Source organism: Thermotalea metallivorans, assembly GCF_001562415.1.
Lineage (GTDB): Bacteria > Bacillota > Clostridia > Peptostreptococcales > Thermotaleaceae > Thermotalea > Thermotalea metallivorans.
Genome location: NZ_LOEE01000003.1, coordinates 1 through 115,343, shown reverse-complemented (window position 1 = coordinate 115,343; position 115,343 = coordinate 1). Strand labels below are relative to the sequence as shown.

General features: G+C 41.6%; 108 protein-coding genes, 1 tRNA gene, 3 pseudogenes and 2 riboswitches. Of the genes and pseudogenes, 88 read left to right on the top strand and 24 right to left on the bottom strand.

Annotation, left to right across the window (positions count from 1 at the left end; all coding sequences use genetic code 11):
• Positions 1 to 11: 11 nt before the first annotated feature.
• Positions 12 to 245, bottom strand: a complete 234-nt coding sequence (locus tag AN619_RS00720; protein ID WP_068554068.1) for a hypothetical protein — start codon at positions 243 to 245, stop codon at positions 12 to 14.
• Between the two features lie 188 nt (positions 246 to 433).
• Here AN619_RS00720 and AN619_RS00715 point away from each other — a divergent pair, with 188 nt between their 5' ends.
• The 3 genes from AN619_RS00715 (at position 434) to AN619_RS00705 (ending at position 3,215) form a co-directional block, all read left to right on the top strand.
• Positions 434 to 1,096 (top strand): B3/B4 domain-containing protein, encoded by a 663-nt coding sequence (locus tag AN619_RS00715; RefSeq protein ID WP_068554065.1) that lies wholly within the window; start codon positions 434 to 436, stop codon positions 1,094 to 1,096.
• Positions 1,097 to 1,311: 215 nt separating this feature from the next.
• Complete coding sequence (locus tag AN619_RS00710) at positions 1,312 to 2,484, top strand: class I SAM-dependent rRNA methyltransferase (protein WP_068554063.1); 1,173 nt, start codon at positions 1,312 to 1,314, stop codon at positions 2,482 to 2,484.
• Between the two features lie 41 nt (positions 2,485 to 2,525).
• Positions 2,526 to 3,215, top strand: coding sequence for a TIGR01906 family membrane protein (locus AN619_RS00705; RefSeq protein WP_068554062.1), 690 nt, complete (start codon positions 2,526 to 2,528; stop codon positions 3,213 to 3,215).
• A gap of 127 nt (positions 3,216 to 3,342) precedes the next feature.
• On the opposite strand, the gene AN619_RS00700 is transcribed toward AN619_RS00705, so the two are convergent.
• The gene (locus AN619_RS00700; RefSeq protein WP_068554060.1) at positions 3,343 to 3,558 is read right to left on the bottom strand and encodes a helix-turn-helix domain-containing protein; all 216 of its coding nucleotides are present in this window, start codon (positions 3,556 to 3,558) and stop codon (positions 3,343 to 3,345) included.
• Between the two features lie 334 nt (positions 3,559 to 3,892).
• On the opposite strand from AN619_RS00700, the gene AN619_RS00695 reads away from it, so the two are divergent.
• From AN619_RS00695 to AN619_RS00685, 3 genes are all read left to right on the top strand, one after another.
• Positions 3,893 to 5,134: an MFS transporter gene (locus tag AN619_RS00695; protein WP_068554058.1), complete on the top strand. Its 1,242-nt coding sequence runs from the start codon at positions 3,893 to 3,895 to the stop codon at positions 5,132 to 5,134.
• 103 nt (positions 5,135 to 5,237) lie between these two features.
• Positions 5,238 to 5,756: a peptidylprolyl isomerase gene (locus AN619_RS00690; protein ID WP_068554056.1), complete on the top strand. Its 519-nt coding sequence runs from the start codon at positions 5,238 to 5,240 to the stop codon at positions 5,754 to 5,756.
• A gap of 230 nt (positions 5,757 to 5,986) precedes the next feature.
• Positions 5,987 to 7,354, top strand: a complete 1,368-nt coding sequence (locus tag AN619_RS00685) for an MATE family efflux transporter (protein ID WP_198153202.1) — start codon at positions 5,987 to 5,989, stop codon at positions 7,352 to 7,354.
• 199 nt (positions 7,355 to 7,553) lie between these two features.
• On the opposite strand, the gene AN619_RS00680 is transcribed toward AN619_RS00685, so the two are convergent.
• Entirely contained in the window at positions 7,554 to 7,931 is a 378-nt protein-coding gene (locus AN619_RS00680; RefSeq protein WP_068554054.1) for an NUDIX hydrolase, read from the bottom strand.
• Between the two features lie 81 nt (positions 7,932 to 8,012).
• Positions 8,013 to 8,942, bottom strand: coding sequence for a class II fructose-1,6-bisphosphate aldolase (gene fba, locus AN619_RS00675; protein ID WP_068554052.1), 930 nt, complete (start codon positions 8,940 to 8,942; stop codon positions 8,013 to 8,015).
• Between the two features lie 256 nt (positions 8,943 to 9,198).
• On the opposite strand from fba, the gene pssA reads away from it, so the two are divergent.
• The 3 genes from pssA (at position 9,199) to AN619_RS00660 (ending at position 11,896) form a co-directional block, all read left to right on the top strand.
• The gene (pssA, locus tag AN619_RS00670) at positions 9,199 to 9,714 is read left to right on the top strand and encodes a CDP-diacylglycerol--serine O-phosphatidyltransferase (protein WP_068554050.1); all 516 of its coding nucleotides are present in this window, start codon (positions 9,199 to 9,201) and stop codon (positions 9,712 to 9,714) included.
• Between the two features lie 81 nt (positions 9,715 to 9,795).
• Positions 9,796 to 11,163: an RsmF rRNA methyltransferase first C-terminal domain-containing protein gene (locus tag AN619_RS00665; RefSeq protein WP_068554049.1), complete on the top strand. Its 1,368-nt coding sequence runs from the start codon at positions 9,796 to 9,798 to the stop codon at positions 11,161 to 11,163.
• A 10-nt stretch (positions 11,164 to 11,173) separates the two neighbouring features.
• Complete coding sequence (locus tag AN619_RS00660) at positions 11,174 to 11,896, top strand: pseudouridine synthase (RefSeq protein ID WP_068554047.1); 723 nt, start codon at positions 11,174 to 11,176, stop codon at positions 11,894 to 11,896.
• A 205-nt stretch (positions 11,897 to 12,101) separates the two neighbouring features.
• Here the strand turns inward: AN619_RS00660 and AN619_RS00655 are convergent, their stop codons facing one another.
• On the bottom strand, positions 12,102 to 12,818 hold the full coding sequence (locus AN619_RS00655) for a hypothetical protein (RefSeq protein ID WP_068554045.1): 717 nt from the start codon (positions 12,816 to 12,818) through the stop codon (positions 12,102 to 12,104).
• Between the two features lie 152 nt (positions 12,819 to 12,970).
• Here AN619_RS00655 and AN619_RS00650 point away from each other — a divergent pair, with 152 nt between their 5' ends.
• The gene (locus AN619_RS00650) at positions 12,971 to 13,267 is read left to right on the top strand and encodes a hypothetical protein (protein ID WP_068554043.1); all 297 of its coding nucleotides are present in this window, start codon (positions 12,971 to 12,973) and stop codon (positions 13,265 to 13,267) included.
• A gap of 103 nt (positions 13,268 to 13,370) precedes the next feature.
• Here the strand turns inward: AN619_RS00650 and AN619_RS00645 are convergent, their stop codons facing one another.
• Complete coding sequence (locus tag AN619_RS00645) at positions 13,371 to 13,916, bottom strand: MltG/YceG/YrrL family protein (RefSeq protein ID WP_198153201.1); 546 nt, start codon at positions 13,914 to 13,916, stop codon at positions 13,371 to 13,373.
• Positions 13,917 to 14,204: 288 nt separating this feature from the next.
• Here AN619_RS00645 and AN619_RS00640 point away from each other — a divergent pair, with 288 nt between their 5' ends.
• Positions 14,205 to 15,179, top strand: a complete 975-nt coding sequence (locus AN619_RS00640) for an RluA family pseudouridine synthase (protein WP_068554039.1) — start codon at positions 14,205 to 14,207, stop codon at positions 15,177 to 15,179.
• Between the two features lie 128 nt (positions 15,180 to 15,307).
• On the opposite strand, the gene AN619_RS00635 is transcribed toward AN619_RS00640, so the two are convergent.
• Positions 15,308 to 16,324 carry an asparaginase gene (locus AN619_RS00635; protein WP_068554037.1) on the bottom strand — a complete coding sequence of 339 codons (1,017 nt, stop codon included), beginning with the start codon at positions 16,322 to 16,324 and terminating at the stop codon, positions 15,308 to 15,310.
• A 559-nt stretch (positions 16,325 to 16,883) separates the two neighbouring features.
• Between AN619_RS00635 and lepB (AN619_RS00625) the strand changes: the two genes are divergently transcribed.
• The 8 genes from lepB (AN619_RS00625) to lepB (AN619_RS00590) all read left to right on the top strand — a co-directional run bounded on the left by lepB (AN619_RS00625) (position 16,884) and on the right by lepB (AN619_RS00590) (position 25,076).
• On the top strand, positions 16,884 to 17,405 hold the full coding sequence (gene lepB, locus AN619_RS00625) for a signal peptidase I (protein WP_068554033.1): 522 nt from the start codon (positions 16,884 to 16,886) through the stop codon (positions 17,403 to 17,405).
• Between the two features lie 115 nt (positions 17,406 to 17,520).
• On the top strand, positions 17,521 to 17,946 hold the full coding sequence (locus tag AN619_RS00620; RefSeq protein ID WP_068554031.1) for a CBS domain-containing protein: 426 nt from the start codon (positions 17,521 to 17,523) through the stop codon (positions 17,944 to 17,946).
• A 241-nt stretch (positions 17,947 to 18,187) separates the two neighbouring features.
• Positions 18,188 to 19,846 (top strand): nucleoside kinase, encoded by a 1,659-nt coding sequence (locus tag AN619_RS00615; RefSeq protein ID WP_068554029.1) that lies wholly within the window; start codon positions 18,188 to 18,190, stop codon positions 19,844 to 19,846.
• Between the two features lie 139 nt (positions 19,847 to 19,985).
• Positions 19,986 to 20,903: a glutaminase A gene (gene glsA / locus AN619_RS00610; protein ID WP_068554028.1), complete on the top strand. Its 918-nt coding sequence runs from the start codon at positions 19,986 to 19,988 to the stop codon at positions 20,901 to 20,903.
• A 108-nt stretch (positions 20,904 to 21,011) separates the two neighbouring features.
• Positions 21,012 to 22,706, top strand: a complete 1,695-nt coding sequence (locus AN619_RS00605) for an MASE3 domain-containing protein (RefSeq protein ID WP_068554026.1) — start codon at positions 21,012 to 21,014, stop codon at positions 22,704 to 22,706.
• 144 nt (positions 22,707 to 22,850) lie between these two features.
• Entirely contained in the window at positions 22,851 to 23,423 is a 573-nt protein-coding gene (locus tag AN619_RS00600; protein WP_068554024.1) for a winged helix-turn-helix domain-containing protein, read from the top strand.
• 80 nt (positions 23,424 to 23,503) lie between these two features.
• Complete coding sequence (locus tag AN619_RS00595; protein ID WP_068554023.1) at positions 23,504 to 24,340, top strand: deoxyribonuclease IV; 837 nt, start codon at positions 23,504 to 23,506, stop codon at positions 24,338 to 24,340.
• 190 nt (positions 24,341 to 24,530) lie between these two features.
• The gene (gene lepB, locus AN619_RS00590) at positions 24,531 to 25,076 is read left to right on the top strand and encodes a signal peptidase I (RefSeq protein WP_068554021.1); all 546 of its coding nucleotides are present in this window, start codon (positions 24,531 to 24,533) and stop codon (positions 25,074 to 25,076) included.
• 265 nt (positions 25,077 to 25,341) lie between these two features.
• Here lepB (AN619_RS00590) and AN619_RS00585 read toward each other — a convergent pair whose 3' ends face one another.
• From AN619_RS00585 to AN619_RS16620, 7 genes and pseudogenes are all read right to left on the bottom strand, one after another.
• On the bottom strand, positions 25,342 to 26,211 hold the full coding sequence (locus AN619_RS00585) for a hypothetical protein (RefSeq protein WP_068554019.1): 870 nt from the start codon (positions 26,209 to 26,211) through the stop codon (positions 25,342 to 25,344).
• A gap of 170 nt (positions 26,212 to 26,381) precedes the next feature.
• Complete coding sequence (locus tag AN619_RS00580) at positions 26,382 to 27,191, bottom strand: hypothetical protein (protein WP_068554016.1); 810 nt, start codon at positions 27,189 to 27,191, stop codon at positions 26,382 to 26,384.
• 8 nt (positions 27,192 to 27,199) lie between these two features.
• The gene (locus AN619_RS00575; RefSeq protein ID WP_068554014.1) at positions 27,200 to 27,502 is read right to left on the bottom strand and encodes a hypothetical protein; all 303 of its coding nucleotides are present in this window, start codon (positions 27,500 to 27,502) and stop codon (positions 27,200 to 27,202) included.
• A gap of 1,373 nt (positions 27,503 to 28,875) precedes the next feature.
• Complete coding sequence (locus AN619_RS16415; RefSeq protein WP_278279801.1) at positions 28,876 to 29,001, bottom strand: hypothetical protein; 126 nt, start codon at positions 28,999 to 29,001, stop codon at positions 28,876 to 28,878.
• Positions 28,941 to 29,114: pseudogene (locus AN619_RS16625) on the bottom strand (transposase); the annotation flags it as partial. The pseudogene AN619_RS16625 and the gene AN619_RS16415, both read right to left, overlap by 61 nt.
• 108 nt (positions 29,115 to 29,222) lie before the next feature.
• On the bottom strand, positions 29,223 to 29,471 hold the full coding sequence (locus AN619_RS16235; RefSeq protein WP_242867259.1) for a transposase: 249 nt from the start codon (positions 29,469 to 29,471) through the stop codon (positions 29,223 to 29,225).
• Complete coding sequence (locus AN619_RS16620; protein WP_242867261.1) at positions 29,434 to 29,676, bottom strand: helix-turn-helix domain-containing protein; 243 nt, start codon at positions 29,674 to 29,676, stop codon at positions 29,434 to 29,436. The genes AN619_RS16235 and AN619_RS16620 overlap by 38 nt, the downstream gene beginning before the upstream one ends.
• A 449-nt stretch (positions 29,677 to 30,125) precedes the next feature.
• Here AN619_RS16620 and AN619_RS00565 point away from each other — a divergent pair.
• From AN619_RS00565 to AN619_RS00545, 5 genes and pseudogenes are all read left to right on the top strand, one after another.
• Positions 30,126 to 30,620: pseudogene (locus AN619_RS00565) on the top strand (IS3 family transposase); the annotation flags it as partial.
• Positions 30,621 to 30,856: 236 nt separating this feature from the next.
• Positions 30,857 to 31,981: a tRNA epoxyqueuosine(34) reductase QueG gene (queG, locus tag AN619_RS00560; protein ID WP_068554010.1), complete on the top strand. Its 1,125-nt coding sequence runs from the start codon at positions 30,857 to 30,859 to the stop codon at positions 31,979 to 31,981.
• A gap of 358 nt (positions 31,982 to 32,339) precedes the next feature.
• Positions 32,340 to 34,736 (top strand): Lon protease family protein, encoded by a 2,397-nt coding sequence (locus AN619_RS00555; protein WP_083524894.1) that lies wholly within the window; start codon positions 32,340 to 32,342, stop codon positions 34,734 to 34,736.
• A gap of 164 nt (positions 34,737 to 34,900) precedes the next feature.
• Positions 34,901 to 35,950 carry an L-threonine 3-dehydrogenase gene (tdh, locus tag AN619_RS00550; RefSeq protein ID WP_068554008.1) on the top strand — a complete coding sequence of 350 codons (1,050 nt, stop codon included), beginning with the start codon at positions 34,901 to 34,903 and terminating at the stop codon, positions 35,948 to 35,950.
• A 221-nt stretch (positions 35,951 to 36,171) separates the two neighbouring features.
• Positions 36,172 to 37,359 carry a glycine C-acetyltransferase gene (locus AN619_RS00545; protein WP_068554006.1) on the top strand — a complete coding sequence of 396 codons (1,188 nt, stop codon included), beginning with the start codon at positions 36,172 to 36,174 and terminating at the stop codon, positions 37,357 to 37,359.
• Positions 37,360 to 37,377: 18 nt separating this feature from the next.
• Here AN619_RS00545 and AN619_RS00540 read toward each other — a convergent pair whose 3' ends face one another.
• Genes AN619_RS00540 through AN619_RS00530 form a run of 3 tightly spaced genes read right to left on the bottom strand, consistent with a single transcriptional unit; the run spans position 37,378 to position 42,236 of the window.
• A complete protein-coding gene (locus tag AN619_RS00540) occupies positions 37,378 to 37,962 on the bottom strand; it encodes a TetR/AcrR family transcriptional regulator (protein ID WP_068554003.1) in 585 nt (194 codons plus the stop codon).
• 30 nt (positions 37,963 to 37,992) lie between these two features.
• Complete coding sequence (locus tag AN619_RS00535) at positions 37,993 to 41,112, bottom strand: efflux RND transporter permease subunit (RefSeq protein WP_068554001.1); 3,120 nt, start codon at positions 41,110 to 41,112, stop codon at positions 37,993 to 37,995.
• Between the two features lie 11 nt (positions 41,113 to 41,123).
• Entirely contained in the window at positions 41,124 to 42,236 is a 1,113-nt protein-coding gene (locus AN619_RS00530; RefSeq protein WP_068553999.1) for an efflux RND transporter periplasmic adaptor subunit, read from the bottom strand.
• A 241-nt stretch (positions 42,237 to 42,477) separates the two neighbouring features.
• Here AN619_RS00530 and AN619_RS00525 point away from each other — a divergent pair, with 241 nt between their 5' ends.
• Complete coding sequence (locus tag AN619_RS00525) at positions 42,478 to 42,681, top strand: helix-turn-helix domain-containing protein (protein WP_068553997.1); 204 nt, start codon at positions 42,478 to 42,480, stop codon at positions 42,679 to 42,681.
• Here the strand turns inward: AN619_RS00525 and AN619_RS00520 are convergent.
• A complete protein-coding gene (locus AN619_RS00520; protein ID WP_068553995.1) occupies positions 42,678 to 43,274 on the bottom strand; it encodes a hypothetical protein in 597 nt (198 codons plus the stop codon). The two genes, AN619_RS00525 and AN619_RS00520, sit on opposite strands and share 4 nt — an antisense overlap.
• Before the next feature lie 217 nt (positions 43,275 to 43,491).
• On the opposite strand from AN619_RS00520, the pseudogene AN619_RS00515 reads away from it, so the two are divergent.
• Positions 43,492 to 44,076, top strand: a pseudogene (locus AN619_RS00515) (IS1634 family transposase); the annotation flags it as partial.
• Positions 44,077 to 44,249: 173 nt separating this feature from the next.
• Here the strand turns inward: AN619_RS00515 and AN619_RS00510 are convergent.
• Positions 44,250 to 44,519, bottom strand: a complete 270-nt coding sequence (locus tag AN619_RS00510; protein ID WP_068553991.1) for a hypothetical protein — start codon at positions 44,517 to 44,519, stop codon at positions 44,250 to 44,252.
• Between the two features lie 869 nt (positions 44,520 to 45,388).
• Here AN619_RS00510 and AN619_RS00505 point away from each other — a divergent pair.
• Complete coding sequence (locus AN619_RS00505; RefSeq protein WP_068553989.1) at positions 45,389 to 46,420, top strand: hypothetical protein; 1,032 nt, start codon at positions 45,389 to 45,391, stop codon at positions 46,418 to 46,420.
• Positions 46,421 to 46,968: 548 nt separating this feature from the next.
• Here AN619_RS00505 and istB read toward each other — a convergent pair.
• Positions 46,969 to 47,688, bottom strand: a complete 720-nt coding sequence (gene istB, locus AN619_RS00500) for an IS21-like element helper ATPase IstB (RefSeq protein WP_068553987.1) — start codon at positions 47,686 to 47,688, stop codon at positions 46,969 to 46,971.
• Positions 47,685 to 49,184: an IS21 family transposase gene (gene istA / locus AN619_RS00495; protein WP_068553985.1), complete on the bottom strand. Its 1,500-nt coding sequence runs from the start codon at positions 49,182 to 49,184 to the stop codon at positions 47,685 to 47,687. Before istA ends, istB begins: the two co-directional genes overlap by 4 nt.
• A gap of 140 nt (positions 49,185 to 49,324) precedes the next feature.
• On the opposite strand from istA, the gene AN619_RS00490 reads away from it, so the two are divergent.
• The gene (locus AN619_RS00490) at positions 49,325 to 49,795 is read left to right on the top strand and encodes a hypothetical protein (protein WP_157064847.1); all 471 of its coding nucleotides are present in this window, start codon (positions 49,325 to 49,327) and stop codon (positions 49,793 to 49,795) included.
• 175 nt (positions 49,796 to 49,970) lie between these two features.
• On the opposite strand, the gene AN619_RS00485 is transcribed toward AN619_RS00490, so the two are convergent.
• Positions 49,971 to 50,600 carry a hypothetical protein gene (locus AN619_RS00485; RefSeq protein ID WP_068553981.1) on the bottom strand — a complete coding sequence of 210 codons (630 nt, stop codon included), beginning with the start codon at positions 50,598 to 50,600 and terminating at the stop codon, positions 49,971 to 49,973.
• Between the two features lie 718 nt (positions 50,601 to 51,318).
• Between AN619_RS00485 and AN619_RS00475 the strand changes: the two genes are divergently transcribed.
• The 4 genes from AN619_RS00475 to AN619_RS00460 all read left to right on the top strand — a co-directional run bounded on the left by AN619_RS00475 (position 51,319) and on the right by AN619_RS00460 (position 55,873).
• On the top strand, positions 51,319 to 52,506 hold the full coding sequence (locus AN619_RS00475) for a helix-turn-helix domain-containing protein (protein ID WP_068553977.1): 1,188 nt from the start codon (positions 51,319 to 51,321) through the stop codon (positions 52,504 to 52,506).
• Positions 52,507 to 52,761: 255 nt separating this feature from the next.
• Complete coding sequence (locus tag AN619_RS00470) at positions 52,762 to 53,049, top strand: DUF503 domain-containing protein (protein ID WP_330381997.1); 288 nt, start codon at positions 52,762 to 52,764, stop codon at positions 53,047 to 53,049.
• Between the two features lie 28 nt (positions 53,050 to 53,077).
• The gene (gene nth / locus AN619_RS00465; RefSeq protein WP_242867257.1) at positions 53,078 to 53,746 is read left to right on the top strand and encodes an endonuclease III; all 669 of its coding nucleotides are present in this window, start codon (positions 53,078 to 53,080) and stop codon (positions 53,744 to 53,746) included.
• An 84-nt stretch (positions 53,747 to 53,830) separates the two neighbouring features.
• Positions 53,831 to 55,873 (top strand): cell division protein FtsA, encoded by a 2,043-nt coding sequence (locus AN619_RS00460; protein ID WP_068554090.1) that lies wholly within the window; start codon positions 53,831 to 53,833, stop codon positions 55,871 to 55,873.
• Positions 55,874 to 55,952: 79 nt separating this feature from the next.
• Here AN619_RS00460 and AN619_RS00455 read toward each other — a convergent pair.
• Positions 55,953 to 56,027 (bottom strand) — tRNA-Met (locus AN619_RS00455).
• A 356-nt stretch (positions 56,028 to 56,383) separates the two neighbouring features.
• Here AN619_RS00455 and AN619_RS00450 point away from each other — a divergent pair.
• The 33 genes from AN619_RS00450 to AN619_RS00290 all read left to right on the top strand — a co-directional run bounded on the left by AN619_RS00450 (position 56,384) and on the right by AN619_RS00290 (position 87,076).
• Complete coding sequence (locus AN619_RS00450) at positions 56,384 to 57,829, top strand: VanW family protein (RefSeq protein ID WP_198153200.1); 1,446 nt, start codon at positions 56,384 to 56,386, stop codon at positions 57,827 to 57,829.
• Between the two features lie 61 nt (positions 57,830 to 57,890).
• Positions 57,891 to 58,586 carry a DUF2225 domain-containing protein gene (locus tag AN619_RS00445; RefSeq protein WP_068553973.1) on the top strand — a complete coding sequence of 232 codons (696 nt, stop codon included), beginning with the start codon at positions 57,891 to 57,893 and terminating at the stop codon, positions 58,584 to 58,586.
• 3 nt (positions 58,587 to 58,589) lie between these two features.
• Positions 58,590 to 59,114, top strand: a complete 525-nt coding sequence (locus tag AN619_RS00440; protein ID WP_068553971.1) for a methylated-DNA--[protein]-cysteine S-methyltransferase — start codon at positions 58,590 to 58,592, stop codon at positions 59,112 to 59,114.
• 47 nt (positions 59,115 to 59,161) lie between these two features.
• A complete protein-coding gene (locus tag AN619_RS00435; protein ID WP_068553969.1) occupies positions 59,162 to 60,514 on the top strand; it encodes an esterase/lipase family protein in 1,353 nt (450 codons plus the stop codon).
• Positions 60,515 to 60,572: 58 nt separating this feature from the next.
• A riboswitch (cobalamin riboswitch) is annotated at positions 60,573 to 60,756 on the top strand.
• Between the two features lie 88 nt (positions 60,757 to 60,844).
• The gene (gene cobU, locus AN619_RS00430; RefSeq protein WP_242867256.1) at positions 60,845 to 61,408 is read left to right on the top strand and encodes a bifunctional adenosylcobinamide kinase/adenosylcobinamide-phosphate guanylyltransferase; all 564 of its coding nucleotides are present in this window, start codon (positions 60,845 to 60,847) and stop codon (positions 61,406 to 61,408) included.
• Between the two features lie 11 nt (positions 61,409 to 61,419).
• On the top strand, positions 61,420 to 61,965 hold the full coding sequence (locus AN619_RS00425; RefSeq protein WP_068553967.1) for a cob(I)yrinic acid a,c-diamide adenosyltransferase: 546 nt from the start codon (positions 61,420 to 61,422) through the stop codon (positions 61,963 to 61,965).
• The gene (gene cobS, locus AN619_RS00420; protein WP_068553965.1) at positions 61,965 to 62,708 is read left to right on the top strand and encodes an adenosylcobinamide-GDP ribazoletransferase; all 744 of its coding nucleotides are present in this window, start codon (positions 61,965 to 61,967) and stop codon (positions 62,706 to 62,708) included. The genes AN619_RS00425 and cobS overlap by 1 nt, the downstream gene beginning before the upstream one ends.
• Before the next feature lie 6 nt (positions 62,709 to 62,714).
• Complete coding sequence (gene cobC / locus AN619_RS00415) at positions 62,715 to 63,305, top strand: alpha-ribazole phosphatase (RefSeq protein WP_068553963.1); 591 nt, start codon at positions 62,715 to 62,717, stop codon at positions 63,303 to 63,305.
• A 23-nt stretch (positions 63,306 to 63,328) separates the two neighbouring features.
• Positions 63,329 to 64,300, top strand: coding sequence for an ABC transporter substrate-binding protein (locus AN619_RS00410; RefSeq protein WP_068553960.1), 972 nt, complete (start codon positions 63,329 to 63,331; stop codon positions 64,298 to 64,300).
• 46 nt (positions 64,301 to 64,346) lie between these two features.
• A complete protein-coding gene (locus tag AN619_RS00405) occupies positions 64,347 to 65,399 on the top strand; it encodes a FecCD family ABC transporter permease (protein ID WP_068553958.1) in 1,053 nt (350 codons plus the stop codon).
• A 15-nt stretch (positions 65,400 to 65,414) separates the two neighbouring features.
• Complete coding sequence (locus AN619_RS00400) at positions 65,415 to 66,224, top strand: heme ABC transporter ATP-binding protein (protein ID WP_068553956.1); 810 nt, start codon at positions 65,415 to 65,417, stop codon at positions 66,222 to 66,224.
• On the top strand, positions 66,211 to 67,641 hold the full coding sequence (locus tag AN619_RS00395; RefSeq protein WP_242867254.1) for a cobyrinate a,c-diamide synthase: 1,431 nt from the start codon (positions 66,211 to 66,213) through the stop codon (positions 67,639 to 67,641). The genes AN619_RS00400 and AN619_RS00395 overlap by 14 nt, the downstream gene beginning before the upstream one ends.
• A complete protein-coding gene (locus AN619_RS00390) occupies positions 67,638 to 69,173 on the top strand; it encodes a cobyric acid synthase (protein ID WP_068553954.1) in 1,536 nt (511 codons plus the stop codon). Before AN619_RS00395 ends, AN619_RS00390 begins: the two co-directional genes overlap by 4 nt.
• Positions 69,167 to 70,117: an adenosylcobinamide-phosphate synthase CbiB gene (gene cbiB / locus AN619_RS00385; protein ID WP_068553952.1), complete on the top strand. Its 951-nt coding sequence runs from the start codon at positions 69,167 to 69,169 to the stop codon at positions 70,115 to 70,117. The genes AN619_RS00390 and cbiB overlap by 7 nt, the downstream gene beginning before the upstream one ends.
• A 14-nt stretch (positions 70,118 to 70,131) precedes the next feature.
• The gene (cobD, locus tag AN619_RS00380) at positions 70,132 to 71,217 is read left to right on the top strand and encodes a threonine-phosphate decarboxylase CobD (protein ID WP_068553950.1); all 1,086 of its coding nucleotides are present in this window, start codon (positions 70,132 to 70,134) and stop codon (positions 71,215 to 71,217) included.
• Positions 71,207 to 72,088, top strand: coding sequence for a GHMP family kinase ATP-binding protein (locus AN619_RS00375; RefSeq protein ID WP_068553949.1), 882 nt, complete (start codon positions 71,207 to 71,209; stop codon positions 72,086 to 72,088). Before cobD ends, AN619_RS00375 begins: the two co-directional genes overlap by 11 nt.
• Positions 72,089 to 72,103: 15 nt before the next feature.
• Positions 72,104 to 72,475, top strand: a complete 372-nt coding sequence (locus tag AN619_RS00370; protein ID WP_068553947.1) for a sirohydrochlorin chelatase — start codon at positions 72,104 to 72,106, stop codon at positions 72,473 to 72,475.
• The gene (locus AN619_RS00365; RefSeq protein ID WP_157064845.1) at positions 72,475 to 73,098 is read left to right on the top strand and encodes a precorrin-8X methylmutase; all 624 of its coding nucleotides are present in this window, start codon (positions 72,475 to 72,477) and stop codon (positions 73,096 to 73,098) included. The genes AN619_RS00370 and AN619_RS00365 overlap by 1 nt, the downstream gene beginning before the upstream one ends.
• Before the next feature lie 28 nt (positions 73,099 to 73,126).
• Positions 73,127 to 74,248: a cobalt-precorrin-5B (C(1))-methyltransferase CbiD gene (cbiD, locus tag AN619_RS00360; protein ID WP_068553945.1), complete on the top strand. Its 1,122-nt coding sequence runs from the start codon at positions 73,127 to 73,129 to the stop codon at positions 74,246 to 74,248.
• On the top strand, positions 74,241 to 74,879 hold the full coding sequence (cbiE, locus tag AN619_RS00355) for a precorrin-6y C5,15-methyltransferase (decarboxylating) subunit CbiE (protein ID WP_068553943.1): 639 nt from the start codon (positions 74,241 to 74,243) through the stop codon (positions 74,877 to 74,879). Before cbiD ends, cbiE begins: the two co-directional genes overlap by 8 nt.
• The gene (gene cbiT / locus AN619_RS00350; protein ID WP_068553941.1) at positions 74,854 to 75,447 is read left to right on the top strand and encodes a precorrin-6Y C5,15-methyltransferase (decarboxylating) subunit CbiT; all 594 of its coding nucleotides are present in this window, start codon (positions 74,854 to 74,856) and stop codon (positions 75,445 to 75,447) included. Before cbiE ends, cbiT begins: the two co-directional genes overlap by 26 nt.
• Positions 75,448 to 75,532: 85 nt before the next feature.
• A complete protein-coding gene (cobI, locus tag AN619_RS00345; protein ID WP_068553939.1) occupies positions 75,533 to 76,240 on the top strand; it encodes a precorrin-2 C(20)-methyltransferase in 708 nt (235 codons plus the stop codon).
• Positions 76,240 to 76,995, top strand: coding sequence for a precorrin-4 C(11)-methyltransferase (gene cobM, locus AN619_RS00340; protein WP_068553937.1), 756 nt, complete (start codon positions 76,240 to 76,242; stop codon positions 76,993 to 76,995). The genes cobI and cobM overlap by 1 nt, the downstream gene beginning before the upstream one ends.
• Positions 76,988 to 78,064, top strand: a complete 1,077-nt coding sequence (gene cbiG / locus AN619_RS00335; protein WP_068553935.1) for a cobalt-precorrin 5A hydrolase — start codon at positions 76,988 to 76,990, stop codon at positions 78,062 to 78,064. Before cobM ends, cbiG begins: the two co-directional genes overlap by 8 nt.
• Positions 78,033 to 79,325 (top strand): glutamyl-tRNA reductase, encoded by a 1,293-nt coding sequence (gene hemA / locus AN619_RS00330; protein WP_068553934.1) that lies wholly within the window; start codon positions 78,033 to 78,035, stop codon positions 79,323 to 79,325. Before cbiG ends, hemA begins: the two co-directional genes overlap by 32 nt.
• Positions 79,326 to 79,498: 173 nt before the next feature.
• Positions 79,499 to 80,239 carry a precorrin-3B C(17)-methyltransferase gene (gene cobJ / locus AN619_RS00325; protein ID WP_068553932.1) on the top strand — a complete coding sequence of 247 codons (741 nt, stop codon included), beginning with the start codon at positions 79,499 to 79,501 and terminating at the stop codon, positions 80,237 to 80,239.
• Positions 80,236 to 81,027 (top strand): cobalt-precorrin-6A reductase, encoded by a 792-nt coding sequence (locus tag AN619_RS00320; RefSeq protein WP_068553929.1) that lies wholly within the window; start codon positions 80,236 to 80,238, stop codon positions 81,025 to 81,027. Before cobJ ends, AN619_RS00320 begins: the two co-directional genes overlap by 4 nt.
• Positions 80,993 to 81,646 (top strand): precorrin-2 dehydrogenase/sirohydrochlorin ferrochelatase family protein, encoded by a 654-nt coding sequence (locus AN619_RS00315; RefSeq protein ID WP_068553927.1) that lies wholly within the window; start codon positions 80,993 to 80,995, stop codon positions 81,644 to 81,646. The genes AN619_RS00320 and AN619_RS00315 overlap by 35 nt, the downstream gene beginning before the upstream one ends.
• Positions 81,647 to 81,676: 30 nt before the next feature.
• On the top strand, positions 81,677 to 82,609 hold the full coding sequence (gene hemC, locus AN619_RS00310; protein ID WP_068553925.1) for a hydroxymethylbilane synthase: 933 nt from the start codon (positions 81,677 to 81,679) through the stop codon (positions 82,607 to 82,609).
• A 1-nt stretch (position 82,610) separates the two neighbouring features.
• Complete coding sequence (gene cobA, locus AN619_RS00305; RefSeq protein ID WP_068553923.1) at positions 82,611 to 84,197, top strand: uroporphyrinogen-III C-methyltransferase; 1,587 nt, start codon at positions 82,611 to 82,613, stop codon at positions 84,195 to 84,197.
• Positions 84,175 to 85,164, top strand: coding sequence for a porphobilinogen synthase (gene hemB / locus AN619_RS00300; RefSeq protein WP_068553921.1), 990 nt, complete (start codon positions 84,175 to 84,177; stop codon positions 85,162 to 85,164). Before cobA ends, hemB begins: the two co-directional genes overlap by 23 nt.
• Positions 85,151 to 86,440, top strand: coding sequence for a glutamate-1-semialdehyde 2,1-aminomutase (hemL, locus tag AN619_RS00295; RefSeq protein WP_068553919.1), 1,290 nt, complete (start codon positions 85,151 to 85,153; stop codon positions 86,438 to 86,440). Before hemB ends, hemL begins: the two co-directional genes overlap by 14 nt.
• A 138-nt stretch (positions 86,441 to 86,578) precedes the next feature.
• Complete coding sequence (locus AN619_RS00290) at positions 86,579 to 87,076, top strand: SEC-C metal-binding domain-containing protein (RefSeq protein ID WP_068553917.1); 498 nt, start codon at positions 86,579 to 86,581, stop codon at positions 87,074 to 87,076.
• A 46-nt stretch (positions 87,077 to 87,122) separates the two neighbouring features.
• Here AN619_RS00290 and AN619_RS00285 read toward each other — a convergent pair whose 3' ends face one another.
• Positions 87,123 to 87,530, bottom strand: coding sequence for a transcriptional regulator PerR (locus AN619_RS00285; RefSeq protein ID WP_068553915.1), 408 nt, complete (start codon positions 87,528 to 87,530; stop codon positions 87,123 to 87,125).
• A gap of 171 nt (positions 87,531 to 87,701) precedes the next feature.
• Here AN619_RS00285 and AN619_RS00280 point away from each other — a divergent pair, with 171 nt between their 5' ends.
• From AN619_RS00280 to gap, 23 genes are all read left to right on the top strand, one after another.
• Positions 87,702 to 88,850, top strand: a complete 1,149-nt coding sequence (locus tag AN619_RS00280; RefSeq protein ID WP_068553913.1) for a DUF362 domain-containing protein — start codon at positions 87,702 to 87,704, stop codon at positions 88,848 to 88,850.
• An 80-nt stretch (positions 88,851 to 88,930) separates the two neighbouring features.
• Positions 88,931 to 89,863: a DUF362 domain-containing protein gene (locus tag AN619_RS00275; protein ID WP_068553911.1), complete on the top strand. Its 933-nt coding sequence runs from the start codon at positions 88,931 to 88,933 to the stop codon at positions 89,861 to 89,863.
• Between the two features lie 199 nt (positions 89,864 to 90,062).
• The gene (gene trmL, locus AN619_RS00270) at positions 90,063 to 90,533 is read left to right on the top strand and encodes a tRNA (uridine(34)/cytosine(34)/5-carboxymethylaminomethyluridine(34)-2'-O)-methyltransferase TrmL (RefSeq protein WP_068553909.1); all 471 of its coding nucleotides are present in this window, start codon (positions 90,063 to 90,065) and stop codon (positions 90,531 to 90,533) included.
• A gap of 214 nt (positions 90,534 to 90,747) precedes the next feature.
• Positions 90,748 to 92,376, top strand: coding sequence for a Na/Pi cotransporter family protein (locus AN619_RS00265; protein ID WP_068553907.1), 1,629 nt, complete (start codon positions 90,748 to 90,750; stop codon positions 92,374 to 92,376).
• A 228-nt stretch (positions 92,377 to 92,604) separates the two neighbouring features.
• Complete coding sequence (locus tag AN619_RS00260) at positions 92,605 to 94,236, top strand: Na/Pi cotransporter family protein (protein ID WP_068553905.1); 1,632 nt, start codon at positions 92,605 to 92,607, stop codon at positions 94,234 to 94,236.
• A gap of 161 nt (positions 94,237 to 94,397) precedes the next feature.
• On the top strand, positions 94,398 to 95,246 hold the full coding sequence (locus AN619_RS00255; RefSeq protein WP_068553903.1) for a DegV family protein: 849 nt from the start codon (positions 94,398 to 94,400) through the stop codon (positions 95,244 to 95,246).
• A gap of 46 nt (positions 95,247 to 95,292) precedes the next feature.
• Positions 95,293 to 96,138 (top strand): DegV family protein, encoded by an 846-nt coding sequence (locus tag AN619_RS00250; RefSeq protein WP_068553901.1) that lies wholly within the window; start codon positions 95,293 to 95,295, stop codon positions 96,136 to 96,138.
• 62 nt (positions 96,139 to 96,200) lie between these two features.
• Positions 96,201 to 97,316: a DUF362 domain-containing protein gene (locus AN619_RS00245; protein WP_068553899.1), complete on the top strand. Its 1,116-nt coding sequence runs from the start codon at positions 96,201 to 96,203 to the stop codon at positions 97,314 to 97,316.
• 383 nt (positions 97,317 to 97,699) lie between these two features.
• Positions 97,700 to 97,807: riboswitch (glycine riboswitch) on the top strand.
• Between the two features lie 195 nt (positions 97,808 to 98,002).
• Positions 98,003 to 98,395: a GrdX family protein gene (locus AN619_RS00240; protein ID WP_083524888.1), complete on the top strand. Its 393-nt coding sequence runs from the start codon at positions 98,003 to 98,005 to the stop codon at positions 98,393 to 98,395.
• Between the two features lie 27 nt (positions 98,396 to 98,422).
• On the top strand, positions 98,423 to 99,370 hold the full coding sequence (gene trxB / locus AN619_RS00235) for a thioredoxin-disulfide reductase (protein ID WP_068553897.1): 948 nt from the start codon (positions 98,423 to 98,425) through the stop codon (positions 99,368 to 99,370).
• A 68-nt stretch (positions 99,371 to 99,438) separates the two neighbouring features.
• Positions 99,439 to 99,759, top strand: a complete 321-nt coding sequence (trxA, locus tag AN619_RS00230; RefSeq protein ID WP_068553895.1) for a thioredoxin TrxA — start codon at positions 99,439 to 99,441, stop codon at positions 99,757 to 99,759.
• Positions 99,760 to 99,828: 69 nt separating this feature from the next.
• Positions 99,829 to 101,115: a glycine/sarcosine/betaine reductase component B subunit gene (locus tag AN619_RS00225; protein WP_068553893.1), complete on the top strand. Its 1,287-nt coding sequence runs from the start codon at positions 99,829 to 99,831 to the stop codon at positions 101,113 to 101,115.
• A gap of 55 nt (positions 101,116 to 101,170) precedes the next feature.
• Positions 101,171 to 101,641: a glycine/sarcosine/betaine reductase complex selenoprotein A gene (grdA, locus tag AN619_RS00215; protein ID WP_083524887.1), complete on the top strand. Its 471-nt coding sequence runs from the start codon at positions 101,171 to 101,173 to the stop codon at positions 101,639 to 101,641.
• Positions 101,642 to 101,692: 51 nt separating this feature from the next.
• Positions 101,693 to 103,003: a glycine reductase complex selenoprotein B gene (grdB, locus tag AN619_RS00210; protein WP_083524886.1), complete on the top strand. Its 1,311-nt coding sequence runs from the start codon at positions 101,693 to 101,695 to the stop codon at positions 103,001 to 103,003.
• Positions 103,004 to 103,248: 245 nt separating this feature from the next.
• Positions 103,249 to 104,787 (top strand): glycine/sarcosine/betaine reductase complex component C subunit beta, encoded by a 1,539-nt coding sequence (grdC, locus tag AN619_RS00200; protein ID WP_068553883.1) that lies wholly within the window; start codon positions 103,249 to 103,251, stop codon positions 104,785 to 104,787.
• 11 nt (positions 104,788 to 104,798) lie between these two features.
• Complete coding sequence (gene grdD, locus AN619_RS00195) at positions 104,799 to 105,986, top strand: glycine/sarcosine/betaine reductase complex component C subunit alpha (protein ID WP_068553881.1); 1,188 nt, start codon at positions 104,799 to 104,801, stop codon at positions 105,984 to 105,986.
• 344 nt (positions 105,987 to 106,330) lie between these two features.
• Positions 106,331 to 107,377, top strand: coding sequence for a BMP family lipoprotein (locus tag AN619_RS00190; RefSeq protein WP_068553879.1), 1,047 nt, complete (start codon positions 106,331 to 106,333; stop codon positions 107,375 to 107,377).
• 218 nt (positions 107,378 to 107,595) lie between these two features.
• Positions 107,596 to 109,089: an ABC transporter ATP-binding protein gene (locus AN619_RS00185; RefSeq protein ID WP_068554081.1), complete on the top strand. Its 1,494-nt coding sequence runs from the start codon at positions 107,596 to 107,598 to the stop codon at positions 109,087 to 109,089.
• A complete protein-coding gene (locus tag AN619_RS16095; RefSeq protein ID WP_083524885.1) occupies positions 109,089 to 110,186 on the top strand; it encodes an ABC transporter permease in 1,098 nt (365 codons plus the stop codon). The genes AN619_RS00185 and AN619_RS16095 overlap by 1 nt, the downstream gene beginning before the upstream one ends.
• A complete protein-coding gene (locus tag AN619_RS16090; protein WP_068553877.1) occupies positions 110,187 to 111,146 on the top strand; it encodes an ABC transporter permease in 960 nt (319 codons plus the stop codon).
• A 170-nt stretch (positions 111,147 to 111,316) separates the two neighbouring features.
• Complete coding sequence (gene rpoN / locus AN619_RS00170; protein WP_068553875.1) at positions 111,317 to 112,696, top strand: RNA polymerase factor sigma-54; 1,380 nt, start codon at positions 111,317 to 111,319, stop codon at positions 112,694 to 112,696.
• Between the two features lie 377 nt (positions 112,697 to 113,073).
• Positions 113,074 to 114,129 carry a sugar-binding transcriptional regulator gene (locus AN619_RS00165; RefSeq protein ID WP_242867252.1) on the top strand — a complete coding sequence of 352 codons (1,056 nt, stop codon included), beginning with the start codon at positions 113,074 to 113,076 and terminating at the stop codon, positions 114,127 to 114,129.
• 22 nt (positions 114,130 to 114,151) lie between these two features.
• The gene (gene gap, locus AN619_RS00160; RefSeq protein WP_068553873.1) at positions 114,152 to 115,165 is read left to right on the top strand and encodes a type I glyceraldehyde-3-phosphate dehydrogenase; all 1,014 of its coding nucleotides are present in this window, start codon (positions 114,152 to 114,154) and stop codon (positions 115,163 to 115,165) included.
• Positions 115,166 to 115,343: the final 178 nt, after the last annotated feature.

Here is a 115,343-nt window from a genome sequence, read left to right as displayed (position 1 = left end):
TATTTCATACGCTAGTAAGTTCTTCCAAAGCCAAAGAAAGGTCCGCCAAACAGGATCACCAATAGCAGGAAGAAGAATAGCAAACTGGAATCATCGGTAAATCCTCCTAAGAATCCACCTGTTCCGCAGCCGCTTCCCTTAAACCATCCTCCAAATAATACTACTAGCAACAGGAAGAAGAACAGTAAGCTGGTGTTGTCACCAAAGAAACCACATCCTGGTTTTACTGCTGCAGTGTCACTCATCAACAAATACCTCCTTATTTACATTATTTTCTTTTTATATTTTTCTTTCGCTACTATACAGTATGCAGCGCTCCTGAGTTCGGTGACCCTATTCTTTTATATTTATAATTTTTCGAGATAAAAGATGTGGTAGAATATATATGAATCAAGTTGATGCGATAGATATGTTTTAAGGAGACGGATAATCTATGAACCATATTATTATTTCAGAGCAGTTGAAAAATATATGCCCGAATATTGTTTTAGGCTGCATAGAAGCTAGGGTGAAAGTGAAGGATTCCCATCCGGAATTATGGGAGAAAGTGACGCAGGTATGCCGGCAATTGATAAATGGCTTGACGATTTCTGAAGTCTCACAGATTGAAAACATCAAAAAAGCTAGGGAGGTATACAGGAAATTAGGAAATGATCCGACCCGTTACCGTCTTTCTTCTGAAGCACTGGTGCGGCGCATTCTTAAAGAGAAAGGACTGTATCAGGTCAATAATGTAGTCGATATCAATAATCTGGTTTCCATCCTGTCCTTTTGTCCTGTATGCACCTATGATGCAGAAAAGATTCATCCTCCCATTACCTTTGCCATAGGTGTTCCCGGGGACACCTATGCCGGGATTGGAAGAGGCATGATCAATCTTGAGAACATTCCCGTATTTTCTGATGGCCTGGGGAAATTTGGCAGCACCACTTCTGACTCGGAAAGGGCAATGGTGACAGAGGAAACAAAACGTATCCTGATGTGCATTGTATCCTTTCATGGAGAAAAGGGCATATTAGCATATATGCAAGAGGCCAGACATTTATTGGAGGGGTATGCAGATGGACAGGTCATGAAGTTGAATATGATTCGATGATAGCCGTTTTTGAAATTGAGATATTATTGATGTTTATCCATGGGTCTTGACATCATTTGTTTTTTCATGGGAAATAAAAAAAGTGTAGTGGGAAAGGGGAGAATAAAAAAGGCTATCATATTTTTCCTAATTTTTGCAATCGTATTCTATGGAGAAAGGATTTTTTGATTCCACAGGAATTCCATAAGTAATATAGAAAGAAAAGGAGTTGTGTTATGACAAGGGTTTATTTGAAAAACAATATCAAAAAGAGGATCGAAAAAGGACATCCCTGGGTATATGAAAATGAGGTGGAAAGAATAGAAGGGGAATATGCAGCAGGGGATATGGTAGAGGTCTATAATTTTAAGGGAAAATTTGTGGGAAAGGGCTATATCAATCCAAAATCTCTTATTTTGATTCGGCTCATGACGAGAAATAAATTTGAAGAAATTGATGAGGAATTTTTCAGAAGGCGAATCACCAGGGCATGGGAATACAGAAAAAAAGTTGTAGATACTACGAGCTGCAGGGTAGTTTACGGGGAAGCTGATGAAATTCCGGGATTGATTGTGGACAAGTTCAATGATTATCTGTCTATACAAACTTTGACCTACGGCATAGAGCAGTATAAGGATATCATTGTAAATATCTTGGATGAAGTCATACGGCCTGCAGGAATCTATGAGCGGAATGACAGCACCGTAAGGGAGCTGGAAGGCTTGGTGCAAAAGAAGGGTTTTTTGAAGGGAATTTTTGAACCTTATACCATTATTCAGGAAAATGGGGTCAAGATGTACGTGGATATTGAAAATGGTCAAAAAACAGGCTACTTTCTGGATCAGCGGGAAAATCGCTTGGCCATTCAAGATATTGTCAAGGATAGTACTGTTTTAGATTGTTTTTGCCATACAGGTTCCTTTGCCCTCCATGCGGCATATTTTGGTGCAAAACATGTGACGGCTGTCGATATATCGGAACATGCCATAGAGACCGCCAAGAAAAATGTGGTTTTGAATCATATGGAGGGAAAAATTGATTTTGTCTGCGCCAATGCCTTTGATTTATTGCGGGAATACCAAATGGAAGGAAGACAGTTTGATGTGGTGATTTTAGATCCGCCAGCTTTTACAAAATCAGCGAAGAAGATTGAAAGTGCCTATAAAGGATATAAGGAAATTAACTTAAGGGGGCTTAAGTTGGTGAAGCCGGGGGGATTTCTTGTCACAGCTTCCTGTTCTCATTATATGTATCCCCAACTATTTAGAGAAATGCTGCAGGAGGCTGCCTTTGATGCAAAGAAAACCATCCGGGAAGTGGAATTCAGGACCCAGGCGAAGGATCATCCTTATTTATGGAACTATGAAGAGTCGCTGTATTTGAAGTTTTTTATATTAAATGTATGGTAAGGATATGGCCCGGTTGAGTTTAGAAGAATGGAGTAGAGCATATGGGAAAAGAATATAAAAATATTGCATTTTTGTTCCGCAGCGTGGTTGCACTGTTTGTTCCTTTGATAATTTTGCTGACGATACTTCAGATATATGCTTTTCATAAGGACTTTTACTTAAAGGAGTATGAAAAATATCAAGTATCCAAGGTCACAGGGATGTCTATGGAAGATTTGGAAAAGGTGACGATAAAAATTATCCGCTATCTGCAAGGCCAAGAAAATGATTTGGTGATAGAAGCAAAGATAAAAGGGCAGACGCGGGAAGTTTTTGGAGAAAGAGAAAAGCAGCACATGATCGATGTGAAAAATCTTTTTGAAGGTGGGTATAAGGTAAGAAATATCAGCGCTTTGGTTGTTTTTGCATCAATTCTCCTGCTGGCAAAATTTTCGAGGAATTTTCAAGTTGATTTCTTCAAGGGGTTATTTCAAAGCAGCATGTTTGCCTTTCTGTTGATGGGGATATTGCTGATATTGATGAAAATTGATTTTTACAGATATTTCACATATTTCCATGAAATCTTTTTTACCAATGATCTATGGTTGCTGGATCCCAATACAGAGATTTTGATTCAAATGCTGCCCTTGGAATTTTTTACCGATATTGCCACAAGGATTGTGGGCTGGTTTATAGGGACAATGGGGGTCATGGGAGCATTATCCTATGATAGACTTAGAAAAATAGTATAAAAAGAAGAAAAAGAAAGTATGGCTGCAATTTGTGGGGAGGAGAAAAAGCATAGGAGAAATTATTTTCATTGAAAAGGAGGGAAATCATTTCATTTTCCCTCCTTTCTGTGATGCTGACACCTTATACTTAAATAGTAGGCGCCTTCGCCGGAATGCGTAAATCATCTATCAGAACATTTAAAGCATCTGCAAGTTTTTCGATGGTGGCAAAACTGGGATTCTTTTTATCGCCTCTTTCTAATTCTTCGATATAGCTTTTTGATAAATTGGTCCTTAGCGCCAGATCTAACGAGGTATATCCCTTCTCCTTTCGCAATTCTCTGATCTTCATGCCATTGATCATACAGAATTCCTCCTTCAGACAAGTTTTTTTCTGGCGTATCCCTTGTGAAAACTTTGGACAGGTTCATTGCAAGAAAAAATATATACTTTTATATATGCGGACCCTGAGAATCCTATACTTATATTATAGCATCCAAAGCATGGAGAAAAGGGGGAAGAATGTTAAATTTTCATTAGGAATATAATACCATTTTTCCCTCAAAAATGAAAATTTACTGTCTTTCGCAGAGGCATAGAGAAATTGGCAATGATGTTAAGAAAAATTAATATCGTTGAAATATTTGCCTAAATTGCGTATGATTAAGGGAGGAAAATATTTCGGGAGGCTAAATAGCATGGGACGGCTGAAAACATATGTGAATCGATATACCCGCAACGCCAGGTTCTATCTATTGAACGGCTTTGTATCTTTTTTTACAATGAGTGCTTTTAGCATTTTATTAGGTATATATTTTAAAGAAAAGCATTATGCCGAGTCCTTTGTCGGCATGATTTTATCGATGCAGATGGTTGCCATGGGTATAGGCTCCATACCTTCCGCATGGTTATTGAATCGGATAGGCAGCAAGAAAAGTTTCATCGGGTCTCTACTGCTGATTGCCATAGGGGGATTGGGGCAGGCAGGAACAAATCAAGAGATCCTGGTGGTATTCTTTGCTATATTATACGGGTTCGGTTTTAGTGTGCAGTTTACAGGGGAACCTCCTTTTCTTACGGATAACAGCACTCCTATGGAAAGGATGTCCCTATTTAGCCTAAACTTTGTTCTCAAAAATATTGCCATGATGTTGGGCAATTTTGCAACAGGGTATGTATCGGATTATCTCAAATTATTTATGGACAATGCCAAGGCTACCCAGTTGATTTTGATTGGCTGCAGCCTCCTTGCTCTAACAGGAATATATCCCCTCCTTAAAATTGAAGAAAGTACAGTTGCATCCTATGAAGGCAGCGACCTCCTTTCCGATTTCAAAAAAATGATGTGTCAGCCTGTGGTAGTATTATATCTGGTGTATAATGCTTTGATAGGATTGGGAGCAGGAATGGTGGTGCCTTTTTTCAGCGTATATCTGAAATATTCTCTTCATATTGATGATGGGGTAGTGGGTGGCATCCTATCCTTTTCCCAGCTGGGAACGGTCATTGGAGGCATGCTGATCCCCCTTTTAGTGAAAAAGCTGGGAAAGCCCCAAGTTGTAGTTCTTTGCCAGATATTGTCTATTCCCTTTCTGTTGTCTATCGCCTTTCCCCAGGGATTGATCTTGGTGACCCTTTCATTTTTTATGAGATCTTCCCTAATGAATATGGCCCAACCTGTTTTGCAGGAGCTTTCCATGAACCTGGTAGAAAAGGACTGTCGTGCTGCCTTTAGCAGTTTTTTGGCTTTATCTAATAATATTTTAAGGGGAGTCGGAGTTTTTTTGGGCGGTATGCTCATGGAAAGATTTACTTATCATACACCCTATTACTTTACCGTGTTCATGTATTTTGTAGGAACAATTCTTTTTATGATGGTATTTATGCGGGATGCCCTATGGAAAACAAAAGGGTATTTTGAGAAACACAAGATCATGTAGGCTTGAGACATTACCTATGTCTATCAATCTTCTGTTGCATAAAGAATGAAAATATAGTAAAAATGAATAGAAGACATAATTCGAGAGAGAAAGGATGAAAAAAATGAGCAATCCAATTGTAACGATCACCATGGAGAACGGGAATGAAATAAAGGCAGAGCTATATCCTGAAATCGCTCCCAATACAGTAAATAATTTTATTTCTTTGGCACAAAAAGGATTTTACGACGGTTTAATCTTTCACAGGGTAATCCACGGATTTATGATCCAAGGCGGATGTCCCCAAGGCATAGGCATAGGGGGACCCGGCTATACGATAAGGGGAGAATTTTCCGGAAATGGCTTTCAGAATCATTTAAAGCATACCCGAGGAGTAATTTCCATGGCCAGGGCTGCACATCCTGATTCTGCAGGATCACAGTTCTTTATTATGCATGAAAATGCCCCTCATCTGGACGGGCAGTATGCGGCCTTCGGAAAAGTGATCGAGGGGATGGAAGAAGTAGATAGAATTGCCAATGTGAGAACGGATTTCCGTGATAGACCCCTAGAAGATCAAAGGATAGAAAAGGTGAGAGTGGAATTGTTCGGGCAGGCATATGAAGAGCCTCAAACACTATAGCTAGGAGGAAGTCTTCTAGCTCAGTCTGCAGAAAAAGTAACGGGACAAGTAAGAACCCTTGAGATTTAGGCTTCGTCGCGAATCAGCAAGCCGCTTTTTTCCTTAGTGGATTATTTAGAAAAGCGGCGCAGGTCTGAGCAGGAAGCCAAATTTCAAGGGTTTGTCTACAAGCTAAGCTAGGAGGAATTCTCCTAGATATCCTTACACAGGGAAGCTTCAGGGGATAATGGATGGACGAGATAGAAAAGGGGTGGGAATTCATGGATACAGCAGAAATCAGAAAAAGCATTTTTAGATTGGCATGGCCCGCCATACTGGAAATGACGTTGCATACCCTGGTATGGACAGTGGATACGGCGATGGTAGGCAGATTGAATCCGGCATCAATTTCAGCCGTTACCCTAGGGGCCCAAATGATGTTTATTACCATGGCTGTTTTCGGTTCCGTGGGAATTGGTGCTACGGCCATGGTGGCTAGAAATGTGGGAGCTGAAGATTATGGAAGGGCAGAGAAGGTAGGTGGCCAAGCCCTGGGTGTGGGCATGATCATCAGTACCTTGCTGGCCTTGACGGGAATGATATTTGCCAAGGAAATCTTTCAGTGTGTTGTGGATGATCCAGAGTTGATTGTCCTTGGCAGCACTTATTTGCGATATGTATTGATCGGGGGATTTGTGCTGATACCCCTAGGCGTCAGCAATGGGATACTAAGGGGGGCAGGGAATACGGTAGTACCGTTGAAGGCTGCTTTTTTTGCCAATGGATTGAATATTATAGGAGATTATGTACTCATTTTTGGAAAGTGGGGTTTTCCTCAACTGGGAGTAAAAGGTGCAGCCATTGCTACAGGTCTGGCCCAAGTACTGGGAGCAGTGATATCGTTATACTATTTATTTTCAGGAAAGGGTGGTATCAAGGTACATCTAAAAGATTTATTTCGAATAGACCGGGAGATTCTGTCCAAACTGTTCCGTTTGAGCTTACCTGCGGCGTTTGAAATGGCTATGAATGACGGCAGTCGTCTACTGTCCTCCTTTTGGATTGCCCAATTGGGGAAAGTCAGCTTTGCTGCAAATGCTGTGGCCATTGCGGCAGAATCCGTTTCCTTCATGCCGGGATATGGTTTTGCCATTGCTGCAACTACTTTGATGGGACAGAATCTGGGAGCAAAAAATGTGGATGTTGCCCGCCGAAGTACCATGAAGGCAATGAATTATGCCATGATTTTTATGGGAACCGTTGCCCTTATATTTCTTTTGATTCCTCAGCATATCATGGCTTTATTTACGACGGATCGTGAAACTTTGCTTTTGGCGGCCCAATGTATCCGCATTGGTGCCTTGGAACAGATTCCTATTGCTATTGCCATGGTTATTTCAGGGGCATTAAAGGGAGCAGGAGATACCAAGGGACCTTTTCATATATCCTTGGCCACCAATCTTGGGGTAAGGCTTCCTTTGATTTTTCTGATTGTTTTTGTTTGGAAGCTGAATGTGGTTTATATATGGATTGCAACGGCCCTTCAATTCATTTTGGAAGCTGTCCTCATGCTTTTAAGATACAGAAAAGAGAAATGGAAAACCCTTGAAATTCATTAGTGGAGAAAATATAAAAATAAGATGGGTAAATATTGGGGTTCATAAAGAAAAGGAGCCCTCCATGGAGGCCTTCCTTCACACTGAGGACAAAGCAATAGAATGCTCTGGAATCCTCGAAATTTTGGCTTCATCGCCAATCAGCAAGCCGCTTTTTTCCTTATTCTTTTATTCAGAAAAGCGGTGCAGGGCTTCCTTTTCTTTATGGATTTGCTATATCCTGTATTGTACGAAGGGCCTTTTCAAAGACGGCGATATCCGGGGAAAGGGGGCTGGGCAAACAGTCAATTTCAAACCATCGGACTTCAAAACTTTCAAAACTGCATTGAAGTTCTCCTGACAGGTATAAACAGGCATAGATGATAACATGGGAATCCTCATAGACAAGTTCATGAATTTTTCCCATTACTTTACAGACGACGCCGGTTTCTTCCCAAACTTCCCTATAAACTGCCTGTTCTACGGTTTCACCAGCATCCACAAATCCTCCCGGCGGGCTCCAAAGCTTTGGATACCATTTTCTATTTACCAACAGCACCTGATGATCCTTAACAACGATTCCCATAGCTGCAATTTTCACGATTAGCTCCTCCTATAGGTACAATAGCCAGGAGTCTTCCTGGCTATCACGACCTTTATTGCGATCTTCCCTTATTGGTTGTTATAATGTATTGCTTGAACCTAAAACATTTCGGATCTTATGTTTTACCATTTCTTTGATGGCTGTTCTGGCAGGACCTAAATATTTTCTCGGGTCAAATTCCTTTGGATTTTCTACAAGGAATTTTCTAATGGCAGCAGTCATGGCAAGCCTTAAATCTGTATCAATATTTACCTTGCAAACGCCTAGCTTTGCTGCTTGACGGATCATATCCTCAGGAACACCTTGGGCTCCGGGGATATCTCCCCCATATCGATTGCACAGCTCTACAAATTCTGGAAGAACGGTGGATGCTCCGTGCAATACAAGGGGTGTATTGGGGATCAGTTTTGTAATCTTTTCCAAGCGTTCAAAGTCTAATTTCGGCTCTCCTTTAAACTTGTAAGCCCCATGGCTGGTGCCGATGGCTACGGCCAAGGAATCAACTCCTGTTCTCGCTACAAATTCTGCCGCTTGATCTGGATCTGTAAAAGTGGCATCTTTTTCGCTGACCCGGATATTGTCTTCAATGCCGGCAAGTTTTCCTAATTCTGCTTCTACAACGACCCCTCTTTCATGGGCATATTCTACTACTTTTTTTGTCAGGGCAATATTTTCTTCAAAAGGATATTTGGAACCGTCGATCATTACAGAAGTAAAACCGTCGTCAATGCACATTTTGCAGATTTCAAAATCTTCACCGTGGTCCAAGTGCAGTACGATATCCAGTCCGCTGTCTTCTACAGCTGCCTCCACCAGTTTGCGAAGATAGACGGGACTTGCATATTTTCTGGCACCTGCGGATACCTGCAGGATGATGGGGGATTTCTCTTCCTTTGCAGCCTCGACAATTCCTTGAATAATTTCCATATTATTCACATTGAAAGCACCTATGGCATAGCCTCCTGCAGCAGCTTTTTTAAACATTTCTGTAGATGTAACCAATGACATGCGAAAACCTCCTATGCATTAGGATAAAATTTTTTTGGATTGTATTTTTTTATGTACTCCATTTTCAAAGTAATTATACAACAACAAAATTAAAAATACCATAAAAAATAACTAGGAATTAACAAAAATTTAATGTAAAATGAATATATAGAAAAATTATAGAAGGCATGGTGCTTCCATGATATATTTTCATGATTTGTGTGGGAAAATATACGGACAAATTTAAAGAAGCCGACAAAGACGGAGGTGATTCCAGATGAAATATAAGAATCAAATACCAAATCTATTTACTTTTTTGAATTTAACCTTAGGTATCCTTGCAATTATTGCTATTTTCTATGATCAATATGGAACATCTGCATGGCTTATCATTTTTGCCGGCTTTTTAGATCGGATGGATGGACATTTGGCCAGAATATTAAATGCAGAAAGTGATTTTGGGAAGGAATTGGATTCTCTGTGCGATCTTATTTCTTTCGGTGTTGCACCGGCAATTTTGATGTGGCATCTGAATTTGATGGGGACGGGAGCAATAGGGATTATTATTACCTTGATCTTTGCTTTGTGCGGTGCTTTCAGATTGGCAAGGTATAATATTGTAGAATTTGACGGTGTTTATATGGGAGTACCGATTACGATTTGCGGAGGATTGGTTGCCCTCATGTCCCTCTATTCCACAAGATATACCACCAGCCTGCCCTTTGTTCTGATAACTATGCTTTTGCTGTCCTATGCCATGGTCAGCAAGAGAATTCGATTGAGAAAGAGATGAATGAAACCCACCACTACGGTGGGTATAATTATGTGCCCATAAGGGATATGCTAGTAAAAACAGGTCTAAAGGAGAACCATTATGCAGTTGCCAGAAAGATTTTTAAAAAGAATGAAGGAATTGTTGGGAAATGAATTTGAAACCTTTGTACAATCTTATGATACATCGAAATTTCAAGGGTTGCGGGTAAACACACTCAAAATATCCGTAGAGGATTTTCAGAAGATATCTCCTTTTCCTGTCAGAAGGATTCCATGGACAAAGGACGGTTTCTACTTTGAGGCAGGGGAAAGACCGGCAAAACATCCCTATTATCATGCAGGTCTTTATTACATACAGGAACCCAGCGCTATGGCTCCTGCATCGGTTTTGGAAATAAAACCAGGGGAAAAAGTTTTGGATCTCTGTGCTGCTCCTGGGGGAAAAACGGTGCAAATCGCTGCAAAGCTCATGGGAAAGGGTATATTGGTTGCCAATGATATTCATCTGCAAAGAGTAAAGGCATTGATTAAAAATATCGAACTGTATGGGATCAAAAATGCTATCGTTACCAATGAAAGTCCTGAAAAATTAGGGAGGTATTTTCCAGAATTTTTCGATAAGATTCTGGTGGATGCACCCTGCTCCGGGGAAGGAATGTTCCGGAAGGATGAAAAAATGATAAAAATCTGGGAAAAACAAGGGATAGAGCCCTATGTCGCCATGCAGAAACAGATAGTTCATTGTATCGACGGGATGCTGAAACAAAGGGGAGAGATTTTATATTCCACATGCACCTTTGCACCGGAGGAAAACGAGGGAATTATCGAGGCCTTCACAACAGATCATCCCTATTATAGAATTCAAGAAATTCCCAAGGAGTACGGTTTTGCTCAAGGAAGGCCTGAATGGGTTTTGGGGAAAGAGGATCTCAGAGGCTGTGCAAGGCTATGGCCCCATAAGGTAGAAGGGGAAGGCCATTTCTTGGCCTGGTTGAGGAAGGACAAGGAGATGGGATGGAAAGAAGAAACCGTATTCGCTGCCAACGAGGCAGCAGAAAAGATGCCAAAGGTATTTCAGGATTTTGTGGAAGAAAATTTACATATACAATTTACCGGTCCCTTTGAGATCCATCATGACCAGTTGTACATGGTGCCAAAGGAATTGCCTGTGCTCAAAGGCTTAAAAGTATTAAGGTCCGGATGGTTTCTTGGAACATTGAAGAAAGATCGGTTTGAGCCGAGTCAAGCAATGGCCATGGGATTATCCTGGAAAGATGCCAAAAGAAGGATTCATTTTCAGCCCCATGATCCCTATATGATAAAGTATTTAAAAGGTGAGACCTTGGATGTGGATGGAGAAAAGGGTTGGACCCTGGTATGCGTAGAGAATTTTCCTGTGGGATGGGCGAAACAAACGGGAAGCATGTTAAAAAATTATTACCCCCCTGCTTGGCGATGGGTGGATTAGGAGGATTTCAATGGCCAAAACACAGCGACTGGATAAAATCTTGAGTCATATAGGCTATGGGACAAGAAAAGAAATCAAAGGATTTATCAAAAAGAACTCCGTCAGGGTGAACGGTACTGTTGTGAAGGACGGCAGTATCCATGTAGATCCCTATCAAGATGAAATTGAGATCAATGGGGAGACCATTTGTTATCGAGATACGGTATATATCATGATGAACAAACCCCAGGGGGTTATTTCTGCCAGCTTTGATCCACAGGTGGAAACGGTGGTGGATCTGGTGGATGCATCCTACCGTGTCTTTGACTTATTTCCCGTGGGCAGGCTGGATAAAGATACGGAGGGGCTGTTGATCTTGACGAATGACGGCAAGTTTGCCCATGAAATACTCTCCCCAAAAAAACACGTTCCCAAAACCTATTTTGCCATGATCCAGGGAAAAGTGACGGAGGAGGATGTGATCCGTTTTCAGGAGGGTGTTGTGCTGGATGATGGCTATAAAACCTTGCCAGCAGAGCTAAACATATTAAAAAGTGAGGATGTTTCTGAAATAGAATTGACGATCTATGAGGGAAAATTTCATCAAGTCAAAAGAATGTTTGAAGCAATGGGCAAAAAAGTTATCTATCTGAAAAGGATTGCCATGGGAGATTTGAAGCTGGATGAAACCTTGGCTTTGGGTGAGTATAGGGAATTAACGGAAGAAGAGGTTGGAAAACTATTCTATCGCTAAAGGCGAAGCCAAAAACTTTACTTCCGTCTATAGAAAAGGCAATGGACCCTTGAGATTTAGGCTTCGTCGTGAATCAGCAAGCCGCTTTTTTCCTTAGTGGATTATTTAGAAAAGCGGCGCAGGTCTGAGCAAAAAGGAAAATCTCAAGGGTTTGTGTACACGCCCAGGCCAAGCCAAGAACTTTACCTTTATCTGATATATATTTTTATTTTTTGTCATTATCTTCGTCCTCGGCATCACTGCCGGCCTTAGCGGTATCAAACATGGCCATGAGTTTCATCATTTGTGCCATTTTTTTAAATTGATCAATATTTTTTGCCTGCTCCTCGGGCAGCATGGGTTTAATGGCTTCGATCATGGCATCAATCTGCATGGAGGCATCGCCACCGCCTTCAGATTTCATCTGTTTTTGCAAATCTAAAACTTTTTTTACATCTTTTATTTTATCCATCATGGAGAGCATATGGGTTATATTTTGTATCTGGGCTTTATTTTCCTCGCTGAGATTATCACCCAACAAAGCAATCATTTCATGGAGAATTTCTTTATTGAATTTTCCGGAAGAATTTCTGGCTTTGGCTATCGTTTTGCTTAAATCCTGAATAGAAGAAACCTTTTTTACTCCTTCCAATATCCGGGCGAGTCTGTCGATAGCGTTAACGTCAAAATTGCTCATGGGTGATGGCATCGGCTTTAACGCAGTAAGCTTTTGATTGTAGCTTTGGGTGGATAATCTTGGTTTCGGCACCAAAACAGGGCCTTTGTCTTTCAGAAAAAAAAGCAAAGCGATAGGAATAAGTACCAAAAACAATCTCCTGTTGTTTGCCGGGGATAACTGTGCTATTCCTAATTCTTCAATGGATAATGGGAGCTCTCTAGACAATAAAACTTCATGGGTATTGAGAGGAATCAGCTCATTCATAGTTTGCCTCCTAACATGAAAATGCACCTTTATTCCATACTATTCAGGCCCAAAGAATTGGTTACAGGAAAATTCCAAGAGTTTCGTGTAATAAATTAGAAAAGGAAGGCATACATTGAAATGAGTATTCAATAAAACTTGGAGGTGCAATCATGGGAGGTATAGATAAAAATAAACTGCAAGGACTGATGCGCATGATGGGAGGTATGAATATAAACCCGGAACAACTAAAAATGTTGGAAGAAATGTCCAATCAATATGCTGGTAAAAGTGAGGAAGAAATTATGGAGGAATTATCCCAGCTCCATATGCGGTTAGGCAAGGATGGGGAAAAGTATAGAAAGCAGATGGAAGCATTGACACAAATAAAAGATTTTCTAAATGAAGAGCAGCAACAGAAACTGGATCGGATTATGAACTTTTTAAATACGGCGGAAAAAGAGGAATAAAAAAAATACCCCTAGGCCTTTGCAGACAAACCCATGGGGCTTTAGACACTCCTAAAATTCTATTGCTTTGTCTTGATTCTGAGGCTAGGAAAAAACTCCTAGCCTATCTTTTTGCACCGGTGATGATATAAATAATTTCATCCAAAGAAGTACCGGCTGGTATGGAAAAGGTGCCTGATTTTAGCTTTGACTCCATTTTTAATTCCTGTACCCTTGCAATAAATTTTGCAGTGTTGTCAATCAGTCCTTTTTGTTTTAAAATACTAGCGATACCGGTGCCGGAAGCACCGCTGGGGATATCTATCCGTACAATGGAAGGTTGAGGAGCAACTGCAGCAACAACGGCCTGGGAATCAGGAGAACGCTCGGATACAACGGGAGCAGCTGATGACCCTTGATCGCTGCCAACAGAGGCAGATGGATCCGTATTCTCTGGGAAAGCCTGTGGGGAAGTATCTTGAGCCTGCTGGCTGTCTTCCAATGTCTCTTGGTTTTCAGCAACGGCGTAGTTGTCTGTATCCTTTTCTTTGGAAAAGGCTAAAGAATCGGAAACTTTCCAGGTAATCACTGTAGACATGACCAATATGATGATGAAAGCAAGCAGTATATCACTGGATTCATAGAAAAAATCTTTAATTTTTTCAAACATATGTATATATCCCCCTCTTCTGTAGTACAAAAATCCTGTATCTAAAGCATAACATAATCCTAAAGCTTGTTTCAACTGCATTTTGCCAAAGCCCCCTTGGGCAACAAACAACCTGCAAGAAGGCGGATTTTATGGGAGAGGTATGCTCTATTTTTCTATAAAGCATTTTATGGACATTTGTCCCTTGGTTTGGAGGATAAATTGTCTCGGGGATGGTTAGGCTACTGAACAAAGGATGAAATCTCAACGGAAAAAAGCAAAAGAGAAATCAAAGGATGGTGGAAAAAGGTGAGGGAAATACGAATTGGAAAAAATGAAGAGAATCAAAGAATTGATAAGTTTTTAAGAAAATATATGGCCAAGGCTTCCTTAGGATTCATATATAAAATGATCAGAAAGAAAAGCATCAAGGTCAATGGAAATAAGATTGATAATGATTATATATTGAAATACGGAGATGCCATACAATTATACTTGAAGGAGGATACGATAGAGAGTTTTATAGAAAACAGAGAGGTAAGAAAGATAAAGCGGACTTTTCAAATTGTATATGAGGATGATTATTTGCTGCTGGTCAATAAGCCCTACGGATTATTAGTTCATGGGGATAGTCAGGAAAAAAAGAATACATTGATCAATCAGGTTACGGGCTATCTTTATGCAAAGGGAGAATATGATCCAAAGTCGGAAAAAACTTTTGTACCGGCCAGTGTGAACCGTTTGGATAGAAACACAAGCGGCATTGTGATCATTGGAAAAAATTATGAAACTGTTCAAAATTTGAATCAAATGATACGGGAAAAACACCATATTCGAAAATTTTATTTGACGGTTGTGAAAGGACAGGTAAAATCCTGCGGGGAATTGAAGGGTTATTTGTTGAAGGATGAGAGGGGCAATAAGGTGAAAATTGCAGAAAAAGAAGAGAATGGAAAAGACATTCATACAATGTATCGCCCATTGAAGACAAATAAAGATTATAGCCTATTGGAGGTAGAAATCATTACAGGTAGAACCCACCAAATTCGTCTTCATCTTTCGGCTATAGGGCATCCCATTGTGGGTGATCCCAAATATGGAGACAAATCGATCAATCAGGTCATGAAAAAAAAATTCGGCTTGGAAAATCAATTTTTGCATGCTTATCGGATCAGTTTTGAGAAGTGCATGGGGAATTTGAAATATTTAGAGGGAAAAACCTTCGAAGCACCCCTTCCCCAAAGACTGAAAGAGATTGAACAGAGTTTGTTCTCGGAAAGATAACAAAGTCTTCTGTTGAAAGATGTAAAGGAAGACTTTGTTGAAACCCATGACGGAAATGATGACTTATCCACAATCTATGAAAGTATATAATTTCTATGTGTTATAAAAAAGCTCCTGGGACGAAAGCCCTAGGAGCTTTGACGTTGAAATGCAAATACAGGTTGGAGCTCACCGATAATTTCTTGGCGATGATTTTTTAGCTTGGGTTTCCAATAGTCTTCTAATTTTTTCAATTCTTCCTCTGTAATCAAATCCAGCCTCTTCAAAACTTCTATAATAACCGGACCAATGGCTCGGTAGGCACCGTCATCGATTTTTAAGCAAATGCCGATGCCTTGATTTACAATGCCTACGCTGTAAACAGCTTCAGCGCCTAATTTGGCTACAATTCTTCCCCTTGTGGCTTCCATCAAGGCCGTATCCAAACGGTCTGTACCGGCCACATAAAAGGGGTTGTTTGTCATGGCTGCAAGGATTGTTCGAAGGGCTGTTATTCTTTTTTGAGAGAAATATCCTTCGGGTTTTGAAAATCTTGCATAGGCAAGGGCCATTTTACTGATATCCATTCCAAATACGGGTACACCACAGCCGTCGATGGCGACAGCCATATCTTCAGGTTTCATATGGCAACACTGGGCAACGGTATCCAGCATGATTTGCTGAATGGGATGGTGCGGGTGGAGATAGTTTTCCATGGGGAGATGAAGCAGTTTGCCTAAGGCCAGCATGGCTGCATGCTTTCCGGAACAGGGATTATGAACAGCTTCATATCGATCTCCCCCTCGAAGAATTTCAGCAGCGGTTTTCGAGTGCATTGGAGGGGCGATGCCGCAGTCCAGCTGTTCCTCTGTGCAGCCGATCTTGTGGAGGATGCCGCGTAGGGTTGCCACATGCTTTGCTTCGCCCCCATGGGAAGAAGTCATAAGAGCCAATTCATGGGGCTCAATCTGAAAATGTTCTATGCCCCCCCCTTCTACAAAGGGAGCCATTTGAAAGGGCTTTGCTGCAGAACGCCAAAAGGTGAAACGGTAGGGATCACCTACGGCATACAGCAGTTTGCCGTCTCTATCCACAACGGCTAAATCTCCGTGGTGGCGGCTTTCTATGTAATTGCCCCTTGTTACATGAACAAGTACCTCTGACAAATCAATCGCCTCCTTGAGGGAAAATGGAATATGATATATACTTATTATAACATTGGGAAAGATTTTAAAGTATCTTTTCATCCGGTTGCATATCCAAAAAAAATAGGATTTCCTTTATGGCAGAAGCGATGTCCAAAAGATCCATACGAAAGATACTAAGAAAAAAGTATAAAGTATATCACCCCAATTTAAGTTTTGCCATTATTTCTTATATTGATAAATACCACAAGCCATGATTGGCGTTGGAATGGCGTGATTCAAATTCTAAATGCAGAGAAAATGAATGAAATGATGGAGTTAAGGCATGCTTGCATCCCAGGCCATGGTTTTCGGGGAATCAGCAAAAAGGACATTGTGGTATCTATGGGAATACAGATCAGATTCTTGACGATTATGAAAGGATTTTGTCAAAGATAGAAATGCATGTGCAGCGGGGAAAATATGGAGAGTTGAACGCATACATTCTGGATATGATTTCAAATGACAAATAGGAATTGTTGAAAAAGGAAATAAATGATAAAATAAATTGAAACGGGCTGTTATAAAGGAGGAATTACGCATGAAGAAAGAGATTTTGGAGTGGATAAAGACAATCGTTGTTTCTGTGGTTATAGCGATGATTATTACGACCTTTATTAGGCCGACCCTGGTAAAAGGTTATTCCATGTATCCCACTTTGGATCAATATGATTATCTGATTATTAATAAAATACCCTATATGCTGCATGAACCAGAGAGGGGAGATATCGTGGTTTTCAAATCTCACCTCAAAACCCTGGAAGGAAAGGAAAAAGATTTGATTAAGCGGATCATCGGCATTGCCGGCGACCATGTTCAGATTACGGAAGGAAAAGTTTTCGTGAACGGCAAGGAACTGATAGAAGATTATATCAACGGGAATTATACGCCTGGAGAAGTGGATATGATTGTTCCCGAGGGAATGTTGTTTGTGATGGGAGATAATCGAGAAAACAGCTTGGACAGCCGGGATGAAAGGGTAGGGCCCGTGGAAAAGGACGCGTTGATGGGAAAGGCATTTCTTCGCCTTTACCCCTTTTCAAAGATTGGAAGATTGGACTGATAAACTCAGATCAAAAGGTCTGAGTTTTTTTCATGAATAAAAAAATGTGGTTTTAGTTTATTTTTTTGGCGGATTGCGCATGATAATTAATGAAAATATGAAAGGAGGAAAAAAGATGAGAGTAAGAGATTTGATGACAAGCAATGTATCCGTGGCAAGCCCTAACACACCTGTGCATCAGGTTGCAAAACAAATGAAGGATTTAAACGTAGGGTCGATTCCTATTTGCGATCAGGATAGACATGCACTTGGAATCGTAACCGATAGGGATATCGTGATCAGAAGCGTTTCCCAGGGCAATATGAATGCCAGTGCAGGGGATGTCATGACAAGCAATCTGGTATACGCTACCCCGGACATGGATGCCCATGAAGCTGCTGCGCTGATGGCAAAACACCAGGTCAGAAGATTACCTGTAGTGGAAAATGGAAAAATTGTTGGCATTTTGGCCATCGGCGATTTGGCTACGGTAAATATTTATGTAAATGAAGCTGGCGATGCCTTAAGCAGCATATCCAAACCAAGCGCACCACAAATGTAAAGTGAGAAAAGTTCCTGTTTTCAGGGACTTTTCTTAAGATCCAGAGAAATCTTTGAGATTTGCCTTCTTGCGCAGATCTGCACTGCTTTTCTAAAACAAAAAATAACAAAGTCTTCCTTATAAATCTTCTAGACGGAAGACTTTGTTTATTTGTAGATGGAAAGGGGAAAATTTGGGTATAATATATAGGAATTTTAAATATATATCATTAATGATTTGCGTGAGGGGGGATCAGAAGACGATGACAAAAAAATTGAAGATTACTTTAGAAGGTAAAAGGGAAATGACTGTGGATGAGGGAACAACACTGGCGGATATAAGCAAGGAAGTCCAGGCAGACTATCCTGCGGTGATTGTAGCTGCAAAAGTAAATAATAAACTTAGGGAACTGGGCTATTCTTTACATAAAGATGCAAATATTGAATTTATCGATTTGACGACTACGGATGGTGTGCGCATCTACCAAAGAAGTTTATCTTTTGTATTCATTCGGGCCTCCATGGAGATTTTGTCCGGCTGTAAAGTTACAGTGGAGCACTCCTTGAGCAAAGGACTATATTGTGAGATTCATTACAAGCGACCTATCCAGAAGGAGGACGTTCATAAAATTGAAACAAGAATGAGGGAAATTGTTGAGGAAGATGTACCCTTTATCAAGAGCAGCGTGCCCATTGGGGATGCTAAAAGAATTTTCAAGGAACTGGGCATGGAGGCCAAGACCAAGCTTCTCGACTATAGAAATAAACCAGAGGTCAATATTTACAGTTGCGGATGGCTGAAGGATTATTTCTATGGATATATGGTACCCAGCACTGGCTATTTAAAATTATTTAAATTAAAGTATTATTTTCCGGGAGTCATTATACAGTATCCGGATAAGTCAAATCCCAATGAGATTCCGACTTTTGTAGAGCAAAGCAAACTGGCCGCTATATTTAGAGAAGCAGAAAAATGGGGCAAAATACTGAATATAGAATATGTGGCTAATCTTAATGATACGATTCTTGAAAAAAAGTATCCGGAATTGATCCGGGTAGCAGAAGCCCTGCACGAGAAAAAGGTAGCTCAAATTGCCGATATGATTTTAGAAAAGAAAAAGAGAATTATACTCATCGCCGGGCCATCCTCTTCGGGAAAAACAACCTTTGCCCAAAGACTGGCCATTCAACTTAGGGTCAATGGTTTGCGGCCTGTATCTTTGTCTACGGATGATTATTTCGTGAACCGGGAAGAGACGCCCAAAGATGAGAATGGCGATTACGATTTTGAGTCTATTGAGGCAGTAGATGTAGAATTATTCAATGATCATCTTTCCAAACTTATCTTGGGAGAATGCGTGGCCCTGCCTACGTTTAATTTCCAAAAAGGAAAAAGGGAGTATCGAGGGAAAACTTTACAGATTTTAGAAGATCAGCCCATCATCATTGAAGGTATCCATGGGTTAAATGACAGGCTTACGACCGATATTCCCCATGACAAGAAGTTTAAAATTTATATCAGTGCCCTCACCCAGTTGAATGTTGATGACCACAATCGCATTCCCACTACAGATACACGATTGATCCGAAGAATTGTGCGGGACAGCAAATATCGTGGACATTCGGCATTGACCACCTTAAAACTGTGGAATTCCGTTCGCCGGGGGGAAGAAAAAAATATTTTCCCTTTCCAAGAAGAAGCGGATGTGATGTTCAACTCAGCTTTAATCTATGAACTGGCAGTACTGAAAAAATATGCTGAGCCACTGTTGAAAGAAATTAGCATAAATGAAAAGGAATATTCGGAAGCAAAACGCTTATTGAAATTTTTAAGCTACTTTTTATCTATAGAGGACGAGCATGTGATTCCTCAAACTTCGATTATCAGAGAATTCATTGGGGGCAGTTGCTTTGCCGAATAATATGGCGTTTTTGAGGAAGCTTATGAAAACAACAATATATGCCAAAATATTAAAAAAGTTGCATAGACAGTCTATTGACTTTAGTTTCAGGATATTTTAAAGTAAGAATTGCAACACAATGAGAAAGGTGGGAATGTCTATGGAACTTTTGTTATCAGAGTTAGTATCAAGGAATCGCCATTGGACGAATTTTGGAAATGTAGCAACCTATATTCCTGAGCTGAAAAATGCCAATAAGGATGCCTTGGGCATTGTGGTTGTGGATATAGAGGGAAATATTTATAAGGCCGGAGACTATGAGACGAAATTTACAATCCAAAGCATATCCAAGCCCATTACCCTTATGCTGGCTTTGATGGATTACGGGCCGGACCATGTATTTGAAAAAGTAGGGATGGAGCCTACAGGAGACCCATTCAATTCCATGAGAAAGCTGGAAACCATTAATCCTTCCAGACCTTTGAATCCTATGATCAATGCAGGGGCCATCGCCGTGGCCTCCATCATTCGGGGCAAGGACAATGAGGAAAAAATGGACCGAATTCTCCAGTTGTTTCGGAAAATATCAAAAAATCCAAATCTGAATATCAATGAGAATGTATATCTCTCTGAAAAGAAAACGGGAGATAGAAACCGGGCAATGGCTTATTTCTTAAGGGATGTGGGTATCATCGAGGGAGATGTGGAGGCAATACTGGATCTATATTTTAAACAGTGCTCCATAGAAGTTACCTGTGAAGATATTGCCCATATAGGCATGTTTCTTGCCAATCACGGCGTAATCAAAGAGACAGGAGAACAATATGTTCCGAAAAACATTACACAGATTGTCAAAACTTTTATGGTTACCTGCGGCATGTATGATGCTTCCGGAGAGTTTGCCATCCAGGTGGGTGTACCCGCCAAGAGCGGTGTCGGGGGAGGCATCATGTGTGCTGTTCCCAATCGCATGGGGATTGGTGTCGTAGGACCTGCTTTGGATAAAAAAGGAAACAGCATTGCAGGGGTAAAGGTCCTGGAAAGTTTATCAAAGGAGTTGGCATTAAGCATATTTTAGCACAGTTCCTTGTGGCAAGGAACTGTGTTATGAACAAAGAAATATGTTGAACAAAATTGAAATTTGATGGAGGATTATGCCGTTTCGTGTAGAAAGAATTTATTAAGAATGATTATTGAAACGGAGTGGAATCCTTTGGTAAGCATCAAGGAAAAAAAGACGGTGGACTGGAAATATCTTTCCTTAATTTTTATATGTTTTGGTTCTTTGTTATTGTTTCAAATTGCAGGAACATTAGAAATATATATCTATCGCGTCATAGGAGACATTACATTTTTGACTTATCATATGATCTTGGAGTTCATCAGCGTTGTGATTTGTTTTGCGGCTTTTACGATTACCTATTATACTTATTTAAAGAATCATCGTTTGAGGCTGCTTATTTTTTCATCTGTTTTTTTTATCACCGGCTGGCTGGATTTTTTCCATGCCATGGGCTATAATGGGATGCCTGTCTTTTTTACAGACAGCTCCATTGCTAAGGCAACAACTTTTTGGATCATCGGCAGGCTTGTTTTTGCCATAGGATTGTTGACTGCAGGAATCATAAAGTATTATCGTAAAGCCACATGGAGTCGGGTATACTTTTTGTGGGGGAGCATTGTTTTAGCTGTTGCTATCTCCTATATGGTGACGAATCATCTGGGACTCTTTCCTCCTTTGTTTATAGAAGGACAAGGATTAACAAACATAAAGATCTACTTAGAATATGTGATCATGCTAGTCTTTGTCATTGCTACAGCTTTTTATGTCCGGGATTATTATACCACAAAGGATAAGGTATTTATCATCATGGCTGCCGGACTGCTGGTAAGTGCCTTTGCCGAGGTTGCTTTTACCCTCTATAGGAGTGTGTATGATATTTATAATTTCTTGGGACACCTTTACAAGATAGCGGGAATCTATTTGATCAGTAGAGCCATTTTTATCTATAACCTGGATAAACCCTATATGGATCTGCAGAATGCCAAAAAGAAAATAAAGATTCATGCAGAAAACCTTGAAAAAATCGTAGAGCGAAGAACTTCTGAAATTCAGAAAGTAAACGAAAAGATGATTCAAGATTTAGAGTATGCAAAAAAAATTCAGGAATCCTTATTACCGCCGAAGGAGTTGAAAATTTTTGGTGTCCAATTTATATCGGAATATATTCCCTGTGAGCGCTTAAGCGGTGATTTTTATGGGATTTACGTAATTGATGAAGAAAATATTGGCATGTATATTGCCGACGTGGCGGGACATGGTGTTTCTGCAGCCATGATGACGGTCTTTGCCGATCGTGTGATCAAGCCTACAGGCTTGCAGGAGCGGACATTGTCCATAGAAGCTCCCCATAAGACCTTGGATCATTTTTATCGTGAATTTAACAAATCTCAGTTTCCTATAGAGATGCATGTCGTGATATTTCATGCCATTTATAATATTCGAAACAAGATATTATCTTATTGTTCCGGTGGAATGAATGTATTGCCCATTGTAGTAAGAAAAAACGGAGAAGTAACCACATTAAAGGAAAGTACAGGCTTTCCCATATGTCGTTTTGGTGATTTGTTCATACCGGAGTATAAAAAAGGAGACATAAGGTTGGATAAGGGAGACCGAGTGATTTTTTATACGGATGGCTTAGTGGAAAGTTTTAAAAATAATACACCCTTTGAGCAGAAAAGGCTGATCCAATTGTTACTGGAGAATAGGGAGGAAACCTTGGAGGATACTAATAAAAAAATTTTAGAGCAGATACAGCGTGCCGGATTGGAAGTGAAATATGACGATGACGTTACCTATTTTATTATGGAAGCTTAAAGGATGAAGATCTTTCTGTAGTTGCGGCAGATGTATTGATGCTTTTGACAACCCGTTAGAAAAAGTATATAATATATGTAATTGTTACAATAAATTAATAATTTTATAAATGATTCAATCTATAAAAGAATAGAGGAGATTGGTATGAAAGATATACTCGTATTGAGGGAATTGGACCAAATAAAGGCAATTTCTCATCCTTACAGGCTGGAGATCATTGAATGCTTTGAAGAGGATCAGCCTGCTACGGCGAAGCAAATTGCAGACCGTATGGGAGAGCCCCACGCAAAGGTGAATTATCATATTAAGACGCTTCAAAAAGTAGGAATTCTGGAACTGGTGGATGAGAAGGTAAAATCGGGCATTATTGAAAAATATTATCGTCCTGCTGCCAAAACCTTTGTCATTGATCGAAGTATTATGAATACCAGTGAAAAAGGAGTTATGGAATCTATTCATCAAGCCTCTATATCTATTTTTGAAAATATCAGCAATGACTTCTATAGGGTTGTTGAAGCCGCCAATGATCAAGAGTATGTAAAAATGCTGCACTATCATGACTATTATTTAACCTTTGAAGAAAGGGAAGAACTGCACCGTTTACTGGAAAAAACCATTGAAAATTTCATAAATGACAAAAAGGATAAAACAAGGGAAGGGACAAAGGCATACTCCATATCTACCCTTGTGATCCCAAGAATGAGAAAAAAGAAATAGGGAATCATTCGCGAAAAAGGCTTATGACATAGGTTGCATAAGTCTTTTTTGTGATGGAATTCAAAAGAGGAGGAAACAAGATGTTAAATATAGGGGCCCATTTGACGATTTCCAAGGGCTATGAAAAAGCCGCCCTAGAAGCAATCTCCATCGAAGCCAACACATTTCAATTCTTTACAAGAAACCCGCGGGGGGCAAAGGCACGGGAATTAGACTTGGAGGACATCCAACGGCTGGACCGGATATGCAAAGCCCATGGCTTTGTTTCTTTGTTGGCCCATGCCCCTTATACCTATAACCTGGCATCCCCCGATGCAGAAACCTGGGAGCTGGCCAAGAGATTACTCAGGGATGATTTGGACAGGCTGCAGTACATGGAGAGCTGCCATTACATGGCCCTCCATCCTGGCAGTCATGTAAAAAACGGCATAGTATCAGGTATTCTAAGAATTGCGGAGGGTCTAAACGACATATTGACAGGAAAAGAAAATACTATGATTTTGCTGGAGGGCATGAGCGGAAAAGGAACGGAAGTAGGGAGTTGTTTTGAAGAACTAAAGGCCATTATAGATAAAATAGAATACGGAGACAAAATCGGTGTTTGTCTGGACACCTGCCATCTGTATAGTGCGGGGTATGATATTGTAAACAGTTTGGATCAAGTGTTGGAGGAATTCGATAAAATTGTAGGTTTGTCCAAGTTAAAGGCCATACATTTAAATGACAGTATGGTGGCGTTCGGAAGCCGTAAAGACCGGCATGCCCGGATCGGCGAGGGAACCATAGGCCTGGAGGCCCTGGTAAGGTTTATTCAACACCCCGTTATCAGAAATCTACCCATTCTTCTGGAAACCCCCAATGAGGTAGAAGGATACGGGGAAGAAATCAGATTGTTAAGAGAAAAATTTGAAAAATAAGCGTAAGAATGAGAATAAGGCACAGGGCTTTATTCTTTTTTATTTGTTCCTCCGGAAATATTTCAGCATACCATCCACATATAATAAATTGACTCCAAAATCTCCTGCCGTAAAAATTCATTTTTAACGGATTATAAAAATTGCAATGAAGGAGATAATGAATAAATAAAGAGGTGCAGGGTGTGATGATATGCTGGATCAAATGGTGGATATATTGAAAAAAATATTGGCGGCTGTCTTGATTGCAATCCTGATGGAAGAGTTTGTCTTTGGTTTTACTGTTGTGCAGGGAGAATCCATGGCTCCCACGGTAAAAAACCATGACAAATTATTCGTGAATAAAATCAGCTATTTGTTTCACAAGCCTCAAATAGGAGATATTGTGATTTTTCATCCCCCCATTGAGGAGAGAAAGAAGGAATTCTTCATCAAGCGGGTCATTGCCGTTGAAAATGACGAATTCTTGATTCAAAATGGAAAAGTGTATATCAATGGAAAAGCAATAGATGAACCCTATGTAAAGGCTGAAAAATACGAAGAAAAAGATTATGATATCTGTCAAGGAAGAGTTCCCAAGGGCATGGTCTTTGTCATGGGAGACAATCGAAATGACAGCAATGACAGCCGATCCTTCGGTTTTGTTCCCATTAAAGACATTGAGGGAAAAGCAGATTTCAGGATATGGCCTTTTGATACGGCAAAGGCTTTTACAGTGAATGATGCTCATAAGGATTGAGAAAGATTTCCCAATCCTTATTTATGTTATAATAGAAATAATTCAGAATAGAAACATATAGGCTTATAAGGGTTTTCAACATTCATCTGGTAGGTAAACCCAGTCTCGTTAATCTCATTGTGCTATAAAAATCAAGGAATGTCAATGTATACAAGTGGTTATCCCAATCTTTTCCTTTCACTTTTCCCTTTCATTATTTATATTCTGCCCTTTCTCTTTTCATTATGAAGTGGTCTTCATCATTTCTTTTGCAGGATAAACCCAGTTATTTTATTTCAATGTTTACCTTGCGGGTACTTTCATCAAATTTTATTGTGGCAACGGATTTGAGATCTTGCACATATATTGCAGTAAATCCCCTTATGTTGAATGATTTTATAGTTTCGCCCTCAAGTTTTACCTGAATCTTCGTAACCAAGACATCGTCAATTATCGTGCCTACAGGCCGGCAGCCCTCCTTTGGTATTTCTCTATGATTGATTTTATCAAATTTACCGGTTTTATCGATATAGACGACTTTCTCTAAATCATTAAACTTTACGTTAAATCCTAATCCATGCAAATCCTTTGCAAATATAACCGTACGACCATTGATATTGAATGAAGGGATTTGCTCCCCATGGATATAAGTAGCGATATCTGTTGATAACAGTCTGTTGATTGGAGCACCAATCCATGTATAGGGTTCAACATATAATTGCGTTAAGGCATTCACATCTCTTACTTCAATAAGGGAATACCCGCCGGTATTATGACTGGGGATCAGTTTTCCATCTATCATAATCTTTACATCGCTTTTATAGGTCTTTCCATCCTTCAAACTATGGGATTTTAATCCGACCACTTCTTTTTCAGGATTAAACGTGAGCGTTGTTGTTCTGGTTTTATCATCCCAGACCATATCATAGCCGTAATAGATTAAATCTTCTGCACAAATAGCATCTATGTTATAGTATTGATATGTAGGTATTTCAAGATGTGAATAATCATCACCTCTTGAAATTTTACCATTTTTCCACTTTTGAATAAAAACTCCTTCTTCTGTTGTTCCATAAGACATACCTAAGCCGCTATTCCATAAAGCTAAACAACACAAAATCACGCCTATGAATATTCTGGAAAATCTGCTTCTCATACCATCACCTTTCTTTTTAATGAAAGTTTTGTAAATCTAGCTATTCACGACGACCTCTCCTTAGATAAAGCAATATATGCTTCTAGAAAGAGTAATTACTCCTTTATAAGCATATATTTTAAAATGCTATCTTGTAAAGCATATTTATATAGAGAAATTATAATATATATTTATTGAGACATTTGGATAGTAACATATTCCTCATAATACTTAAGTGGGTTTGAAATGGTGATAAAATTTTTATCTTCTAGCGTATCACCTACTAAATAACAGGGATAAGTACTGCTATAACTAATACGCCCTGGATGAGAGCTTTGTAAGTAAGTTGAAGTAGCTTTTGTCGTAAGTGTAGTGCTATAGAAATAAACATCGCTCCAATGTGCATTTGTCAACTTGCTGCCATCCAAAATTCTAGAATGTTGGGCTAAAGCAACTTCTCTTGTCAACTCAATATTTGATGGTGAACTAGTAAATGCAGGGGATAGATAATAATCTATTTGATCTATAATGCTCCAATTTGATGGATCTCTTACAATAATCCTAACGTACCCATTAACTAACTTCATATTTAAATAGAGCTTTCCATCTACATAATTGGAAGCCTTTATAACTGGACCACTGGGATTTTCATACCATTGTCCCGTATTTACAAAAAGTTTCCATCCTCCAAGGCTCTTGTAATAGCATAGACCCGCATCAAATCCTTTCCAAGGATCCACTGTCTGATATCCACCAAAGAACATGTATGGAATAGAATTATCTATTCTTGTAGAAGTAGATTGTACAGATACACTTGGCAATTGTACATAACCAGTCGCTTCATGGAATTTATAGCTAGGCTTAGTATAGGTAATTACATGAGCTCCTGTACTCTCAGCTGTAGTAGCCAGGTCATATGTGGATACATTGACACTAGCATCTTTATTAGCATTTTTCCTATGAGGAACGGGAAATTCTATGCCATTATCATACTGAACCAAACCATCCTTTACTTTATATTTTTTAATTTTATTGAACCCAATTTTGATGGCCTAAACTTAATAAATCCTTCTTTTATTTTTTCAATTTGTTTGCTATCCATGTCTTCTTTTATGAGAGTGGATACCTGCATTACATCATCCTCTAAAGATTTTATCTCATGTTCTTTAAATCCTTTATCTTTTAAAAACTTAGCAGCTTCTTTATATGATTCATATTCTTCATAGGAATTACTTTCTTTGGTAGCATAAGAAATCATGCTTAATGAAATTAACATCAAAATGCATAAAGTAATTGATAGCATTTTTCTCATATTAGTCCTCCTTTGCTTCTGGCATTTTTTAATCTGATAATGGCATTGATTGCATGAAAATATTTGGTGATCATATGTAAAACATGCTATCGATCCCTCCTTTTTTGTGTATAATGCTATTTGCAAGTGTTTATTTTTATTTACATAATAAAAATAAACACATATACTTTATTTAATGATTTATTTAAATCATTACTTAATAAATTGATAATAATTAATGAATATTGTTTGTAATGTCATAACAATTGTAAAAAGTATCCGTTTGACAAAATTTTATCATGTCGGAATAGTTTTGTAAATTTTATTTTTTCGACAATATATTTTAATTTATTACATTATTTATCAATTTTACATCTATAAACCTTTTAAATTTGGATAAAAAAAGAGGTTCAACCACGAATTTTACAATAAAGTGTACACCTATCCTGTCAATGAATAATTTATAGAAAAAATATTCATACAATTGAAAACCTTCATTTTCTTGTAATGCATAAGTTTTCCTAATAATGGTTTTTGATGATGTTAAAGCTAATTAATTTCCCCTGAAAAAATCAATATTTTAATTTATCTATCCGCATATATTAGAAATTTTTAAACAACTGCTCACTTTTTGCTGTAATTTCCCCTTTATTTTGCCATCGCTTAGGTTATGGGGCAAGATTCCAGATCCAATCAGTATTGCAAGATCGGGCATTTTTTCATCCGGCGGTATTATGCAAAACATACGCTAGGTAATACTATCTCCTACTTCTTGCACCAATGTTTCGAAGCTGAATCCATATCGATGCTTTAGATATATCAAACGTAAATGTGTTTATAATATCAATGCTACATTTGAGCCACAAATTCCTTTTTGCCTATCAAAATCTTTGATTTTTCAGTGGCAACTAAATTAGCTGTAACAATCTACCATGCCGGTATAGTTGTATTCTACTCCGAAGTTATCCAATACCCAATGCTTAATGATATTGACAGTCCAATTCTTTTTATTGGGTAAAATAAGTGCAAGCCATTTTCTTTTGAGCTATAGCGATTATGAATAAATCAATTGTTGAAGGAATTTACATGCAGCTACTATCCTAGTTTTCGTTTCGTTCATTTTGTGATATCATAGAAGTTATCAAAAACCTCATTTTTATGTGTATTGATGGGATTTTAATAGCAGATGCAAGATTTGAAAGGGAAGATGGAGCAGAAATCAGGATTCACGAAAAAAAAAGATAGATACTAGCACAGGAGGGGTTAGGAAATGAGTGAAAAACTACAACGCTTTACCAAACTTTTAAGGGATATGTTTGAGTTGGAGAAACCGTAGATAAACCATTTTAGAGCATTATTTATTCTTACAAGTAATGGTAAAATTTTAGGCCTATTTATGCAGCATGTAATCCTATACCTGGTAATTCATAATAGTAATTTTTGGCATAAACAACAGATTTTATGAGTTCTTTATCTTCATTAAATTGGTCATAAAGAGCAGCAATTTCATCACACAACACTTTCTAGCCCCAATATTGAAGATCTTGTTTTTCAGCAAGTTCCATATATTTTCTTGGGGATTCAGTTGTGGTGAATAGGCAGGTGTATTGATGAGAACCAGTCTTTCTTTATTTGACTCAAAAAATCTTTATATTTTCCCATTGTTGTGTGTTCTGGCATTGTCTAAAACGAGATATACCTTCTTATTAGGATTACGCTCTAATAGGTGTTTCATGAATCTTTATATTTCTTCACTGGTTATACTCTGTTTTGCTGAATAGATATCAGCAATTGTATCAAAATTTTTAGTAATTTCTGTGACTCCTATGATATTTACACCTTGGTGAGAACCGTTGCTTTCTAATATAGGGGATACCCCCACAGGACTCCAGCTTCTCCTGTTATCTGATTCGGTTCTTAGTCCTGTTTCATCCATTACGTATAACACACTTTCAGAATCGTTTTCTACAGTACATACTAAATCTATCATTTTTTTTAAAGGCTTCCTGTTCGGATTTTTTGCCTTTTGTTGGTTTTTTCTGAGCTCTTTTAAAACTAAAGTTGTTTTTGTGAAGGATATTGCGTATAGTTTGTGGGCATAATCTGACTTCATAGTTTTGGTACAGATAATCTGCTAGAAGTTGAGCCGTCCATACGTGCCCTAATAGACTGAAATCATTAAGCGTAGTATGCATAACTGTTTTTAGAAGATCATCTGCCATTTCAGCAGTAACTTTACAATTAGAAGGAGTCTTTCCTCTATGATCTTCTAGTGCCTTTATGCCTAATCTATTCTAACGTTTGATATAAACATAGATATTCACATCTGACTGTAAGAGAAAATCTGCTATTTCTTTAACTTTATGACCTTGAGCAAGCATTACAATTGCTGTAAGTATACTGCGTGCTAATGCTACACTGTGGATGTTTCTTAACTTTTTCATGATATTAGTATATAGACATACAACGCTAAAGTTTGATTTATGTCTTTATGAAGATAAGCTTTTTATGCAGCAAATATTTTATTGCCAGTTACCAGCTGTCAGCTGCCAGCACTGGTGACTGATGACTGGCAACTGGCAACGAACTGCTATTCAAAAATATAACTTTATGAAATTAAATTCAATTTTGATGTTGTAAATCTATAAAAAGAGACTTTACAACAACCAAAATTAATGAGAAATGGGTAGCTGATATTACCTACATCCATTCATTAAAGGACGGATGGAGTTATTTAGCATCTATCATGGATTTGCATACCCAAAAAATAGTAGGATATAGCTTTTCGAAGACTATGGATACATCCTTAGTATTAAAGGCATTAGAAAATGCCATAACCACACAAAAACCAAGCCAAGGTTTAATTATACATTCAGACAGAGGTTCACAATATACATCAAAGGAATACCGCGATGCAGTAGAGTCAAGAAGCTTCAAGTTGTCATATAGCGCTAAGGGATGTCCTTATGACAATGCCAGTATAGAAAGCTTTCATGCAATATTAAAGAAACAATGTGTATATCTGAATACATTCATAGATCATGAACATGTAAAATCAGTATTATTTCAGTATATAGAAGGGTTTTATAATAGAAAAGGAATCCATTCATCAATTGATTCTATGACCCCGATAAACTAATGAATAAATGCTAAAATAGCTTGTTCCGAAGGCTATATATAGCTTGCTTTGAGTTTATCGCCTTCGGGTAAAGCCAGGTGCGTTTATGAATAGTTTGTCAAGGGTGGCGGTAGGTGAAATAAAAAACTTAAATTTGTGTCCAAACTATTGACATAGATCCACTTTGTGGATTTTATAGAAAGAAATACAAAAAATATGGCTGAAGCTTGCAAGAGTTTTTCAATGGGGGAAAGATTGTGAAACTGGAAGATAAAATTAAACATTATGCCATGGAGATAGGGATCGATCTGATTGGTTTTGCTTCCGCAGAATCTTTTGAAAGGATTGGAAAAATCCAGGCCTGCAGAAAAAAAAGAGGCCATTTGTCCGGATTTGAAGAGCAGGATATAGAAAAAAGGAAAAATCCCCTTCTAACCATGGAAAATACAAAAACGATTATTGCGGCCGCCGTAGGATATTATATGCCCGAGGAGCCATGGACAGAGGCAGGGGATGAGCCTGCAGGGGAGATTGCTCGAGTTGCTTGGGGACGAGATTACCATCAGATATTGAGAGAAAAGCTGAAAATGTTGATGGCGTATATAGAAGGGATTGCAGGAAGCTTTGACTATAAAATATATGTGGATACGGGACCCCTGTCCGATCGGGAAGTTGCCTTCCGGGCGGGTATTGGATGGTTTGGAAAAAATAATATGCTCATTACGGAAAAATATGGGTCCTGGGTATTCTTAGGCTATGCATTGACCAGTTTGGAATTAGAGCCGGATAGGCCTTTGGAAAAACAATGTTTGGATTGTCAGGCATGTATCAGGGCTTGCCCCGGAGGGGCTTTGGCAGAGGGATTTGCCATGAACGAGAAAAGGTGCCTGTCCTATATTACCCAGGCCAAAGAAGAGATTGATGAAGAGATGAAAAGGAAGTTGGCCAATCGCATCTATGGTTGCGATGTTTGTCAAGGGGTGTGCCCTCAGAATCGTTCTGCTTCTATGGCAAGGAATCGGGATTTTATGCCGGAAAACAGGAGCCACAGGCCGAATCTGGCACGGTTGATACAAATGACCAAAAAAGAATTTCAAGAAATCTACGGAGAAACGGCTGCAGGCTGGAGGGGGAGAAATTATTTCAGGAGAAATGCCATCATTGCTGCCGGGAATTCAAAAGATCCCCGGCTATTGCCCTCTTTGGCCGGTGCATTGCAGGATGAAAGCACCATGATCAGAAAGCATGCCGCTTGGGCCATTCATCAGATTGGGCAGGGCGGCCATGAACTGTTAAGGAGGCATTTGTCCATAGAGAAAGAGAAGGAAGTCATTGATCTGATCAAAGGATATATAGAAGAGGCAAAAAAGATAAAAGGGTAGGATGTATATTCTTTTGAAGCGGGAAAATGCAATTCCTGCTTTTTCATTTTTATAGATTTACAACTTCAAAATTGGATTTACTTGAAAAAATTATATTTTTTGAATAGCAGCTAGTCGCCAGCTGCCAGTCATCAGTCACCAGTACCGGTAGCTGACAGCCGGTAACTGGCAACACAACATTTGCTGCATAAAAAGCTTATCTTTAATAAAGGCATAAATCAAACTTTAGCGTTGTATGTCAATAGAAGGCTGCAATGGTGAAAAATATGGTTGTTCCCGGAAAAACTGGAGAGATGGACAAGAAAACTGAATAGAATGGATTAAAGAGTGCTTGAATAAAAGGGCAGGAGGAATGACAATGGCAAAATACAGGGAACTTCCATATACAAAGTTGAAAAGATTTTGCAATCCCGATCACTTTGATTTTTGCACCACGGAAGAGTTGGTTTATCAGGATAACATCATAGGGCAAGATCGAGCTGTAAGGGCAATGGAATTCGGGCTTCAGATAAAAAATTCCCAGTATAACATTTTTATGGTGGGCTTGAAGGGAACGGGAAAGACCAGCTATGCCCAAAAAATTATTTCTGAAAAGGCAAAACAAGAAAATGTGCCAGATGACTGGTGCTATATCTATAATTTTGAAAATCCCAGTATTCCCATTGCATTAAATGTGCCGCCGGGCATGGGAAAAATATTAAGCGAGGACATGGATTTGCTGGTTCAGGATCTTCTTATAGAGATTCCAAAGGCCTTCCATGGGGAGGATTATGAAAAAAGAAAGACGGAGATCGTGAAAAGCTATCAGGAAGAAAGAAATCGGTTAATCGAAGAACTGACAGAGTACAGCAAAGAACAAGGGTTCAAAGTGAAAAATACAAGTACTGGTTTTGCATTAGCACCCTTGATCAACGGCGAAGTGATCAGTGATGCGGAGTATGCAGAATTAACGGAAGAAGAAAGGAATGTAATTGAAACCAAAGCAGAGGCCATACAGAATATGGCCGTGGAAATTTTAAGGAAGATCAAAGAATTGGAGCGGCAGGCCAAAAGAAAAATCATCGAATTGGATAATATGATTGGGCTCTTTGCAGTGAAACCTCTAATGGATGAGTTGTTTGATAAATACAAGGATCATCCCAAAATTGTGGAATATTTAGAAAATGTGCAGAATGATATTATAGAACATCTTTATGATTTCGACGTATCGGAGGAAGAACAGGAAGAGATTGTGGTAAAAAAAGCAGAAAATCATTTTGTGAAAAAATATAAGGTGAATTTATTTATTGATAACAGCAATGCGACAGGGGCACCGGTGATCATGGAAAACAATCCTACTTATAACAATCTGGTGGGGAGAATTGAATACGAAAATGAACAGGGCACCTTAAAAACAGATTTTACCATGATAAAACCCGGTGCTATTCATCGTGCCAATGGAGGATATCTCATTTTGCAGGCAAGCCAAGTGCTTACCAATCCTCAATCCTGGGATTTGTTAAAACGAACCATAGAAACGGGAGAAGTCAGTATCGAAAGTTTGCGAATGCAATTGGGAATTGCAGATATTGCTACCTTGAAGCCGGAACCTATACCGGTCAACATGAAGGTGATTCTGATCGGCAATCCCTATATCTATCAATTGCTTTATGCCTATGATGAAGATTTTCAAAAATTATTCAAAATTAAGGTTGATTTTGACGCCGTCATGGATGCCAGTGGGGAGAATGAGCAAAAGATTGCCCGTTTTATCAGCGACTACTGCAACAGAAAAGAGTTAAAACACTTAGAACGGGCGGCTGTGGCTAAAATCATTGAATATATCCATCGGATTGCAGGAAGCCAGTCAAAGCTGTCCACCCGATTCAATAAAATCACAGAGTTGCTGGTCGAGGCCGATGTGTGGGCTGAGCTGGATCGGAGTCCTTATATCATGGAGACCCACATCGAAAAGGCATATCATGAAAAAATATACCGCAATAATAAAATAGAGACCAAAATCGATGAAATGTATAAAACAGGCAAGATCATTATTGATCTGAAGGGAAGAAAGGTAGGCTTGATCAACGGATTGTCGGTGATCGATGGGGGAGATCATATCTTTGGAAAGCCTTCCGTGATTACAGTTACTACTTTTGCCGGAAGTAAGGGAATTATCAATATTGAAAGAGAAGTGAAGATGAGTGGCAAAATCCATGACAAAGGGGTTATGATTTTAGAGGGATATTTGAGCGAAAAATTTGGCCAAGATTATCCCCTTACTTTGACAGCCAAAATATGCTTTGAACAGTCTTACAATGGAGTGGACGGAGACAGTGCTTCCAGTACAGAGTTGTATGGATTGCTTTCCAGCCTCAGCGAAATACCTTTAAAGCAATATATCGCCGTGACGGGCTCCGTAAATCAGAAGGGAGAGATTCAACCGGTGGGGGGTGTTACAGAGAAGATCGAAGGATTTTTCTCTCTTTGCAAATACTTTGGACTCACAGGGGATCAAGGGGTGATGATCCCCCATCAAAATATAGATGATTTGGTCCTGTGTGATGAAGTAATTCAGGCAGTAAAAGCAGGGAAGTTTCATATATATCCTATAGCTACCGTGGAGGAGGGAATGGAAATTCTGACCGATCAACCCTTTGAAAAGATATGCAAGGCAGTCCGCCATAAGCTGGATAAATACGCTTCGGCAGATAAAGGAGAGAGCGATGAGGGCAGTCCGAAAAACCCTAGGGGCAGGATATTGAGGGGCAAATAGGCAGGATATATGGGGAAATGGGGAAACCACTTCCCTTTCGTTTTGTATACAAAATTTTAATAATATGTAAAGAGTGTAGAAAATAGAGGAATTTCGTTGGGATATGTGGTATAGTAATTATAGAAATTTTAACAAAGTCATTTTTTCTATCAGGAGGTCATAAGATGGAAGGAACAATGAAAGTCGTAATCAAACAGGAGCCAAAGGAAGGGGCAGTCCTTGTGACCAAGGAGATCCCCAAAATCGGCCCGAAGGATATTTTGGTCAAAGTCTTGGCTACATCTATATGTGGTACTGATTACCATATCTATAGTTGGGATGCATGGTCCCAAAAGAGGATTCAAACACCAAGGGTGATGGGGCATGAATTTGCCGGGGAAGTTGTTGCAGTGGGAGAAAACGTTACCAGAGTAAAAATCGGTGACATCGTTTCAGCAGAAACCCATGTGGTGTGTGGAAAATGTGCTCTTTGTGTAACAGGACAAGCCCATATCTGCAAAGATACAAAAATCTTAGGGGTAGATACTGACGGCTCCTTTGGGGAATATATTGCAATCCCCGAGGAAAATGCCTGGATCAATGATCCGTCTATTCCTCCGGAATATTTATGCGTGCAAGAGCCCTTAGGAAATGCAGTACATACGGTTCTTTCCGGTGAAATCATCGGCAAGAGTATTGCCGTGGTGGGCTGTGGACCTATCGGAATCATGGCCGTTGCTGTGGCCAAGGCAGTAAGTGCTTCCAAGGTAATTGCCATTGAGGTGAATGAATATAGAATTGAATTGGCGAAAAAATTGGGTGCCGATGTGGTAATCAATCCCATGAAGGAAGATGTGGTGAGAAGAGTTTTAGAAGAAACAGACGGCATGGGTGTGGATGTAGTTGCCGAGATGTCGGGGAATGCCGTAGCCATCCAACAGGCCCTTGAATATATCAAGCTAGGGGGAAGAATGTCCATGTTGGGCATTCCCACAAAAAATGTTGAGATAGATATTGCAGGCATGGTATTCAAAGGCATTCAAATCCATGGAATTGTGGGAAGAAGGATGTATGATACCTGGTATCAGGTCAAAGGATTATTGGCTTCAGGCAATCTGAATATTGATCCTATCATTACCCATAGGCTTCCCCTGGAAGAATATGAAAAAGGGATGGAACTGATGAAGAGCGGAAACTGTGGAAAAGTTGTTCTTTTTCCCAATATGAATCAATAGGAATAAAAATGAAAACATTAGAGTAGATCAGAGTGGATCCTATAGAGCGTATAAAGAGATACGTCGGAAGTTGCGGCTATTAGCCATTAGCTATCAGCCACCAGCTGCCAGCTATCAGTACTAGTGACTGGCAACAGGCAGCGGTTTAAGAAAAGTATAACTTTTGCATAAATTTCATTCTAAATCGTAATCCTATATATATAAAGGGAGGGTGTCATATTATGTCGAATATCCATGAATTACCTTTTTTAAAGGAAAAGCTGGAAGAATTAAAAGCCCAGGGAGTCTACAGAAAGCTACCGATTCTGGAGGGACCCAATGAACCGGAAGTAGTTCTGAACGGCAGGAAGGTAATCAATTTATCTTCCAACAACTATTTAGGATTTGCGAACCATCCCAGACTAAAGAAGGCGGCCATCGAAGCAGTAGAAAAGTACGGTGTCGGGGCGGGTGCTGTGAGAACAATCATCGGGAACATGGATATCCATGAGGAGATGGAAGCGTTGCTGGCAAAATTCAAGCGGGAAGAAGCGGTGATGTCCTTCCAGTCAGGCTTCAATTGTAATGCTGGTGCCATCCAAGCTATTACCGAAGCAGGAGATTTGATCATTTCCGATGAGCTCAATCATGCCAGCATTATTGATGGGGCAAGATTAAGCAAAGCAGATAAGACAATCTATAAGCATAATGATATGGATCACCTGGAAAAAGTACTTAAGGAAAATAGAGATAAGTACAGAAATATTCTTATCATTACAGACGGGGTATTCAGCATGGACGGAGATATTGCAGATTTGCCGAATATTGCTGCCCTTGCGGAGAAATACGATGCCATGACCTATGTAGATGATGCTCATGGCTCGGGGGTTCTTGGTGAAAGCGGCCGGGGGACCGTTGACCATTTCCATCTTCATGGAAGAATTGATTTCAGCATTGGTACTCTGTCAAAGGCCATTGGTGTTATTGGCGGATACGTGGCAGGAAGCAGAACGGCCCAAGACTGGTTAAATCATAGGGGCAGGCCGATCCTGTTCAGTACAGCCCTTCCGCCGGCTGCAGTAGGAGCAATTATAGAGGCCATCAAAATGCTGATGGAAACAACGGAATATACTGATCGACTATGGAACAATGCAAGATACTTCAAGGAGAAACTGGGAAGATTGGGCTTCAATACCAGCAACAGCCAAACACCTATCACACCGGTGATTATTGGGGATGAAGCAAAGACCATGGAATTCTCCAGAAATCTGTTCAATCACGGAGTATTCGTATCAGGAATTGTATTCCCCACAGTTCCAAAGGGAACCGGCAGGGTACGCTGCATGGTAACAGCGGCTCACACGGAGGAGCAATTGGACCGTGCCGTTGCAGCCTTCGAAAAAGTCGGCAAAGAAATGGGATTGATATAGAAAAGCAGCCGAGTAGGATTACTCGGCTGCTTTTAATCCATTGAAGAGGATATCGATCAATGTTTCTATGTCAATTTCTCCTTTGCTGCTATCGTTGATGAAAATTTCATCTGCTAGGAGGTGATGGACGCTGCCCATAAATACTAAGGCAGCAGTGTTCACATTGATTTTTCTGAATTCTCCGGCGGCTATGCCTTGCTGAAGGATATCTTCCACTAGGGAAATTTTTTTATTGCGGGAGCCTTTAAAAATTTCCTTTATCTGAATCCCTATAATATGGGCCTCCCGCATAAAAACATAAATTAAATCTCCATATCGGATCATGACTTCTTTTTCAAATTGTATATATTTTTTTAGTTTGGCTACAAAGGTTTTTTCTTGTTTGAGGGCCAAAGATAATCGATGCAAATATTCTTCCATAAAGAATTTGACCATTTCTTCAAAAAGATGTTCTTTGCTGTGAAAATATTCGTAAATGGTTCCCTTTCCAATTCCGGCTTCTACTGCAATGGCGTCTACCTTTGCTTTGTAAAATCCTTCTTTGCTGAAAACTTTTAACGCAGCTTCAATAATCAATTCTCTTTTGCTTTTTTCTTGCTCCACTTTCTATACCTCCTGCATCATCATGGAAACTTAATTTTCTGTGGGAACTTCTTTGCCTATTTTCCAAGTTTGATATTTTGTTTTTATCTTTATGACAATGTCATCAAATACCGTATAGACTACCGGTATGAAGGCCAACGTCAAAAGCGTCGATAGGGAAAGTCCTCCCACTACCACAGTAGCCATGGGGGCCTGGGTGGCAGCACCTTCGCCAAACCCCAAGCTCAAAGGGATCAGTCCCAATACGGTAGTTAATGTGGTCATCAAAATGGGCCGGAAACGGGTGAGACCGGCTTCCATTACAGCTTCCTTGCGTTCCATGCCCCTAGCCCTTAACTGATTGATATAATCAACCAGAACAATGGCATTGTTTACGACGATGCCCGCCAGCATGATAATTCCGATAAAAGCAGGTACGGACAGCGGTCTTCCTGTGATGAACAGGCCGATAAAGCCTCCGGACAATGCAAAGGGAACAGAAAGCATTACCGTAAAGGGATGAATTAAAGACTCAAACTGTGATGCCAGAATCATATACACCAGAATGACCGATAGGGCAAATGCCAGTATCAAGCTGGAAAACGCAGACATCATGTCTTCTTGCTGACCTGTAAAACGATAGCTGTAACCCGATGGCATTTGATAGCCTTTCAGTTTTTCTTGAATTTCATCCGTTACAGATTTCAAATCCCTCCCTTGGAGTTGGGAGTTGACACTGACCGTTCGAACCTGATTGATTCTTTTGATTTGGGTAGGAGAATTGCCATATTCAATATCGGCAATGACACCAACGGGAACAGACAATCCCGTGGGAGATTTCACAAGGATTTGCTTCATGTTTTCAATAGAATCCTTCACGCCGGCATTTAAGGAAATATTTACATCAATTTCATCGCCATCAATCTTAAAGGAGGTCGCTTTGGCTCCGTCAATAGATGCTTTTAAGCTATTGGCTAAATCGAAAGTAGTAATGCCGTATAGGGAGGCAATTTTTCTATTTAAAGTAATCCGGGCCTCGGGATCGCCTTCCTCAGTGTCTACCGCAACCTCCGCGGTGCCGGGAACAGTTTTTACGATATTGGCAATATCCTGGCCAATGGTTTTTAAAAGCTGGATATCATCCCCTTTGATCTGTATTTCGATGGCAGCGGACTGGGGTCCTCCTTGCATGGAGGATGATTCAGCAACAGTGATTTTTGTCCCAGGTAAAACTTCAACTTTTTTTCTAACTTCATTCACAATTTCTTCCGTAGAACGGCGGCGGTCTTTTTGATCCACAAGCATGACCGTAACCGTAGATTGATTGGAGACGGATGTGGAAAAACCTTGACTGCCGCCAATCTGAGCAAAAATTTTATCCTTTTCGGGAATCTGGCTGACGATGGCTTCCACTTCCTTTACCAGCCGATCAGATTCTCCCAAACTTGTTCCAAAGGGAACTTCAATGGTTACTGTAAACATTCCCTCATCTTCCTTTGGGAAAAATTCTCCCCCCACCATGCCGATCAAGGTCAAAGAAGCTAAGAAGATAGCTATTCCCGTAAATATTGTGGTTTTTCTATGATGAAGAACATAATGTAAAATTTTTCTGTAATATTTCAATACAAGATCAATAAAACTCGTAAACAAATCCAATATTTTTCCCAATGAAAACCCCGTATGCTTTCTCTTTTTTGCTTCACCGACTCTCAAGATTTTGGAAGAGAGCATTGGGACAACCGTTAGGGAAATGGCCAATGAAGCCAACAGGGAAAAAGTAACAGCAAAAGAAAGCTGTTTAAACACAATGGCCGTAAAGCCCTGTACAAAGACGATGGGCAAAAAAACCGCCAAGGTTGTCATGGTAGATGCAAAAACAGCCATACCTACTTCCTTTGTTCCTTCAATAGCCGCTTCAATTTTTGAGTATCCTTGCTCCCTGTATCGATAGATATTTTCCAGTACAACGATAGAGTTATCTACGAGCATACCGACCCCTAGGGCCAAACCGCCCAAAGAGATCAGATTGATGGTAAGGCCGCCAAAATACATTAAGGCAAAGGTAGAAATAATAGACACGGGGATGGCAATACCGACGATAAATGTGGAACGTATATTTCTTAAAAACAAATACAGGATAACGATGGCCAATATACCCCCGGAAATTGCATTGTTTGTAACTGTTTTGATAGACCTGTTAATAAATTTTGATTGATCTACACCCACAACGATTTCCAGCTGGGGGTAATCCTTTCGAATTTTGGATACTTCCTGCAAAACCTTTTCAGCTACTTTCACCGTATTGGCTACCGACTGTTTTGTGATATTGACGCCAATGGAGTTTTTGCCGTTGACCCTGGACAGACTTTCCCTTTCCTTGTAGTCAAAGGTAATGGTGGCAATATCGGAGAGTTTAATGACTTCTCCGGTCTTTAGCACAATGGGAACGCTTTGGATGTCTTCTAGGGTTTTAAATTCTCCCGTGGTTCTGGCCAGCAGCTCCTTGGAACCTTTTTTCACTTTGCCCCCGGGCAGGTTTATATTTTCTGCCCGCAATATATTCTGAATTTGAGACAAGGTCAACCCATAACCCGATAATTTCTCCTGATCTACTTCAATCTTTACTTCCTTTTCGTTGCTTCCATAGAGATTGACGGATGCCACGCCTTCAATTCTTTCGAATCTGGATGAAATTTCATCTTCGATGATGCGCTGCAATTTTCCAATTTCCATTTTGGATGAAATACCAAGCTGGATAATAGGTTGAGCATTAGGATCTATCTTTAGTACCAAAGGGGTGGATGCACCATCAGGAAGGGCGCCCTTAACCAAATCAACTTTTTCACGCATCTCCAAAGAGGCCATCTCCATATCGGTACCATACTCGAATTCTGCAACAACAATGGCATTACCTTCCCTTGAAAAGGAATATAAGCCTTTCAGATTGCCCACCGTGGCCACAGCCTGTTCGATGGGCTTTGTGATCAATGTTTCCATTTCTTCCGGTGCAACACCGCTGTAGTCTACAGAGACAATTGCTACGGGAACTTCAATCTCCGGATAAAGATCGATAGGAAGCAAGGTTAGGGAAACCACACCCAAAAGAATTGCAATGAGCATAAACATAAGGGTTGTGACGGGTCTATTCACAGATATTTTTGCTAAATTCATATGATCCACTCCTATTTTATAACGTTGACTTTACTTCCTTCATCTAAGTAGTTCTGGCCCTTTACCACAATCCGGTCGCCCTCTTGAATTCCTTTGATGATTTCTACATCAGAGCCGTTGTCCAATCCTATAGATACTTTGTTTAACTTTGCCCGCCCGTCAGTGATGGTAAAAACAATGGGCTCACCTTCTCGAATCACCACTGCATCGGAGGGTATAGAAATCACATTTTCTTTCTTTTCAGACACGATGAGAACTTCAGCAAACATACCCGGCTTTATAGCTTGATCAGCATTTTCTATAGCAATTTTGACGGGGTAGGTGAGTGAATTGCTTGAAGGTGCCGGAGACAATGCGATGATTTTTCCCTGAAGATAGTCTTGGCTTGCCGATTTTACAAGGATATCAACGATATCCCCTACATGGACCTTGTTGATCAGATGCTCTGATACCGATGTTTCGATCAAGACTTGATCGGTATTGGCCATGGTGATCGCCGGTACGGCAGAGGATGCCATTTCACCGGGATTGATATGAACGGCAGTAACGACACCGGAGATAGGAGCCGTCACCATATAATCAGCCAGCCTAGTCCTGGCATTTTCCAAAGCAATTCGGGACTGTTCAACTTGTGCATTTAAAACCTCTAGATTTGTTTCCGAGGCCTGCAGCTCGTATTGTTCAAACTGCTGTTTCGATATGGCCCCCTGTTCATAGAGTGCCTTCATACGTTCATAGTTAGTTTTTGCATTATCCATTTGCTCCTGAGCTTTTTTCAGATTTGCCGTGGAGATCTGATAAGCTGCTTCCAGCTGCTCTACGTTACCGATGGCATCCTGTTGCTCCATGACAAAGAGGACGTCACCTTTTTGGACGCGATCGCCCATTTCCACGTTTACTTCTACGACTTTCCCTGGAATTTTAGGGACAATCTTTGCTTCTTCAACAGCTTTGATCGTTCCTGTCAATGTTGTTTTTACAAGGATGTCTTTTTTTGCAACTTTTGCTGTTTCAACAGCTATAGGCTTTTCTTCCACAGTTATTTCTGCCTTTGTTCCACAACCTGTCAATGCAAAAGTGAGCAATAGGATTACTGCTAGAAAAAGACTAAACTTTTTGTTCATCATATCCCTCCAAAACTGACCAGTCAGTCAAAATGTATTCACGTTCATTATATCGGGTTGCAATGATTTCGTCAAGGGAGGATTTTCCAAAATCAGGGGATTTTATCATCTACTCATTTGAAAAATTAAATTCCACCCCTCCGAATACCCAATGTGGAAATTACTTTTTCAAAATCAACGGCGGAAGTCAATCTTTCAAAAAGTTATGATATCTATGGTGGTGTCTCTTTAGGATGTACTTATGAATAAGAATAAACATTTGACACAAGAAGAAAGAAGTATCATTGAACAGAGGTTAATTGAAAAAGAATCTTTTAAAAGCATTAGAGGTGAACTTGGCAAGGCCCCTACCACTATTGCCAAAGAAGTCAAAAACTATATCCTGCTCAGGAAAACAGGCCGTTACGGAATGCTTTTTAACAACTCACTTTTCAGGGGAAACTAATTAACACAACGAGTTAATTTACGTATAAAAAGTTCATATAGATTTCTTTCTAAATCAATTGCATCTAAAATAACTTCTTTTGTTAGAAAAAATAAAACTTTTCCTTCATATTCGGCAACATAATTTTTATTTTTACGGGCTTCTTGAATAGTATTAAGACTTTCATTATGGAGTTGTAATTGAGTAAGTAAAAAATTTACTTCTGAGGAGGGAAGCCCAGTATTACTACTTGCTAATTTAAGTATACGACTAAATAATACATTGTTTTCTTTTGAAATAAGCTGATTATTCTTATACGATTTTTCTGATTCTATTAAATACACAATAATTGATTCGAGAAGTTCTTGATTTATTTTAGATATATCAAAATCACTTGGAATTACAATAGAGGATTTTGATTTTTTTACTATCTCAATGATTTCGGCATCAGATTTAATCTTGAGAGATTTTTCAAAATCCTTTGGTATTGCCATATTCACTGAAACGTCATTTTGTCTATCGCTATTTATATACCAAGGGTTTGAGCATCCAGCTAGAAATAATATTAAAAGAGTTAGAAATAGAATTGGTTTTAATACAAATGGTCTCAACATTAAACATCCTCCTTGTATCATATAGCTATGGGTTAAGGGTTTATGGTTTCTTCTATATAACGAGATAATAACTTACTACTCCTTTTGCTATGCTCAAAACCAAAATCATGGGGACTTTTATTCTCATATTCCGCCTAACTATTTTTGCCAATCAAAATAATTTTAGAAAAGTCTAAAGTTCAAAAAGGAGTTTTTGGTTTTATCTCGAATAATTGTATTAGACACTACCTCAAAGGTGATGTGGGGTGAATATAAAACCGACGAAGGCACTATGGGCGCAATCAATATTTCTTTTGGATATTTCAAACAAAAGCGGTTTGACAAGAAGCAGATCAAATTTTCTATGGGTACTACGCAAGGTATCTGTATAGGTGGTCAAGTTCTCTCCGGTGATTTGGATGATAAGCGCTTTTACATTGATCATCTGGATCGTGCAGTAGTCCTTAGAAAACAATTTGAAACATCTACAGATGAGTTCTTCTATATCGCTGACAGTGCTGCTTTCACTAAGGAATTCCTTAAAAAAGCCGACTGCCTGAATGTTCATGTCATTACGCGAATGCCAGATAACGTCAAAGAAACAAAAGCTGCTATCCAGTTAACTTTGGAAAAACTCTCTGAACTGCCAACTGTTGAAATTGAAACCTCTCCATCCATTTACAAGGTCTTTGAAACTGAATGTTTTTATCACGAAACAGTGCTGAAATTGGCCTGCTGTTATTCTGAACAACTCAAGTCGGCTAAAACTGAAACCGTCATGAAGAAAGTCGCCAAGGAGCTTGAAAATATAGAAAAAGTAATTTAAAAGTTCTGAATTAAATCATGAAAAAGTTATGATGTATTCAGCGGAATATGAGTTACAAGGAATATCGGCATAAATTGTATAATTGTTTAATTCAACTTATATATGATGGACTATCTTATAAGTTTTTATATCTATACCAGTAACTTTATTCCCATAATTAATAGTAGCGATTATTTGAGTATCCAATCTGATGAAAATAAATTAAATTTTACCCATCCTTCTTTTATTTGGTTGTCTTTCCTATATTCAAATCTGTAAACAGAACTTATCCTATTTATAATAACAAAGGGGCCAGCAAAGAATTTTCTATATTCTATATTTATAATTTCCCCCCCTATTGATTCAACCTTCTCTTTAATTTTTCTTTCTTGCCCTCTTCGCACTATTAATGATACAAGAATGGCTACAATTAGCAAAACAACAAATACAGTACCTTCCATAACCCACCTCTTTAGGTATAAAATACTTCTTTCTTAATATGAAATGACATGTCTTCTCTTTATGCAATTACTATTTTATACCAATTGTGCAATAGATCCTTTTGTCAAAACACAAAATTGTGTCTGCTAAATTAAATTTTCCTATCTCAATAAATCTTAAATTTTCTTTCAATAGCTTTGATTATCATATAATTTCAAAACTATTAAATATATCTTAAAAGCAGCAACTCCTAGAGCTCCTCAGAGGCCACTCCAAAGACCTTCTCGTATAATAGCTTCATACACAACGTTGTAGTATTCGTGTCTTTTGTATTATTTGCAATAACTCTTGCAGTTCTTTCGTTGATTAGTGTTTGCCATGCTCAATCAGCCTAACCAAATTTTTTGTAATCTCACTATCACTAATTTGATACTATTTTAGCCTTAGTAATCTTCTAATATTCTTAAAGTTTTTTTCTAGAAAATATTCATGCTTTTGCGATATACCAAAGTCTCCTAATAAAATAAGTATAGAATTATTATATCATAAAAATAAAGTAAAATTATTTTTTTTATATACAATAGTGTTTACATTTTTTTATAATAATGATAAAATTTTAAAATATTAATTTATTGATTTTTAGTTCAAGATGATTGGAGGATAGCGGATGATTAAAATCAGATTACCCACCACAAACTGTCAATAGGAGCTTGCATTAAATAGCATACTATTATTTTCGCACATATGAGAATATTAATGTTACTAACGAAAGGAGGTGCAATTATCGAAAATGGATTATTCCAGGGATACTTATCTAATCAATAAAACTAATTAAGCTTAAAGTACTCTTTTACTCTACTTCTCTGGAGACATTTTCGATAATGCATATATGAAAAAAATTATAATTCTTCTCATTTCCATTCTTCTATTAGGCTCAATTTCTACTGGGTTTGCATATACAGATAAGTCTAATTTTAATTATGAAAAGTTAGAACGCAACTATCAAAAAGCATTAAAAGAACTTGAAGCTAAAAACTATGTTAAAAATCATAATCTAGAAAAAGGCAACAAAGATAAAATTAAAGACGAAATTTTAAGTAACCTAATTTCAGATGATAAAAGCGTAAACTACATAAAAAATTTTGACGAAAATGATACCACTTTAGTGGTATCGGAAGAGGGCTATGGCATTGCAACAATTGATGGAGATTATCTATTTGTTATAGACTATAAAGATGGCAAAAAAAATGAATTAAAACTCAAAATTAAAGATTTGGTTAATGGTAAATCTAAAAAGAATAATGAAGCGACAAATGAAAGTAATGAAATAGTTAACCAAGAAGAAGTAAATGTACAAAGTATAAATATTGATGTTCCAATACAGCCATATAGTGAAACTTATGAAAGTTCGCTTGATAGCTATAAGGGCTACTATGAGTTTTATGAGAGAAGAGCCACTGGCAACTATAGATATTTTAGATTAACTATACCATCAAGCAGTGGATCAGGTGCATCATTAGTAAAATCTAGAAGCACATCTTCAACTTCACAACAGCCATTTGAAGTAAAAGCATATGATTTTCTAAGCCAACTGGAATTAGCTATTGATACCGCTTCGAGCTTAAAAGATGATTATCAGAGTTTATATATAGAAATGCTTTCATCCTTACCAGGAGCTAAGGAATATAGTACAGTTGTTAGTGCAGTTCTAGGTTTTTATGAAACTGCATCTGCCTTCTCTAGTAGTGGTTTTAAATCAGGACTAATTACCTTAGTTAAAAACGTAGCTGCAATATCTTCTGATTATATTGCAAACGTTAATACTTTCGTAACAGCAGGCATGGCGCTGTCTAATTCAGTAGTCTATCGTGTACAATTAAGTAATCTTAATAGTTATTACATTTCATTTTGTAACGCATAGGCTCTTAGACGCTATTGTATAAAATGTTCTCAAAAGTTAAAGAAGGATAGAAGGTAGATTTTATCTTCTCAGACTAAAGACAAAGTATAAAAATATAGAGAGAATCCTTGAAAACAAAAAGGATTCTCTTTTGTGTTTGACCGGCATGTTTACTGAGCCGATGGGTTGAAAAAAACCCTGTCACCTAACCAGCGGGAAGACAACCCGTAAGCAAGGGCGTCACTGGCCAACGGTGGGGTCCGAAGGAAGCTGAAGGGGGAATCTGGAACATAGCGCAAGCGAACCGGGGATGGCTCGTCAAGTGGGTAACTTTGCACAGAGTGGGAAAGCCCGAAAGCTGGATAACCTGAGGGGTTAAGACGGATGCGTTCAGATTCAGGCGGGTAGGCTTAACCGGTGAAGCCCGGCATCATCTCTCAGAGAGGGTAGGCCCAAACAAGTGGAAACACAAGTGCGGGGCGAAGTGATGTGGGCTGTGTTTGGCAACAGAAAAATGTATAATTCGGCACCTTTTTTATGCAGATGACACTTGCCAACTATATTAAGTTTTAGGTTCTATTCATAGCTTCTTTTAATCTAAAGCTGTCACCGGTAAACGTTAATATATGTGCATGGTGGACCAGCCGGTCTATCAAGGCTGCAGTCAGCTTGTTATCTCCAAATATACTTGTCCATTGGCCGAATTCCAAGTTGGAGGTTACTATAACGCTCTGTTGCTCATAACAGTCTGCAATTACATTGAACAGCAGTTCCGATCCTGTCTGACTGAATGGAACATAACCAACTTCATCAAGGATTAGAAGTTCAGCTTTTCTCAGTTTTGCCTGGAATCGGGTCAATAGTCCTTGACCAAACTTCTCCTGCAGAATCGCAACTAGCTCTGCTGCCCGGTAGAATTGTACCCCTATTCCCTGTTGGCAGGCAGATACTCCAAGGGCTATAGCCATATGAGTTTTTCCTGTTCCGACTGCACCCAACATTAATACGTTTTCTTTCTTCTTAATCCACTCTAAGGATTGCAGCTTTTCACGGTTGCAGCTGGTTGGAAAGCCTATATTATCATATTGGTATCCATCAAAGGTCTTAAGATGGGGAAACATAGCCTGATGTACCAATTTATTTAGTTTGGAACGTTTACGACCTTCCAACTCGGCATTAAGTATTTCCTCTGCTATATGTATAACATGTTCGTCCTTTTGAAGCTGAACTGCCTCTGCAACATGTGCAAGCCGTAATTGACGACATATATCTGCCAGTGTTTGACTCATATATTTTCACCTCCCTTCGCCAGTATATTGTACCGGCTTAAGTCCATAGTCATTTTTCGGACTTCCGGAGGTGTGTAGGATTCTTTTAATGGATCCATATGCGGGCCAGCTAAAGGCTTAATAAGTCCCAGTCTGGCAGTAACCAGCTCAATAGGAGGTTCTTCGCCTAAGTTTTTGAGAACTTGTTCTATTTCTATTACAGTATAGTTGCCGCACCAATGAAATACGGCATGGAGACGCTCCTTTCTAAGCTGTAGGTCTTCGGTCTTAATATATTGCTGCAGTTTTTCCGGCAGCATTTTAACTAAATGTGCATGACTGACGCTTCGAGGCTTATGTATATAGTTTTTGAATGCCTCTTGCCATGGTATTTCGGTTTTCTTCCCGGTGTATGGACGGGGGAATGTGGTTAGCATCCTATGAAACTCATCCAGGACATCCACCCTATCCCACCAATATCGCAAAAGTACAGTACTGTCCGGTTTGACTTGGAACAGAGGAACATTGGTTTTATCTACTTTGATTTCACCGTATGTATTTACTTTTGCACTTTCAAGTCGATATACTTCAAAATCGACTTGAGGCAGCTTGCGTAGCTTTGATTTTTCCTGCTGCCATAGTTCATTTATTAGAGTTCCTTTGCCATAATGAGATCGGCTCATATCAGTCTGAGCTTGTATGTCCAACTGTTCAGCCAGTTTTTCTTGTGATTCAAACAGTGGTATTGGAACACACCAATTACGTTTGCTGTAGCCGCATTTGTTTTCGACATGGCCCTTCTCATTGCCTTTTTTGGGGTTGCAGAAAACAGACTCGAAACGGTAATGGGAACAAAACCTCATAAATGCATCTGTCAGCTGCCGTTCCCCTTCCGGTTTAATAGATACAACTGCGGCAGAAAGATTATCAAACCAGATTCTTTCGGGAACTCCTCCTGCTTTCTTAAACAGGGTTTTTAGACCTTCAAGAAAGCACTCCTGGTTTTCTGATGGAACCGGATGAACAAAAGCTGCGTTGCTAAAGGGAAAGGATAGAATCAGTAGCTTATATTCTTGCAGACACCCATCACGGCTTACTTGAATCGTAGTAAAGTCAGCCTGGGCTTCTCCCTCAGGATGGTCCAACCGTTGATATACTGTTGCTTTTTCCAACTGCATCTCACTACGACGTCTAGATATATATGCTGTAACTGTTCTAAGACATCCTTGGTAACCATGATTATCCCTAAGAATTTTGTAAATCTTGGCACCAGTATGACGCTGTTTTCGTGGCATAAGGCTATCTTCAAGGAGTATGGTATCAATTATTTCTTTATATGGTCCGATGACGGGCATCTTACGTTCCTTATGCTTAATTGGAAGATTCCAATCGTCACGGTCGGCGTATTTCTTGGCTGTACGCCAATCTATACCCATTGTCTCAGCAATTTCATTAATATTTGCTCCTTCAATTGCACGAAGGAATCGGATATACTGTTGTTGAGGCACTTTCAACATCCTTTCAAACCCCTCTCGTTATTTGCTTCGTACACAAACAACGATACGGGAAAGTTATGAAGTTGACAAGTGCCTTAGCTTTAAACTAAGCCGGTAATTTTACTCTGTAGTTTTTGGCTTCCGAACTCTGCATTTTTATTATGCCATATACAGTGGCAGATGAATCTGTAGTAGTGATAAACTCTGGACCAATGAAAGCTGGTAACAGACCGGAGGGCAAAACCGGGAGGACACTTCACCTGATTACAGTGGGGTACAGGATTATTGAAAATGAGCAAAAAAATAATGAGTTTTGTTTTACTAGCATTGTGCTTTTAAGTCTAGGTGTCGTTTCCTATGCTGATAATACGGAGTTAACTGGCGATATTAAACCGTTTGCAGAGTCTGATTGTCCTTATGGAACACATCAAATGTATTCGGGTGGACAAGAACGGGTTTTGGATCCGACACATTCTTATGTTATTATTGATGGCGGCTACTATACTTGTAGTAAATGTGGAGCTGTGTTCGTATGTACAGGTTATCCTCATTCTGGTGGACCTATAGCTTACCACATATTTGATAGTGAAATAAAGTTTATTGGTGGTCACATGGGCGAAAAGGAATTCTAATCAATATCAAGGACAAGTGCTCACTATACTAGCAAGTCAACATTACCAGGTTTCCAATTCTAAGCAATGGGCTTTGCTGCAGAAGAAGAACAAAAATAAGAATAGGATTGAGGGGCAGTATCAACGAAGTTAAACCTTCTTTAATACTGCCCCTTCTCTCTTCTAAATCTTTAAATTACAACTGTTTCACAAGTTTTTCGTTGATAATTTTTTCTTTGGAATATTCTAGCTGTTCTTTTCCTAACTTTAATTCGAAATATTGACCTTTCGTATTATCGCAAGTAAAAGTTATCAGGTCAATATCATTGGTATTATTTATAAGGATATCTCTAATCGCTAAGCATTGTTCAAGAAATGCCTCCTTAGATAAGGATTCCTCCCACCTAATGTCAATATAAGAAAAATATTCTGTTCCGCTTTTCACAGTCCTCACATCAACAATAGTTTGGGAAAATAGATTATTCACTAATGGTACTATTTGATTCTTTATATTGTAGGAAATGACTCTTTCCCCATAATCGTCTGTAATATCACCATCTGCATCTACTGTCACAGTAAATATAAGTGGTTGATTGTCAATCTTGGTTTCTACCTTTACATGTGCTACATTCATCCTTTCTGTTAAAAAAGAATGATCCGTTATCTTATATTCCATTCCAGGATATTTATCTTGTAAATATCTTGAAGCTTGCTCTTTATTTTGTCTTATGACAGCACTTGGGCCAGTTGTAGCCTCGCCTAATTGCCAAACTATGATGATACATGCAAATATTAAAATGAAAATGAACTTTCTTTTACTCAACATTCAAATTACCCCCTTTAATAATCAGTAAACTAAACCTTTATCTAGTATTTCGTCTTTTGTTAGATTAAGTTGGCCTTCATGGAGTTGCAGATGATAGTGATTGCTTCCTAAGCATTTGATTTGAATGCCATCTAAAACAATACCTGAATTAATTATATTATCTCCTATTAATATGACTTTTTCCACAAATTCTTCTATTTTTATTTCATTTTCCTATACTACATCCATATATGTGTGCATGGGCATCATGAGCTGCAATGTAAACTCTTATACTAATACTATTCAAATTCATGTCTTTCAGGTGAGTTAAAGCAAGTTTTTCTTTTTCCCTAGATAATTTAGAATTTTGATATGTGTCTTCAATGTCCTTATTGGGCGTGACTATGACAAGAAATTGAATGGGTACCTGTTCTCCCATAGAGTTTACCAGTACTAGGATAGTTTCACTTTCCTTATTACAAGCGCATTGCAAAAATGTATTATATAAAGATGGAGATTAAGGATAGTGGAAAAAGAGTCATTTTCACCAATAGACTTTATAAGGACAAAGAAGACAAAAGGACTTCGATAGAATGTCCCTCAATAGTAAATAAGATTTAAAATATAACAAAAAAATAATTGCATCACAAAGAAAACATATTTACTGTTATCGTTTTTTTGATATAATATTTTTAAGAATTCAGAAAATAAATGGAAATGAAAGCAGGTGGGAAAGGACATGTATTTTATGGAGGATGTAATTTTGCCTCCTGGTGAGAAAATTAGAAGGATTCGGGCATTTTTGGGAGCAAAGCAGGAAGATCTTGCAGGAGATAAAATTACGAGAAACATGATCAGTTATATTGAGAACGGAAAAACAAGACTGACAAAAAGTACGGCAGAAGTTATCGCAGAAAATATGATCCGATTATCGGAGGCACAGAAGAATCCCATCCATATCAGCGTAGACTACCTGATGGAAACCGAGATGGAACAGGCAAACCGAATCTTAGAAAAGCTTCGAAACGAGTTGGAGAAATATTCTGAAACCAATGAGAAACGGTTTATAGAGGGTTTCCAGAGGGCACAGGAGATTTTAGCAGAATGGAACCTTCCCGAAAGAAGGGCTGCTATTTATGAAGTGGCAGGTGATTTTTACTACCAAAAACAAAAGTACCATGAAAGCTATATCCACTACATCAAAGCGTTAGAAGACTACATACGGATTAATCACCATCGAAAGACAGCATGGATTTATTCTTTATTGGGGAGAGTTTCTATAGAACTAAAAAATTATCAAGAAACTATCAATTTTAACAATTATAGCATGCTCATCCTTGAAAGCCATCATATGGAAGAACCGGAAATTATGAAAAGAATTTTATTTAATAATGCTTTGGCATACTGGTATTTGCAATTGCATGATCATTGTTTAGAACTTTTGGATAAGTTGACAAAAACATATGATGATTTCAGTACGGAGCAACATCTGGATATATTGAATATGAAAGCAAACTGTTATCTAGATCGTAATGAATTAAGGCAAGCGGAAAAAATCTATATTAATATTTTAGAAGTCGCACAGGAAGATAATAATTTGGAAATGATAGCGATTGCCTATAAAAATCTTTGCGAAATTTATGAAAAGAAAGGTGAAGAAACAAAAGCCATTGAATATGGGTATAAAGCTTTGGAAATTAGAGAAAAAATCGACAGTGAATATTTGCCCGGTACGCTATTAATACTAGGGCGGTTGCACCAATCTATTCAAAACCATGAAAAGGCGCAAGAATATTTGTCAAAAACTCTGAAAACAGCCCAAAAAAGATTTGATGCAAACATACAGGCAGAGGCTTATAAACTGCTGTTAGAGACTTATATCCATATGAAGGATTATAAAGAAATTGAATCAGTACAGAAACTGTAAAAGATTTAAAGTAGACAAAAGATCAAATATTTTTACAAACCTATAAAATCCTATATAAAATTACAGGCGATTTTGATACATATTTTGAAAGGATTATATTTTCGCATATCAGGTGCTTTTGGGGTAAAAGGCACCTGATTTGCTTTTTTCACAGCAGAGATTAGGGTATAATGAAAAAAGAGTCATCAAGCATTGTATGCTCTGATGATGGCTATATATCATGCATAATGGAAATAGGTAAACGAGGATGAGGTGATGACCATGATGATTGGAGCTTGTACCGTGGAACTGATGATGTATGAACCCAATACACTCAAGGAAAAAAGGCAAATTATCAAAAGCTTGATTGGCAGAATACAATCCCGGTTTAATGCTTCCGTGGCGGAGGTAGATATGCAAGATAAATGGAGAAGTGCCGTCATCGGCATAGCTTGTGTCAGCACAACGACGAAGCATGCCCATCAGATGATTCAATCAATTATAAAGTTTATCGAGGGGGATAATAGAGTAGAGATCATCCATTATCATATAGAAATTCTGTAGCTGAAGAATTTTGAAAGGAAGGTACCAAATGCCTGGAAGAAAAGGAAAAATGCTGACGAAAAAAGAAATCGAGCAGGTATTGAAAAAATTATATCATATGTATCCGGAAGCAACTTCTGAGCTAAACTATCGAACGCCTTTTGAACTGTTAATCTCTACGATTCTTGCCGCCCAATGCACCGATGTACGGGTGAACCAGGTGACAAGCACACTATACAAGCAGTACAACACACCGGAGGCTTTTTTGACCCTGACGGAGGAAGCATTGGGAGAAAAGATCAGAAGCTGCGGTTTTTATAAGAGTAAGGCCCGAAATATACTGTACACATGCAAAATTTTGGTGGAAAAGTACGGAGGAAGGGTACCCGATACTCGAGAAGAACTCATGGCGTTGCCCGGGGTTGGGAGAAAAACGGCCAATGTAGTCATCAGCAATGCCTTTGGGAAGGCCGCTATTGCCGTGGATACCCATGTGTTTAGGGTATCCAACCGAATCGGGTTGGCCCATAGCGACAATGTGGATGAAACAGAACGGCAATTGATGCAAAATATACCGGAAGAACAATGGTCTGATGCCCATCACTGGCTGATTTATCATGGCCGAAGGATTTGCAAAGCCAGGAAGCCCCTTTGTGAAAAGTGTCCCTTGACGGAGGAGTGTTTGTATTATAAGGAACTGGCAGGAAGGATTTTATAATGCCTCCTTAAAAAAGGAAAGAGGAGAAAAAGGGGATTGCGGAGAATATCTAAAGAAGAGACAAATAGGAAAGGGTTGTGAATGATGTCTGAAACAACAGCAATGCAAAGGAATGTCCATGGGATGATATTTTCTTTAGATATAGGGACAAGAAATGTAGTCGGTATTGTAGGCAAAAGGGAGGGTGATAAATATATCATCCTGGATGCAGAAATGATGGAACATCCCAGCAGGTCCATGTATGACGGGCAAATTCATGATATTGATAAAGTGGCTCAGGTTGCCCAGAAGGTTAAGGAAGCCTTGGAAAATAGGCTGGGCTTCCAACTGAAACAGGTAGCCATTGCTGCTGCCGGTAGGGCTTTAAAAACTTACCGGGTGACAGTGAGCAGGGAGATTGATCTTTCAAAGGAAATTGACAAAGCCATGATTGACAGCCTGGAGATGGAAGGGATACAAAAAGCCCAAGAATTGCTGGAAAAGGAGGATCACGGCAAAGGCCATACCTATTATTGTGTAGGATACACTGTGGTGAACTATTATCTCAACGATGGGCTTATCACTTCTTTGAGGGGTCATCGGGGACACAAAATAGGTGCCGATATTTTAGCCACTTTCCTGCCCCATGTGGTAGTAAACAGCCTATATACAGTGATGGATAGGATCGGTTTGGAAGTGGTAAATTTAACCCTAGAACCTATTGCCGCCATTCATGTGGCCATTCCTCCAAAATTAAGGCTACTGAACCTTGCTTTGGTAGATATCGGCGCAGGGACTTCCGATATTGCATTAACCCAGGATGGAACGGTTGTAGCCTATGCCATGGCTTCCGTGGCAGGGGATGAAATTACAGAAGCCCTTGCAAAGACCTACCTGTTAGATTTTGATACGGCAGAGAAATTAAAGCAGGAGCTCAATAAAAAAGACAGTCATGTTTTTACGGATATTGTAGGGATTTCTTATACGGTGACCACCCAAGAAATCATTGAAAAAATATCGAAGGTTATCGAAGGTTTGGCCGCAGAAATTGCCGGAAAAATCATGGAATACAACGGGAAGGCTCCCAGTGCTGTATTTTGCATCGGGGGCGGAAGCCAAATTTCTACCTTTACAACTTATTTGGCAGAAAAATTAGGACTGCCGAAGGAAAGGGTTGTTGTAAGAGGTACTGAGATCATCGAGAACATTGAATTCCAGTGCGAGAAGTTAGAGGGGCCTGAGTTTATTACACCCATAGGCATAGGTATTGTTGCCGAAAAGGACAGGGGACAGGATTTCTTGCAAGTGACGGTAAACGGAAAGACAATGAAGCTCTTTCACTCGAGACAGCTTCTCATATCCGATGCATTGATTCTCATCGGTTATCATGCCAGAAAACTGATTGCCAGAAGTGGAAAAAAGCTTACTTTTATGCTGAACGGTAAGGAAAAGATAATTCCCGGGCAGCCGGGGGAATCTGCAAAAATCTATCTCAATGGAAAACTCAGCAGTTTGGATGCCAAAATTCATAACAAAGACAATATTGTGGTGGAGCCGGCTGTGGACGGCAAAGACGGGTCAGCCCGCCTAGGGGATATTGTCCGCAGTCTCAGTGTTGTGAATTTCAACGGTCTTGATGTGAAATTGTACAGCAACCTGATGGTAAACGGCCAAGAAAGAGACATGGATTATGAAATACAGGAAGGGGATGAAATCACCTTTACTGAAATTGATTGTGTGGAAGCTCTTCTCCATCGGTTTGAAATGGATGGGGAACGGTACAGGATTTACGTAAACGGCATGGAGGCAGATAAAAGCTTTTTATTAAAAAACGGAGACAGGATCATCACCTATGAGAAGGAGAAGGGTACCGTAGAAGTTCCCAAGGAAGAAAGAGAGAATTCGGAGGATTCCTCTTTATTGAATGAATATATCATAGAGGTTCATATCAACGGGAAACCTGTGAAGGTCCGAAAAACAAGCCCGGAATTCATTTTCATAGATGTATTCAATCATATCGATTTTGACTGTTCAAAGCCAAAGGGAGCATTGATATTGAACTTAAACGGCAAAAGGGCCAACTATACCGATGAGATAAAGCATGGGGACCAGATAGAAATATATTGGGAAAACAGCAAAGGATTTTGATGAAGGCCTGCGTTCATGTAGGAGTTTCTGATAATTGTTTTCATATAAATAAACTAGAGATCGCCTCTAGTTTATTTTTTGGTTGCGGAGGCAGGATTCGAACCTGCGACCTCCGGGTTATGAGCCCGACGAGCTGCCGCTGCTCTACTCCGCGGCGATTATAATTTTATATATCATTACTATTTTATGTGGAAAATATGAAATTATACCGATGCCAATATTTTTTTAGGACATGATAAACATGAAAAAAACTGCGGTGTTGAAAAAAAAGAGAGGGAGCAGGGGATGCTCCCTCCAATAGAAGGGGGAAACTTCTTGTGGACCCATGTCCACTACATATTATGAGATTCTTTGGAAAAGGTGAAAAGATGGGGGGAAAATATATTAAATTTTGATTACTAGTTGTCCATTTGGAACAATATCATGTATATTAGTTATATAAGGCAAATAAATATAGAAAATAGGGAGAAATTTCTGCCATATGATTCGCAGACGAATGGAGGAGGAAGGTTGGACACAACGGCAAAAAACAGAACTAAACAATCAAATATGATCACAGGACTTATCATTGTGTTGTTTAGCTTTCTCATTTCGACAACCGGCATATCATTTTTTTTGCTTTACAGAGATACGATCTACAGTGGCGTAACCATAGAAAATGTAGATGTGGGAGGCCTATCGATTCTGGAAGCACAACGCAAGATACAAAACCACTTTGAGAGGTTTATTGACAATCATAGCATTCAACTAACCTATGGAGATAAAAACTGGAATATTTCCGGGAGGGATATCGGCTATACCTATGATTATACGAAGGCTGCCAATGAAGCCTTTCGCATCGGCCGAGAAGGCAGCTATTTTGAAAGGCTTCAGAAAATCATTTCCCTGTATAAGGTTCCCCACAATATTGCTTTGCTGCCCACATATGATCACAAGAAGTTGGACGGGATCCTTTATGACATCAAAAGAAAGATTGACCAGCCGTCCCGGAATGCAACCATTACACGGGTGAACGGAAAATTCCACATTACCGAAGAAAAAGTGGGATTGAAAGTGAATACAGAGGGCTTAAAAGATTTAATTGCTGAGGAATTGAGAAACAATTACCGGCAGGAAACAATACAAATGGATATTCCCGTGGAGATGGCTTCCCCAAAGATTACTTCTGAAAGTTTAAGCTTTATTCAAGATCTACTGGGAGAATACACAACCCAATTCAGTGCCACAAATAAGAGCAGGACACAAAATATCGCCTTAGCAGCCAGAACCATTAACGGGACCGTACTGATGCCGGGAGAAATTTTTTCATTTAATGAGCGGGTAGGGCCGAGAACCGAAAGCAGAGGCTATCAAAATGCCCCCGTGATTTTTAAAGGAGAGCTTGTAGACGGCTTAGGAGGAGGCATCTGCCAGGTTTCCAGCACCATGTACAATGCCATTTTATTGAGCAATTTAAACATCGTGGAGAGGATCAACCACAGTATTCCTTCTACCTATGTTCCAAAGGGAAGAGATGCCACGGTGTCCTATGGGGTACTGGATTTTAAATTCCAAAACATACTTTCCCAGCCGATCTATATTGAAACCTTTATTAATGGCAATCTACTAACTGTAAGGGTGTATGGATATAAAACGGACAACAAAGTAGTCAAAATCGAATCCAGGGAAGACGAAGTGATTCGGAAAACGGTGGAAGTAAAATACGATCCCAATATGTACGAGGGAGAGGAAAAAATTGAGCAGGAAGGAAGGGACGGGTATAAGGTTACAACCTTTAAAGTTATATATGAAAATGGCGTAGAAATTGAGAGAAAACAGATTTCCAAGGATTATTACAAACCACAAAAACAAATTATCGTCAAAGGAACGAAGAAGCGCCCCATTGCTCCGGTACAGAAACCTCAAAGTCAGGAAAAATCGAAGCCTGATGAAGGAGAAGAGGCAACTTCCCCTTGAAAATGCAGCAATTGGATAAAAAACAATATAATAGAAGAAAAATGCGAATGAGGTGACAGAAATGAAGAATGCTTTATACGATAAGGAAGTAACATGCCCTCTTTGTAAAAATATATTTCGCACAAAAAAAGTACGGACTTCTTCCACAAGGATCGAGAAAAGGGATACAGATTTCTGTACCTACTATACCAGCGAAAATCCAATGTTCTATGGTGTTTTTGTATGTCCTATGTGTGGTTATGCAGCCATGGAAAGCACTTTCCATGAAATCAATGGGGCAGGGAAAAAGGCGATTGAGGAAAACATTACGAGAAGATGGACCCAGCGGAGTTTTGGAGGGGAAAGAACGATTCAGGAAGCCATTGAAGCCTATAAGCTGGCCCTGTTGTGCGGCCAATTGATCAACCAAAAGAAAGGAGTGATTGGCAATATCTGCCTGCGGATTGCTTGGCTGTATCGATATGCCAATGACCCCAAGGAAACAGATTTTTTAAAGCATGCAGTCAGGTGCTTTGAACAGGCCTTTGTCAGTGAGCCGTTGCCCATTGGAAATCTGGATGAAGTTACTCTCATGTATTTAATCGGGGAAATCCATCGCCTGATCGGAAATTACGAAGAGGCCATTGAATGGTTCAGCAAAGCTGTCGGCAATCCGGCCATCAAGACAAAAAAGAAAATCGATACTTTGGCGAGGGAGCAGTGGAGACTGGCGAAGGAATCCTTTAAAAATAAAAAAAACCAGGAGCAGGCGGGATAAACCATGGAAAAGGCATATTATGCAAGGTTTATGACAAATCTTGGAGAGATGTATATAGCCTCCAGTAATAGAGGCGTATGCAAGCTCAAACTGGAGGGGGAGGCGACGAAGGACTTTTTTGATTGGCTGGGCATGCATTTTGAAGAAATAAAGGAAGACGTAGAAAAAAACCAAGAAGCCATAGGGCAGATTGTTGCGTACGCAAGGGGAAACTTGAGGGAATTTGATGTAAAACTGCATTGCATCGGCACTCCTTTCCAGAAGAAAGTATGGCAGGCCCTGTGCAGTGTGCCCTACGGTCAAGTGGCCAGCTATAAGGATATTGCCATCAAGGTGGGAACGCCTAAGGGATTTCGTGCCGTGGGGATGGCCAACAATCGGAACAATATTCCCATTATCGTGCCTTGCCATAGGATCATAGGCCACGACGGAGGGCTGGTAGGCTACGGCGGTGGCTTGGATATGAAAGTAAAACTTTTGCAGTTGGAAGGGATAGGAATCAACGGAGGAAAAGTTGCTACAAGGTAAGTAGCAGCTTTTTTGTTTCTTTGAAGAATACCATGGGGGGAATGGATATGCATCCGCTGCTGACAACCATTGGATTGATAGAAATCATCAAAAGTACGATGCACCTGCAGAGAAGAAATCCCATTGTGTTTGTTCCGGGACTATTTGGGTCAATGGGGGATGAAATCATACCCGGCACGGGGGACTGGGGATTTGGCATGGCAACTCCTGTATACGAACCCTTTGTGCAACAATTGGAGCATTGGGGGTATCAGAAAGATCGCAATCTGTTCATTGCCTTTTATGATTGGAGAAAGGCATGTACCGAGTGTGCAGAAAATTACTTGATGAAAACCATTGAATTGGCTAGGACCAAAAGCAAAAGCAGAAAGGTGAACCTAATTTGCCACAGCATGGGAGGACTGGTTGCAAGGGCTTACATGCAAGGAAAAAATTATCGGGGAGATGTAGAGCATCTCATCATTATTGGCACACCCCATGCCGGTGCGGTGAATGCCTACTTTTTCTGGGCAGGAGGCAAGCTGCCCTACAATAGAAATTTGAAATCCGATATATTCAAAACGCTGTTGGAGGGATATCTGTGGATTCTCGAGAAGTATTACGGTGAAAAAAATGATATGGATACCATTCACCACCATTTGAAAGGTGCCAGGGATTTGCTGCCTAGCCGTCAATACGGCAATTATCTCTATTATTTAGACAGGGAAGGAGCAATGAATTTTATTTCCTACCAGCAAATGCATTATAAAAATGATTTCCTGGATGATCTCAACGAAAATCAAAAGAGAAGGATGCCAAGAAACGTGAAGGTTACTTTGATTGCAGGGAAGGGTATCGAAACAAACCATTGCCTGCAGATTGATCCCAAAAGGCAGCCCGATGGTCAGCGATGGCTGGATGGCAGGGTAGTAGATGTAGCAAAATCCCTTGAAGGGGATGGAACCGTGATGGTAAAGAGTGTGATGGCCTTGGAAGGGGATCGCTATATTCTTCACGGAAGCCATGAGGAAATTTTAGAAAAGTGCGGTTTTGTTTTAAGAAAAAAACTGGGCATCGAAGATGAGCCTTTGATGAGGAAAAGGGCGGAAGTTCTCAAAAATCATGTGAGCATTTTGGTGAAGGGCGTGGGGGAAATCAGTCTAAAGGCTCTAGGATCAGAAGGGGAATTGACTTTATATGACGGGACGGAAAAAGCCGAGGGGCTGTATGTGGAGAAATATGGCAATGGCCTTACGTGGATTATCGTTACCAATTGTCAATATGATCACTTGATTTTTCATTTTCTGTCCAAAGAAAATCATACCTTGGATGTTCTGGTGAAAGACAAGGGCGGCAATGTGAAAAGAGTGCAGTCGAAGGAGGTTTCGGCAGGACAGCGGTATCGTATTCATATGGACTGACGGAGATTCATTGACGTTTTTTTTCAAGCGTGATAGAATGATAATAGTCTTTAAAAAATTTATTGCGAATTCATTAGGTACTCTTTAGGAGTTTAATAGGGAAGTTCGGTGAAAGTCCGACACAGCCCCCGCTACTGTAAGTGAGGATGAAATCGACCATATGTCACTTGTATGCTACAGGGAAGACGTCGAGAGTAAAGGGATTCACGAGTCAGGAGACCTGCCTAATGATGCACTCACTGCCTTCGGAGGGAAGGTCAGGCAGCAATTGATGAAATCGCGTAAAAGCCTGTCCGATGACAGGCTTTTTTGTGTGTCAGGGGTGATTTTTTGAAAGGGAAAATTACAATGATTACCGGTGGTGCCAGGAGCGGAAAAAGCAGCTTTGCAGAAAACTTGGCCCAAAACGCAGAAAAACCGGTTGCTTATCTAGCGACGGCGATCCCTTTGGATGATGGGATGGAGGATCGAATTCAAAAACATAGAGCTTCTCGGCCCCGGGAGTGGATCACCTATGAAGGTTACAGGGATTTGCACAAGGTCGTGGAAACCATAGCCGGGCATCATGAAATTGTGCTGTTGGATTGTATGACCATCATGATTACCAATCTTCTTTTTGAAGATCCCGAGGTAAATTGGGATACCATCGCCCATGAAAGGATCGATGGGATGGAGGAATGGATCAGAGGGCAAGTGATGGAGTTTCTGGCAAGCCTGCGCAGCCATGGTCTATGGGGAATTATCGTTACCAATGAGGTAGGTATGGGCATTGTGCCGGAAAGCAGATTATCAAGAATATTTAGGGATATTGCGGGGAGAATCAACCAGATGATTGCCTGCGAGGCAGATGAAGTGTATTTCACGGTATCTGGCATTCCCATGAAATTAAAATAGGAGGCGAGCATATGCTGGAGAAAAAATTATCCCAAGGGTTGGTACATATTTACACCGGTGACGGAAAAGGAAAGACAACAGCTGCCTTGGGACAGGCTTTCAGGGCTGCAGGATGGGGATATAAGGTGTACATGATTCAATTTCTGAAGGGAGGAGATTCAGGAGAACTCCATACCGTTGAAAGGTTAGAACCCGATTTTAAAATTTTTCGCTTTGATGACATCAAAAAATTCTTTTGGACATTGAATGCAGAAGAAAAGGAAGCAGTAAAGAGAAATGTGGATAAAGCCTTTGCCTTTGCGGAAGAAGTTGTGCAGCATGAAAAATGCAATCTGCTGATATTGGATGAAATCATGGGGGTATTGTCCAACAAACTGCTTACTGTTGAGCAGGTTTGCAATCTTATCAGGAATAAGCCCGACTCCATGGAGCTAATCCTTACGGGAAGAAATGTCCCCTCGGAAATTGTGGCCCTGGCCGATTATGTTTCAGAAATAAAAATGATCAAGCATCCTTTTCAAAAGGGAATCGGGGCTAGGGAAGGAATTGAGCATTGATGAAGCGCTTCATTCTAATGGTCCAGTTTTTAACCAGGATCCCCCTACCGGTGAATGTAAAGGCGGATGAAGAGGATTTTCTTCAAGGGGTTGTCTATTTCCCCTTGGTGGGTTTATTGATCGGTATGTTCATCGTATCTTTTTATTATATGGGGGATCATTTGGGAGGAACATTTTTGGCAGCGGTCATGGCTGTGACTATAGAGGTTTTGATTACCGGAGGGTTGCATTTGGACGGCTTGGGAGATACCTTTGACGGAATCTATAGCAACCGTCCCAAAGATCGGGTATTGGAAATCATGAAGGACAGCAGACTGGGGACCAATGGCGCCTTGGGCATTTTCATGACCATACTTTTAAAAATTGCTTTCATCTATAGCATGGATCGGCCGATGGTGTATGGTGTACTGCTGCTTATGCCCGTATTTTCACGGTTGTGTCTTGTCTATGGTTCCAGGTTTTCCGTTTATGCCAGGGATAGCGGCATGGGGAATTTGTATATAGGAAAGGTAAACAATCTCCATTTGGCCATCACCGTTGTTCTGACAGTCTTGATTTCCCTTGTGAATTTGTGGGCGCTTCCTTTTTTGTTGATCGGGTATTTGTTCAGCATCTTTTATATAAAGCATATCACAGACAAAATCGGCGGCATGACGGGGGATACCCTAGGGGCTTTGTGCGAGCTTTCGGAGATTGTCTATCTCTTATATTTTTTAATCCTGTTCTATCTGAAAAGGGGATAAAGGCTTATGACAGAATTGTATTTGGTCAGGCATGGAGAGACAGCATCTAATGGACGAGGGGTATACTGCGGCTGGCAGGATGTTGCCCTAACGGAAAAAGGAATTTTGCAGGCCCGGGAAGTAGGAGAAAAGTTGAAAGACCGTCCTTTGGATCGCATCATTGCCAGCGATTTGCGTAGAACCCGGCAAACGGCTGAGATTATCAACGGCCATCATGGGGTGGAGATTCAGGGTGACAGGGCCTTCCGAGAAATGAATTTCGGCCTGTGGGAAGGATTAAGCTATGAAGGCATAAAAAACAGGTATCCCAGGGAGTTGGAAGCTTGGGAGAAGGACTGGCTCCATTATTCAGTGCCGGAGGGGGAAAGCCTAAAGGAGATGTATGACAGGGTAACGGCCAGGATTGATCAATTGATCGGGAATGGTGCCCATGAAAAGATACTGATCGTTGCCCATGGGGGAAGCATACGGGCCATATTGGCCTATTTGATCGGAAGAGGTGTGGAGGACTGTTGGCGATATAAAGTAGACCACTGCAAAATTGCCAAAATAGAGATTGCAGATCATTACCCCGTCTTAGCAGGGTTCAATCAGTAAAACTTTGAAATGGAGGCAGAAAAATGAGAAGCATGACAAGATATAGGACTTTTCTTTTATGGACGATTTTTCTTCTTGTATTTGCCTTGGCCGCAGGATGTGCAACAAAGAAAGAATCATTGAAAAATGAGGAAGGAAAAGGGACAAAAAGTTCTACATATCCGTTGGAATTCACCGATGGTGCAGGGAACGTGGTAGTCATTGCAAAGAAACCGGAAAGAATCATTTCCCTGGCCCCAAGCCATACGGAAATATTGTACGGGCTAGGGCTTGGGGACAAAATTGTGGGTGTTACCCAGTATTGTGATTACCCGAAGGAGGCATTGGATAAACCAAAGGTAGGAGATTCTTTCACAGTGAATGTGGAAAGGTTGCTGGAACTGCAGCCGGATATGGTAATTCAATATTGGGGAATGGATGATAGTTTGAAAAAGCAGCTGGAGGAGGCGGGCATTGTTTTGCTTACCTTTGCTCCCCAGTCCATAGAGCAAGTGAAGAACGCCATCATGCAGATCGGCGTTGCTACAGATGCTGAGGAAGGTGCCCGCAGGCTTGTTGACGGAATGGAGCAAAAGGAAAAGGAGATTGCGGAGAAGATCGATGGCCTGCCCAAGGATCAGCCGAAACCGAAGGTATTTTATGAAATTGAATATAGTTCTGCCCTCTGGACAGCCGGAAAAGGCTCTTTTATCGATGAATTGATTCGCCTTTCTGGGGGAGAAAATATAGCCTCCGATGCAGCGGGAGCCTATGCCCAATATAGTATGGAAGCATTGATCGAAAAAGATCCGGAAATCTATATAACCAACACCTTCAACATGAATTTGGCCGGGGCAATGGATATTCAGAAGAGGCCGGGATTTCAAAATATTACCGCTGTTCGCAATAACCGAATTGAGATTCTGGATGGGAATATATTGTCAAGACCGAGTCAGAGGGTAGTGGAGGCATTGGAGTTGATGGCCAAGGCCATACATCCCGAGTTGTTCCAATAGGACAGAAAAAATCCTATATTTTCAGGGAAGTTAGGGGTACAGAATGATGGGCCAATGGCACAAGAAGGCAAAATGGAATTTTATTTTATTGCTCCTGTCACTGGTTTTGCTGTTAGGTATGATGGCGGCAGCTGCCATTGGAAGTGCTTCCATTACCATGACAGATGTCTTGAAGGTTACAGGCCGTTCCCTTCCAGTGATCGGCGAATTTTTTGATACTTCCGGCATACCTTCCCATCATGGGGTTATTGTGAAGCATGTAAGGTTGCCGCGAATTTTATTGTCTGTTCTTGTAGGGATCAGTCTTTCCGTATGCGGTGCGACTTTTCAGGGAATGTTTCAAAACCCCATGGCGGATCCCTTTGTGATCGGCATTTCCTCGGGGGCGGCATTGGGAGCAACCATTGCTATTGTAGGAAAACTGGATCAAGTCTTTTTGGGTATGGGCAGCATATCTTTGTTTGCCTTTCTCGGGGCCTTGGGATCCGCCTATTTGGTATACCATTTGGCGAAGATCCAGTCTAAGGTCCCCGTTTCCACCCTGCTTTTGTCGGGTATAGCCGTGGGGCAATTTTTAACAGCCATTATGTCTTTTTTGATGGTGATTCACAGCAGTGATGTCAATAAAATTATTTTCTGGACATTGGGCAGTTTTGCTACGAAGGGATGGGATCAGGTGCAAATGATGGTGGTGCCTGCATTGTTGGGCTGGTTTCTGCTCTATTATTTCTCCAGAGATTTGAATGCCATGCTGCTAGGGGAGGAATCGGCCCACCATCTCGGCGTGGAAGTAGAAAAAACAAAAAAGACTCTTTTATTGATAAATTCCTCCATCGTTGCGGTGGCCGTATCTGTCAGCGGCATTATCGGATTTGTAGGGCTCATGATTCCTCATATAGCACGACTCTTGGTGGGCCCGGACCATAGAATCCTGATCCCAGCATCGGGTCTGGCAGGAGGGATGTTCATGCTCTTTGCAGATACCGTTGCCCGTACGGTCATTGCACCTGTGGAAATACCTGTGGGGATTATTACGGCATTATTTGGCGGCCCATTTTTTATTTACTTGTTGAGAAAAAAGAAAAGCAGCATCTTGTAGCTGATGGAGGTTCCTATGGCGATGGAAGTAGATATAAGGAATATCAGTTTTCAATATGGAAATCGTACAATCCTGGACAATGTTTCCTTGACCATCAAAGCAGGAAGTTTTACCAGTATTATCGGGCCTAATGGTTCAGGGAAGTCCACATTGCTGAAAAATATTTCCGCTTCCCTAAAACCGAATCGGGGAACCGTGATGCTAGGAGAAAGGGACGTAGGATTGATGACCTCAAAGGAAATTGCCCGCCATGTGGCAGTAGTTCCCCAAGAAACCCATGTGGCCTTCTCTTTTTCTGTCTTCGATATTGTGATGATGGGAAGAAGTCCTTATTTGAGGAGATTCCAAAAAGAAAGCCCGGCAGACTTTCAAATTGTCAGGCAGGCCATGGAACAAACGGGAACATGGGGGTTAAAGGATCGGCCCATCGATGAATTGAGTGGCGGGGAACGACAGCGGGTCATTATTGCGAGAGCCTTGGCCCAAGCGCCGACGCTGATTTTACTGGATGAGCCTACTTCCCATTTGGATATACAGCATCAGATAGAGATTTTGGAATTGCTTGAAACATTGTGTAAGGAAAAGGGATTGACCGTGGTGGCGGTACTTCATGATATGAATCTGGCGGCCAGATACAGCAGTGATTTGGTGCTGCTGAAGAATGGAAAGATTGTTGAAGTAGGGAATGCAGAACAGGTTATTACCTATGAAAATCTAAAGAAGGTCTATGCCATGGAGATGATCATTGAAAGAAATCCCTTTACAGGGACCCCCTATATGATTCCTCTTTTTACAAGGAAGGAGAAAAAACATGACCAATCATGAATGTAAAGAAATGATGCCCATGGGTTATCCCAGGCTTGTGTTGGCGGGGACCCAGAGCGGTGTAGGAAAAACTACGATTTCCATCGGGATGATGGCGGCTTTCCACAGAAGGGGTCTGCAGGTACAGCCTTTCAAGGTGGGACCCGATTACATCGATCCCGCTTTCCATACCTTTGTTACGGGGAATAAGTCCCGGAATTTAGACAGTTGGATGCTGGAAGAGGAGACGGTAAGAGGGTTATTTGCGAAAAATGCCATGGGAAAGGATATCTCTATTGTGGAGGGAGTCATGGGGCTGTATGACGGCATCGGATCCCATGGGGGAGAGGGCAGCACAGCCCATGTGGCCAAGATTATTGAGGCACCCGTGATTTTAATCATCAACGGTAGTGGCATGGCTGCCAGTGCTGCTGCCCAGGTGCTGGGCTATCAAATGTACGATCCCGATGTGAAGATATCTGGAATCATCGTGAACAATGTTTCCGGAGAGAAGCATTATCGGCTGCTCAAGGAGGCCATTGAAAGGGATGGGAAGGTCAAATGCCTGGGATATATGAAAAAGAATTCCGGCATTGTGTTGCAAAGCAGGCACTTGGGGTTGATTCCCAGTGGGGAAGTGGAAGACTTAAAGGACAAAATTGACCAAATCAGGAGCATGGTGGAGGAAACCATCGACTTGGACAGATTGCTGGAAATTGCCAAGAAGACAGAGCCTATGGCCCATAGATTTGCTGAAAAGACTTCTCTGGGGGAGAAAATCAATCTTGGTGTTGCCTATGACAAAGCCTTTCACTTTTATTATGAAGATAACCTGGATTTGTTGAGAAGTCTGGGTGCAAACCTGGTATTTTTTAGTCCTTTAAAGGATCAAAGGTTGCCGGAGGATTTGCATGGGCTGTATTTTGGCGGCGGTTTCCCTGAGGTATTTGGAAAAGAATTGGCGAAAAATGTTCCGCTGCGGAGGGAAATCAGGGAGAAAATACAGGGGGGCATCCCCGCCTATGCCGAATGTGGAGGCCTCATGTATTTGACGAGGGCCATTAGGGATATGGAAGGGCAACGGCATGAGATGGTAGGTATTTTTGACACGGAGGCAAGGATGACGGAGAGGTTACAACGGTTCGGGTATGTGAATATAACCATCCATGGACCCTGTGTATTGTCAAAGACTAGAACAAAGGCAAAGGCCCATGAATTTCATCGGTCCACCTTGCCAGAGAACTTGTCCCAAGAATATGTCTACACGGTGGAAAAGGCGAGAAATGGAGAAAAAGAGGCTATATGGCAATGCGGGTTAAAACGGTATAATACCTTGGCGGCCTATGCCCATATCCACTTCTACTGCAATCGGCAGTTGGCTGAAAACTTTATTGAAAACTGCAGGATATACAAGAATGGAGGCAGGGAAAAGGTATGAAGACAAGGAAAATGATGCTTCAGGGCACAGCATCTTCTGTGGGCAAGAGTCTGCTGACGGCTGCTTTTTGCAGGATCTTTCGCCAGGACGGCTATAGGGTGGCACCCTTCAAATCGCAAAATATGGCCCTCAATTCCTTTATCACCAAGGAAGGTTTAGAAATGGGAAGAGCCCAGGTGGTGCAGGCCGAGGCTGCCGGGGTGGAACCCAGCGTATGGATGAATCCTGTTTTGCTGAAACCCACTACGGATCAAAAGTGCCAAGTGATTGTGAAGGGAAAGGTATACAAAAATATGTCGGCCGTGGAATACCATCAGTTTAAATCCCGGCTGGCAGATGTGGTGAAGGAGAGTTTTCAGAAGTTGGAGGAAGCCTATGACGTGATTGTTCTGGAGGGTGCTGGAAGCCCTGCAGAAATTAATTTGAGGGAAAATGATATCGTGAATATGGGCATGGCAGAAATGGCAGACGCCCCCGTCATTTTGATCGGCGATATCGATAGGGGCGGTGTATTTGCATCACTGGCAGGCACCATGATGCTTTTGACGGAGGAGGAAAGGAAACGGGTAAAGGGTGTCATCATCAATAAGTTTCGGGGTGATGTGGAGATTTTAAAGCCCGGCATCCGCATGCTGGAAGATATCATCAAAATTCCCGTGTTGGGGATTATTCCCTATTGTGATGTACAAATCGAGGATGAAGACAGCCTGGCCGAGCGATTTCGATACCAGAAATGCAAGGGAGGACAAATTGAGGTTGCCGTATTGTATATTCCCCATGTCTCCAATTTTACGGATTTTAATGTCTTTGAGACCCAGGAGGATGTAAATTTAAGATATGTCAGGGGGGGGGAGTCCATTGGCAATCCCGATATACTGATCATTCCGGGATCCAAAAATACCATTGAAGATTTAATCTATTTGCGGGAAAAGGGATTGGAGGAACAAATATTAAGGCTCCACAGACAAGGCAAACTGATTGTAGGTATCTGCGGCGGATATCAGATGTTGGGAAAAACCATCCGGGACCCCTATGGTACGGAAAGCTCCATTGAGGAAATCAACGGATTAGGCCTTCTAGACGTGGAAACGGTATTTGAGGTAGAGAAAACCACAACCCAGGTGGAGGCAGTGGTAACGGCCCCGTTGTCGGGTATCCTGTCAGGTATCGAAGGCATGAAAATCAGCGGCTATGAAATTCACATGGGAAAAACCTTTCTGGGTGAGGAATGCTTTCCTCTAAATGAGATAAGAAATCGATTGGGGGAAAGGACACAGCTTCAGGATGGAGCCGTCAATGAAGCGGGAAATGTGATGGGTACGTATATTCACGGGATCTTCGACAATATTCCTTTTACAAGGATGATCTTGAACAATATCCGAAGACAAAAAGGATTGGATGCTTTACAGAGCAAGATCGACAGCTTTGGGGCCTTTAAGGAAAGGGAATATGATAGGCTTGCCTGTATCGTAAGGGAAAATATAGATATGGAGAAAATCTATGGGATTTTGAACGGAGAAGAAGTATGCTAAAGATTGTGATAGGATATGGAGCAGATTTGCTCTTTGGAGACCCTTATTGGTTACCCCATCCGGTACGCTTTATCGGTAGGGGGATCCAGGGAACAGAAAATTTTCTGAGGAAATTTTGCAAGGGGGCCAGGGCGGAACGGATAGGGGGCATGGTTTTGACCTTACTGGTAGTAGCCGCCGCCTATGGGACTGCTTATCTTTTGATATATGGCGGAAGGCGGATTCACCCCCACCTGGCTTCTGGGATAGAGGCCTTCTTGATTTTTCAGATTTTGGCTGCCAAGAGCCTCGACAAGGAAAGCAGGAAGGTATATACTCAACTGCGCCAAGGGAATCTTTTGGGGGCCAGAAAATATCTATCCTATATTGTAGGCAGGGAAACCCGGGACCTGGATGAAAAAGAAGTGGCCAGGGGGGCCATAGAGACAGTGGCAGAAAACATTTCCGATGGGATCATTGCCCCCCTTTTCTATATTTTCATTGGAGGCGCCCCGCTAGGAATGGCATATAAGGCTGTCAATACCTTGGATTCCATGGTGGGCTATCAGAATGACCGGTACCGGTATTTTGGATGGGCCAGTGCCCGGTTGGATGATTTGGCCAATTATATACCGGCCAGATTGACGGCTATCTTGATTGTCATGGCATCGGCCTTTTTGGGCTATAACTGGAGGAATGCAATGAAAATCACCAAAAGGGATTGCAGAAATCATAAAAGTCCCAACAGCGGCTATCCTGAATCTGCTGTGGCGGGGGCTTTGGAAATCCAGATCGGGGGGACCAATACCTATTTTGGTCAAAAGGTATTTAAACCTGCCATCGGGGATCCAATCCGCCCGTTAGAAAAGGAAGATATCCTGCGGACAATCCGAATCATGTATGCTGCATCCTTTCTTGGTCTGATATGCTTTACACTGATAGAATATCTGACAGGCCGACGATGATAGGGGGAATAGGAATGGAAATTGCGAAGCATGGGGGCAATATCTATGAAATGGCTGAAAAATTAGGTATCCCCCCCTATGAGATAATAGATTTTAGTGCCAATATCAACCCTTTGGGTGTGCCCGACAGTTTCCGCAAGGCGATGTTGGAAAACATCTCCATCCTTGCAAATTATCCGGATCCCCGGTATAAAAATCTTATCCAATCCATTGCCCGGTATCATGGCATCCGTGAAGACTACATTATTGTAGGTAATGGTGCGGCGGAAGTAATATTTTCCCTCATATCCGGGCTGAAGCCGAGAAAGGCTTTGCTACTGGCACCGACTTTTTTGGAGTATGAAAGGGCATTGATCAAAGCAGGCTGTGAGGTGAAACATTATCTGCTCAAGGAAGAATTGGACTTTAGGGTGGATGAGGGATTCTTCAAAGCTATTGACGAAGATACGGACTTAGTGATTCTTTGCAATCCCAACAATCCTACCGGACAGTTGGTAGATCGGAGAATGAAGGATACAATTTTAGAGATCTGCAGGGAACGGCGCATCGGTCTGATGGTGGACGAAGCTTTCAATGAGTTTTTAGCTTGTCCCCAGGAAGAAAGCATGATATCATCCCTGGAAAATTATAAAAACCTATACATCCTTCGATCGCTAACGAAATTTTTTGCCCTTCCTGGTCTTCGGATCGGCTACGGAATTTCATCCAATCGGGAGATGCTGAACAAAATCGAAAAGTGCAAGGAACCTTGGATGGTAAATAGCTTTGCAGCCCTTGCCGGAGAAATTGTAGTGAAGGACCAGGCATATATAGAAGAGAGCAGGCGATGGATTTTTTCAGAAAGGGAATATTTATACGACAAGTTGCGGGAGATTGAAAAGATAAAAGTTTATAAGCCTGCGGCAAATTATATTTTATTCCGGGTATTGGACGAAAAAGGAAGTCATCTTCAGGAAAAGCTTTTAAGGCAAAAAATTCTCATCCGAAGCTGTGCCAATTATGAAAACTTGAATGGATCGTATTTTCGAGCAGCCGTCAAAGACCGGCTTGCCAATGAAAAATTGGTCCAGGCTTTGAAAGAGGTATTGTATGAGAGTTAAGGCAAAATGTCCTGCTTCCTGCGGTGAATTGCTCCAAGGGATGATGGGGAATGGTGAAAAGTTAATATCCTATTCTATTGATATCTATTCGGAAGTTACGATCGAAGAGAAGAAAAATCCACAAAGGGACTTTCGCAGGCGAAAAGCAACGGAGGCTATGTATAAAACCCTTGCGTATTATGGGGAACCTGTTGCCATGGGGGATGTTTTTTCTATTGAAATCCGTTCCCATATTCCCCTTGCCAAAGGGATGGCCAGCAGTACGGCGGATATTGCCGCAACGGCTGCAGCCACGGCATTTCTGTTGGGAAAAAAATTAACCGGGGACCAACTGGCAAGGATTTGTGCATCCATTGAACCTACGGACAGCACGATTTTCGAAAATTTTACCTTGTTTGATCATCTTCAGGGCATAAGGGTGGAAAGCTTCCACTGGCATCCGGATCTTGACGTATTTGTGCTGGAACCGGAGGGAACGGTGGATACCCAGATCTTTCGCATGAGGGATTATACAAAGGAGCGCTTGGAGGCCCAGCCAAAGGTGGAGGAAGCCCTTCGGATTTTTAGAGAAAGCATGGCAAAACAAAATCTTTCCCTTCTGGGAAAAGCCGCAACCATGAGTGCCTTGGCAAATCAAAAAATACTGCCTAAGGAAAAGCTGGAAGAGATTATCGATATATCCCAAAAGACAGGTTGCCTGGGGGTGAATGTAGCCCACAGCGGCACCGTGGTAGGAATCCTTTTGGAAAAGGATAGGGGGGATAGGGAAGCCCTCCAGCAGATGCTGAAGACCCAGGGTGTATTCCAGCATTATAGCAAGGCATATTTTGCAAGGATGATACAAGGCGGTGTAAATATTTCAGAATGTTAAGGAGGAGATGATGAGGTGAAACGGGCATTACTTATATTAGGACATGGCAGCCAGGCAAGGGAGGCCGATGCAATTTTCGAAAAAATTGTGGAAATGGTAAAGGAAATTACATCCTTTGAAATGGTGGGAATGGGATCCTTGCAGATTTCCAAGCCCAGCTTTGAAGATGGGATTTCCGAACTCATTGAAAAAGGAGCGGAACAGATCATCATTGTTCCCATGTTTATCTTTAAGGGAAACCATGTGAAATTTGATATTCCTGAAAAACTGGAGGAGATAAAGGACAAGTATCCCCATATAGAATTTAGGATGGCCAACCATATCGGTGCCGATGAAAGAATTGCCACCATTATTGAGGAGAGGGCAAGGGAGGTTATAGGAGCATAATGGGCGATTATATGAAGGTGCCTCACCAGATTGAGGAGCGAAGCTTTGCCATCATTACAGAGGAATTGGGAGACAAGACCTTTCCCGAGGATATAGGCAAAATTATCAAGAGGGTGATCCATACCACGGCGGATTTCGAGTATGCAGACATTACCATAATTTCTCCAAGGGCCATCGAATCTGCCCAAAGGGCTATCCAAGGGGGAGCCCATATTGTGACCGATACCCAGATGGCCAAGGCAGGAATCAATAAGGCGAAGTTAAAAAAATTTGGGGGAGAAGTACGATGTTTTATGGCCGATGAGGATGTGGCCCAAAAGGCGAAGGAAAGAGGGATTACCCGGGCAATGGTATCCATGGAAAAGGCCGTGGAAGATTCCAACAACCGAATTTTTGTCATTGGCAATGCACCAACGGCATTGTTTGAGCTGAAGCGATTGATTGAGGAAGGAAAGGCAAAGCCTGATTTGGTTGTGGGGGTCCCTGTGGGTTTTGTGGGGGCGGCAGAGTCCAAGGAAGCTCTGGAAAGCCTGGATGTTCCCTATATTGTCACCAGGGGCAGAAAAGGAGGCAGTGCTGTAGGGGCTGCCATTATCAATGCTATTTTGTATATGATGGAGTAACATTCTTTTCAAAAAAAGAGGGTTCTATATGTTGAATCGCTATATTGTAAAAGATGGAAAAAAATTGAGGTACGGATATACCACAGGCTCTTGCGCAGCTGCTGCTGCCAAGGGGGCAGCCATACTGGCGGTGAGAGGAGAAAGGCCGGTGAAGGTAGCTATTGATACCCCTAAGGGTTGGCGCCTGGAGATTCCTATTGAAGCATGGGATGTGGGGGAAAACTATGTCCTCTGTACTGTACGAAAGGATGGAGGGGATGATCCCGATGTGACCCATGGGATTTTGGTGGAAGCCCGATGTGAGCTCATCGATGAACCACGTATAGAGATCAGGGGAGGAAAGGGTGTGGGCATTGTGACAAAGCGCGGATTGCAAGTCCCTCCAAATCACCCGGCCATTAATCCTGTTCCCAGGATGATGATACAGAGGGAGGTTACGGAAGTTCTGCCCAAGGATGTAGGAGCCATCATTACCATCTCTGTTCCCCGGGGAGAAGAGATTGCAAAAAAAACCTTTAATCCCCGGTTGGGAATCGTAGGGGGAATTTCTATTCTGGGAACATCGGGTATTGTGGAGCCCATGTCGGAAGAAGCATTGAAGGATTCCCTTGCCTTGGAAATCAGTATGGCTGCCGAAGAAGGAAAGGACCGTCTCGTATTGGTGCCCGGCAATTATGGAAGAGATATTGCCATGGCATACTATGGACTCCCGGAGGATATGCTTATAAAGACCAGCAATTTTGTAGGGTTTATGCTAGAAAAATGTGTAGAATACGGGATCAAGCAGGTATTGATGATTGGTCATATCGGTAAATTTGTAAAGCTCGCCGGCGGTATTTTTCATACCCACAGCAAAGTGGCCGATGGCAGGCTTGAGATTCTGGGAGCTAATCTGGCGCTGCTGGGGGCAAATCCGGAGGATATCCGGGAACTCTTTCAATGTGTGACTACGGAGGCGGCCCTGGAAGTCATTGAGAAAAAGGGATTTGAGCATATCTATGGGTTCCTGTGCGATAAGGCAGAGGAAAAATCGGCACAGTATGTGCATCATCAGTTGGAAGTAGGGATCATTATGTTTTCCATGGAAAAAAAAATATTAGGAATAGGAAAAAAGGGAAAAAGATTACTGGAGGCGTTTCAGAATGAATAAAGTCTATGTGCTGGGGATGGGGCCCGGGAGTCGGGAATATATTCTGCCCGTTACGGTCCGAATCATTCGGTCATGCGATATATTGATCGGCGGGCAGCGGAATCTCCAGTATTTTCAGAATCTTGGAAAGGAGACCCACTGTATCAAGGCAGACCTCCGAGGAATTATGGAATATGTCCAGGAAAAGAGAAAGTATAAAAAAATTGCCTTTCTTCTTTCGGGAGATACGGGATTTTACAGTATGCTGGAATATATTAAAAAATACATTTCCATCAAGGATTTAGAAATAATTCCCGGCATCAGCTCCTTTCAGTATCTTATGGCCAGAATTGGAGAATCATGGCAGGATGCCTTCGTGGGAAGTCTCCACGGCAGAGAATGGGATTTTGTTGAAGCAGTGCAATCCTATGGGAAGGCTGTATTTTTAACGGATCACAAGTATACACCCCAGCAGATGGCGAAAAAACTTGTAGATCACGGGATGGAGGATAAAATTATGATCGTAGGGGAAAATCTATCCTATGAAAATGAAAAAATCATCCGAGGAACGCCGAAGGAAATCATGGATATGCCAAGTTTTGATATGGCTGTGGTGGTGATTAAAGATGAAAAAGATTTGTTGGAATTATAGAACTCCGGGAATACCCGATGAACTGTTTGTCAGGGGCAATGTTCCCATGACAAAGGAAGAAGTCAGGGCCATTACCCTTTCCAAGTTGAGGCTGAGGGAAGACAGCATTGTGGTGGACGTGGGAGCCGGTACTGGCTCTATTGCCATTGAGGCAGCCCAGCTGTGTCCCAAGGGAAAAGTCATTGCCATCGAACGGAAGGAAGAAGGGGTTGCCTTGATCCGTGAAAATTGTACTCGATTTCAAGTGGAAGTGGAGATTCTCCACGGCAATGCAGCCCACAAATTAAAGGCTATTGAAGTTTTTGACCGGGTTATCATCGGTGGAAGCGGCGGAGAGCTGGAGGAAATCATTCAGCTTTGTTATGACAAACTTACAAAAGATGGAAGGATTGTGGTCAACAGCATTACCCTGGAGACTCTCTATACATCCATACAATGTCTGGAGAAAATAGGATTTTCCTATGTGGAGGCAGTGTCCGTCAATGTGGCCAGGGGCAGGAAGGTCGGCCGGTATACCCTGATGGAGGCTATCAATCCTATTTATGTGATTTCCGGGGTAAAAACATAGGAATAGACAGCTATTAGGTATAAGTTGATTTTTTGTGTTGTATGTGTATCAGGGCAAATCAATTTGCAGATATGGAGGATAGGCAATGAGTGGAAAATTTTATGGTCTGGGGGTAGGGCCCGGGGATCCGGAACTGCTCACCTTGAAGGCTGTTCGTATACTGAATGCCGTGGATGTGATTATTGCTCCCGAAACGGTGAAGGACAATGGCAGTGTTGCCTATGATATTGTGAAAGGTCATATAAGGGAAGAAAAAAAAGTCCTTTTTCAAGTGTTTCCCATGACTTATGACAGCCGGGAATTGGATGAAAGTTGGAATCGCAATATGAAAGAGATTTTGGAGATTTTGCAGGCGGGCAAAGATGCTGCTTTTATTACCTTGGGAGACCCCATGGTGTATAGTACCTATGTCTATGTTATGCGTTTGCTTAAGGATCACGGCATTGCAGTGGAAACGGTACCGGGGATAACGTCTTTTTGTGCTGCGGCCAGCAGGCTAGGGGTTCCTTTGGCGGAAGGCAATGAAACCATTGCCGTTATTCCGGCGGCCTATCAATGTGATCACTTGGATGAGATATTGACCTTGGCCGATAACGTGGTCCTCATGAAGCCGTCCAAAGGCTTTCAGAAAACCATTGAAAAACTGGAGGATAATGGATTTTTGGAAAATACCGTATGGATTGCCAAGTGCGGTCATAAAGACGAGAGAATCTCCTATGATGTGAAGGAATTGGCGGGGGAGAAAATTGACTACCTATCGATGCTGATTGCCAAGAAAAGGAGGCTGAAATAATGGTATACTTTATCGGCGCCGGGCCTGGTGATCCCGATTTGATTACAGTGAAAGGTCAAAAAATAATACAAGAAGCCGATATCATTATCTACGCTGGTTCCCTTGTCAACGGAAGAATTATAGACTGCAGGAAACCGGATGCAGAGGTGTTCAATAGTGCTTCCATGACATTGGAGGAAGTGATAGATGTCATGGAAAGGGGTGTAGGAGAAGGAAAATTGGTGGCAAGAGTCCATACCGGTGATCCCAGTATTTATGGAGCCATTCGAGAGCAAATGGATATTTTGGATGAAAAAAATATACCCTATGAAGTCATCCCGGGTGTCAGCTCTTTCGTAGCTTCAGCGGCAGTGATCAAAAAAGAGTTTACCTTGCCGGGGGTAACCCAGACAGTCATCCTTACCAGAATGGAAGGAAGAACGGATGTGCCGGAAAAGGAAAGCCTTGAAAGTTTAGGGCGTCATCGAGCTTCCATGTGTATTTTTTTATCGGTCCATATGATTGATGAGGTGGTAGAAAAGCTAAAGGTTCATTATCCTATGACGACGCCCGTTGCCGTGGTAGAAAAGGCCACATGGGAGGACCAGAAAATTGTCCTGGGAACCCTTGAGGATATTTCCAGAAAAGTAAAAGATGCCGGAATCTACAAAACAGCCCAGATTATGGTAGGAGATTTCCTGGGAAATCAATATGAAAAGTCAAAGCTTTACGATAAAAATTTTCATCATGGTTTTAGGAGTGGAGGAAATGCATAAGGCCATCATCACCCTTACCAAGGGCGGACTTCAGCTGGGACTGAAACTGCACGGGGAGATGGCTGACAGCGTCCTGTATGTGCATAGGAAGTTTGAAATCGAAGGCAGGGGAATCCAAAAGATTCACGGGCCTATGAAGGAATTTGTGGGCGAAATTTTTCATCAATATCAATGCCTCATCTTTATCATGGCGGCAGGAATTGTGGTAAGGACCATCGCACCCCATATTCAGGATAAAAAATGGGATCCGGCAGTCATTGTTTTAGATGAAAAAGGCAAAAATGTAATTAGTCTTTTATCGGGCCATATGGGCAGGGCTAATGGGTATACCTTGGAGATCGCCCAATTGCTCGGGGCAAATCCCGTGATTACCACGGCCTCCGATGTAAATGAAAAGATTGCCGTCGATACCTTGGCCATGGCATTGGACTGCTCTATTGAAAATTTTAGAGATGCCACAAGGGTTACGGCCCATATTGTAAATGGCGAAAGGGTAGGGATGATCTCCCATATTCCTGTGGAGGTGGCTTTGCCGGAAAATATGGTTTTGATCGATGAGGAACAGGCAGTCCAGGAAAAATTTGCCGGATTGATTTATATTACCGAGAAAAGAATAGATCCGAAGATTGCCTGGGATTATGTTGTTTTAAGGCCCAAAAATATTATCCTGGGGATCGGTTGCAAAAGGGGAAAATCAAAGGAAGAAATTATGGATGCCATCCTGGATACCCTCCATGCTTTAGGTGTTGCGGAGGCATCTATAAAGCACATTGCAACGGTGGATGTGAAAAAGGATGAACCGGGGCTTTTGGAGGCAGCCCAAGCACTGGGGGTACCCCTTGTTAGTGTAGCAAGGGAAGCATTGAAAGCCGTGGAAGATGAATTTGAGGGATCGGATTTTGTGAGAAAAAGCATTGGTGTTGGCTCCGTTTGTGAGCCGGCAGCTTTTCTGACCAGCAGCGGAGGCATTTGGCTGCAGAGGAAGACGATTCATAATGGCATTACGATTGCAGTACTAAGAGAGGGTGGTAATCCCTATGGAAATCATTGTGGTAGGCATCAATTATAAACAGTCCCCTGTAGAAATCCGGGAGAAAGTGGCCTTTACAAAAAGTGACTTGGAAAGGGCTTATGGCCTGTTGAAGAAGAATCATTATGTAAAAGAGGCAGTCATTCTTTCTACTTGCAACCGCAGTGAAATTACTGCTGTGGTAACGGATGCAGACAAGGGAGCCAAGGAGCTCATCCGGTTTTATCAACAGTTTTTTCAACTGGATGAGGCAATCTTCCATGATCATATTTTTGTAAAGGCTTCGGATGATGCTGTAAAACATGTGTATCATTTGGCTGCCGGCTTAGACTCTCTCATATTGGGAGAGGATCAGATTTTAGGCCAGGTACGGCAGGCCCACATGGATGCAAAAGCATACGGATGCACCAAAACCATATTGAATAAATTGTACAGGGAAGCGGTAACCACTGCGAAAAAAATCAAAAGGACAACGGCCATTTCTCAAAATTCTTTATCCATTAGTTCTATTGCCGTAAAATTTTTAGAGCAAATCTTTTTAGACCTGACAGATAAACGGGTGATGGTTATCGGCGTAGGAAAAATGAGTAGAATTGTTATTGAAAATCTCATTTACAAAGGGGTTCGAGAAATCTGCGTGACCAATAGAACCAAAGGGCATGCCGTGGACTTATCGAAAAGATATGGGGAAGTGGGAGTCATCGATTTTCAGGATCGATACAAAATGATTCCCCAGACAGATATTATCATTACCTCTACCAGTGCCCCCCATTATGTATTGCGCAAAAGCGAATTTGAAAAATATTATGCAGGAGGGAACCAAATCTGTATTATCGACATTGCCGTACCCAGGGATGTGGATCCGGAGATAGGGAAAATGGAGGGAGTATCTTTATATGAGTTGGACGAATTGAAAAAAGTATCTCTGGAAAATATGGAATCAAGGCTGGAGGCAGCCAAGCATGCGGCAGCAATGATTATTGAGGCCTGTATTCAATTTGAAAATTGGTATCACTGCCTGCCGGTTTTTCCAGTGATAGAAGGATTGATCCAATACAGTGAAGAAATTCTTCAGGAAGAAATGGAAAGTTTGATGGGCCGGTTGGAGAGCGCTTCACAAAAGGATAGGCAGTTGATTGAGATTGTAATGAGAAGTTTGGCCAAAAGGCTTATCAAAAAGCCCATGCTTAATTTAAAAAGGGCCGGGGAAGACAGACAAGGGGAATTGTATGCCTCTATCGCCGGTCAGTTGTTCGGTATCAATCAGTATGGCTGCAAAGCCTGGACCTCCAAGAAATGAAACAAAAACAATTACCAGTACTGGTGACTGATGATAACTTTTTAAAGCAAATTCAATTTTGAAGTTGCAAATTTATAGACTACCTTAAAGAAATATAGCCTTTGTATAAATTTGATTCTGGGGTTGTTATATAAGATAGAAATGCTGTAGGAAAGACAGTGAGGGGGAAGAAGATGGAACAAAAGGGCAGGATATATGTTGTAGGTCTTGGGCCCGGAAACAGGGAGTATATGAGCATGAGGGCCATAAGGGCCATAGAAGATGCGGAAGTAGTGATCGGCTATAAAACCTATATTGATTTGATCAGGGATCTGCTGGCAGGCAAGGAAGTCATTGATTCGGGCATGCGGAAAGAGGTGGAGCGCTGCCATTTGACCTTGGATAAGGCTCTCGAAGGAAAAAAGGTAGCCCTCGTCAGCAGTGGTGATGCGGGGGTGTATGGTATGGCCGGCATCATGTTGGAAATAAAGGATGAAAGAGACGAAGACATCGATATAGAGATTGTCCCGGGAATTACGGCTGCCAGTGCTGCCTCTGCCGTACTGGGGGCACCCATGATGCATGATTTTGCCGTCATATCCCTCAGTGATTTGCTCACCGATTGGGAGCTCATCAAAAAAAGATTGACCTGTGCGGCTATGGGAGATTTCGTTGTGGCCCTATATAACCCGAAGAGTATGGGACGGGTGCATCAAATTGAAGAGGCCAGGGAAATTATGATGAAGTATAAGGGGAAAGATACGCCCGTAGGCATTGTGAAAAATGCCAAGAGGCAGGGAGAGGAAGTTATCATTACGGATTTAGAGCATATGCTGGATTATGCTATAGACATGTTGACGGTTGTGGTGATAGGAAATGCCCATACCTATGTAAAGAATGGCAAGATGATTACACCGAGAGGGTATCAGCGATGATTCTGGTGATGAGCGGGACCCTGGATGGCAGGAGAATCATTGATCTCCTTGGGGCAAAGGGTTATCCGGTTGTTGTTTCAACGGCTACAGCCTATGGTGCTGGCCTTGTGGAAAGCAGAGAAGGATGTCAAGTCTGCCATCAAAGGCTCAACCAGGAGGAATTGAAGGTTTTTTTACGGCAGCAGGGGATAAAATTATTGGTTGATGCAACCCATCCCTATGCTGCAGAGGTGTCAAGAAATGCCATGGATGCATGCAAATCCTTGGATGTTCCCTATCTGCGTTTTCAAAGGAACGGCACGGATATGGAAAAGTATCAAGAAATGATGCATTTTACATCAGACTATGATGAAGCAGCCCAATATTTGCAAGGAACAGAAGGCAACATTTTATTGACAACGGGCAGCAAAACTTTGGAGATTTTCACAAAGAAGATCGATGTAAAAAGAATCTTTGCCAGGGTGTTGCCAACCAGTGATGTGCTCAGGAAATGTGAAGGATTGGGATTTTCTGCTTCCAATATTATTGCCATGCAAGGTCCCTTCTCCAAGGATATGAATGTGGAAATGATTAAAAAATACGACATCAGGATATTGGTGACGAAGGACAGCGGAGATGCAGGGGGAACTCCAGACAAACTGGAGGCAGCCCGGGAAACGGGAATATCTGTTGTCATGATTGCTCGGCCTCCCGTAAATTATAGGAATATTTATGGAAATATACCGGATCTGTTGGATAAGGTGAGTGAACTGTATGAAAAAGTATTATCCCATCATGTTGGATATTGAAGGAAAACCTTGTGCTGTCATCGGCGGCGGAAAGGTAGCCGAGAGAAAAGTAAGATCTCTGCTGGACTGCGGGGCAAAAGTTACAGTGGTGAGCCCCCAGTTGACGGCGGGAATCAAAAAATTAGCAGATGAGAACTTGGTGCGTGTCTTAGAGAGGGAGTACCGGTGGGGAGATTTGAAGGACCATGATCTTGTTTATGTGGCTACCGATGATCCTGAGGTAAATGCCCTGTGTCTCCGGGAGGCAAGACAAGAGGAAATATTGATCAATGTGGTAGACAAGCCGGATATGTGTGATTTTATTGTTCCTGCCGCCATACAAAGGGGTGACCTTACCATCACCGTATCTACCAACGGAAAAAGCCCCATGTTGTCCAGAAAAATTCGTGAAGAGTTGGAAAAAATGTACGGTGAGGAATATGCAGTGTTTTTGGAAGTGATGGGTGATCTGAGAAAAATGATTTTGTCGGAATGGAAAGATATCCGTCATAGGAGAGCCGTCTTTGAAAAGATCGTCTATGGTGATGTTTTCGATCGATACAAAAATGGAGAGATACAAGATTTGAAAAAGTTTATCATCGATCATTTTTTGCAGGTACCCAACGGCAATGATCGTTGAATAATCGCAGAACAGGAAAAGGTGGATAGGATGAAAAAGGACAAGATTATCGTCGGCTCCAGAGCCAGTGCCCTTGCTTTGATGCAAACCCATTGGGTCATCGAAGGGCTGAAAGAGAAATTTCCCCATCTCCAATTTGAAGTGGTGGAGATTAAAACCATTGGGGATAGGATACTGGATAAAACCTTAAACAAAATCGGGGGCAAGGGTCTTTTTGTCAAGGAGATCGAAACAGCCCTGCTGCAGCATGAAATTGATATGGCGGTTCACAGCATGAAGGATGTGCCTACGGAGATGACGGAACAGTTGATGATTGGTGCCATCACAGACCGGGAGGATATACGGGATGTATTCATTTCTAATAATGGAGAGGGACTTGCTGCATTGCCTGAGGGTGCAAAGATTGGAACCAGCAGCTTAAGGAGAGCGGCACAATTGCTGGCTTTTCGGCCGGATTTGGTCATCGAGCCCATCCGGGGAAATATTGCCACGAGGATCGAAAAAATGAAACAGCTCCATTTAGATGGCATCATTCTGGCGGCGGCCGGTATGCTCCGGATGGGCTGGGAAGAACGGATTACGGAATATATTTCCACGGATCTCTGTATACCGGCTGTGGGACAAGGAGCATTGGGAATTCAAATCCGTAGGGAGGATGAAGACTTGGCGGCCATCGTTAAAGAAATCAACAATCCAACGGTAGAAATCTGTATAAAGGCAGAAAGAAGCTTTATGAGGGAACTGAAGGGGGGCTGTCATGTACCTATGGGTGCATATGCACGCATGGAAGGGGATAAACTGATGATGGAGACCGTTGTCTCATCCCCTGACGGCAGAAATCAAATCAGACTGAAAAAAACATGGGAGCCCAGGGAAGGAGAACAATTAGGCATCCATATGGCAAGGGAAAGCCTGGATAGAGGTGCCCGTGAAATACTTAGAAAGATAGAGGCTGGTGAATAATATGGAAGCGGGAAAGGTATTTTTAATAGGTGCAGGGCCGGGAGATTATAAATTGATTACGCTGAAGGGATTGGAATGCATACAAAAAGCGGATGTAGTCCTCTACGATCGACTGGCCAGTGAGAAACTGTTAAGCTATGCAAGGGAGGATGCAGAGCGGATTTATGTAGGAAAATCCCCCGATTGCCATAGCTACGCCCAGGAGGAAATCAATCGGTTGTTGGTAGAAAAGGCGAAGGAAGGGAAAATCGTGGCCCGATTGAAGGGAGGAGATCCCTTTGTCTTCGGAAGGGGAGGGGAAGAAGCCCAAGCATTGGCAAAGCATGGCATTCCCTTTGAAATTGTACCGGGCATTACTTCTGCTGTATCTGTTCCCGCCTATGCAGGGATACCCGTTACCCATCGCAATGTAAGTGCATCCTTCCATGTTATCACGGGCAATGAAGATCCGTCAAAGGAAGAAAGTGCCATTGATTATGAAATCCTTGCCAAGTTGGAGGGAACCTTGATTTTTCTCATGGGGGTCCGCAATATAGAAAAAATATGTACGAGTCTTATGGACCACGGACAGAGAAAGGATCGGCCTGTGGCAGTGATCTATAAAGGAACCACCTCCGATCACAAGGTTTTGAAAGGAACCCTTTCTAACATCAGCAATCTTGTGAAGGAAAATGGTTTTGCCAACCCTGCCGTTATTGTGGTAGGAGAGGTGGTAAATCTGTCGGAGACCCTGCAATGGTTTGAGAACAAGCCTTTGTTCGGGAAAAAAATACTGGTTACGAGGACGAGACAGCAGGCGAGCTCCCTGTCGGAAAAAATAGAGGAGCTGGGTGGGGAGGCCATTGAGTTTCCTACCATCAAAATTGAAAAACCTGAAACCTACGATGAAATAGATAAAGCCTTTGGGCAGATAGAGAAATATGATTGGATCATTTTTACGAGCGTAAACGGTGTGAAAGCTTTTTTTGATCGTATGAGAAAATTGGATTTTGATGTGAGGCTGCTCCATGGCGCAAAACTGTGTGCCATCGGTCCTGCTACGGCCAAAGCTTTGGAGGATATGGGTTTTAATATAGAGTTTGTGCCGGCAGAATACAGGGCAGAGGCCATTGTGGAAGGCTTGAAGGATAAAATCCGGCCGGGGGATTCTATTTTGCTGCCCAGGGCGGATATTGCCAGGGAGGTACTAGTGGAAGCGTTGGAAAAATTGGGTGCATGTGTGGATAATATTCATGTGTATCGTACGGTCGTGCCGGAACAGGATCGGGACAAATTGCTTGAAATACTCAGGGAAAATAAGGTGGATGCAATTACTTTTACCAGTTCTTCTACCGTAAAAAATTTTATTCAGATCTTGGGGGAGGAAAACAAGGGATGGTTGGAGAACATAGCCCTTGCCGTGATCGGTCCCATTACAGAAGAAACCTTGGAACAACATGGATTGAAGGCTGCTATCCGTGCCCATGAGTATACCATTGACGGATTGGTGCATGCCATCATCCAATATTATGAAGTACAGGCCCAAAAAGAACTATTTGTTATTCATCGGGAAAAGGAGGGGGACCATGGATCCCATTTACAGGCCTAGAAGATTGAGAGTAAATCAAGCCATCAGAAGTCTAGTGCGGGAAACCAGCTTGTCAGTGAATGATTTCATCTATCCGCTGTTTGTGGTGGAGGGAAAAGGGATCAAGCGGGAAATTCCCAGTCTTCCCAATCAATATCATTATTCTGTGGACATGCTGGGACAAGAGATCAAGGAGATTGCAGCCCTGGGGATCAAGGCAGTGCTTCTTTTCGGGCTTCCCCATCGAAAGGATTCCTGTGGCAGTGAAGCCTATCATGAGGAAGGGATTGTGCAAAGGGCGATCAGAGAAATAAAGAGGATCCATAGGGAAATTTTTGTCATTACCGATGTATGCATGTGCCAATATACGGATCATGGGCACTGCGGCATTATTGAAAAGGAATATGTGGCCAATGATGTTTCCGTAAAGTACATCGCCCAAATTGCCCTCTCCCATGCTTTGGCGGGAGCTGATATGGTTGCACCCTCCGACATGATGGACGGCAGAATTGGGGCAATTAGAAAAATTTTGGATAAGAACGGCTTTACGGAGGTGTCTGTCATGTCCTACAGTGCCAAATATGCATCAGCATTCTATGGACCTTTCCGGGCAGCAGCCGATTCGGCACCCCAATTTGGTGACCGGAAAACCTATCAAATGGATCCTGCCAACAGTGACGAGGCCCTTAGGGAGGTAGAGTTGGATTTGGATGAAGGAGCAGATGTTGTTATGGTAAAGCCGGCCTTGTCGTATTTGGATGTGGTGAGAAAGGTAAAGGATGCCTTTCGTGTTCCCGTGGCAGTTTACAATGTAAGCGGCGAATATGCCATGCTGAAGGCGGCTGCAGCAAAAGGGCTCCTGGATGAACGGGCCGCTGCTCTGGAAATGCTGACTTCCATGAAGAGAGCAGGAGCGGATCTGATCATTACATATTATGCGAAAGATGCAGCCAAATGGCTAAAGGAGGAGTACGATGAATTTGTCTAAATCAAAGGCCCTTTTTGAAGAGGCAAAAAAATACATTCCCGGTGGTGTAAACAGTCCTGTCAGGGCTTTTCGCTCTGTTTCGACAAACCCGCCTTTTATTCAGAGGGGAGAAGGCTGTCGGTTGTATGATGTGGATGGCAATGAGTATATTGACTATGTAGGCTCATGGGGCCCCCTAATTCTTGGCCATGCCCATCCCAGGGTAGCAGAGGCTCTCAAAGATGCCGTGGACAGGGGTACCAGCTATGGGGCTCCCACAGCAATAGAAACGGAAATTGCCAAGGTGATCTGTGAAGCGGTGCCGTCGGTAGAAATGGTGAGAATGGTGAATTCCGGTACAGAGGCCACCATGAGTGCTTTGAGGCTGGCAAGGGGATATACGGGGAGAAATATGATCGTAAAGTTTGAAGGAAATTATCATGGTCACTCCGACAGTTTGCTGATCAAAGCAGGTTCTGGAGCCTTAACCCACGGGGTACCCGATAGTCCAGGAGTACCGGCAGATATCGCGAAAAATACCATTACAGCCCGGTATAATGACATAGAGGGCATGAAAAAAATATTTGAAGTCTATGGAAAGGATATTGCAGCCGTGATTATAGAACCCGTAGCAGGGAATATGGGAGTTGTACCGGCCACCCAATGGTATATGAATTTTTTACGGGATATCACGGTAAAATATGAATCCCTGTTGATTTTTGATGAGGTAATGACCGGTTTCAGGGTATCCTTCCAGGGTGCCCAGGGCCTATATGGCATAAAACCGGATATCACTTGTTTCGGCAAAATTATCGGGGGAGGGCTTCCTGTAGGTGCCTATGGGGGGAGAAGGGACATCATGTTCCATATGTCCCCGGCAGGTCCGATTTATCAAGCGGGGACATTGTCGGGAAATCCCCTGGCTATGACGGCAGGCCTTACAACCTTGAAGATTTTAAGGAATCATCCGGAAATCTACAGGGAATTGGAAGAAAAATCAAAGATGCTGGAGGAGGGACTCCGGGAGAATGTATCGAAGCTGGGTATAAAGGCCTCCTTCAATAGGGTTGGATCCATGTTGTGCATGTTCTTTACCGAGCAAGAGGTGGTGGATTATGAAACAGCACTGACCAGTGATACGAAAAAATTCAGCATCTACTTTGAAGAAATGCTGAAACAGGGGATTTATCTGGCTCCCTCCCAATTTGAAGCAGTTTTTGTTTCTGCTGCCCATCGCAAAGAAGATATTGAAAGGACCATTGAAGCCAGTTACCATGCATTGAAAAAAATTGTATAAAAGATCAGAAACAGGCGGCATTGATCTCTGCCGCCGAATTTTTTTTAGCGGCTTTTGTTATTCTGAAATGGAAGTTGTTTCTTTCAAAACAATATACTATAATATATAGGGAAAATTTGATGCAAAGGAGAATACAAAATGAGTCTTTATAGCGCCTGGACACAAATTGCTTTTGGAAATAAAAACCAAGAGGTGGAAATTGCTTTCTGGAAGGAATTTTGTGGAGCGGAAAAAAGTTTCTATGAGTATATTCTTGAAAATTATCAACGGGTTACAGAGGGAACTGTAAAAGAATTTGCTGAGCAATTGGGAACATCCAATGAATTTGTCATGGGATTTTTGGACGGGATCAACGACAGTTTGGTAAATCCATTAACTTTAGAAGAGATTACGGAAGACAGCCTTGTAAAATTGGAAATCGACTTTGAAAAGCTGTACTACAATATGCATGAGGCAAAGGCAGATTATCTGTATACCTTGCCCCAATGGGAGCCCATCTTAACCCAAGAGAAGAGAAAAGAAATTGAAAAGGCCCAAAAGAGGTCAAAAATTGTAGTAAAGGAAGAGAAAATCGGCCGCAATGAGCCTTGCCCATGCGGCAGCGGGAAAAAATACAAAAAGTGCTGTGGCCAATAGAGAAAATTTTTTGCATATCATCCACAAGAGCAGCCCAGGGCTGCTCTTATTTGCATTGAGGGCATAATCCATAAAAATACAGCTGTTGCTTATGGACGGAATAGTTTGTAAATGCATTGACCTTTTGAAAGAGGTCAGAAAAGATGTCCTCTTGAATATCGTCCACCCTGTGGCAGGATGTGCAGATAATATGGGGGTGGGAGTTGGTCTTTGCATCATAGCGAAAACTGCATTCCCCTACATTTAATTCCTGAACTAATCCGGCTTTTTTAAATGCGTCGAGGGATTTGTACACGGTAGCCAAACTCATGGTAGGGTAAATGGGTGCGAGTTTTTTGTAAATCACTTCCGCACTCGGGTGCTCCGTAGTATGGATCAAAATATCATATATGGCGATTCGTTGAGGGGTTACCTTCATACCGTGATCCCGCAATATTTTTGCAAAATCTTTCACAAGAATACACTCCATTCAATGATCAATCTCTATTGTTAGTTCGATTATATTATAGCCTTAATTTCTATGTCAAACAATATTATTGACTATTCTGAAAATTATATTTCATATATATTTTATCATATATCGAAAAGAATAGAAGAATTGAAATTAAGGAAAGTGGGTGAAAAAATGGAAAAAGTTTCTCTTGTCCGATGCGAAGACTATGAATATGAGAAGGTAAAAGAAGCGGTTTTGCAGAGTTTTTGTAATTTAGGAGGAATAGAAAAATACATTCAACGGGGTGACAGGGTTTTATTGAAGGTAAATTTGCTGATGAAAAAAAAACCTGAGGAGGCGGCCACTACCCATCCCATTTTTGTTCGGGCTTTGGCTGAAATATTGATGGAACATGGAGCCCAAGTCATCATCGGCGATAGCCCTGGGGGACCTTTTCACGAAAAACAATTGAGGGGAGTTTATAGGGTTTGCGGCATGGAGGAGGTGGCAGAAAAGACAGGAGCACAGCTGAATTATGATACAGGACAGGTGGAGGTGAAGGATGACACCTTAAAGCTTTTGAAAAATTTAACAGTGATAAAGGTATTGCAGGATGTAGATAAGGTGATTTCTGTTTCCAAGCTGAAAACCCATGGGATGGCCCTCTTTACGGGAGCAGTAAAAAACATGTTCGGCATCATACCGGGACTATTGAAGGTGGAATATCATTTCAAAATGTCCAATATAGTTGATTTTTCCGATGTACTGGTGGATATCTGCAAATATGCCAATCCTATTCTTTCCTTTATGGATGGTATTGTAGGCATGGAGGGTGACGGACCTTCTGCCGGGACCCCTAGAAAAATTGGTGCTGTGATTGCTTCTACCAGCCCATACCATTTGGATGTGGCGGCATCTTCCATCATCGGCTTGGATCCACGGGAAGTGCCGACGATACAGCGATCCATGGAACGGAATATCTGTAAGGGAAACTTGGAAGATATTGAATTCGTTGGAGGAAAGATAGAAGATTTCCGAGTGAAAAAGTACAAGGTTCCCAAGATTCGAAGCGTAAATTTCTTTCATGGAAGACTTCCGAGATTTTTAGAAAGGCCCATGCATCGTCTGCTGCAGCCAAGGCCTGTATTTCTCCATGATCAATGCAGCGGCTGCGGGGATTGTCAGGAAAGTTGTCCGCCCAAGACCATTACCATGATTCATCATCGTCCTGTTGTCAATCTAGAGCATTGCATACGGTGTTTTTGCTGTCAGGAGCTGTGCCCTCAAAAAGCAGTAAAGATCCACAGGCCATGGCTCCTCCATCGCCTTGTCCAATGGTAATGGCATGGGATTTTCTTTGAATACTTTTCTTCATTTTTTATCATACTATCCCTATTCAAAGGAAAATTTGAGGTGATAGGATGAGGAAAGAGAGAAGAATAAAAGAGCCTGTGGTGGCTTTCATGAAAGACCCGAAGGAAGGGCAGTCCCTTCTCAAGGCTTTGGAGTTGCTGCCCATGGAACAGATCATTAGAAAAGGGGATGTGGTGGTGATTACACCTAACTGGGTGAAATCCAAACCTCCCTATACAGGAACCGTTGTGGGTCCCCATACCTTACAAACACTGATCAGGTATGTAAAAAGCAAAAATCCGGGAAGGATCTGCATTGCCACTGGGTCCGGCGGCGATCCCACTCCAAAGGTTATGGCAGAGGTAGGATACGATAAGGTCATCCGGGAGGAGGCCGTGGAATTTGTAGATTTAAATTATGGGCCCTATATGGAATTGGAACTGGATCATCAACAGCCTTCCAAGACAAAGATCAATCAGCTGCTGGAGGAGATGGATGTGCTGATATCTTTTACCCAGTTAAAACATCATGAAGAAGCCACCATCAGTGCAGGCATCAAAAATATTGCCTTGGGCTGGCCTCCTGCGGAGATTCACGGATTTCCCAAAAAAGATTTGGGAATCCATGAGGATCTTCACGGTTTTATTGCAGCCATGGCAAAAAAAATTCCCATTGATCTGACCATTGTCAGTGCAGACAAAACCATGATCGGTACAGGTCCTTCCGATGGAAAGACCGTGGGTACGCCTGGATTGATGATTGCCGGCACAGATCCGGTAGCAGTGGATACATTGGCTGCAAGGCTTCTGGGATTTCTCCCTCAGGCGGTGCAGTATCTTTATGCCCTTTACAGAGATGGGGTGGGTGAAGGGAGGCCGGAAAAAATGCAGATCAGAGGCATTCGTTTGGAGGAAGCGGAAATGGTATTCAGCAAAGCCGCTTATCATCAGGAAATTGTATTGGATAAAAACCGAATCAAAGATATACATGGCAATCGATAGGGTCCCAAAACCGGGGGCCTTTTTTTGGCTATAGGCCAAAGGAACGAAAGGATTTGAGAATCTCCGGGAAATTTTCTATTTTTACTGTTTTATGATATAATAACACAGAAGCCAATGGATCGATGCTTTTGTGGAGCACAAACTTTTTAGGGTCTTTGCATAATTTTAATTTTTTGCAGTAAAGGGGTAGATTTGAAGAATGGCAATCAATGTTGTATTATTTGAGCCCGAAATCCCGCCGAATACAGGAAATGTTTCGCGAACCTGTGCGGCTACGGGAAGCAGACTTCATTTAATCAAACCTTTGGGTTTTTCCATTGATGATAAGCAGTTGAAAAGGGCAGGGTTAGATTATTGGGATTTGTTGGATTTGCATCTCTATGAAAACATTGATGCATTATTTAAAAAATATCCACATGGAAGGTTTTATTTTGCCACGACAAAAGGGAACCAGTATTATACAGACGTGCAGTTTCAGGATGAGGATTTTATTGTCTTTGGCAAGGAGACTGCCGGATTGCCCCAAGACCTTCTATTAAAGAATCAGGAAAGCTGCATTAAAATTCCTATGCTTCCCAACGAGAAGGCCCGTTCCCTCAATTTATCGAACTCTGTAAGTATTGTTCTTTATGAAGCATTAAGGCAATTAGGCTTTCAAAATCTGGTCTAAATCTTATGAAATGGAAAAGAACTATCACGAAATCATGGGATAGTTCTTTTTGTTTTATCTTTTCGTTCAAGGGAAATCATCCATCCGTGGGTACTAATCTGGCAATTAACAAACATTAAAAAAAATTAATGGAAAGTTAACAAAAACCGCAAAAAATAGTGTATGATATACAAGGAAATACATGAGACATCATAAATGATTGTGGGGGGACATGATGAAAATTCTGTTTGAATTGCTGGGAGGTCTAGGACTTTTTCTATACGGCATGACCATTATGGGTGACGGCTTAGAGAAAGCTGCCGGAAATAAAATGAAAAGGATCATTGAAGTACTGACAAATAACCGATGGGTTGCCATGATTGTAGGAATTGTGGTGACGATGGTGATCCAAAGCAGCAGTGCCACTACGGTAATGATCGTGGGTTTTGTCAATGCGGGGCTCATGACCCTGACGCAGGCAACCGGTGTCATTATGGGGGCCAATATCGGAACGACCATTACGGCACAAATTGCTTCGTTGAACTTGAGTCAAATTGCCCCTCTCGTAGTAGGGGTCGCAGTAGGGGTCTGGCTGTTTTCAAACAATAAGAGAACAAAGAATATCGCAGAAATTTTCATTGGATTTGGAATTTTGTTCATTGGCATGGACTTCATGAAACATGCTGTGAAACCTTTAAGAGAGTACGAAGGATTCAGAACGATGCTGTTGGGTTTTGGCAGAGATACATGGGTCGATTCTTTTCTTGCCATATGTGCCGGATTTGCCGTAACTGCCGTTGTTCAGAGTAGCAGTGCATCAACGGGAATCTTGATTGCTTTGGCCAGCGAAGGATTGCTTCCCATTGAGGCTTCGTTGCCCATTGTCTTTGGAACCAATATTGGCACCTGTGTTACTGCGATGCTGTCCAGTATTGGGGCCAACAGAACAGCAAAAAGGGCTGCCTTTATCCATTTTATGTTTAACTTGGCCGGCACCGTGATTTTTATGCTGCTGTTCAGAAATGTGACCATTCAGTTTGTAAAATATATTTCACCGGAGAATGCTGCGAGACAGCTTGCAAATGCTCATACATTCTTTAATGTAGTCAATACAGCAATTTTGCTGCCCTTTGCTCCAGTGCTGGTCCGTTTTGCTAATGCCATTATTCCCGTGAAAGCTTATGAAAAGGAAAAAGGGGCCGGTATTCAATATTTGGATGACAGAATTTTGGAAACACCATCGATTGCCATAGGCCAGGTAATCAAAGAGACACTGAATATGGGAAATTTAGCTTTGGAAAACTATAAAAAATCCATGGAATCCTTTTTCAGAAAGGACGAAAAGTTGGTCCATGAGGTATTTCGCCAGGAGAAAGTGATTAATCAGCTGGAGCGGGAAATTGCCGCATATTTGGTAAAACTGTCCAACACTGCCCTATCTGCCGAACAGCACGAAATTGTGGACGGGTTATTTAGTACAATTAATGACATCGAGCGGGTAGGGGATCATAGTGACAATCTGGCAGAGCTTTCTTTATATGCCATAGAGCATAGCCTAAACTTTTCCAATACCGCCATGCTGGAGTTAGAAGAGATGTACGGTAAGGTGCTGGAAGCCTATGAGCAATCCCTTCTCACTTTAAGAACAGGGGATCTTCGGATTGCAAACAAGGTGATTCAAAGAGAGGGAGAAATTGATATGCTGGAAAAAAGCTTAAGAGCTAATCATATTCAGCGGTTGAACAAGCAGATGTGCCTGCCGGAATCCGGCGTCATATTTTTGGACATGCTCAGCAACCTTGAAAGGATCGCTGATCATGCAGCCAATATTGCCATAGCCGTTTTGGATGCAACAAAAAAGTAGGGATGAAAGGAAATCTTGAAATGGACAGTTCTTTTTTAACGTGGTTTTAAAGAAAACAATATTATTTTTAAAAATTTAACACAGAGTTAACAAAAAGCATAAAAAATTATTGTATGATAGACAAGGCAGTCCTTTAAATGAGAAGGGACGTATGGAAAGAATTTTTGCGTGGAATTCTATGGCAATATTTCTTAGATACTTTGTTTATTTAGTACGGGAGGATGAAGCATGGGTATAGCATTTGGTCTTATTGGAGGATTAGGTTTATTTCTTTATGGAATGCGCATCATGGGTGACGGACTTGAAAAGGCCGCGGGAGAACGACTCAAAAAATTGATTGAGGTGTTGACGAACAACCGGATCATGGGCGTGATTGTTGGAACTATCGTTACTGCTATCATACAAAGCAGCAGTGCTACCACAGTCATGGTTGTAGGATTTGTCAATGCGGGGATTATGAAATTGACCCAAGCCGTTGGCGTGATCATGGGAGCCAATATCGGAACAACGGTCACAGGGCAGCTTGTGTCCTTTAAATTGACAGATTATGCACCGTTGGCTGTGGGGATCGGGGTAGCTATTTGGCTGTTTGCGTCAAACAAGAAAACAAAAAATATCGCAGAAATCTTTATTGGTTTTGGTATTCTGTTTATTGGTATGGAGACCATGTCCCATGCCATGAAGCCCCTCCGAGAGTATGAAGGATTCAAAATGATATTGGCAAGCTTTGGTGGGGGAACCTTCCTGGATACGCTCCTGGGAATTTTAGCAGGCTTTGCTATTACTGCAATCATTCAAAGCAGCAGTGCCTCTATCGGTCTTTTGATCGCTCTTGCGAGCCAAGGATTGTTGCCGATTGAATCTGCCCTGCCAATTTTATTTGGTGACAACATCGGTACATGTGTAACGGCGCTACTATCCAGTATCAGCGCAAACAAAACGGCCAAAAGAGCAGCAATTATTCACTTGATGTTTAATATCGTTGGAACGATTCTATTTGTGTTTATATTGCAAAGGCCGGTATTATATGCCGTGAAGGCTTTATCTCCCGGGGATGTGGGAAGACAAATTGCCAACGCCCATACATTGTTTAATGTAACCAACATGTTTATTCAATTGCCTTTTGCGGGAGTATTGGTATTCTTCGCTAGGAAAATCATCCCTGAAACTCCCGATGAGCAGAAGCATGTGGTAGGTGTGAAATATCTGGATGACCGTATTCTGGAAACACCTTCTATCGCTTTGGGGCAAACGATTAAAGAAGTTTTGCATATGGGCAATTTGGCATTAGAGTCCTATCAAAAATCAATGGAAGCATTTTTAAATACCGATGAAAAAACAGCTCATGAAGTTTTTTCTCTGGAAAGTGCCATTAATCATTTAGAAAAGGAAATCGCCGCTTATTTGGTGAAACTGTCCAATACAGCCTTATCAGCAGAGCAGCATGAGATTGTGGATGGGCTATTTAATACCATTAATGATATCGAGCGGGTAGGAGATCATGCGGATAATTTGGCAGAGCTGGCTATATACCGCATTGAAAACAAACTGGAATTTAGTGAAGTCGCTATTCAGGAGCTGCAGCTGATGCATGACCGCGTGCTGAAATCTTATACCCAAGCTATTCTGGCACTGAAAACGGGAGATACAAATATTGCAAAAAGGGTAATTGAAAGAGAAGGCGAGATTGACCATATGGAGAAATCTTTGAGGGCCAGTCATATTGCCAGACTCAATAAGCAGCAATGTTCTCCGAGCGCAGGGGTAATATTCCTAGATATTATCAGCAATTTGGAGCGAATCGGGGACCATGCTTCAAAAATTGCCTTTGCAGTGATTGATGCAACGCAAAAATCATAAACAAAAGATAAGACAGGTGCTTCAGTTGCATGGGGCTCCTGTTTTTTCTTTTTTTGAAATTCTATGAAAAACCGGGCCAGTCCAAAATTTGGTTGTAAAATCATCATATTGATAATACAATATAGGTAGAATAAAAAAGAGAAAATTGAGGTGAGCAGAGAATGATAAAAATTGTAACGGACAGCGTATCAGACATACCACAGGATTTAGCAAAAACCTTAGATATTACCGTGGTGCCTTTGACGGTAAATTTTGAGGACAAGTCCTATCGTGACGGTATTGATTTATCAACAGAAGAATTTTTTGCCATGATGAAGGAAAGTCCAAAACTGCCCACAACCTCACAGGTTACACCCGGTGAGTTTTTCAAAGTATTCCAAGAGTTAACGACTTCGGGAAACACAGTGATCACAATTCTGATGTCATCCCAGCTGAGCGGAACCTATCGTTCCGCCTTAGCGGCAAAGGATATGTTGGAAAATGGGGATATTGAAATCATAGACTCAAAAGGAGTTACCCTCGGTTATGGATTATTTGTCATTGAAGCAGCCAGGATGGCACAAAATCATTATAGCAAAGAGGAAATATTAAAAAGGATTACATACATGCGGGAAAATATGGAATATAAATTTGTGGTGGATACCCTTGAAAACCTATATAAAGGCGGAAGGCTCAATGCGGCGGAGGCTTTTGTAGGAAAACTGCTGAATATCAAGCCTATATTAACGATGAAGGATGGAAAACTTATTCCGGAGGATAAGGTGAGAGGCAGAAAAAAAGCCATTAAGTGGCTGATAGATTGGATTCAAGAGCATCAAATCGATTTATCCCAGCAAACCATAGGAGTAAACCATTCCAATGATGAGGCCTATGCTTTAGAATTGATCGAAGCCATTCGAGGAAATTTTGCCGTGAAGGAGATTATTCTTTCGAAAACGGGATGTGTTGTAGGGACCCATGCGGGGCCCGGTGCCGTCGCTATGTATTTTTTAAGAGAATATAAACAATAATGTAGAAAAAGGAAAAGGTGCTGACTTTTCGAAAGGAGGAATATGTGTGAAACCTATAAAAATTATTGCAGATAGCCTTTCTGATATTCCGAAGGAGCTGGCAGCAAAATATAATATTTCTGTGCTTCCTTTAACCATAAGATTTGGCGATGAAGAATACAAGGACGGGATTGATTTAAGCACAGCTCAGTTCTTTGAAAAATTAAAGACAACGACGCAAATGCCCAGCACTTCCCAAGTGCCGCCCCATGAATTTTTAGTGGAAATGAAGGCAGCCTTGAACGATGGCTATGAGGTGATTGTTATTAACGGTTCCTCTGGCGTCAGCGGGACCCATCAATCGGCCCTGATGGCAAAACAGCAATTGGATACGGAGGAAGTAACGGTAATAGATACCTTAGCCCTTTCTTATTCCTGCGGCATGATTGCGGTAGAGGCGGCAAGAATGGCGCAAGCAGGAAAAACAAAGGAAGAAATACTCCATAGAATTGAAGAGATGAAAAAAAGGGCAGATCATCTTTTCTCCGTGGAGACCTTAGAATTTTTAAAAAGAGGGGGACGATTGAGCGCAACAAAGGCGGCCATTGGCACGATACTGAATGTGAAGCCCATTCTTACGATAGAATCAGGAAAGGTTGAAACTTTAGATAAAGTGAGGGGCAGCAAGAAAATTATTCCCAGGATGATCGAACTGGCAAAGGAAAGGGGCATGCAAAAAGGTTGTGAGATGATAGGATTGGCCCATGGGGACAATCTGGTAGGTCTTGAAATTCTAAAAGAAGAAGTCATCAGAGAGTTTGAGCCCAAGGAATTGGTTACGACAAATATCGGCTGTACCATAGGAACCCATACGGGTCCGGGATTATTAGCTTTGCTGTATTTAAGAGGATAAGACATCCATAAACCATATGGGTGCTTTCATCCTGTCAAGAGGAAGGGAGAGGGAGAGGAGAAGTGGCTAGTAAAGTATATTTTGCAAACCTAAGAGCAACTTCTAAAAATACCAATATATCGACAAAGCTGCGAAAGTTGTTTGACAAAGCAAAGATAGGGGATATCCTTGCCAAGGGAGACCAGACAGCCATAAAACTCCATTTTGGAGAAAAAGGCAGTCACGCGTATATTCATCCTGTATTTGTAAGACAGATTGTGGATAAAGTCAAAGAAAAAGGGGGGCAACCCTTTTTGACGGATACCAATACCCTCTATGCAGGTAGCAGGACCAACAGTGTTGACCATATGGTGACGGCTATTGAAAACGGTTTTGCCTATTCGGTAGTGGGAGCACCCATTATCATTGCTGACGGACTATACAGCAAGAATTCCATCGATGTGCCCGTCCATCAGAAAAATTTTGCTACTGTAAAAATTGCAGGGGATATTTATAATGCCAATGCTATGATTGTGCTGTCCCATTTCAAAGGACATGTAATGTCAGGATTTGGCGGGACGATTAAAAATTTGGCTATGGGTTGTGCTTCGGCAGCAGGAAAACAAATCCAGCATTCTGATGCAAAGCCGGAAGTGATCGACAAGCATTGCATCGGCTGCAGCGTTTGTGCCAAATGGTGTCCGGCAGACGCCATTACGATTCAAGGCGGAAAGACAAAGATAGATTTGGAAAAGTGCATCGGCTGTGGAGAGTGTACAACGGCATGTCATAAAAGGGCCATTAAGGTTCAGTGGAAGACGGATACGAAAGTGTTTTTGGAAAAAATGGCTGAGTATGCCTTGGGTGCCGTTGCAAACAAACAAGGGAAGGTGGCCTATATGAACTTTGTCATGAATGTAACCCCTTTATGCGACTGTGTACCTTGGAGTGATACCCCCATCGTTCCCGATGTAGGCATACTAGCTTCCTTTGATCCCGTTGCCATTGACCGTGCCAGCTATGATCTGGTCAACAGCCAGCAGGGGCTTCATGATTCAGAATTGTCTTGCAATCACGAGGCAGGGAAGGATAAGTTTCAGGGTGTTCATAAAGATGTGGATGGAGCTTATATTTTGGAGTACGGTGAGAAAATAGGACTGGGCACCAATCACTATGAGCTGATCTCCATTGATTCATAAAAATGGATTATATCTCATCTGCCCTTTTACAAAAAATAATCTTTTTTGTGAAATACAGATCTTGTTGTCATTGACCGGTTGCCGGCTACCAGCCGCCAGCTGCCAGTCATCAGTCACCAGTACCGGTAGCTGACGCCGGTAACTGGCAACTGGTAGCTGCTCAAGAAATATAGCTTTTGCATAGATTTAATTCTAAAGTTGCAAGCCTATAAATTTTTACAGAATAGAAATGCATATGGTTGTCATGCTCCCTTAACAAAAATTCAGAAGATTCAGCCGGAGAAAATGTATTGTCAAATATTTAGCAGATATAATATAATAAATATAGATTTCATCTATGAAAATTATGGAATATATTATAAAAAAATATATATGGTTTCTGGCTGATAAATGCGGGAGAGAGCCCAGGTTACGGGCCGCCGAAGGAACAAACCGAAAAAGTTTGCCAATTTTGAGGTGAAATTCTCAGGCAAAAGGACCGCATTTTGACAGAACTCTGGAAAGCTTCAAAGGAAGCACCGAAGGGGCAATTCTATTTTAGAAGAAACTCTCAGGTTATAGACAGAGGAGTATGGCAATGGATTCTTTGCTGTGCTTCTCTGTTTTCTTTTGAAATCCAGCACGATTTTTAAAAAAATCTTTTGATAAAACGTTTTCCTAGAACACAAGAAACTCGAGGTGAAATCTTGAAAAAAATAATTATTACGAATAATCCTTTGGTATATGAAAATTATAAAGATAAAATGGAAATAATGTATTCTGCAACCTATACATATTTGGAAGTGTTGTCGAACGCCAGAAATAAAATACACGAAGGGCACCGGTTGCTGACCCATCCCCTGTCGGGAAGTGTGAAACCAAACGAAACGCCGTACAAGTCCGTTGCTGTTACGATAGAAAAGGGAAGTTTGGATATGGAATCCCTAATGATCATTGAAGAAAGTATAGAAACTGCAAAAAAGTTTATTTTTGGAAAGAAAACACCCCGTTGGACGGAAAAGATACTGGAAGATTTTCGACTGATTGATTTTTATTTGATCAAAGGCGCCATTGAAAGTATGGATCAATTCCATGGATAACAATTTAAAAATAAAGGAGGAAGAATCATGCAAAATTTGTATGATGTGGTCATTGTTGGATCAGGTCCGGCAGGGCTGGCCGCAGGTCTATATGCTGCAAGAGCAAAAATGAAGACCCTGGTATTAGAAAAGAACAAGGTGGGAGGACAAATTTCAACTACTAATGAGGTAGCGAACTATCCCGGTTCCATTCCCAATGCCACAGGACCCAGTTTGGTGGCTAGAATGGTTGAGCAGGTAGATGAATTTGGCGCAGAGAGAAAGAAAGACAATATTGTAGAAGTTGATTTCAGCGGCAAAATTAAAGTATTGAGGGGCGAAAAGGATGAATATCATGCCAAGGCAGTGATTATTGCCAGTGGTGCTACGCCCAAGTTGATTGGATGCCCGGGCGAGCAGGAGCTAACAGGAAAAGGAGTGTCCTACTGTGCAACCTGTGATGCAGACTTCTTCACGGACCTGGAAGTATTTGTAATCGGCGGTGGAGATTCTGCTGTAGAAGAGGGAATTTATCTTACAAAGTTTGCCCGCAAGGTAACCATTGTCCACAGAAGGGGTGAATTGAGAGCAGCAAAATCAATTCAAGAAAAGGCATTCAAGAATCCCAAAATAGAGTTTATGTGGAATACGGAAGTTGCAGAAATCAAAGGAGATGGTGTAGTAGAATCCATCGTATTTAGAAATACAAAAACCGGTGAAACCCATGAGTACGTTGCCGATGAGAATGACGGAACCTTTGGCGTGTTCCCGTTTATCGGATTCCAGCCATTAAGCGAAATTTACAAAGGGAAAATAAATATGGATCCCCAAGGCTATATTATCACCGATGAAAATATGAATACAAATGTACCTGGTGTGTTTGCTGCAGGAGATATTCGGGTAAAATCATTAAGACAGGTAGTGACAGCTGTAGCGGATGGAGCCATTGCCGCAGTACAGGCTGAAAAATATATTGAAAGCAACTTTGAAGAATGATGCTGTAAAAATTTTTCCGTATACCCTGTGCTATAAAAGGGATATCGGTGATTAAAGGAGGTGAAAACATGTTATCTGTAGATAAGGATACTTTCCAAGCAGAGGTATTGGAAGCCCAAGGATTTGTGCTGGTAGATTTCTGGAGTGATGGCTGTGAGCCTTGCAAGGCCCTTATGCCGGATGTGGAGGAATTGGCTGCAAAATATGAAGGAAAAGTAAAGTTTGTAAAACTGAATACAACCCAGGCAAGAAGGCTGGCCATCTCACAAAAGGTTCTGGGTCTTCCGACAATCTCACTTTACAAGGATGGACAAAAGATTGATGAAGTGACAAAAGACGATGCGACAAAGGCAAATATCGAAGCTATGATTCAAAAACATGTAGGGTAACCTATAGTCTATTCCGGTGGGTATAGACCCGCCGGCTATGGGTTATAAATATAAAGGGAGGTGAATTTTGTGCGCCTAGAACTAGGAAAAATTAAAATTACAGATGTTCAATTTGGTGACACAACGAAGGTAGAAAATGGAACACTGTATGTAAATGAGCAGGAAATTGTAAACCTTATCTTGGAAGACGAGCACATCAAGAGTGTAAAGGTGGAGCTTGCAAAGCCGGGTGAAGAGACAAGAATTACACCTGTGAAGGACGTTATTGAGCCAAGAGTAAAGGTAGAGGGCCCAGGTGGAATATTCCCGGGAGTTATTAACAAAGTTACTACAGTGGGGACTGGACGCACACATGTATTAAGTGGTGCCGCAGTTGTTACTTGCGGCAAAATCGTAGGTTTCCAGGAAGGTATCATTGATATGTCAGGTCCTGGAGCCGAGTATACTCCATTCTCAAAGACATACAATGTTTGCTTGGTCATTGAGCCCGTAGAAGGCTTAAAGCAGCACGAGTATGAAGCTGCAGCAAGAATGGCTGGATTAAAGGCTGCTGCCTTTATCGGCAAAGCGGGATTAAACGTTCAGCCCGATGAGGTAGAAGTTTATGAAACAAAGCCATTACTGGAAAGCATTCAGGAATATCCGAATTTGCCAAAAATCGGATATGTGTATATGCTTCAAACCCAAGGATTGCTGCATGATACCTATGTATACGGGGTAGACGCCAAGAAGATTGTACCTACAATTCTTTATCCGACAGAAGTCATGGATGGAGCAATTCTAAGCGGTAACTGTGTTTCTGCTTGTGACAAAAACACAACCTATCATCATCAAAACAATCCTATTATTCACGATCTGTATGCAAGACATGGCAAGGATCTGAATTTCGTAGGGGTGATCATTACCAACGAAAACGTATACTTGGCGGATAAGGAAAGATCCTCCAACTGGACTGCGAAGCTGTGCAGGTTCCTTGGATTGGATGGAGCTATTATATCCCAGGAAGGTTTTGGCAACCCAGATACAGACCTTATTATGAACTGCAGAAAGATCGAAAACGAAGGTGTCAAGACTGTAATTGTTACAGATGAATATGCCGGTAGAGATGGAGCATCCCAATCCCTTGCTGATGCAGATCCAAAGGCAGATGCTGTTGTAACAGGCGGAAATGCGAACGAAATTATTGTTCTGCCTCCAATGAAGCGAATCATTGGCATGCTGGATTACACAGACAAGATTGCCGGCGGTTTTGACGGAAGCTTAAGACCGGACGGAAGCATCGAAGCTGAGATTCAGGTAATTACTGGAGCAACCAATGAATTAGGCTTCAACAAGATGTCAGCGACTACTTTCTAATCAATAGATGCTTTGCTGAGCAGAAAGAAAAAAATGATAAGAGAGGATGGTAACCATGAGTATGTTCGATGGCAAAAAAGTCATCATCATTGGTGACAGAGATGGTATACCGGGTCCTGCAATGGAAGAATGCTTGAAAGGAACAGGCGCTGAAGTAGTATTTTCTGCTACAGAGTGCTTTGTCTGAACGGCTGCAGGAGCAATGGACCTGGAAAATCAAAATAGGGTAAAAGCAATGGCTGAGAAGTACGGACCAGAAAACATTATCGTTCTTCTTGGTGCTGCTGAAGCAGAAGCTGCAGGCTTGGCTGCTGAAACAGTAACAAATGGAGACCCTACCTATGCAGGTTCATTGGCAGGAGTCCAGTTGGGACTCAGAGTATATCATGCGGTAGAGCCGGAATTCAAAGAAGCAGTAGATCCGGCGGTATATGATGAGCAAATCGGTATGATGGAAATGGTATTAGATGTAGATTCTATCATTGCTGAAATGAAGTCCATCAGAGAACAATTCTGCAAATACTAAAATAAACCTATAAAAAATTTCCCAGTGCAAAAATAAGAGAGGGGGGAAACTATGAGCAAGATAAGAGTTGTTCATTATATAAACCAGTTCTTCGCCGGTATCGGTGGCGAGGAGAAGGCTGATATAAAGCCTGAAGTAAGAGAAGGCGTGGTTGGACCCGGAGCTGCTTTAAACGCGGCATTCGGTGGTGAAGCGGAAATCGTTGCCACGATTATCTGCGGAGATTCTTACTTTAATGAAAATATTGAAGAAGCAAAAACACAAATTCTTGACATGGTGAAACAATACAATCCTGATCTGTTCATTGCAGGACCGGCTTTTAATGCAGGTAGATACGGTGTGGCATGCGGTACCATTTCTAAGGCAGTGAAGGACGTCCTGAACATTCCTGTAGCTACTGCGATGTATATTGAGAATCCGGGCGCAGATATGTTCAAGAAAGACCTGTATATTGTTGAAACAGGAAACTCTGCTGCAGCTATGAGAACGGCAGCTCCAGCATTGGCAAAACTTGCTCTGAAGTTGGCAAAAGGAGAAGAAATCAAAGCTCCTCATATTGACGGCTACATTCCAAGGGGTGTAAGAAAGAACATCTTCTTGGAAGAGAGAGGATCAAAGAGAGCCGTAGATATGATGCTGAAGAAACTGAAGGGTGAGACCTTTGTAACGGAGTATCCGATGCCTGATTTTGACAATGTAGCACCAAATCCGGCTGTAAAGGATATTTCGAAAGCAAAGATTGCCTTGGTTACTTCCGGTGGTATTGTACCAAAGGGTAACCCGGATCATATCGAATCTTCCAGTGCATCAAAGTATGGAAAATACGATATTGCTGATTATGCAAAACTGACAGAAGCAACCCATGAGACAGCCCACGGCGGATATGACCCTGTTTATGCCAATGCAGATCCAAACAGAGTATTGCCTGTAGACGTATTAAGGGACATGGAAAAAGAAGGTGTCATCGGCGAATTACACAGATATTTCTATACTACTGTGGGGAATGGTACTTCTGTTGCCAATTCGAAGGCATTCGCAGCGAAGTTCGCCCAAGAACTGGTGGCTGACGGTGTAGATGCTGTTATCCTCACCTCCACCTGAGGTACTTGTACACGTTGCGGTGCAACGATGGTAAAAGAAATTGAAAGAGCAGGCATTCCGGTAGTACACATTTGTACAGTTGTTCCAATTTCTTTAACAGTTGGAGCAAACAGAATCGTACCTGCTGTAGCAATTCCTCATCCCCTTGGAAATCCGGCGCTGGATCCAGCAGAAGAGAAGAAGCTGAGAAGAAAATTAGTTGAAAAAGCATTAAAGGCTCTTTCAACGGAAGTTGAAGGTCAAACAGTATTTGAAAATTAATAGATTTGCCGGCTGTTTCCGCAGCTGGCAGCTGCTGAGACTAAACAAACAATAAATGGGTGGTGAATGCATCACCCATTTATTAAAATTATATGCATGACATGGAAAAATAAGAACTGATTATTTCTTTCATGATTTTTCTATGCGTCCAAGGATTTTGCCCAATATGTACCTAGTCTGCGGCTGCGAGCTGCCAGGGGACGCCTGCAGCCATTTTGCTCTTAAATTATATGGAGGTGGAAATGATGAGTTATGCTGTAGTAAAAGGATCAGGGTATGTTCTGGTGCATACGCCTGATATGATCTATCATAACGGTACCACGCAAACAACAGAAAAGCTTACAAATCCTGACTCAGAATATCTGAAAAAGCTTCCCGAGCACATTAGACCCTATGAAAAGGTTGTAAACTACGGACCCAATCAAGTGTATATCGGAAATTTGACTCCTGAGGATTTAAGAAAATATGAAATGCCTTGGTATGATAAAGATATACCGGGAGCCAGCCGTTTCGGCAAGTTCGGCGAAATTATGCCCCAGGATGAGTTTATTGCTTTGATGAAGATGGTGGATGCCTTTGATTTGGTAAAATTAGACAAAGGTTTTACAGCCATGGTGAAGGAAAAGATGATGAATCATCCCCTGTTCAAGGATGATGTTCCTAAGCTGAAGGAAGGCGAAGATTTGGCAGATATCGAAAAATATATTCAGGAACAGCATGCAGAAGGTTTGTATCATGAAGGGAAATTGGTAGGATGCGTAAAAAGAGCCCATGATATAGACCCCAATTTAAATGCCCATGTGCTGTTTGAAAACCTTGTGGTAAAAGCTTCCGGGGCATTGGCTTTCAAGCATCTGATTGATAAGAATAATATCAATGTGGCCGATATTGATTATGTGATCGAATGCTCAGAAGAAGCTTGCGGCGACATGAACCAAAGAGGCGGCGGAAACTTTGCCAAGGCCATTGCGGAAGTGGTGGGAGCAATGAATGCTACAGGTTCTGATACTAGAGGCTTCTGTGCGGCGCCAACCCATGCATTGATTGAAGCAGCAGCTTTGGTGCAGGCAGGGGTTTATGAAAATGTTGCACTTGTGGCTGGCGGTGCAACGGCAAAATTAGGAATGAACGGCAAGGACCATGTGAAGAAAGGAATGCCTATCCTAGAGGACGTACTGGGGGGATTTGCCGTTCTTGTAAGCAAAAATGACGGGGTAAGCCCAATATTAAGAACAGATCTTGTGGGAAGACATACCGTAGGAACCGGATCATCTCCCCAAGCTGTCATTACATCCCTTGTCACAACACCCCTGGATAAGGGAGGATTAAAGATTACAGATATTGATAAATATTCTGTAGAAATGCAAAATCCAGATGTGACAAAACCTGCAGGAGCGGGAGACGTGCCGGAAGCCAACTATAAAATGATTGCTGCCTTAGGCGTGAAGAGAAATGAATTGGACAGACAAGACCTGGGTACTTTTGTTGAAAAGCATGGCATGCCGGGATGGGCGCCAACCCAAGGACATATTCCTTCAGGAGTACCCTATCTTGGATTTGCGAAGGAAGATTTAACCACCGGCAATCTCAACCGGGTAATGATTGTAGGAAAAGGCAGTTTATTCCTTGGTCGTATGACAAACCTGTTCGATGGGGTTTCCATCGTCATGGAAAGAAATACAGGAAAGGCAGAAACAGCAGGTGCCAGTATATCGGAAGAAGAAGTAAAGCACATGATAGCAGAGGCTATGAGAGACTTCGCGTCACATCTACTAAAGGCATAGGGGTGATGAGAATGGCTGAAAATAACGCAGTAAAACAAATGATCGGCAAAGTGTTTTTAGACATTGCCGATGCCATCAAAACAGGCAAGTTTGGAAACCGTGTCAAAGTAGGGCTTACAACCCTCGGCAGCGAGCATGGAGTAGAAAATCTGGTAAAGGGTGCAGAACTGGCAGCCAAAAATGCTGAAAACTTTGACATTGTATTAATCGGACCTAAGGTAAATACAAACTTAGAGATTGTGGAAGTAAATACAGAAGAAGAAATGCATAAAAAGATGGAGGAGCTGCTGGACAGCGGTTATATCCAAAGCTGTGTGACGATGCACTATAATTTCCCCATCGGCGTTTCTACGGTAGGAAAGGTGATTACACCGGGGATGGGTCGGGAGATGTTTTTGGCGACGACGACAGGGACGGCCTCAGCCCACAGGGTAGAAGCCATGGTGAAAAATGCCCTTTACGGCATTATCACAGCAAAGGCCATGGGTATTGAAAATCCAACAGTAGGGATTTTAAATCTGGATGGTGCCAGACAAGTAGAACGGGCACTAAAAGAATTAAATGCCAACGGATATAAGATTAATTTTTCCGAATCCATCCGCTCCGATGGAGGAGCTGTCATGAGAGGAAACGATCTGCTGGCCGGTAGTGTCGATGTGATGGTGACGGATACGCTGACAGGCAATATTATGATGAAGGTATTTTCCTCCTATACTACAGGCGGTAGTTATGAGGCTTTGGGTTATGGATACGGTCCGGGAATCGGAGAGGGTTATGACAGAATCATCCTCATTCTGTCGAGGGCGTCTGGCGTACCCGTGGTAGCCAATGCTATTCAATATGCTGCAAAACTTGCCCAGGGCAAACTGACAGAAGTAGCGAAGGCAGAGTTTGCCAAAGCAAAGGCGGCTAAATTTGATGAAATTCTAAAGTCTTTAACCAAGGATGCAAAGAAGGCTCCGGCAGAAACCGAGACAGTAACAGCGCCGGCTCAAGAGGTTGTCACAGGTTCCATCTCCGGTATCGATATTATGGATTTAGAGGATGCCGTCAAGACCCTCTGGAAGGCGGGCATCTATGCTGAAAGCGGTATGGGTTGCACAGGACCGATTGTTCTTGTTCATGAGGAAAAGGTCCATAAGGCAACGGAAATATTAAGTCAAGCAGGCTTTGTAGCAAAGGAAGGCGATATTTGCTAAGCATAAAACTCCAGCGGTGCTGGAGTTTTAGCTTGTAGACAAATCCTTGAGATTTGGCTTCCTGCTCAGACCTGCGCCGCTTTTCTAAATAAAAAAACAAGGAAAAAAGCGGCTTGCTGATTCGCGACGAAGCCTAAATCTCAAGGGTTCTTACTTATCCCGTTACTTTTTCTACAGACTACTCCAGCGGTGCTGGAGTTTTATTGCTGCTATAGCAAAAAAAATAACCATAAATATTTTTTTATACTTTAAAAGGATTTTGAGATGTTCGTGTAGAATTCTTATAGGCTATATTGTCTAGGGGAAGACAACAAAAAATGGACGAAATTGAGGAGGAGAGTAACATGTTCAAAAAAACTATGGCATTATTGCTGACAATGATGTTGCTTGCAGGCTTAGTTGCTGGATGTGGCCCAAAGGCACCCGAACAGCAGCAGCCCGGTGAAAACAATGCCCCTGCTGAGAAACCGCTAAAAATCGCAATGGTTACAGATGTAGGCGGTGTCAATGACAGATCCTTCAACCAATCAGCATGGGAAGGCTTACAAAGAGCACAAAAAGAGCTGGGTGTTCAAGCAAGTTATCAAGAATCCAAACAAGAAGCTGATTATGCAACCAATATTGAAACCCTTGTGGATGCAGAAAACGATTTGATCTGGGGTATTGGTTTCCTTATGGGTGAAACGATAAAAACAGCTGCGCAAAACTATCCCGATCAGAAATTTGCAATTATCGACTATGCCTATGGGGATGAGACACCGGAAAATGTAGTGGGTGTTGTGTTTAAAGAAGAAGAACCATCCTATCTTGTAGGTTACATAGCCGGTAAGATGACAAAAACAAATAAAGTTGGTTTTATAGGCGGCATGGATTTTCCTGTGATCCATAAGTTCCATTATGGATATCTGGCCGGCGTGAAAGCTGCAAATCCAAATGTAGAAGTAATGGTACAGTATGCCAACTCCTTTACGGATGAAGCCAAGGGAAGAAGTATTGCAGAACAGATGTATGCCAATGGTGCAGATATTATCTTCCACGCGGCAGGAGCGACTGGAAACGGCATGATTGAAGTTGCTAGAGAAAAGGGCAAATATGCGATTGGTGTTGATAAAGACCAAAATCCAGACGCACCGGATAACGTAATCACATCAGCCATGAAGCGAGTGGACAATGCAATCTTCAACGTAGCAAAAGATTTAAAAGATGGTAAATACGCTGGCGGAGAAACTGTAGTATACGGTTTAAAAGAAGGCGGTGTAGATATTGCTCCAAGTTCCAGCAAACTGGTACCAAAGGAAATTTTGGATGAAGTAGAAGCCTTAAAGGCCAAGATTATCAGCGGCGAAATTAAGGTTCCGGCTACGAAGGAAGAATTTGAAGCAATGAAATAATTTCTAGTGATGAAGCCCAGGCCATTCGGTTCTGGGCTTCAAATTTCCAAACCAGGCAGGAAAGAATTGCAAATGTGTTGTCGTAAAAATATGGCGGGTTGTTATACGAAGTATAATTTAGTATAATAGAAATGCTTATGCAATCACAAGCGTAGTAGGGAGGTATTGTTTTGGATGCCATAAAGGAGCATATAGATTTTCAGACAGTGGTTGTGGAAATGAAGAATATTGTAAAGAAATTTGGAGATTTTACGGCCAATGATCATATTGATCTCAAGGTGCATAAGGGAGAAATCCATGCCCTGTTGGGAGAAAACGGTGCAGGGAAATCTACTCTCATGAACATACTATATGGGTTGTATATGCCTACAAGCGGCGAAATATATATTCAGGGCCAAAAAGTGGATGTGAAGAACCCCAATGTTGCCATTGCCCATGGCATTGGAATGGTTCATCAGCATTTCATGTTGGTCAAGCCCTTTACCGTGGCTGAAAATATTGTTTTAGGCATGGAACCTACGGGAGCATTTAATAAACTCAATATAAAAAAAGCCATTGAAGATGTACGGGCTCTATCGGAGCAGTATGGTTTGCATGTGGATCCGGAAGCAAAAATTGAAGATATCTCTGTGGGCATGCAGCAGCGGGTGGAAATATTGAAGGCTTTGTATCGAGGTGCGGAAATTTTGATTCTGGACGAGCCGACGGCTGTATTGACTCCTCAAGAAATTAGAGAATTGATTGTGATTATGAAAAATCTTACTAGCCAGGGGAAATCCATCATCATTATTACCCACAAGCTAAAGGAAATCAAAGCCTGTGCCGATTACTGCACCATCATTCGAAGGGGGAAGCGGATTGATACGGTGGATGTTTCCCAAACCGATGAAAATCAACTGGCTTCCATGATGGTTGGAAGGGAAGTTAGTTTTGCCGTAGAGAAAGGGCCTGTCAAACCATCGGATATTGTTTTAAAAGTGGAGGGTTTGGTAGTTGAAGATAATCGAGGATATGAAGTTGTAAAGGGGTTAAATCTGGAGGTTAGGGCTGGGGAAATCGTTGGCATAGCGGGAGTGGACGGCAATGGGCAAACGGAGCTGATTGAGGCGATTACCGGCCTGAGGAAGGTGAAGTCCGGCAAAGTGTGGATCAATGGAGTAGATATTACCAATCGGACCCCCAGGGAAATCTTTGAGGCAGGTGTTTCCAACATACCCGAAGACAGGCAAAAACACGGGCTGGTCTTGGATTTTACTGTGGCGGAAAACATGGTGCTGGAAAACTACCGCAAGGAACCATTTTCTAAGGGAATTCGCTTAAATTATGATAAAATCCGATCCTTTGCCGAGGAGCTCATGGAAAAATTTGATGTACGCCCAAGGAATAAGGAGCTAAAAGCTAGGGCTTTGTCGGGAGGAAACCAGCAAAAAGTTATCATCGCCAGAGAGGTTACCAATGACCCAGATCTTTTGATTGCTGCTCAGCCGACCCGGGGCCTTGACGTAGGGGCCATTGAGTTTGTCCATAGGGCGTTGGTTGATCAAAGAGACAGGAATAAAGCAGTTTTGCTGGTATCTTTTGAATTAGACGAAATTATGAATGTTTCCGATAGAATTTCTGTAATCTACGAAGGAAAGATTGTTGGAACCGTAAATGCAAAGGAAACGGATGAAAATGAATTGGGATTGATGATGGCAGGAGGTGGGCGATAATGGAGGCAAAAACAATGAAGGAACGTATCAAAAATTTGTTTCTCAATGAAACCTTGGCCCTTACCATATTATCGATCATCATGGGGCTCTTAGTAGGTGCTGTGGTCATCTATATTTCCGGTTATCGTCCCTTGGAGGCCTATCGTCTGATGTTGGATGGCATCTTTTCCAGACCGAAATATCTAGCTTGGACGGTGATTCGTTCAACTCCCCTGATTTTGACTGGATTATCCGTGGCATTTGCCTTTCGTACGGGATTATTTAATATAGGAGTTGAAGGACAATTTATCATTGGCGCATTGGCTGCCACTTTGTTAGGGTATTTCCTAAAGTTGCCCGCCATTCTCCATGTTCCCGTTGTCTTCTTTGGTGGGGCTATCGCCGCCGGACTCTGGGGAGCCATTGCGGGATTTCTAAAGTCAAAATTTGGAGTCCACGAGGTAATTGCAACAATTATGTTGAACTGGATGGCTTTGTATTTGTCTAATTTTGCTGTGGAACAGGAGGCATTTAAAAGAAAGGGAACGGAATCTTCCCATGATATCCATGAGACTGCAAAGATCGGAATGGATTGGCTGAAGGAATCCTTGGGTGCGGCTACGAAGGTGAACTGGGGCATTGTTATTGCCATCATCATGACAGCCCTCATTGCATATCTGCTCTTTAAGACGACTGTGGGATATGAGTTAAGGGCTGTAGGATTTAATAAGGATGCCGCCCAATACGGAGGCATCAATGTAAAACGGAGCATTGTATTGTCCATGGCTATTGCTGGAGCTTTGGGGGGTGCCGCTGGAGCCCTCCATGTGATGGGTGTATCGTATCACGTTTCTATTTTAGCTGCCATGGAAGGCTATGGATTTAATGGCATTGCCGTTTCGCTGATAGGAAATAATACGCCTTTTGGAGTCATATTATCTGCATTGCTGTTCGGAGGACTCACTTATGGGGGATCCAAAATGCAGTTGATCGGTGTGCCTACGGAAGTCATCAATATTGTCATTGGATCTATTATTTTCTTTATTGCAACCAATAGAATTTTTCGATATGTGTTAAAGTGCTTGGATAGAAAAAAGCTCCAAAAGGGGGTGCAATAGATGCTTAAGGATTTGGCTTTTATACTGGGAACTACATTGATGTATGCCACGCCGTTGATTTATGCCTCCCTGGGTGCAGTGTTTTCAGAAAACTCGGGAGTTGCCAATATCGGAATCGAAGGGATGATGACGGTAGGGGCTTTTTCTGCTGCTGCTTCTGCTTTTATTCTTTCAGATGTCTACGGGATCCTATGGTGGGTGCCTTGGGTGGCATTTATCATTGGAGGTCTTGCGGGAGGTTTTTTCGGGCTGCTGCATGCCGTGGCATCGGTGAGCTTCCATGCGGATCAGGTTGTATCGGGCATTGCCATCAATTTTTTAGCGCCAGGCCTTTCCCTGTTTCTTTCGAGGAGATTGTTCGAAGGGGCTACGATGACGCCGGCAATACCCTTGAATGCTAAATTGCCGAGGCCTTTGAACGGGGTGATTGAAAATTCTATTCTTGATACGATTTTCAATCAGTATGCCTCCGTCTATATTGCCTTTCTGCTGGTACTTCTGTCCTGGTATGTTTTGTATAAGACAAAGCTGGGATTGAGAATTCGAGCCGTAGGGGAACATCCAAAGGCGGCGGATACCTTGGGAATTAATGTATATAAAATACGATATTTTTCTGTTATTTTGTCGGGAATTCTTGCAGGGCTGGGCGGTGCTTCCTTAAGTATGGCAATCGTTGCTTCCTTCAGACCTACATTAATTTCGGGGCAAGGTTTTATTGCTTTGGCAGCCATGATCTTCGGCAAATGGAAACCCCAGGGTGCCATGGGAGCATGTCTGCTTTTTGGCGCTACTACAGGCATACAGATTTATTTAGGCAGCCCCCAAGTGGGACTTAACATTTCTGCAAATCTGCTGTCCATGATTCCCTATGTCATCACTCTGGTTGTACTCATGGGCTTTGTAGGGAAGGCTGTGGCACCGGCAGCCGATGGAATTCCATATGAAAAAGGAGAAAGATAGACAAGGCCCCAAGCCTTGTCTTTTCTGCTGTAATGCAGAATTGTAGGAACAAGCTTTATTTAACAAAAATTTAATGATATAATAATAAAAGAGAAACAAATATTTGTGCATCCACCGTTTTAAGATTGATCACGATAGTATCCTTTGATATGGAAGGCGGGTGATTGGAGATGAAGATGGGATTCCATTTGAATATTGAGCAGATTCAAAAACTGGTTATGACTCCCGAATTGAAGCAAGCTATTCAAATTTTGCAATTTAATACCCAGGAGCTATCCCAGTTTCTTGATGAACAGCTATTGGCAAATCCTCTTCTAGACATTGCAACCTCACCCCAGGACGTTGAGAACAGCAAAAACTCAAACAAGGAAGAAATAGACTGGAAGGAATATTTTCGAGAATATGATGATATCAGCTATAGACAGCCAAACTATCATAAAGACAAGGATGAAGTATCCATTGAGCAGTTTTTGTATAATGACACGACATTGACGGAACATCTCATGTTTCAGCTCCAATTTTCTATTTTGAAAAAAAGGCATTACAGCATTGCTAAGTTCATTATTGAAAGTCTTGATAAAAATGGCTATTTGACATTGCCCGTATCGGAAATTGCAGAAATTTTTCATGTTTCTGAGGATGCCGTGGAAAATGTATTGTCCATTATTCAAACCTTTGATCCTTTAGGCGTTGCTGCCCGGGATTTAAAGGAATGCCTGCTGATTCAGGTGCGTCAGAGGGGAATTCAGGATAAGAGGATTGCGGATGTCATCTCCCATCATTTGGATGACTTGGCAAATAATCGTTTGGCAAACATTGCGAAGGAATTAAATATTACGCCGAAGGAAGTTCAGGAAATTGCTGATTTTATAAAAACCTTAGAACCAAAACCTGGCAGAATATTTGGATCGACCCATGACGTCAAGTATATCACCCCCGATGTAACCATAGAAAAAGTAGACGGAGAATATGTGGTTATTGTAAATGATACAACGGCTCCAAGATTGACCATCAATTCTTTCTATAGAAGCATGTTAATGAACGAAGATAAGGATTCCAGCACATCAAAATTCCTCACAGACAAATTAAATGCTGCCATGTGGCTGGTGAAGAGCATAGAGCAAAGAAGGCAAACGATTTATAAAGTGGTGAAGGCCATTGTAGATTATCAAATTGACTTTTTTGAGATGGGTAAAAAATATTTGAAGCCCTTAACCTTGAAACAGATTGCCGACGAGATAGGCGTCCATGAATCCACTGTAAGCAGGGCTGTAAATGGAAAATATGTGCAAAGCCCCAGGGGTGTATTTGAGTTGAAATTTTTCTTCAGCAGCGGTGTATCCAACCAAGAAGGAGAAGGGATTGCAGCGGAGAGCATCAAGAGCATGATGCGGGAGTTGATCGATAACGAAAATCCAAAGAAGCCCCTGAGTGATCAAATGATTGCTGATTTATTGCAAAATAAAGGGATCAACATTTCCAGAAGGACCGTCGCCAAATACAGAGACGAGATGAATATACAGCCGTCTTCCAAAAGAAAACGTTTTTAAAGGATAAAGCAAGCATAAGCCTTTGTAGGACAGGAAAGTTGCTGTCAAAAGGTTTATGCTTTTTTATGCTGTAAATATATCCTGTTACTAGCTGCCAACTACCAGCTATCGGTAGTGTTGATGGGCAGCTGGCAACAGATGACTGGCAACTGTTGAAGAAATATAAGCTTTGTGTAAACTTAATTCAAAAGTGCAAATCAACATAAGAGAATTTTATAATTGAATATTGCATTTATAAATTTCATGTATTACAATGAAAATGAAAATATTTTTTTGTCTCGCGCGGGACTAAAAATGTCTATAGGGACATAAATAGACCATGAACAAGGTATTTCTGGGAAGGCTCATAATATCCGCAACAGGATGGGAGGGATATATTGAAATTGATACATAAAGAAGATTGTGATATTGATACGGTCATTGCCCTTCAAAAAAAAATCATTCCCGATCTGCATGAAATTTTTATGAAGCGATATGATATTCTTCGGCTGATCCATTATTATCAGCCTGTGGGCAGGAGACAGCTATCAAGTATTCTGGGGATCGGAGAGCGGGTCATACGGGGAGAAGTGGCTCTGATGAAAAACCAGGGCCTAATTGAGATCCGTGCAGAAGGAATGAATACTACAGCGATTGGAGAAAATACCCTTGAAGGGTTAAGTGTCTTTATTCATCGCTTCAAGGGGTTGCGGGATCTGGAGGAGGAAGTGGGGGAAAGGCTTCAGATCAAAAAAGTCATCGTTGTTCCCGAAATGATTCAAGATGGAGAAATTGCCCTAAAGGAAATTGGAAAGGCGGCAGCTAATTATCTAAAATCAACTGTCCAGTCTAAAATGATTATCGGCATTACCGGCGGAAGCACCATGGCAGCAGTGGCAGAGGAAATGGGAAAGGAACAGGGCAAATTCCAAGATGTGATCGTGGTGCCTGCCCGGGGGGGATTGGGAAAGGATGTAGATAAACAGGCCAATACCATCGCAGCAAAGATCGCCGGCAAACTGGGCGGAACCTATAAGTTGTTGTATATGCCTGACAACATTGATAAAAATGTTTTCTCCACATTGTCAGAAGATCCTGTGATCAAAGATGTAATGGAGTATATTGAAAAAATTCAAGTGCTTATCTTTGGCATAGGACGGGCTGATAAAATGGCCATACGTCGGGGATTGAGCCCGGCAGAGCTTCAAGACCTTGCACAAAAGGGAGCTGTATCAGAAGCCTTTGGCTATTATTTTAATAGAAATGGCGAAATTATCAGGGAGGTAAATACCATTGGCGTAAGCTTGAAAAAGTTTAAAGAACTGAAACTTGTGATTGGTGCCGCGGCGGGAGCGGAAAAAGCAGAAGCTGTGGTTGCCATCAGCAGATTAAACGCCAATCTTGTCCTGGTCATCGATGAAAGCTTGGCAAGGGAAATTTTAAAGATAAAATAATATGATTGAGGGAGGAATTATCATGGGAGTAAAAGTAGGCATTAACGGATTTGGGAGAATAGGGAGAAATGCATTTAAAATTGCCTTTGAAAACCCAAACAATGAATTTGAAATTGTTGCCATCAATGATTTGACCGATGCGGAAACACTGGCCCATTTGCTGAAATATGACAGTGTTTTCGGCAAATTCGAGGGAACTGTAGAAGCAAAGGATGGAGCCCTTGTGGTCAATGGAAAAGAAGTAAAGATTTTTGCAGAAAAAGATCCTGAAAACTTACCATGGGGAGAACTGGGTGTTGATATCGTTATCGAATCCACAGGCATATTTACTCAAAAAGAAAAGGCAATGAAACATATTCAGGCAGGAGCCAAAAAAGTAGTGATTTCAGCTCCGGCCAAGAATGAGGATATCACCATTGTGATGGGAGTCAATGAAAAGGACTATGACCCTGAGAAACATCACATTATTTCCAATGCTTCCTGTACCACAAACTGCCTGGCGCCTTTTGCCAAGGTAATCGATGAAAAATTCGGCATCAGAAAAGGCTTGATGACGACGGTGCATTCCTATACAAATGACCAGAGAATCCTTGATTTGCCCCATAAAGATTTAAGAAGGGCAAGGGCTGCGGCAGAATCGATTATTCCAACGACTACGGGAGCGGCCAAAGCTGTTGCTTTAGTTTTACCGCAGTTGAAAGGGAAGCTCAATGGTTTTGCCATGAGGGTGCCAACACCTACCGTATCTGTGGTAGATATTGTATTTGAGCTGGAGAAGTCTGCAACTGCTGAAGAAATCAATCAAGTGCTAAAGGCTGCTGCCGAAGGAGAATTAAAGGGTATTTTGGGTTACAGCCATGAACCCCTGGTATCCATTGACTATAGAAAAGATCCCCGATCATCTATTATCGACGGTTTATCAACAATGGTTATTGGCGATAATCTAGTGAAAATTATCTCCTGGTACGACAATGAATGGGGCTACTCCCACAGGATTGTGGATTTATTGAACTACATGGTGCACAAGGGTCTGTAGGGTTTCCATTGAAATGAATACCAATCTGTCAGGATTGGTATTCATTTTCACGTGCGCCCGGCATGGGCAGTAACTTGGCGGTGAAAGTCCGCTATGGGCTTGGCAGTGGGAACCATTAGCCAAAGGCAAGGGTGTCCATCGTGAGGTGGAATCTGAAGGAAGCCGGAGGCAAAGTCCC

Excerpts from the sequence above, each read along its gene's own strand:
- AN619_RS00720 (WP_068554068.1), bottom strand. The coding sequence starts at position 245 with ATGAGTGACACTGCAGCAGTAAAACCAGGATGTGGTTTCTTTGGTGAC.
- AN619_RS00715 (WP_068554065.1), top strand. The coding sequence starts at position 434 with ATGAACCATATTATTATTTCAGAGCAGTTGAAAAATATATGCCCGAAT.
- AN619_RS00710 (WP_068554063.1), top strand. The coding sequence starts at position 1,312 with ATGACAAGGGTTTATTTGAAAAACAATATCAAAAAGAGGATCGAAAAA.
- AN619_RS00705 (WP_068554062.1), top strand. The coding sequence starts at position 2,526 with ATGGGAAAAGAATATAAAAATATTGCATTTTTGTTCCGCAGCGTGGTT.
- AN619_RS00700 (WP_068554060.1), bottom strand. The coding sequence starts at position 3,558 with ATGATCAATGGCATGAAGATCAGAGAATTGCGAAAGGAGAAGGGATAT.
- AN619_RS00695 (WP_068554058.1), top strand. The coding sequence starts at position 3,893 with ATGGGACGGCTGAAAACATATGTGAATCGATATACCCGCAACGCCAGG.
- AN619_RS00690 (WP_068554056.1), top strand. The coding sequence starts at position 5,238 with ATGAGCAATCCAATTGTAACGATCACCATGGAGAACGGGAATGAAATA.
- AN619_RS00685 (WP_198153202.1), top strand. The coding sequence starts at position 5,987 with ATGGACGAGATAGAAAAGGGGTGGGAATTCATGGATACAGCAGAAATC.
- fba (WP_068554052.1), bottom strand. The coding sequence starts at position 8,942 with ATGTCATTGGTTACATCTACAGAAATGTTTAAAAAAGCTGCTGCAGGA.
- pssA (WP_068554050.1), top strand. The coding sequence starts at position 9,199 with ATGAAATATAAGAATCAAATACCAAATCTATTTACTTTTTTGAATTTA.
- AN619_RS00665 (WP_068554049.1), top strand. The coding sequence starts at position 9,796 with ATGCAGTTGCCAGAAAGATTTTTAAAAAGAATGAAGGAATTGTTGGGA.
- AN619_RS00660 (WP_068554047.1), top strand. The coding sequence starts at position 11,174 with ATGGCCAAAACACAGCGACTGGATAAAATCTTGAGTCATATAGGCTAT.
- AN619_RS00655 (WP_068554045.1), bottom strand. The coding sequence starts at position 12,818 with ATGAATGAGCTGATTCCTCTCAATACCCATGAAGTTTTATTGTCTAGA.
- AN619_RS00650 (WP_068554043.1), top strand. The coding sequence starts at position 12,971 with ATGGGAGGTATAGATAAAAATAAACTGCAAGGACTGATGCGCATGATG.
- AN619_RS00645 (WP_198153201.1), bottom strand. The coding sequence starts at position 13,916 with ATGTTTGAAAAAATTAAAGATTTTTTCTATGAATCCAGTGATATACTG.
- lepB (WP_068554033.1), top strand. The coding sequence starts at position 16,884 with ATGAAGAAAGAGATTTTGGAGTGGATAAAGACAATCGTTGTTTCTGTG.
- AN619_RS00620 (WP_068554031.1), top strand. The coding sequence starts at position 17,521 with ATGAGAGTAAGAGATTTGATGACAAGCAATGTATCCGTGGCAAGCCCT.
- AN619_RS00615 (WP_068554029.1), top strand. The coding sequence starts at position 18,188 with ATGACAAAAAAATTGAAGATTACTTTAGAAGGTAAAAGGGAAATGACT.
- glsA (WP_068554028.1), top strand. The coding sequence starts at position 19,986 with ATGGAACTTTTGTTATCAGAGTTAGTATCAAGGAATCGCCATTGGACG.
- AN619_RS00605 (WP_068554026.1), top strand. The coding sequence starts at position 21,012 with ATGATTATTGAAACGGAGTGGAATCCTTTGGTAAGCATCAAGGAAAAA.
- AN619_RS00600 (WP_068554024.1), top strand. The coding sequence starts at position 22,851 with ATGAAAGATATACTCGTATTGAGGGAATTGGACCAAATAAAGGCAATT.
- AN619_RS00595 (WP_068554023.1), top strand. The coding sequence starts at position 23,504 with ATGTTAAATATAGGGGCCCATTTGACGATTTCCAAGGGCTATGAAAAA.
- lepB (WP_068554021.1), top strand. The coding sequence starts at position 24,531 with ATGCTGGATCAAATGGTGGATATATTGAAAAAAATATTGGCGGCTGTC.
- AN619_RS00585 (WP_068554019.1), bottom strand. The coding sequence starts at position 26,211 with ATGAGAAGCAGATTTTCCAGAATATTCATAGGCGTGATTTTGTGTTGT.
- AN619_RS00575 (WP_068554014.1), bottom strand. The coding sequence starts at position 27,502 with ATGAGAAAAATGCTATCAATTACTTTATGCATTTTGATGTTAATTTCA.
- AN619_RS16235 (WP_242867259.1), bottom strand. The coding sequence starts at position 29,471 with ATGATAGATTTAGTATGTACTGTAGAAAACGATTCTGAAAGTGTGTTA.
- AN619_RS16620 (WP_242867261.1), bottom strand. The coding sequence starts at position 29,676 with ATGCATACTACGCTTAATGATTTCAGTCTATTAGGGCACGTATGGACG.
- AN619_RS00555 (WP_083524894.1), top strand. The coding sequence starts at position 32,340 with ATGGCAAAATACAGGGAACTTCCATATACAAAGTTGAAAAGATTTTGC.
- tdh (WP_068554008.1), top strand. The coding sequence starts at position 34,901 with ATGGAAGGAACAATGAAAGTCGTAATCAAACAGGAGCCAAAGGAAGGG.
- AN619_RS00545 (WP_068554006.1), top strand. The coding sequence starts at position 36,172 with ATGTCGAATATCCATGAATTACCTTTTTTAAAGGAAAAGCTGGAAGAA.
- AN619_RS00535 (WP_068554001.1), bottom strand. The coding sequence starts at position 41,112 with ATGAATTTAGCAAAAATATCTGTGAATAGACCCGTCACAACCCTTATG.
- AN619_RS00530 (WP_068553999.1), bottom strand. The coding sequence starts at position 42,236 with ATGAACAAAAAGTTTAGTCTTTTTCTAGCAGTAATCCTATTGCTCACT.
- AN619_RS00525 (WP_068553997.1), top strand. The coding sequence starts at position 42,478 with ATGAATAAGAATAAACATTTGACACAAGAAGAAAGAAGTATCATTGAA.
- AN619_RS00520 (WP_068553995.1), bottom strand. The coding sequence starts at position 43,274 with ATGTTGAGACCATTTGTATTAAAACCAATTCTATTTCTAACTCTTTTA.
- AN619_RS00510 (WP_068553991.1), bottom strand. The coding sequence starts at position 44,519 with ATGGAAGGTACTGTATTTGTTGTTTTGCTAATTGTAGCCATTCTTGTA.
- AN619_RS00505 (WP_068553989.1), top strand. The coding sequence starts at position 45,389 with ATGAAAAAAATTATAATTCTTCTCATTTCCATTCTTCTATTAGGCTCA.
- istB (WP_068553987.1), bottom strand. The coding sequence starts at position 47,688 with ATGAGTCAAACACTGGCAGATATATGTCGTCAATTACGGCTTGCACAT.
- istA (WP_068553985.1), bottom strand. The coding sequence starts at position 49,184 with ATGTTGAAAGTGCCTCAACAACAGTATATCCGATTCCTTCGTGCAATT.
- AN619_RS00490 (WP_157064847.1), top strand. The coding sequence starts at position 49,325 with ATGCCATATACAGTGGCAGATGAATCTGTAGTAGTGATAAACTCTGGA.
- AN619_RS00485 (WP_068553981.1), bottom strand. The coding sequence starts at position 50,600 with ATGTTGAGTAAAAGAAAGTTCATTTTCATTTTAATATTTGCATGTATC.
- AN619_RS00475 (WP_068553977.1), top strand. The coding sequence starts at position 51,319 with ATGTATTTTATGGAGGATGTAATTTTGCCTCCTGGTGAGAAAATTAGA.
- AN619_RS00470 (WP_330381997.1), top strand. The coding sequence starts at position 52,762 with ATGACCATGATGATTGGAGCTTGTACCGTGGAACTGATGATGTATGAA.
- nth (WP_242867257.1), top strand. The coding sequence starts at position 53,078 with ATGCCTGGAAGAAAAGGAAAAATGCTGACGAAAAAAGAAATCGAGCAG.
- AN619_RS00460 (WP_068554090.1), top strand. The coding sequence starts at position 53,831 with ATGTCTGAAACAACAGCAATGCAAAGGAATGTCCATGGGATGATATTT.
- AN619_RS00445 (WP_068553973.1), top strand. The coding sequence starts at position 57,891 with ATGAAGAATGCTTTATACGATAAGGAAGTAACATGCCCTCTTTGTAAA.
- AN619_RS00440 (WP_068553971.1), top strand. The coding sequence starts at position 58,590 with ATGGAAAAGGCATATTATGCAAGGTTTATGACAAATCTTGGAGAGATG.
- AN619_RS00435 (WP_068553969.1), top strand. The coding sequence starts at position 59,162 with ATGCATCCGCTGCTGACAACCATTGGATTGATAGAAATCATCAAAAGT.
- AN619_RS00425 (WP_068553967.1), top strand. The coding sequence starts at position 61,420 with ATGCTGGAGAAAAAATTATCCCAAGGGTTGGTACATATTTACACCGGT.
- cobS (WP_068553965.1), top strand. The coding sequence starts at position 61,965 with ATGAAGCGCTTCATTCTAATGGTCCAGTTTTTAACCAGGATCCCCCTA.
- cobC (WP_068553963.1), top strand. The coding sequence starts at position 62,715 with ATGACAGAATTGTATTTGGTCAGGCATGGAGAGACAGCATCTAATGGA.
- AN619_RS00410 (WP_068553960.1), top strand. The coding sequence starts at position 63,329 with ATGAGAAGCATGACAAGATATAGGACTTTTCTTTTATGGACGATTTTT.
- AN619_RS00405 (WP_068553958.1), top strand. The coding sequence starts at position 64,347 with ATGGGCCAATGGCACAAGAAGGCAAAATGGAATTTTATTTTATTGCTC.
- AN619_RS00400 (WP_068553956.1), top strand. The coding sequence starts at position 65,415 with ATGGCGATGGAAGTAGATATAAGGAATATCAGTTTTCAATATGGAAAT.
- AN619_RS00395 (WP_242867254.1), top strand. The coding sequence starts at position 66,211 with ATGACCAATCATGAATGTAAAGAAATGATGCCCATGGGTTATCCCAGG.
- AN619_RS00390 (WP_068553954.1), top strand. The coding sequence starts at position 67,638 with ATGAAGACAAGGAAAATGATGCTTCAGGGCACAGCATCTTCTGTGGGC.
- cbiB (WP_068553952.1), top strand. The coding sequence starts at position 69,167 with ATGCTAAAGATTGTGATAGGATATGGAGCAGATTTGCTCTTTGGAGAC.
- cobD (WP_068553950.1), top strand. The coding sequence starts at position 70,132 with ATGGAAATTGCGAAGCATGGGGGCAATATCTATGAAATGGCTGAAAAA.
- AN619_RS00375 (WP_068553949.1), top strand. The coding sequence starts at position 71,207 with ATGAGAGTTAAGGCAAAATGTCCTGCTTCCTGCGGTGAATTGCTCCAA.
- AN619_RS00365 (WP_157064845.1), top strand. The coding sequence starts at position 72,475 with ATGGGCGATTATATGAAGGTGCCTCACCAGATTGAGGAGCGAAGCTTT.
- cbiD (WP_068553945.1), top strand. The coding sequence starts at position 73,127 with ATGTTGAATCGCTATATTGTAAAAGATGGAAAAAAATTGAGGTACGGA.
- cbiE (WP_068553943.1), top strand. The coding sequence starts at position 74,241 with ATGAATAAAGTCTATGTGCTGGGGATGGGGCCCGGGAGTCGGGAATAT.
- cbiT (WP_068553941.1), top strand. The coding sequence starts at position 74,854 with ATGAAAAAGATTTGTTGGAATTATAGAACTCCGGGAATACCCGATGAA.
- cobI (WP_068553939.1), top strand. The coding sequence starts at position 75,533 with ATGAGTGGAAAATTTTATGGTCTGGGGGTAGGGCCCGGGGATCCGGAA.
- cobM (WP_068553937.1), top strand. The coding sequence starts at position 76,240 with ATGGTATACTTTATCGGCGCCGGGCCTGGTGATCCCGATTTGATTACA.
- cbiG (WP_068553935.1), top strand. The coding sequence starts at position 76,988 with ATGCATAAGGCCATCATCACCCTTACCAAGGGCGGACTTCAGCTGGGA.
- hemA (WP_068553934.1), top strand. The coding sequence starts at position 78,033 with ATGGAAATCATTGTGGTAGGCATCAATTATAAACAGTCCCCTGTAGAA.
- cobJ (WP_068553932.1), top strand. The coding sequence starts at position 79,499 with ATGGAACAAAAGGGCAGGATATATGTTGTAGGTCTTGGGCCCGGAAAC.
- AN619_RS00320 (WP_068553929.1), top strand. The coding sequence starts at position 80,236 with ATGATTCTGGTGATGAGCGGGACCCTGGATGGCAGGAGAATCATTGAT.
- AN619_RS00315 (WP_068553927.1), top strand. The coding sequence starts at position 80,993 with ATGAAAAAGTATTATCCCATCATGTTGGATATTGAAGGAAAACCTTGT.
- hemC (WP_068553925.1), top strand. The coding sequence starts at position 81,677 with ATGAAAAAGGACAAGATTATCGTCGGCTCCAGAGCCAGTGCCCTTGCT.
- cobA (WP_068553923.1), top strand. The coding sequence starts at position 82,611 with ATGGAAGCGGGAAAGGTATTTTTAATAGGTGCAGGGCCGGGAGATTAT.
- hemB (WP_068553921.1), top strand. The coding sequence starts at position 84,175 with ATGGATCCCATTTACAGGCCTAGAAGATTGAGAGTAAATCAAGCCATC.
- hemL (WP_068553919.1), top strand. The coding sequence starts at position 85,151 with ATGAATTTGTCTAAATCAAAGGCCCTTTTTGAAGAGGCAAAAAAATAC.
- AN619_RS00290 (WP_068553917.1), top strand. The coding sequence starts at position 86,579 with ATGAGTCTTTATAGCGCCTGGACACAAATTGCTTTTGGAAATAAAAAC.
- AN619_RS00280 (WP_068553913.1), top strand. The coding sequence starts at position 87,702 with ATGGAAAAAGTTTCTCTTGTCCGATGCGAAGACTATGAATATGAGAAG.
- AN619_RS00275 (WP_068553911.1), top strand. The coding sequence starts at position 88,931 with ATGAGGAAAGAGAGAAGAATAAAAGAGCCTGTGGTGGCTTTCATGAAA.
- trmL (WP_068553909.1), top strand. The coding sequence starts at position 90,063 with ATGGCAATCAATGTTGTATTATTTGAGCCCGAAATCCCGCCGAATACA.
- AN619_RS00265 (WP_068553907.1), top strand. The coding sequence starts at position 90,748 with ATGAAAATTCTGTTTGAATTGCTGGGAGGTCTAGGACTTTTTCTATAC.
- AN619_RS00260 (WP_068553905.1), top strand. The coding sequence starts at position 92,605 with ATGGGTATAGCATTTGGTCTTATTGGAGGATTAGGTTTATTTCTTTAT.
- AN619_RS00255 (WP_068553903.1), top strand. The coding sequence starts at position 94,398 with ATGATAAAAATTGTAACGGACAGCGTATCAGACATACCACAGGATTTA.
- trxB (WP_068553897.1), top strand. The coding sequence starts at position 98,423 with ATGCAAAATTTGTATGATGTGGTCATTGTTGGATCAGGTCCGGCAGGG.
- trxA (WP_068553895.1), top strand. The coding sequence starts at position 99,439 with ATGTTATCTGTAGATAAGGATACTTTCCAAGCAGAGGTATTGGAAGCC.
- grdC (WP_068553883.1), top strand. The coding sequence starts at position 103,249 with ATGAGTTATGCTGTAGTAAAAGGATCAGGGTATGTTCTGGTGCATACG.
- grdD (WP_068553881.1), top strand. The coding sequence starts at position 104,799 with ATGGCTGAAAATAACGCAGTAAAACAAATGATCGGCAAAGTGTTTTTA.
- AN619_RS00190 (WP_068553879.1), top strand. The coding sequence starts at position 106,331 with ATGTTCAAAAAAACTATGGCATTATTGCTGACAATGATGTTGCTTGCA.
- AN619_RS00185 (WP_068554081.1), top strand. The coding sequence starts at position 107,596 with ATGAAGAATATTGTAAAGAAATTTGGAGATTTTACGGCCAATGATCAT.
- AN619_RS16095 (WP_083524885.1), top strand. The coding sequence starts at position 109,089 with ATGGAGGCAAAAACAATGAAGGAACGTATCAAAAATTTGTTTCTCAAT.
- AN619_RS16090 (WP_068553877.1), top strand. The coding sequence starts at position 110,187 with ATGCTTAAGGATTTGGCTTTTATACTGGGAACTACATTGATGTATGCC.
- rpoN (WP_068553875.1), top strand. The coding sequence starts at position 111,317 with ATGAAGATGGGATTCCATTTGAATATTGAGCAGATTCAAAAACTGGTT.
- gap (WP_068553873.1), top strand. The coding sequence starts at position 114,152 with ATGGGAGTAAAAGTAGGCATTAACGGATTTGGGAGAATAGGGAGAAAT.